Source organism: Ralstonia psammae (genome assembly GCF_958405935.1).
GTDB lineage: Bacteria > Pseudomonadota > Gammaproteobacteria > Burkholderiales > Burkholderiaceae > Ralstonia > Ralstonia psammae.
Window position 1 is genome coordinate 1 of the sequence record NZ_CATZBU010000014.1, and the last position, 112,103, is coordinate 112,103.

Annotated in this window: 115 protein-coding genes, 1 tRNA gene and 2 pseudogenes (1 of these 118 running past the window's edge); 47 read left to right on the forward strand and 71 right to left on the reverse strand. The window is 64.1% G+C overall.

The features are described 5' to 3' along the window. Positions 1-272: 272 nt before the first annotated feature. Positions 273-1,049: an enoyl-CoA hydratase gene (locus R2N16_RS21110; protein WP_316668278.1), complete on the reverse strand. Its 777-nt coding sequence runs from the start codon at positions 1,047-1,049 to the stop codon at positions 273-275. 83 nt (positions 1,050-1,132) lie between these two features. On the opposite strand from R2N16_RS21110, the gene paaG reads away from it, so the two are divergent. The 3 genes from paaG to paaK all read left to right on the forward strand — a co-directional run bounded on the left by paaG (position 1,133) and on the right by paaK (position 3,903). After that, positions 1,133-1,921 (forward strand): 2-(1,2-epoxy-1,2-dihydrophenyl)acetyl-CoA isomerase PaaG, encoded by a 789-nt coding sequence (gene paaG / locus R2N16_RS21115; protein WP_316668280.1) that lies wholly within the window; start codon positions 1,133-1,135, stop codon positions 1,919-1,921. Between the two features lie 10 nt (positions 1,922-1,931). Further along, complete coding sequence (gene paaI / locus R2N16_RS21120; RefSeq protein ID WP_316668283.1) at positions 1,932-2,393, forward strand: hydroxyphenylacetyl-CoA thioesterase PaaI; 462 nt, start codon at positions 1,932-1,934, stop codon at positions 2,391-2,393. 199 nt (positions 2,394-2,592) lie between these two features. Then, positions 2,593-3,903, forward strand: coding sequence for a phenylacetate--CoA ligase PaaK (paaK, locus tag R2N16_RS21125; protein ID WP_316668285.1), 1,311 nt, complete (start codon positions 2,593-2,595; stop codon positions 3,901-3,903). A 3-nt stretch (positions 3,904-3,906) separates the two neighbouring features. Here the strand turns inward: paaK and mltA are convergent, their stop codons facing one another. After that, a complete protein-coding gene (gene mltA / locus R2N16_RS21130; RefSeq protein ID WP_316668287.1) occupies positions 3,907-5,049 on the reverse strand; it encodes a murein transglycosylase A in 1,143 nt (380 codons plus the stop codon). Positions 5,050-5,131: 82 nt separating this feature from the next. On the opposite strand from mltA, the gene R2N16_RS21135 reads away from it, so the two are divergent. Next, positions 5,132-5,365: a hypothetical protein gene (locus tag R2N16_RS21135; RefSeq protein WP_316668289.1), complete on the forward strand. Its 234-nt coding sequence runs from the start codon at positions 5,132-5,134 to the stop codon at positions 5,363-5,365. Positions 5,366-5,372: 7 nt separating this feature from the next. Here the strand turns inward: R2N16_RS21135 and apaG are convergent, their stop codons facing one another. Beyond that, positions 5,373-5,747, reverse strand: coding sequence for a Co2+/Mg2+ efflux protein ApaG (apaG, locus tag R2N16_RS21140; RefSeq protein ID WP_316668291.1), 375 nt, complete (start codon positions 5,745-5,747; stop codon positions 5,373-5,375). A gap of 130 nt (positions 5,748-5,877) precedes the next feature. On the opposite strand from apaG, the gene rpe reads away from it, so the two are divergent. From rpe to R2N16_RS21185, 9 genes are all read left to right on the forward strand, one after another. Further along, complete coding sequence (rpe, locus tag R2N16_RS21145) at positions 5,878-6,603, forward strand: ribulose-phosphate 3-epimerase (protein WP_316668293.1); 726 nt, start codon at positions 5,878-5,880, stop codon at positions 6,601-6,603. Continuing rightward, on the forward strand, positions 6,600-7,343 hold the full coding sequence (locus R2N16_RS21150) for a phosphoglycolate phosphatase (RefSeq protein WP_316668295.1): 744 nt from the start codon (positions 6,600-6,602) through the stop codon (positions 7,341-7,343). The genes rpe and R2N16_RS21150 overlap by 4 nt, the downstream gene beginning before the upstream one ends. Before the next feature lie 402 nt (positions 7,344-7,745). Further along, on the forward strand, positions 7,746-9,278 hold the full coding sequence (gene trpE / locus R2N16_RS21155) for an anthranilate synthase component I (RefSeq protein ID WP_316668297.1): 1,533 nt from the start codon (positions 7,746-7,748) through the stop codon (positions 9,276-9,278). 16 nt (positions 9,279-9,294) lie between these two features. Further along, positions 9,295-9,864 carry an aminodeoxychorismate/anthranilate synthase component II gene (locus R2N16_RS21160; RefSeq protein WP_316668298.1) on the forward strand — a complete coding sequence of 190 codons (570 nt, stop codon included), beginning with the start codon at positions 9,295-9,297 and terminating at the stop codon, positions 9,862-9,864. Further along, a complete protein-coding gene (locus R2N16_RS21165; protein WP_316668301.1) occupies positions 9,864-10,295 on the forward strand; it encodes a lysozyme inhibitor LprI family protein in 432 nt (143 codons plus the stop codon). Before R2N16_RS21160 ends, R2N16_RS21165 begins: the two co-directional genes overlap by 1 nt. A gap of 13 nt (positions 10,296-10,308) precedes the next feature. Continuing rightward, entirely contained in the window at positions 10,309-11,346 is a 1,038-nt protein-coding gene (trpD, locus tag R2N16_RS21170) for an anthranilate phosphoribosyltransferase (protein ID WP_316668303.1), read from the forward strand. 1 nt (position 11,347) lies between these two features. Beyond that, positions 11,348-12,151: an indole-3-glycerol phosphate synthase TrpC gene (gene trpC, locus R2N16_RS21175; RefSeq protein WP_316668305.1), complete on the forward strand. Its 804-nt coding sequence runs from the start codon at positions 11,348-11,350 to the stop codon at positions 12,149-12,151. A gap of 3 nt (positions 12,152-12,154) precedes the next feature. After that, a complete protein-coding gene (locus R2N16_RS21180; RefSeq protein WP_316668308.1) occupies positions 12,155-12,814 on the forward strand; it encodes a CYTH domain-containing protein in 660 nt (219 codons plus the stop codon). After that, a complete protein-coding gene (locus tag R2N16_RS21185) occupies positions 12,811-13,602 on the forward strand; it encodes a uracil-DNA glycosylase (protein ID WP_316668310.1) in 792 nt (263 codons plus the stop codon). The genes R2N16_RS21180 and R2N16_RS21185 overlap by 4 nt, the downstream gene beginning before the upstream one ends. Positions 13,603-14,063: 461 nt before the next feature. Here the strand turns inward: R2N16_RS21185 and R2N16_RS21190 are convergent, their stop codons facing one another. From R2N16_RS21190 to R2N16_RS21210, 5 genes are all read right to left on the reverse strand, one after another. Next, positions 14,064-16,280 (reverse strand): FUSC family protein, encoded by a 2,217-nt coding sequence (locus tag R2N16_RS21190; protein ID WP_316668312.1) that lies wholly within the window; start codon positions 16,278-16,280, stop codon positions 14,064-14,066. 18 nt (positions 16,281-16,298) lie between these two features. Beyond that, positions 16,299-18,155, reverse strand: a complete 1,857-nt coding sequence (locus R2N16_RS21195; protein ID WP_316668313.1) for a M61 family metallopeptidase — start codon at positions 18,153-18,155, stop codon at positions 16,299-16,301. A 67-nt stretch (positions 18,156-18,222) separates the two neighbouring features. Then, positions 18,223-19,239 carry an acrylyl-CoA reductase (NADPH) gene (gene acuI / locus R2N16_RS21200; RefSeq protein ID WP_316668314.1) on the reverse strand — a complete coding sequence of 339 codons (1,017 nt, stop codon included), beginning with the start codon at positions 19,237-19,239 and terminating at the stop codon, positions 18,223-18,225. A 78-nt stretch (positions 19,240-19,317) separates the two neighbouring features. Further along, the gene (locus R2N16_RS21205; protein WP_316668315.1) at positions 19,318-20,064 is read right to left on the reverse strand and encodes a DsbC family protein; all 747 of its coding nucleotides are present in this window, start codon (positions 20,062-20,064) and stop codon (positions 19,318-19,320) included. 46 nt (positions 20,065-20,110) lie between these two features. Then, positions 20,111-21,406, reverse strand: a complete 1,296-nt coding sequence (locus tag R2N16_RS21210) for a UbiH/UbiF family hydroxylase (protein WP_316668317.1) — start codon at positions 21,404-21,406, stop codon at positions 20,111-20,113. 365 nt (positions 21,407-21,771) lie between these two features. Here R2N16_RS21210 and R2N16_RS21215 point away from each other — a divergent pair, with 365 nt between their 5' ends. The 3 genes from R2N16_RS21215 to R2N16_RS21225 are packed head-to-tail and all read left to right on the forward strand — an operon-like array spanning position 21,772 to position 23,008. Then, positions 21,772-22,161: a hypothetical protein gene (locus tag R2N16_RS21215; protein WP_316668319.1), complete on the forward strand. Its 390-nt coding sequence runs from the start codon at positions 21,772-21,774 to the stop codon at positions 22,159-22,161. A gap of 10 nt (positions 22,162-22,171) precedes the next feature. Continuing rightward, positions 22,172-22,510, forward strand: a complete 339-nt coding sequence (locus tag R2N16_RS21220; protein ID WP_316668321.1) for a hypothetical protein — start codon at positions 22,172-22,174, stop codon at positions 22,508-22,510. 24 nt (positions 22,511-22,534) lie between these two features. Beyond that, on the forward strand, positions 22,535-23,008 hold the full coding sequence (locus tag R2N16_RS21225) for a lytic transglycosylase domain-containing protein (protein WP_316668324.1): 474 nt from the start codon (positions 22,535-22,537) through the stop codon (positions 23,006-23,008). 31 nt (positions 23,009-23,039) lie between these two features. Here the strand turns inward: R2N16_RS21225 and R2N16_RS21230 are convergent, their stop codons facing one another. Continuing rightward, positions 23,040-23,417: a flagellar protein FliT gene (locus R2N16_RS21230; RefSeq protein ID WP_092975627.1), complete on the reverse strand. Its 378-nt coding sequence runs from the start codon at positions 23,415-23,417 to the stop codon at positions 23,040-23,042. Between the two features lie 466 nt (positions 23,418-23,883). Here R2N16_RS21230 and R2N16_RS21235 point away from each other — a divergent pair, with 466 nt between their 5' ends. The 5 genes from R2N16_RS21235 to R2N16_RS21255 all read left to right on the forward strand — a co-directional run bounded on the left by R2N16_RS21235 (position 23,884) and on the right by R2N16_RS21255 (position 31,097). Next, positions 23,884-24,777 (forward strand): DMT family transporter, encoded by an 894-nt coding sequence (locus R2N16_RS21235; RefSeq protein WP_316668328.1) that lies wholly within the window; start codon positions 23,884-23,886, stop codon positions 24,775-24,777. A gap of 118 nt (positions 24,778-24,895) precedes the next feature. Next, the gene (ychF, locus tag R2N16_RS21240) at positions 24,896-25,990 is read left to right on the forward strand and encodes a redox-regulated ATPase YchF (protein WP_316668330.1); all 1,095 of its coding nucleotides are present in this window, start codon (positions 24,896-24,898) and stop codon (positions 25,988-25,990) included. A gap of 339 nt (positions 25,991-26,329) precedes the next feature. Continuing rightward, positions 26,330-28,618 carry an ATP-binding protein gene (locus R2N16_RS21245; protein ID WP_316668332.1) on the forward strand — a complete coding sequence of 763 codons (2,289 nt, stop codon included), beginning with the start codon at positions 26,330-26,332 and terminating at the stop codon, positions 28,616-28,618. 26 nt (positions 28,619-28,644) lie between these two features. Continuing rightward, positions 28,645-29,112: a response regulator gene (locus R2N16_RS21250; RefSeq protein WP_316668334.1), complete on the forward strand. Its 468-nt coding sequence runs from the start codon at positions 28,645-28,647 to the stop codon at positions 29,110-29,112. A 26-nt stretch (positions 29,113-29,138) separates the two neighbouring features. Beyond that, complete coding sequence (locus tag R2N16_RS21255) at positions 29,139-31,097, forward strand: response regulator (RefSeq protein ID WP_316668336.1); 1,959 nt, start codon at positions 29,139-29,141, stop codon at positions 31,095-31,097. A gap of 29 nt (positions 31,098-31,126) precedes the next feature. Here the strand turns inward: R2N16_RS21255 and R2N16_RS21260 are convergent, their stop codons facing one another. After that, positions 31,127-31,369 carry a GlsB/YeaQ/YmgE family stress response membrane protein gene (locus tag R2N16_RS21260; protein ID WP_316668337.1) on the reverse strand — a complete coding sequence of 81 codons (243 nt, stop codon included), beginning with the start codon at positions 31,367-31,369 and terminating at the stop codon, positions 31,127-31,129. 222 nt (positions 31,370-31,591) lie between these two features. Between R2N16_RS21260 and hemA the strand changes: the two genes are divergently transcribed. From hemA to R2N16_RS21290, 6 genes are all read left to right on the forward strand, one after another. Then, a complete protein-coding gene (gene hemA, locus R2N16_RS21265; protein ID WP_316668338.1) occupies positions 31,592-32,899 on the forward strand; it encodes a glutamyl-tRNA reductase in 1,308 nt (435 codons plus the stop codon). A 109-nt stretch (positions 32,900-33,008) separates the two neighbouring features. Further along, on the forward strand, positions 33,009-34,091 hold the full coding sequence (gene prfA, locus R2N16_RS21270; protein WP_316668340.1) for a peptide chain release factor 1: 1,083 nt from the start codon (positions 33,009-33,011) through the stop codon (positions 34,089-34,091). A 183-nt stretch (positions 34,092-34,274) separates the two neighbouring features. Then, entirely contained in the window at positions 34,275-34,643 is a 369-nt protein-coding gene (locus tag R2N16_RS21275; RefSeq protein WP_316668341.1) for a hypothetical protein, read from the forward strand. A gap of 97 nt (positions 34,644-34,740) precedes the next feature. Then, positions 34,741-35,643, forward strand: a complete 903-nt coding sequence (prmC, locus tag R2N16_RS21280) for a peptide chain release factor N(5)-glutamine methyltransferase (RefSeq protein WP_316668343.1) — start codon at positions 34,741-34,743, stop codon at positions 35,641-35,643. Between the two features lie 68 nt (positions 35,644-35,711). After that, a complete protein-coding gene (grxD, locus tag R2N16_RS21285; RefSeq protein WP_009241977.1) occupies positions 35,712-36,023 on the forward strand; it encodes a Grx4 family monothiol glutaredoxin in 312 nt (103 codons plus the stop codon). A 19-nt stretch (positions 36,024-36,042) separates the two neighbouring features. Then, positions 36,043-36,681, forward strand: a complete 639-nt coding sequence (locus R2N16_RS21290) for a UbiX family flavin prenyltransferase (RefSeq protein WP_316668347.1) — start codon at positions 36,043-36,045, stop codon at positions 36,679-36,681. Between the two features lie 22 nt (positions 36,682-36,703). Here the strand turns inward: R2N16_RS21290 and R2N16_RS21295 are convergent, their stop codons facing one another. Continuing rightward, on the reverse strand, positions 36,704-36,874 hold the full coding sequence (locus R2N16_RS21295) for a hypothetical protein (protein ID WP_004634685.1): 171 nt from the start codon (positions 36,872-36,874) through the stop codon (positions 36,704-36,706). A gap of 121 nt (positions 36,875-36,995) precedes the next feature. Then, entirely contained in the window at positions 36,996-37,736 is a 741-nt protein-coding gene (locus R2N16_RS21300) for a hypothetical protein (protein ID WP_316668350.1), read from the reverse strand. Between the two features lie 371 nt (positions 37,737-38,107). Between R2N16_RS21300 and R2N16_RS21305 the strand changes: the two genes are divergently transcribed. From R2N16_RS21305 to R2N16_RS21325, 5 genes are all read left to right on the forward strand, one after another. Then, on the forward strand, positions 38,108-39,634 hold the full coding sequence (locus R2N16_RS21305; protein WP_316668546.1) for a glucan biosynthesis protein G: 1,527 nt from the start codon (positions 38,108-38,110) through the stop codon (positions 39,632-39,634). Beyond that, on the forward strand, positions 39,607-42,195 hold the full coding sequence (gene mdoH / locus R2N16_RS21310) for a glucans biosynthesis glucosyltransferase MdoH (protein WP_316668353.1): 2,589 nt from the start codon (positions 39,607-39,609) through the stop codon (positions 42,193-42,195). The genes R2N16_RS21305 and mdoH overlap by 28 nt, the downstream gene beginning before the upstream one ends. Before the next feature lie 188 nt (positions 42,196-42,383). Beyond that, positions 42,384-42,692, forward strand: coding sequence for a hypothetical protein (locus R2N16_RS21315; RefSeq protein WP_092975663.1), 309 nt, complete (start codon positions 42,384-42,386; stop codon positions 42,690-42,692). 155 nt (positions 42,693-42,847) lie between these two features. Then, a complete protein-coding gene (locus tag R2N16_RS21320) occupies positions 42,848-43,336 on the forward strand; it encodes an aminoacyl-tRNA deacylase (protein ID WP_316668357.1) in 489 nt (162 codons plus the stop codon). 9 nt (positions 43,337-43,345) lie between these two features. Then, a complete protein-coding gene (locus tag R2N16_RS21325; protein ID WP_316668359.1) occupies positions 43,346-43,570 on the forward strand; it encodes a CDGSH iron-sulfur domain-containing protein in 225 nt (74 codons plus the stop codon). On the opposite strand, the gene ettA is transcribed toward R2N16_RS21325, so the two are convergent. From ettA to R2N16_RS21365, 8 genes are all read right to left on the reverse strand, one after another. After that, complete coding sequence (gene ettA, locus R2N16_RS21330; RefSeq protein ID WP_316668362.1) at positions 43,567-45,234, reverse strand: energy-dependent translational throttle protein EttA; 1,668 nt, start codon at positions 45,232-45,234, stop codon at positions 43,567-43,569. The two genes, R2N16_RS21325 and ettA, sit on opposite strands and share 4 nt — an antisense overlap. Positions 45,235-45,384: 150 nt before the next feature. Further along, complete coding sequence (locus R2N16_RS21335) at positions 45,385-45,753, reverse strand: cytochrome o ubiquinol oxidase subunit IV (protein WP_316668363.1); 369 nt, start codon at positions 45,751-45,753, stop codon at positions 45,385-45,387. Next, entirely contained in the window at positions 45,753-46,394 is a 642-nt protein-coding gene (gene cyoC / locus R2N16_RS21340; protein WP_232041141.1) for a cytochrome o ubiquinol oxidase subunit III, read from the reverse strand. Before cyoC ends, R2N16_RS21335 begins: the two co-directional genes overlap by 1 nt. 4 nt (positions 46,395-46,398) lie before the next feature. Then, positions 46,399-48,378: a cytochrome o ubiquinol oxidase subunit I gene (cyoB, locus tag R2N16_RS21345; protein WP_027680204.1), complete on the reverse strand. Its 1,980-nt coding sequence runs from the start codon at positions 48,376-48,378 to the stop codon at positions 46,399-46,401. 9 nt (positions 48,379-48,387) lie between these two features. Next, complete coding sequence (cyoA, locus tag R2N16_RS21350) at positions 48,388-49,350, reverse strand: ubiquinol oxidase subunit II (RefSeq protein WP_316668371.1); 963 nt, start codon at positions 49,348-49,350, stop codon at positions 48,388-48,390. A gap of 827 nt (positions 49,351-50,177) precedes the next feature. Beyond that, complete coding sequence (locus tag R2N16_RS21355) at positions 50,178-51,821, reverse strand: Nramp family divalent metal transporter (protein WP_316668373.1); 1,644 nt, start codon at positions 51,819-51,821, stop codon at positions 50,178-50,180. Between the two features lie 30 nt (positions 51,822-51,851). Beyond that, a complete protein-coding gene (locus R2N16_RS21360) occupies positions 51,852-52,058 on the reverse strand; it encodes a hypothetical protein (protein WP_316668375.1) in 207 nt (68 codons plus the stop codon). 224 nt (positions 52,059-52,282) lie between these two features. Further along, the gene (locus R2N16_RS21365) at positions 52,283-53,695 is read right to left on the reverse strand and encodes a carbohydrate porin (RefSeq protein ID WP_316668377.1); all 1,413 of its coding nucleotides are present in this window, start codon (positions 53,693-53,695) and stop codon (positions 52,283-52,285) included. 480 nt (positions 53,696-54,175) lie between these two features. On the opposite strand from R2N16_RS21365, the gene R2N16_RS21370 reads away from it, so the two are divergent. The 3 genes from R2N16_RS21370 to R2N16_RS21380 all read left to right on the forward strand — a co-directional run bounded on the left by R2N16_RS21370 (position 54,176) and on the right by R2N16_RS21380 (position 56,200). After that, positions 54,176-54,505, forward strand: coding sequence for a hypothetical protein (locus R2N16_RS21370; RefSeq protein WP_428984152.1), 330 nt, complete (start codon positions 54,176-54,178; stop codon positions 54,503-54,505). Positions 54,506-54,935: 430 nt separating this feature from the next. Continuing rightward, a complete protein-coding gene (locus R2N16_RS21375) occupies positions 54,936-55,229 on the forward strand; it encodes a hypothetical protein (RefSeq protein ID WP_316668379.1) in 294 nt (97 codons plus the stop codon). A 110-nt stretch (positions 55,230-55,339) separates the two neighbouring features. Continuing rightward, positions 55,340-56,200: a transglutaminase-like domain-containing protein gene (locus R2N16_RS21380; RefSeq protein WP_316668381.1), complete on the forward strand. Its 861-nt coding sequence runs from the start codon at positions 55,340-55,342 to the stop codon at positions 56,198-56,200. A gap of 10 nt (positions 56,201-56,210) precedes the next feature. Here R2N16_RS21380 and R2N16_RS21385 read toward each other — a convergent pair whose 3' ends face one another. Then, entirely contained in the window at positions 56,211-56,480 is a 270-nt protein-coding gene (locus R2N16_RS21385) for a hypothetical protein (protein ID WP_316668383.1), read from the reverse strand. A 421-nt stretch (positions 56,481-56,901) separates the two neighbouring features. Here R2N16_RS21385 and R2N16_RS21390 point away from each other — a divergent pair, with 421 nt between their 5' ends. The 4 genes from R2N16_RS21390 to R2N16_RS21405 all read left to right on the forward strand — a co-directional run bounded on the left by R2N16_RS21390 (position 56,902) and on the right by R2N16_RS21405 (position 59,989). Further along, positions 56,902-57,060: a DUF3309 family protein gene (locus tag R2N16_RS21390; protein WP_316668386.1), complete on the forward strand. Its 159-nt coding sequence runs from the start codon at positions 56,902-56,904 to the stop codon at positions 57,058-57,060. Between the two features lie 191 nt (positions 57,061-57,251). Next, entirely contained in the window at positions 57,252-57,569 is a 318-nt protein-coding gene (locus R2N16_RS21395) for a hypothetical protein (protein ID WP_316668549.1), read from the forward strand. A gap of 213 nt (positions 57,570-57,782) precedes the next feature. Continuing rightward, positions 57,783-59,072: an NRAMP family divalent metal transporter gene (locus tag R2N16_RS21400; protein WP_316668388.1), complete on the forward strand. Its 1,290-nt coding sequence runs from the start codon at positions 57,783-57,785 to the stop codon at positions 59,070-59,072. A 737-nt stretch (positions 59,073-59,809) separates the two neighbouring features. Next, entirely contained in the window at positions 59,810-59,989 is a 180-nt protein-coding gene (locus R2N16_RS21405; RefSeq protein WP_487384027.1) for a YMGG-like glycine zipper-containing protein, read from the forward strand. Positions 59,990-60,055: 66 nt separating this feature from the next. On the opposite strand, the gene R2N16_RS21410 is transcribed toward R2N16_RS21405, so the two are convergent. The 15 genes and pseudogenes from R2N16_RS21410 to petA form a co-directional block, all read right to left on the reverse strand. Continuing rightward, positions 60,056-60,937, reverse strand: a complete 882-nt coding sequence (locus R2N16_RS21410; protein ID WP_316668390.1) for a slipin family protein — start codon at positions 60,935-60,937, stop codon at positions 60,056-60,058. Between the two features lie 83 nt (positions 60,938-61,020). Further along, positions 61,021-61,278, reverse strand: a complete 258-nt coding sequence (locus R2N16_RS21415; protein ID WP_316668393.1) for a hypothetical protein — start codon at positions 61,276-61,278, stop codon at positions 61,021-61,023. A gap of 72 nt (positions 61,279-61,350) precedes the next feature. Further along, positions 61,351-61,509, reverse strand: a complete 159-nt coding sequence (locus tag R2N16_RS21420) for a DUF3309 family protein (protein WP_316668395.1) — start codon at positions 61,507-61,509, stop codon at positions 61,351-61,353. A 272-nt stretch (positions 61,510-61,781) separates the two neighbouring features. Further along, complete coding sequence (locus tag R2N16_RS21425; RefSeq protein ID WP_316668398.1) at positions 61,782-61,976, reverse strand: hypothetical protein; 195 nt, start codon at positions 61,974-61,976, stop codon at positions 61,782-61,784. A gap of 457 nt (positions 61,977-62,433) precedes the next feature. Continuing rightward, a pseudogene (locus R2N16_RS21430) lies at positions 62,434-62,538 on the reverse strand (Crp/Fnr family transcriptional regulator); the annotation flags it as partial. A gap of 20 nt (positions 62,539-62,558) precedes the next feature. Beyond that, positions 62,559-62,714, reverse strand: coding sequence for a hypothetical protein (locus R2N16_RS21435; protein ID WP_316668400.1), 156 nt, complete (start codon positions 62,712-62,714; stop codon positions 62,559-62,561). Between the two features lie 81 nt (positions 62,715-62,795). Further along, a complete protein-coding gene (locus R2N16_RS21440; protein WP_316668403.1) occupies positions 62,796-63,848 on the reverse strand; it encodes an AI-2E family transporter in 1,053 nt (350 codons plus the stop codon). Between the two features lie 45 nt (positions 63,849-63,893). After that, a complete protein-coding gene (locus R2N16_RS21445; protein WP_316668405.1) occupies positions 63,894-64,415 on the reverse strand; it encodes a hypothetical protein in 522 nt (173 codons plus the stop codon). 131 nt (positions 64,416-64,546) lie between these two features. After that, positions 64,547-64,730 (reverse strand): annotated as a pseudogene (locus R2N16_RS25550) (integrase core domain-containing protein); the annotation flags it as partial. 179 nt (positions 64,731-64,909) lie between these two features. Beyond that, a tRNA-Thr gene (locus R2N16_RS21455) sits at positions 64,910-64,985 on the reverse strand. Positions 64,986-65,014: 29 nt separating this feature from the next. Next, positions 65,015-65,512 carry a ClpXP protease specificity-enhancing factor gene (locus R2N16_RS21460; RefSeq protein ID WP_316668407.1) on the reverse strand — a complete coding sequence of 166 codons (498 nt, stop codon included), beginning with the start codon at positions 65,510-65,512 and terminating at the stop codon, positions 65,015-65,017. Between the two features lie 70 nt (positions 65,513-65,582). After that, a complete protein-coding gene (locus R2N16_RS21465) occupies positions 65,583-66,194 on the reverse strand; it encodes a glutathione S-transferase N-terminal domain-containing protein (RefSeq protein ID WP_004634649.1) in 612 nt (203 codons plus the stop codon). A 150-nt stretch (positions 66,195-66,344) separates the two neighbouring features. Continuing rightward, complete coding sequence (locus R2N16_RS21470; RefSeq protein WP_316668409.1) at positions 66,345-67,088, reverse strand: cytochrome c1; 744 nt, start codon at positions 67,086-67,088, stop codon at positions 66,345-66,347. Positions 67,089-67,125: 37 nt separating this feature from the next. After that, positions 67,126-68,529, reverse strand: a complete 1,404-nt coding sequence (locus R2N16_RS21475; protein WP_024542174.1) for a cytochrome b — start codon at positions 68,527-68,529, stop codon at positions 67,126-67,128. Beyond that, positions 68,529-69,137: a ubiquinol-cytochrome c reductase iron-sulfur subunit gene (gene petA, locus R2N16_RS21480; RefSeq protein WP_009241960.1), complete on the reverse strand. Its 609-nt coding sequence runs from the start codon at positions 69,135-69,137 to the stop codon at positions 68,529-68,531. Before petA ends, R2N16_RS21475 begins: the two co-directional genes overlap by 1 nt. 245 nt (positions 69,138-69,382) lie before the next feature. On the opposite strand from petA, the gene mscL reads away from it, so the two are divergent. Further along, complete coding sequence (gene mscL / locus R2N16_RS21485; RefSeq protein ID WP_316668414.1) at positions 69,383-69,811, forward strand: large conductance mechanosensitive channel protein MscL; 429 nt, start codon at positions 69,383-69,385, stop codon at positions 69,809-69,811. Between the two features lie 12 nt (positions 69,812-69,823). Here the strand turns inward: mscL and R2N16_RS21490 are convergent, their stop codons facing one another. Beyond that, complete coding sequence (locus R2N16_RS21490; protein WP_316668416.1) at positions 69,824-70,570, reverse strand: Nif3-like dinuclear metal center hexameric protein; 747 nt, start codon at positions 70,568-70,570, stop codon at positions 69,824-69,826. A gap of 19 nt (positions 70,571-70,589) precedes the next feature. On the opposite strand from R2N16_RS21490, the gene R2N16_RS21495 reads away from it, so the two are divergent. Then, on the forward strand, positions 70,590-71,804 hold the full coding sequence (locus tag R2N16_RS21495; protein WP_316668418.1) for a Do family serine endopeptidase: 1,215 nt from the start codon (positions 70,590-70,592) through the stop codon (positions 71,802-71,804). Between the two features lie 442 nt (positions 71,805-72,246). Here R2N16_RS21495 and R2N16_RS21500 read toward each other — a convergent pair whose 3' ends face one another. Together R2N16_RS21500 and R2N16_RS21505 are read right to left on the reverse strand one after the other, a co-directional pair. After that, positions 72,247-73,353, reverse strand: a complete 1,107-nt coding sequence (locus R2N16_RS21500; RefSeq protein ID WP_316668420.1) for a porin — start codon at positions 73,351-73,353, stop codon at positions 72,247-72,249. A 333-nt stretch (positions 73,354-73,686) separates the two neighbouring features. Further along, the gene (locus R2N16_RS21505; protein WP_316668423.1) at positions 73,687-74,829 is read right to left on the reverse strand and encodes an extracellular solute-binding protein; all 1,143 of its coding nucleotides are present in this window, start codon (positions 74,827-74,829) and stop codon (positions 73,687-73,689) included. A 120-nt stretch (positions 74,830-74,949) separates the two neighbouring features. On the opposite strand from R2N16_RS21505, the gene R2N16_RS21510 reads away from it, so the two are divergent. From R2N16_RS21510 to R2N16_RS21530, 5 genes are all read left to right on the forward strand, one after another. Then, positions 74,950-75,651, forward strand: a complete 702-nt coding sequence (locus R2N16_RS21510) for a response regulator (protein ID WP_316668425.1) — start codon at positions 74,950-74,952, stop codon at positions 75,649-75,651. After that, positions 75,648-77,177: a sensor histidine kinase gene (locus tag R2N16_RS21515; RefSeq protein WP_316668426.1), complete on the forward strand. Its 1,530-nt coding sequence runs from the start codon at positions 75,648-75,650 to the stop codon at positions 77,175-77,177. Before R2N16_RS21510 ends, R2N16_RS21515 begins: the two co-directional genes overlap by 4 nt. A gap of 122 nt (positions 77,178-77,299) precedes the next feature. Continuing rightward, positions 77,300-78,406, forward strand: coding sequence for an ABC transporter substrate-binding protein (locus tag R2N16_RS21520; RefSeq protein WP_316668429.1), 1,107 nt, complete (start codon positions 77,300-77,302; stop codon positions 78,404-78,406). Positions 78,407-78,493: 87 nt separating this feature from the next. Continuing rightward, complete coding sequence (locus R2N16_RS21525) at positions 78,494-80,305, forward strand: ABC transporter permease (RefSeq protein ID WP_316668432.1); 1,812 nt, start codon at positions 78,494-78,496, stop codon at positions 80,303-80,305. Continuing rightward, positions 80,298-81,383 (forward strand): ABC transporter ATP-binding protein, encoded by a 1,086-nt coding sequence (locus R2N16_RS21530; protein ID WP_316668433.1) that lies wholly within the window; start codon positions 80,298-80,300, stop codon positions 81,381-81,383. The genes R2N16_RS21525 and R2N16_RS21530 overlap by 8 nt, the downstream gene beginning before the upstream one ends. A gap of 89 nt (positions 81,384-81,472) precedes the next feature. Here R2N16_RS21530 and tatC read toward each other — a convergent pair whose 3' ends face one another. The 28 genes from tatC to R2N16_RS21670 all read right to left on the reverse strand — a co-directional run bounded on the left by tatC (position 81,473) and on the right by R2N16_RS21670 (position 107,674). Further along, positions 81,473-82,276, reverse strand: a complete 804-nt coding sequence (gene tatC, locus R2N16_RS21535; RefSeq protein WP_316668435.1) for a twin-arginine translocase subunit TatC — start codon at positions 82,274-82,276, stop codon at positions 81,473-81,475. 60 nt (positions 82,277-82,336) lie between these two features. Further along, positions 82,337-82,849, reverse strand: coding sequence for a Sec-independent protein translocase protein TatB (tatB, locus tag R2N16_RS21540; RefSeq protein WP_316668437.1), 513 nt, complete (start codon positions 82,847-82,849; stop codon positions 82,337-82,339). A gap of 20 nt (positions 82,850-82,869) precedes the next feature. Beyond that, on the reverse strand, positions 82,870-83,127 hold the full coding sequence (gene tatA / locus R2N16_RS21545) for a Sec-independent protein translocase subunit TatA (RefSeq protein WP_009241947.1): 258 nt from the start codon (positions 83,125-83,127) through the stop codon (positions 82,870-82,872). A gap of 62 nt (positions 83,128-83,189) precedes the next feature. Next, positions 83,190-83,564: a DUF4870 family protein gene (locus tag R2N16_RS21550; protein WP_316668551.1), complete on the reverse strand. Its 375-nt coding sequence runs from the start codon at positions 83,562-83,564 to the stop codon at positions 83,190-83,192. 31 nt (positions 83,565-83,595) lie between these two features. Beyond that, positions 83,596-83,970 carry a phosphoribosyl-ATP diphosphatase gene (locus tag R2N16_RS21555; protein ID WP_232041161.1) on the reverse strand — a complete coding sequence of 125 codons (375 nt, stop codon included), beginning with the start codon at positions 83,968-83,970 and terminating at the stop codon, positions 83,596-83,598. Beyond that, a complete protein-coding gene (hisI, locus tag R2N16_RS21560; protein ID WP_024977832.1) occupies positions 83,963-84,385 on the reverse strand; it encodes a phosphoribosyl-AMP cyclohydrolase in 423 nt (140 codons plus the stop codon). The genes R2N16_RS21555 and hisI overlap by 8 nt, the downstream gene beginning before the upstream one ends. Beyond that, positions 84,382-85,158, reverse strand: coding sequence for an imidazole glycerol phosphate synthase subunit HisF (gene hisF / locus R2N16_RS21565; RefSeq protein ID WP_316668443.1), 777 nt, complete (start codon positions 85,156-85,158; stop codon positions 84,382-84,384). The genes hisI and hisF overlap by 4 nt, the downstream gene beginning before the upstream one ends. A gap of 47 nt (positions 85,159-85,205) precedes the next feature. After that, complete coding sequence (gene hisA, locus R2N16_RS21570; RefSeq protein ID WP_316668446.1) at positions 85,206-85,949, reverse strand: 1-(5-phosphoribosyl)-5-[(5-phosphoribosylamino)methylideneamino]imidazole-4-carboxamide isomerase; 744 nt, start codon at positions 85,947-85,949, stop codon at positions 85,206-85,208. 75 nt (positions 85,950-86,024) lie between these two features. Beyond that, the gene (hisH, locus tag R2N16_RS21575) at positions 86,025-86,678 is read right to left on the reverse strand and encodes an imidazole glycerol phosphate synthase subunit HisH (RefSeq protein WP_316668449.1); all 654 of its coding nucleotides are present in this window, start codon (positions 86,676-86,678) and stop codon (positions 86,025-86,027) included. 8 nt (positions 86,679-86,686) lie between these two features. Next, positions 86,687-87,310 (reverse strand): MarC family protein, encoded by a 624-nt coding sequence (locus R2N16_RS21580; protein WP_316668451.1) that lies wholly within the window; start codon positions 87,308-87,310, stop codon positions 86,687-86,689. Positions 87,311-87,365: 55 nt separating this feature from the next. After that, complete coding sequence (gene hisB, locus R2N16_RS21585; protein WP_316668453.1) at positions 87,366-87,956, reverse strand: imidazoleglycerol-phosphate dehydratase HisB; 591 nt, start codon at positions 87,954-87,956, stop codon at positions 87,366-87,368. Next, positions 87,953-89,077 carry a histidinol-phosphate transaminase gene (gene hisC, locus R2N16_RS21590; RefSeq protein WP_316668456.1) on the reverse strand — a complete coding sequence of 375 codons (1,125 nt, stop codon included), beginning with the start codon at positions 89,075-89,077 and terminating at the stop codon, positions 87,953-87,955. The genes hisB and hisC overlap by 4 nt, the downstream gene beginning before the upstream one ends. Positions 89,078-89,093: 16 nt before the next feature. Further along, entirely contained in the window at positions 89,094-90,422 is a 1,329-nt protein-coding gene (gene hisD / locus R2N16_RS21595) for a histidinol dehydrogenase (protein ID WP_316668458.1), read from the reverse strand. Continuing rightward, on the reverse strand, positions 90,419-91,108 hold the full coding sequence (hisG, locus tag R2N16_RS21600) for an ATP phosphoribosyltransferase (protein ID WP_316668460.1): 690 nt from the start codon (positions 91,106-91,108) through the stop codon (positions 90,419-90,421). Before hisG ends, hisD begins: the two co-directional genes overlap by 4 nt. A 7-nt stretch (positions 91,109-91,115) precedes the next feature. After that, positions 91,116-92,381 carry a UDP-N-acetylglucosamine 1-carboxyvinyltransferase gene (gene murA / locus R2N16_RS21605; protein ID WP_316668553.1) on the reverse strand — a complete coding sequence of 422 codons (1,266 nt, stop codon included), beginning with the start codon at positions 92,379-92,381 and terminating at the stop codon, positions 91,116-91,118. A gap of 89 nt (positions 92,382-92,470) precedes the next feature. Further along, positions 92,471-92,707 carry a BolA family protein gene (locus R2N16_RS21610; protein WP_024542178.1) on the reverse strand — a complete coding sequence of 79 codons (237 nt, stop codon included), beginning with the start codon at positions 92,705-92,707 and terminating at the stop codon, positions 92,471-92,473. Positions 92,708-92,765: 58 nt separating this feature from the next. Beyond that, on the reverse strand, positions 92,766-93,554 hold the full coding sequence (locus R2N16_RS21615; protein ID WP_027680233.1) for an ABC transporter permease: 789 nt from the start codon (positions 93,552-93,554) through the stop codon (positions 92,766-92,768). Next, positions 93,551-94,516 carry an ABC transporter ATP-binding protein gene (locus tag R2N16_RS21620; RefSeq protein ID WP_316668466.1) on the reverse strand — a complete coding sequence of 322 codons (966 nt, stop codon included), beginning with the start codon at positions 94,514-94,516 and terminating at the stop codon, positions 93,551-93,553. The genes R2N16_RS21615 and R2N16_RS21620 overlap by 4 nt, the downstream gene beginning before the upstream one ends. A gap of 251 nt (positions 94,517-94,767) precedes the next feature. Continuing rightward, positions 94,768-95,079 (reverse strand): STAS domain-containing protein, encoded by a 312-nt coding sequence (locus R2N16_RS21625; protein ID WP_316668468.1) that lies wholly within the window; start codon positions 95,077-95,079, stop codon positions 94,768-94,770. Between the two features lie 74 nt (positions 95,080-95,153). Continuing rightward, positions 95,154-95,789, reverse strand: a complete 636-nt coding sequence (locus R2N16_RS21630; protein WP_316668470.1) for an MlaC/ttg2D family ABC transporter substrate-binding protein — start codon at positions 95,787-95,789, stop codon at positions 95,154-95,156. A gap of 152 nt (positions 95,790-95,941) precedes the next feature. Then, the gene (locus tag R2N16_RS21635) at positions 95,942-96,742 is read right to left on the reverse strand and encodes an MlaA family lipoprotein (RefSeq protein WP_316668471.1); all 801 of its coding nucleotides are present in this window, start codon (positions 96,740-96,742) and stop codon (positions 95,942-95,944) included. A 3-nt stretch (positions 96,743-96,745) separates the two neighbouring features. After that, positions 96,746-97,267 (reverse strand): outer membrane lipid asymmetry maintenance protein MlaD, encoded by a 522-nt coding sequence (gene mlaD / locus R2N16_RS21640; protein ID WP_316668473.1) that lies wholly within the window; start codon positions 97,265-97,267, stop codon positions 96,746-96,748. Between the two features lie 28 nt (positions 97,268-97,295). Continuing rightward, positions 97,296-98,063 (reverse strand): lipid asymmetry maintenance ABC transporter permease subunit MlaE, encoded by a 768-nt coding sequence (gene mlaE / locus R2N16_RS21645; RefSeq protein WP_316668475.1) that lies wholly within the window; start codon positions 98,061-98,063, stop codon positions 97,296-97,298. Continuing rightward, positions 98,060-98,893 carry an ABC transporter ATP-binding protein gene (locus R2N16_RS21650; protein WP_316668478.1) on the reverse strand — a complete coding sequence of 278 codons (834 nt, stop codon included), beginning with the start codon at positions 98,891-98,893 and terminating at the stop codon, positions 98,060-98,062. Before R2N16_RS21650 ends, mlaE begins: the two co-directional genes overlap by 4 nt. Positions 98,894-99,156: 263 nt before the next feature. Then, positions 99,157-100,197, reverse strand: coding sequence for a Bug family tripartite tricarboxylate transporter substrate binding protein (locus R2N16_RS21655; RefSeq protein ID WP_316668479.1), 1,041 nt, complete (start codon positions 100,195-100,197; stop codon positions 99,157-99,159). Between the two features lie 174 nt (positions 100,198-100,371). Further along, entirely contained in the window at positions 100,372-101,835 is a 1,464-nt protein-coding gene (locus R2N16_RS21660; protein ID WP_316668481.1) for a glutamate synthase subunit beta, read from the reverse strand. 141 nt (positions 101,836-101,976) lie between these two features. Beyond that, positions 101,977-106,689, reverse strand: coding sequence for a glutamate synthase-related protein (locus tag R2N16_RS21665; protein ID WP_316668483.1), 4,713 nt, complete (start codon positions 106,687-106,689; stop codon positions 101,977-101,979). A 259-nt stretch (positions 106,690-106,948) separates the two neighbouring features. Then, positions 106,949-107,674 carry a transposase gene (locus R2N16_RS21670; protein ID WP_316668486.1) on the reverse strand — a complete coding sequence of 242 codons (726 nt, stop codon included), beginning with the start codon at positions 107,672-107,674 and terminating at the stop codon, positions 106,949-106,951. 248 nt (positions 107,675-107,922) lie between these two features. Between R2N16_RS21670 and R2N16_RS21675 the strand changes: the two genes are divergently transcribed. Beyond that, positions 107,923-108,597 (forward strand): OmpW/AlkL family protein, encoded by a 675-nt coding sequence (locus R2N16_RS21675; protein ID WP_316668488.1) that lies wholly within the window; start codon positions 107,923-107,925, stop codon positions 108,595-108,597. 219 nt (positions 108,598-108,816) lie between these two features. Here R2N16_RS21675 and R2N16_RS21680 read toward each other — a convergent pair whose 3' ends face one another. The 4 genes from R2N16_RS21680 to pilQ form a co-directional block, all read right to left on the reverse strand. Further along, positions 108,817-109,983 carry a deoxyguanosinetriphosphate triphosphohydrolase gene (locus tag R2N16_RS21680; RefSeq protein ID WP_316668490.1) on the reverse strand — a complete coding sequence of 389 codons (1,167 nt, stop codon included), beginning with the start codon at positions 109,981-109,983 and terminating at the stop codon, positions 108,817-108,819. Between the two features lie 25 nt (positions 109,984-110,008). Then, the gene (gene aroB, locus R2N16_RS21685) at positions 110,009-111,115 is read right to left on the reverse strand and encodes a 3-dehydroquinate synthase (protein ID WP_316668492.1); all 1,107 of its coding nucleotides are present in this window, start codon (positions 111,113-111,115) and stop codon (positions 110,009-110,011) included. Then, positions 111,112-111,684 (reverse strand): shikimate kinase, encoded by a 573-nt coding sequence (locus tag R2N16_RS21690; protein ID WP_316668493.1) that lies wholly within the window; start codon positions 111,682-111,684, stop codon positions 111,112-111,114. Before R2N16_RS21690 ends, aroB begins: the two co-directional genes overlap by 4 nt. Positions 111,685-111,822: 138 nt before the next feature. Continuing rightward, positions 111,823-112,103 carry the end of a temperature dependent type IV pilus secretin PilQ gene (gene pilQ, locus R2N16_RS21695; protein ID WP_316668555.1) on the reverse strand. 1,873 nt of this gene lie beyond the right edge of the window, so only the last 281 of its 2,154 coding nucleotides appear in the window; its start codon lies off the right edge, out of view — the gene reads right to left on this strand; its stop codon occupies positions 111,823-111,825.

The following is a 112,103-nucleotide window of genomic DNA, read 5'->3' on the forward strand; positions in this document are numbered from 1 at the left end:
CGGAAACCCGCTCCAACACTGCTTCTCCGCCACTTCAACACCCCGCCGTCCCTTGCGTTTCGGCGCTGTGTTTTGCAGCGAGGGGCGAATATTAGGCGGGTTCCCGGAGGTTGGCAACACCTTTGTCATGACGGACTGATGACGAGTTCGTGAAGAATAGCCACCAGCCCCGTCTGGGCTTGGGATTGCGGCCGCAAAACGTCCGCAAATGAGGCTCGAGATACCCGAGATGGTTACTCGGGTATTCCCGAAGTCACCCCGCGACGCCCTGCTTATTGGTGCTTGAACGCCGGGGCGCGCTTCTCGATGAAGGCGCGCATGCCTTCTTTCTGGTCTTCCGTGGCGAATGTGGCGTGGAACAGGCGACGCTCCAGATGGACGCCCTCGCTAAGCGAGGTCTCGTAGGCCGCATTGATCGACTCTTTGATCATCATGACCGTGGGCAACGAGAAGCCGGCAATGGTTTCTGCCGCCTGGATGGCTTCGTCGAGCAGCTTGTCGGCGGGGAGGACGCGCGAGACCAGGCCAGCGCGCTCGGCTTCTTCGGCGCCCATCATGCGGGCAGTCAAACAGAGATCCATGGCCTTGGCCTTGGAGACGGCGCGCGGCAGGCGCTGCGTGCCACCGGCGCCGGGCATGGTGCCGAGCTTGATTTCGGGCTGGCCGAACTTGGCGGTATCGGCTGCGAGGATGATGTCGCACATCATGGCCAGTTCGCAGCCGCCGCCCAGCGCGTAGCCTGCCACCGCGGCGATCACCGGCTTGCGGATGCGACGGATGGTTTCCCAGTTGCGCGTGATGTATTCGTTCTTATAGACGGTGGCGAAGTCGTATTCGGCCATGGCGCCAATATCCGCGCCCGCGGCGAACGCCTTTTCGCTGCCGGTGATGACGATGGCGCCGATGCTGGCATCGTCATCGAAGGCGAGCAGCGCGGCGCCAAGTTCATCCATGAGCGCGTCGTTGAGGGCGTTGAGCGCCTTCGGACGATTGAGCGTAATAAGACCGACGCGGCCGCGCGTTTCGACCAGAATGTTTTCGTAGGACATGGAAGCTCCAGTTGGAATGGATGTAATATTAGCCGACCAACCGGTCGGTTAATCAATAAACCGATGACCGAGGAGGAGACAAGATGACCAGCCCGACCATTCTGCTTGACTGGCATGAACACGTGGCCACCATCACGCTGAACCGGCCCGATCAGCTCAACAGCTTCACGGCCGGCATGCACCGGGAACTGCGCGATGCGCTGGACAAGGTGGAGCGCCAGCGGGCCCGCGCGCTGATCCTGACCGGTGCAGGGCGCGGCTTCTGCGCGGGGCAGGATCTCTCCGAACTCAATGTCACGCCCGGGCAGATGACCGACCTGGGCCAGCTCATCGACGAGCAATTCAACCCGCTGGTGCGCCGTCTGCGTGCCATGCCCCTGCCGGTGATTGCCGCTGTGAATGGCGTGGCCGCCGGCGCGGGCGCGAACCTGGCGCTGGCGTGCGACATCGTGATGGCCGCCGAGAACGCTTGCTTCCTGCAAGCCTTCGTGAAGATCGGGCTGCTGCCGGATTCGGGCGGGACGTGGTTCCTGCCACAGCGCATCGGCGTGGCGCGGGCAATGGGGCTGGCGATGCTGGGCGAGAAGCTCGACGCCAAGACCGCGCTCGCCTGGGGCCTGATCTGGGGCGTCTATCACGATGCCAAGATCCTGATGACCGAGGTGAATTGCATGGCCGACCACCTGGCCAAGCAGCCGACCCGGGCGCTGGCCGCCATCAAGCGCGCCATGCACGCGGCGCCCACACAGTCGCTCGACGCCCAGCTGGATCTGGAGCGCGACCTGCAGCGCGAACTGGGCAACTCACATGATTACGCCGAGGGCGTCGACGCGTTCCTCAATAAGCGCGTGGCACATTTCACCGGCGAATAGAGGAATCTGCATGACCGAGACCGCCCTCCACGATGCGCAGGCCCTGGCCGAAGCCGCCTGCAAGAGCATGTTTGACGCCGATGCCTGTACCCGCTGGCTCGGCATGCGCGTGGAGGCGGTTGCGCCCGGCTATGCCCGCCTGTCCATGGCGGTGCGGCCGGAATTCCTGAACGGGCATCGCACCTGTCATGGCGGACTGATCTTCACGCTGGCCGATTCGGCCTTCGCATTTGCCTGCAACAGCCACAACCACAACACGGTGGCGGCGGGCTGCACCGTCGAATTCCTGCGGCCGGCGCATGGCGGCGATGTGCTCGTCGCCGAGGCAACCGAGCAAGTCTTGTCTGGCCGGCATGGCGTGTACGACGTTCGCGTCGCCAACCAGGCCGGCGAGGTGGTCGCCATGTTCCGTGGCAAGTCTGCACAGGTTCGAGGCCACGTCATTCCTGACCCGATCAGCCCAGCGCCTTAGTTCACCCTCTTACAGAGCCCCAAGACAGCATCACCGTGAGAGGACGCCTCAGAACCGGTTCACGATCCGTGGCGAGCATCCCGAGGTTGGCCCGAGAAACGCAACCGTACATGGATACGGTCAACATCACAGGGCCGAGATCTGGACGCGCAGCAGGATCGGGGACAGGTTCGCACGACGGCGCCCCGAGGAGACCCGCATGTGCCCCCGCTCGACCGACCTGCCGCTCGATCCGATCGAGACCGCCAGCCGTGACGCCATCCAGGCGCTGCAGCTTGAACGCCTGAAGCACAGCCTGGCGCACGCGTATGAGAACGTGCCCGCCTACCGGGCCAAGTTCGACGCGGCAGGCGTACATCCGTCGGATGTGCAGTCGCTTGCCGATCTGGCGAGGTTTCCATTCACCACCAAGACGGATTTGCGCGACAACTATCCGTTCGGCATGTTTGCGGTGCCGCAGGATCGGATCGCGCGCATCCACGCATCGTCGGGCACGACGGGCAAACCCACGGTCGTCGGCTACACGCTTGCCGATATCGATACGTGGGCAGGGTTGGTGGCGCGCTCGATTCGCGCGGCGGGCGCGCGGCGCGGCGACAAGGTCCACGTGAGCTACGGCTACGGCCTATTCACCGGCGGCTTGGGCGCGCACTACGGCGTGGAGCGCGCGGGGCTGACGGCGATCCCGTTCGGCGGGGGGCAGACCGAGCGGCAGGTGCAGCTCATCCACGATTTCCAGCCGCAGATCATCATGGTCACGCCGAGCTATATGCTGGCCATTGCCGATGAATTTGAGCACCAAGGCATGGACCCGGCCGCGTCGAGCCTGCAGATCGGCATCTTCGGCGCGGAGCCATGGACGCCCGAAATGCGCAGCGCCATCGAAGCGCGCATGGGGCTTTCAGCGGTCGATATCTACGGGCTGTCAGAAGTGATGGGGCCCGGCGTCGCGAGCGAATGCGCCGAAACCAAGGACGGCCCGACCATCTGGGAAGACCATTTCTATCCGGAGATCATCGATCCGGACACTGGCGAGGTGCTGCCGGACGGCGAATTCGGCGAACTGGTGTTCACGTCGCTGACCAAGGAAGCGATGCCAGTGGTGCGCTATCGCACACGCGATCTGACGCGCCTGTTGCCGGGCACGGCGCGACCGGGCTTCCGGCGGATGGAAAAAATCACCGGCCGCTGCGACGACATGATGATTGTGCGCGGTGTGAACGTCTTTCCATCTCAGATCGAGGAATTGATCCTGAAGCACGCGGTGCTGTCACCGCACTATCAATGCGTGCTCGGCAAGGAAGGCCCGCTGGATACGCTGACGGTGCGGATCGAGGCAGCGCTGGGTGCGTCGGCGGAGGCGGCCAAATCGGCGAGCAGCCAACTGGCGCACGACATCAAGTCGTTGATCGGCGTGACAGCCGCGATCGAGACTCTGGCCAGCGGCGGGATCGAGCGCTCGGTCGGCAAGGCGCGCCGCGTGGTGGATCTGCGGCGCGGTCAGCCATAACGATCAGCGGGCGGCGACGCCGACGCTGTCGCCCTTCGGCACGAGCACCCAAAGACGCCCCGCCTGCTTCATGCGCCCGGCCAAGTCGCCGGCAGCGTCGCCATGGCCGAAGTAATAGTCGGCACGCACGGCACCGCGAATGGCCGACCCCACGTCCTGCGCGAACACCAGTTTCTGGATCGGCTCGGCCGACAGCGGCTTGGACGTCGACAAGAACACCGGCGAGCCGAGCGGGATGTACGTCGGGTCCACGGCAATCGACCGCTCATCCGTGAGCGGCACGCCCAGCTTGCCGATCGGGCCTGCGGTATTGCCGGGCGTTTCGGCAAAGAAGACGTAGCGCGGGTTGATGTTGAGCATCTCTTCCACGCGGCTGGGGTTGGCGCGTGTCCACGCCTTGATGCCCTGCATGGTCGCCTGGGCGGGGGTGATTTCGCCCGAGTCCAGCAGCCAGCGCGCGAACGAGCGGAACGGCTGGTTGTTGGTACCGCCCACGCCCAGGCGCATGATGCCGCCCTCTTCCAGTTGGACTTGGCCCGAGCCCTGGATCTGCAGGAACGCCGCCTCGACCGGGTCATCCACCCAGACAATTTCCTGCCCCTGCAGCGCGGGGCTGCGGATCAACTGCGCGCGCGCCGGCAGCGTCTTGCCGCGCCACGCAGCAGGCATGCGGTACAGCGGCGTCTGATAAACACCGTGGCGGGTGCGCGAGCCGCGCAGCAGCGGTTCGTAGTAACCGGTGATGAGGCCGCTGTCAGTGCCGTCGTCCTTCACAACCCGATACGGCGTGAAGTTGTCTTCAAAGAAAACGCGCATGGCAATTGGATCGCCGGCATCGACCATCAGGCCGGCGGTGCACACGCGCGACCAGTCGGCGCGGCGCTTCATGGCCTGGCAATTCGATTGGAGCGCGGGCCACGCAGAAGCAAGATCGTCGGCCGTCCAGCCGGCAACGTCGGCCCAGGTGCTGGGTGCCAGATGGCCGCCCAGCGTTCCGGTGGGCGGCTGCGGCGTTTCGACGCGTGGCGGCGGCCCGCTCGTGCAAGCGGCAAGCAAGGCGGCGACCAGGGCGGCGGCCAGTCCGCCCCAGCGGCGACGGGTGGCGGTGCGGGCTTGAGTCAATGCGTCCAAGGTTGCTGCTGTCATGCCTGTTTCATCCTGTCCGGCGTTCGATGCACGGGGCGGGCTTGGCTACAATGCCCGGCATCCGCGCTTCTCGCCGTCGATCATGAGCGAATTCTTTGAAAACCATCCGATGATGCTGTTCGGCCTGGAGGCCGGCGTGGCGCTGTTCCTACTGATCTTCATCGTCATCTGGACGATGTCGGGCGCCAAAAAGCACCCTCGCCCGCTGCGTGCCCCGCCTGGACACCCGTCGCGCCACAACGATGCTGCCAAGCCTTCGGGATCGACCAAAGCCGCGCCGAAAGATTCGCAAGCGGCCAAATCCGACGCGCCCTGATTCCCGGTCAGTGCAACATGCGCGGCATCACCAGCGCAAACTCGGGGATGGGCGCCTCGAAACGGTGACCGTCTTCGGCCACGCAGAAGTATTCGCCGCGCATCGTACCCACAGGCGTCTTGATGGTCGCCCAGCTCGTGTATTCGAAGGATTCGCCCGGCGGCAGCAGCGGCTGATGGCCGACCACGCCCAGGCCGTTCACTTCCTGCACCTGTTCGTCGGCGTCGGTGATCACCCAGTGGCGGGAGATGAGCTGGCTCGGCACGTCACCGGTGTTGCGGATGGTGATGGTGTAGGCGAAGGCGAAATTGCCCTGCTCCGGCTCGGATTGCTCCGGCAAATAGCGCGTCCGGACCTGGACGGTGAGTTCGTAGCTCGGCATGACGATCCAGTATAAGAATGGCGCCCATTGTGCGGCATGGCTGTGGTAGCGGCAAGGCACGGACAGGCGGCCGATCCGGCTAAAATGGCGACCTCCTTTGCGCATCCGCGCGCCTTATCCGTCTCTCACCATGTCCGCAGCCATCGATCCATCCGGTTTCCGCATCGCCCCGTCCATCCTGTCCGCCGACTTTGCCCGCCTGGGCGAAGAAGTGCGCCGCGTGCTCGAATCGGGCGCCGACTGGATCCACTTCGATGTGATGGACAACCACTACGTGCCGAACCTGACCGTCGGCCCACTGGTGTGCGAGGCCATCCGCCCGCACGCGAAAAAGGATGGCAAGCCGGTGCCGATCGACGTGCACCTGATGGTCAGCCCGGTCGACCGCATCATCCCGGACTTCGCCAAGGCGGGCGCTGACCTGATCACTTTCCACCCGGAAGCCTCGGAGCACATTGACCGCTCGCTGGCGCTGATCCGCGACAACGGCTGCAAGGCTGGCCTGGTCTTCAATCCAGCCACCCCCCTGCACTACCTGGACCACGTCATGGACCGCCTGGACATGGTGCTCATCATGTCGGTCAATCCGGGCTTTGGCGGCCAGTCGTTCATTCCGGAAGCGCTAAACAAGCTGCGCGCCGTGCGCCAGAAGCTCGACGCATACCAGGACAAGACCGGCCGCAAGATCCTGCTGGAGATCGACGGTGGCGTAAAGGCAGACAACATCGCCGAGATTGCCAAAGCCGGCGCCGACACCTTCGTCGCCGGTTCTGCTGTGTTCGGCAAGCCGGACGCGGATGGGGGCTACCGCGGCACCGTGGGCGCGCTGCGCCAGGCGCTGGCCGGCCTGGCATGACGACCGGCGTGCTACCCGCCGGCGCCGTCCGTGGCGTCATCATCGACCTGGACGGGACGATGGTCGACACGGCGGGCGACTTCCACGCCGCCATCAATGCGATGCTGGAGGCGCTTGGCGCCGCGCCGGACATGCCGGCCGAGGAAGTCGTCGGCTACGTGGGCAAGGGCTCGGAAAACCTTGTGCGGCGCGTGCTCGATGCGCGCCTGCCACCCGCCCAGGCCAACAGCAGATTCGCCGAGGCGCTGAACGCCTATCAACGCGCCTACATCTCCATCAACGGCCAGTATGTGAACGTCTATGACGGCGTGCGCGAAGGGCTGGCTGCCCTGCGCGACATGGGCATCGCCCTTGCGTGCGTGACGAATAAACCACACGACTTCACGCAGCCGCTTCTGGCGCAGCTCGGTCTGAACCTGTATTTCGACCTCGTCTACCCAGGCGACGCCTTCCCGTATCGCAAGCCCGATCCGTACCCCATGCTGCGGGTGGCGGAGGCATTTGGCCTGGCCCCGGCTGAAATCGTAGCCATCGGCGACTCGGAAAACGATGCCCGGGCGGCCCGTGCGGCCGGAATGCGCGTGCTGGCGGTGCCGTATGGCTACAACCACGGCCAGCCTATACAGGGCGCGGGAGCCGATGCTATAGTCGACACACTTTTTGCGGCAGCGCAACTGATTCGGCCTCATGTTCAAACGTCGGCCGAGCCACACAACGCAACATCTGCCGCTTCCAACTGACGATCCATGTTCCTGAATCGCAAACGCGTCGACGCTGGTGGTGACCGGGGGGCCTGGCCCTGGCGGCCCTGGCACGCCCTCGTCCGGGCGTAAGCGTTTGCACGGCTGCTGATCGTTCTCCTCCGGTTTGGTCTTGGTTTCATAGTCTGGCGCGTCACGAGCGCGCCACCCAAACCACCCTCGCATCTCCTGCCCCAAACGCTGACCGCCCGCCGGTCTTCCGTTGGCCTCGCGATCGGCTGGCGGACGGCCCTTGCGGGATCGCACGGTTTTCGCGTTCCCATCCCTGATGTTCTGCTAACGTTCCGACGGCATCATTGACGCTCTTGCGTTTGCCGTGGAGCGAACGCATGCCGGTGGGCGCGTAACCGCCCCCGCCAGGCCAATCGACCTGACCTGCTCATGACCGAACTCGAATTCAAATCGCTGGCCGACCAGGGCTACAACCGCATTCCGCTGATTGCCGAGGCGCTGGCCGACCTGGAGACGCCGCTCTCGCTCTACCTGAAGCTGGCGCAATCGCACGACCGCGGCACACACACCTTCCTGCTGGAATCGGTGGTGGGCGGTGAGCGCTTCGGGCGTTACTCCTTCATCGGCCTGCACGCGCACACGCTGCTGCGCGCCAAGGGCAACCGCACGGAAGTCGTGACCGACGGCAAGGTGGTGGAGACAAACGAAGGCAACCCGCTGGATTTCATTGCCGCCTTCGAGCGCCGCCAGAAAGTGGCGCTGCGCCCGGGCCTGCCGCGCTTCTGCGGCGGCCTCGCGGGCTACTTCGGGTACGACGCCGTGCGCTTCATCGAGCCGCGCCTGGCTGAAACCGCGCCGCCCGATGATCTGCAACTGCCCGACATCCAGCTCATGCTGTGCGAAGAGCTGGCCGTGATCGACAACCTGTCGGGCAAGCTCTACCTGATCGTCTACGCCGATCCGTCCAAGCCCGAGGCCTATTCGCGCGCCAAGCAGCGCCTGCGCGCGCTGCGCACCAAGCTGCACCAGCCGGTGGATGTGCCGGTGACGTCGGCGTCGGTGCGTACCGATACCGTCCGCGAGTTCGACAAGGCGGACTACATCACGGCCGTGCTCAAGGCCAAGGAATACATTGCCGCCGGCGACATGATGCAGGTGCAGATCGGCCAGCGCCTGGTCAAGCCGTTCCGCGACGCGCCGCTGTTGCTTTACCGCGCGCTGCGCTCGCTGAACCCGTCGCCGTATATGTATTTCTACAATTTCGGCGACATGCAGATCGTCGGGGCATCGCCGGAAATCCTGGTGCGCCAGGAAGAGCGTCGCGTGCCGGCTGCTGAAAATAACGGCAACGGCGCCGACGAATCCGCCCGCATCGTCACGATCCGCCCGCTGGCCGGCACCCGCCCGCGCGGCAACACGCCCGAGCGCGATGCCGAACTGGCCACCGAGCTGCTCAACGACCCGAAGGAAATCGCCGAGCACGTCATGCTGATCGACCTGGCGCGCAACGACATCGGCCGCATTGCCGAAATCGGCTCGGTCAAGGTGACGGACCAGATGGTCATCGAAAAGTATTCGCACGTGCAGCACATCGTCAGCTCGGTCGAGGGGCGCCTGAAGCCCGGCATGACCAACATGGACGTGCTGCGCGCAACCTTCCCGGCCGGCACGCTGTCGGGCGCGCCCAAGGTCCGCGCGATGGAGATCATCGACGAGTTGGAGCCGGTCAAGCGCGGCATCTACGGCGGTGCTGTCGGTTACCTGTCGTTCTCGGGCGAGATGGATCTGGCCATCGCCATCCGCACCGGCATCATCAAGGACGGAAACCTCTATGTGCAGGCCGCCGCCGGCGTGGTGGCCGATTCTGACCCGGATGCCGAATGGAGGGAGACCGAACACAAGGCGCGCGCCGTGCTGCGTGCCGCCGAGCAAGTGCAAGACGGCCTCGACGCCGATTTCTAAGGTCAGGGAGACCACCATGCTTCTGATGCTCGACAACTACGACTCCTTTACCTACAACATCGTCCAGTACTTCGGCGAACTCGGTCAGGACGTGCGCACGTACCGCAACGACGAGATCACGATCGAAGAGATCGAACGCCTGAACCCGGAGCGCATCTGCCTGTCGCCCGGCCCATGCACCCCAACGGAAGCCGGCATTCTGGTGCCGGCGCTCAAACACTTCGCTGGGCGCGTGCCCATCCTCGGCGTGTGCCTGGGCCATCAGGCCATTGCCGATGCGTTTGGCGGGCGCGTGATCCGCGCGCAGAAGGTGATGCACGGCAAGGTCAGCACCATCGAAAACACCGGCGTGGGCGTATTCGCCAACCTGCCGCGCCATTTCAAGGTGACGCGCTATCACTCGCTGGCGATCGAGCGCGAAACGCTTCCCGACTGCCTGGAAGTGACGGCCTGGACGGAAGACGGCGAAATCATGGGCGTGCGCCACAAGACGCTGCCCGTCGAGGGTGTGCAGTTCCACCCGGAATCGATCCTGTCGGAACACGGCCATGCGCTGCTCGGCAACTTCCTGAAGGAACGCGTCTGATGCGCCGCGCGTGCGCGGTGGCGCTGGCGATGGTGGCAAGCCTGCCGGCGATGGCCGGTACCCTGGACGCCTGCCGCGCCTCACAGCCCGAGGCCGGCAACGTCGCCCAATGCGTGCAGACCGCACGCAAGGCGGCGCAGACGGAACTGGCGTCTGCCGAATCGACACGCCGCACCGCGCTGCGCGCCCGCATCGCTGCCAACAAGGGCACGGACCGCGGCGTCGCCATGGCATTTGACCGCACCGTGCGCGCACACCAACTCTACCGGCAGGCCGAATGCGACCTGCAACGCCGCCTGGCCCGCAATGCGCCCGATGCCGACCTGGCAGAAGCCGCGTGCGAGGCCGATCTCTCGCGTGAGCGCATCGGCGCCTTGCGCGACGCCGCACAGCCGGCCACCCCGGTTGCGGCCCCGGCAGCGCCCAACTGAATACGGAACGACCATGTCCATCACTCCGCAAGAAGCGCTGACGCGCTGCATCGAGCACCGCGAGATCTTCCACGACGAGATGCTGCACCTGATGCGGCTCATCATGCGCGGCGAGATGTCGCCTGTCATGGCGGCCGCCCTCACCATGGGGCTGCGCGTCAAAAAAGAGACCATCGGCGAAATCGCGGCCGCCGCCACCGTCATGCGCGAGTTCGCCACCAAGGTGGATGTGCCCGCTGAGGTGTCCGATCACTTTGTCGACATCGTCGGCACAGGCGGCGACGGCGCCAACACCTTCAACATCTCGACCGCCTCGATGTTCGTGGCAGCGGCGGCCGGCGCGCGCATCGCCAAACACGGCGGGCGTGGTGTCAGCTCCAAGTCGGGCAGCGCCGATGTGCTGGAAGCGCTGGGCGTAAACATCATGCTCACCCCCGAACAGGTGGCCGAATCGATTGAGACGGCGGGCATTGGCTTCATGTTTGCGCCCAACCACCACCCGGCCATGAAGAACGTGGCCCCCATCCGCAAGGAACTGGGGGTGCGCACGATCTTCAACATCCTCGGGCCCCTGACCAACCCGGCCGGCGCGCCGAACATCCTGATGGGCGTGTTCCATCCGGACCTCGTCGGCATCCAGGTGCGTGTGATGCAGCGCCTGGGCGCAAAGCACGCCGTGGTCGTCTACGGCAAGGACGGCATGGACGAGGTCTCGCTCGGTGCTGCCACGCTGGTCGGAGAACTCAAGGACGGCGTGGTGACCGAATACGAAATCCACCCGGAAGACTTCGGGCTGCAGATGGTGTCCAACCGCAGCCTGAAGGTGGCCGATGCCGACGAGTCCAAGGCCATGCTGATCGAAGCGCTCGAGAACAAGCCGGGCACGCCGCGCGAGATCGTCTCGCTCAACGCCGGTGCGGCACTCTATGCGGCCAACATCGCCGGCTCGATCGGCGACGGCATGAAGCTGGCCCGCGAAGCGATCGCCTCGGGCGCAGCGCGCGCCAAGCTCGACGAACTCGTGCGCGTCACCAACAAGTTCAAGACCTGATATGTCCGATATCCTGCAGAAAATCCTGGCCGTGAAGGCCGAAGAAGTGGCCGCAGCACGCAAGCATCGCGACCTCGCCAGCGTGCGCGCCGAAGCCGAAGCCAACCGCAACGACAGCACGCTCGGCCCCCGCGGCTTTGCCAAGGCCGTGCGCGACAAGATCGCCGCCGGCCACGCCGCCGTGATCGCCGAGGTGAAGAAGGCGTCGCCGTCCAAGGGCGTGCTGCGTCCGAACTTCAAGCCCGCCGACATCGCCCGCAGCTATGCGGAGCACGGCGCCGCATGCCTCTCCGTCCTGACTGACGAACAGTTCTTCCAGGGCCACGCCGATTACCTGCGCGAAGCGCGTGCCGCCTGCACGCTGCCGGTGCTGCGCAAGGACTTCATGGTCGACCTGTACCAGGTGTACGAGGCGCGCTCCTGGGGCGCGGACTGCATCCTCCTGATCGTCGCCGCGCTGGACCAGGGGCTGATGGTCGAACTCGAAGCCTGCGCGCTCGAACTCGGCCTGGACGTGCTGGTGGAAGTGCACGACGGACATGAGCTGGACCGCGCGCTGCGCCTGCAAACACCACTGGTGGGCGTGAACAACCGCAACCTGCGCACGTTCGAAACCTCGCTCGACACCACGCTCGGCCTGCTCAAGCACATGCCGGACGATCGCATCGTCGTGACGGAATCCGGCATCCTCACGCCGGACGACGTGCGCAAAATGCGCGCCGCCGCCGTCAACGCGTTCCTCGTCGGCGAGGCCTTCATGCGCGCGGAAGACCCGGGTGCCGAACTGGCCCGCCTGTTTGCCTGATCGATGGGCCGCGAGATTGAACTCAAGCTGGCCGTATCGGCCGGCGCGCACGACGCCCTGGTAGGGTGGCTGAACGCGCATGCGCAAGCGGCCGGCTCGGTGGAGCTGGCGAACGTCTACTACGACACGCCCGACCAGGCGCTGGCACGCAGCCGCGCCGCGCTGCGCGTGCGCCGTCATGGCAGCCAATGGTTGCAAACGCTGAAGACCGCAGCAGTGAGTACGTCCGGCTTGAGCGCCCGCCACGAATGGGAGGTGCCGCTGCAGAACGACGCAATGTCCGTCGATGCCTTCGCCGCGCACAGCGCCGCCGAAGCCGCCGACTACGTCCGCCTGCACGCGGGTCGCCTCGTACCGCTGTTCCGCACCGATTTCACGCGCCGCCTGTGGCATGTGCGTGCCGAGGGCGGCGAGATTGAGATCGCACTGGACGCCGGCGCCATCCTCATCCCCGGCACGCAAGCACGCGAGCCGATCGACGAACTGGAACTGGAGTGGAAGCCGGCAGCCGACAGCGCGCTCAGCGAAGACGCGATTGCCGAGCGACTGCAGGCCTGGACGCAGACGCTGCGCGCCGCCGTGGCCGGCCTCACGCCGCTCGACATCAGCAAGGCACAACGCGGCTACCGGTTGCACGCGAAAGCGGTCGGGGGCCAGACATGACGCGACGCACCGTTCAGGCACAAGCCGCCCTCTTCGATGAGCCCGCAGTCGAAACGGCCGCCGGAGATTTCATCCCGCTGGCCACCCAATTCGACGCGCTGCCCGCCGATTGGAAGGCAGTGCTCACACCCTGCATCGCGCAAACCAACTGGCCCGAGTTGTGTGCGTTCGTCGATGGCGAGCGCGCGGCGGGCAAGCCGATCTTTCCGACGGATGTGTTCCGCGCGTTGCATCTGACCTCGGTGGACGATGTGCGCGTCGTCATCCTCGGCCAGGATCCGTATCACGGCACGGGCACCGTCGATGGCCGTGAAATTCCGCAGGCGCATGGACTGGCGTTTTCGGTGCCTGCCGGCGTGCGCGTGCCGCCGAGCCTGCGCAACATCTACAAGGAAATCGAAGCCGAATTCGGCCAGAAGCTGCCGAGCACGTCGGGAAACTTGGAGGGCTGGTCCCAGCAAGGTGTGCTGTTGCTCAACACCGTACTGACCGTCGAACAGGGCCAGGCCGCAAGCCACGCCAAGCGCGGCTGGGAACGCATCACCGATTGCCTGCTGGAGCAACTGGCGCGCGTTGGTCACAAGCGGGTGTTCATGCTGTGGGGCAGCCACGCGCAAGCCAAGCGCGCGCTGCTGTCGGACGGGCATCTCGTGCTGGAGGCACCGCACCCGTCGCCGTTGTCGGCGCATCGCGGCTTCCTGGGCTGCGGGCATTTCAAGACAGCGAACGAGTGGCTAGCTGCGCAGCGCCAGCCGACCATCGACTGGTTGCGGCCGCAGGCTGACTGAAGCCTGCGAACGGGCACTGAACCGCGTGGATGACGGGTCGAGCGTCGAGGTTGTCTCTCCGAGCATCGGCATTGACTCTCCGAGACTCGACCTTGACCCTCTGAGACTCGACCTTGACCCTCTGAGACTCGACTTTGACCCTCCGAGGCTCGACTTTGACTCTCCGAGCCTCGACCTTGACCCTCCGAGGCTCGACTTTGACTCTCCGAGCCTCGACCTTGACCCTCTGAGGCTCGACTTTGACTCTCCGAGCCTCGACCTTGACCCTCTGAGGCTCGACTTCGACCCTCTGAGGCTGGCCCTCGACTCGTCGAGGCTGGGCTTTGGCTCTCGGACACTGGTTGTCGACTGTCTAACGCTGGGCTTCCGCGCTTTGAGCATCGGCCGCGAGCGTCCAAGGCTCGCTAGGTTGCGGTGAGTGATGCCGACCGTGCGAAGGCTCTTCTGCTGCCGGGCCGCACCTAGTCCTTCGTAATACGCAGTGCCCGCCCGAGTGCGCCGCAGCGCAATGCGATCTTGGCCGTGTCGGCCCGCAGCGCCTGCAGGCGCCGCTCAAGCAGGTGCAGCGCCGACAGCGATTCGGATTCGGCGGCAGCGTCGACCATGCGCGAGCGCGCCGACTGATCGGCGAAGTCCGCTGCGCCCAGTTCCTGTGTGTCGCGCGGGCGCACACCCCAGCCGCCCTCCTGCACGGCCTGGTCAAAGCGCTCCTTGGCGCGCGCCAGGCTTTCCAGTGCGGCCTCGGCCGTTTGCTCGACCAGCGCCCGTGTATCGGCTTCGTCCAGTTCCTGCGCCCGCTGTCTCACAAGGATGCGCACCGCCGCCACGTGTGCCGCCACGAGGTAGTTCTGCACGATGAAGCGGTTCAGGTTGTCGACGGCACGGTGGCGGCTCTTGGGCTCGTCGAGCATGCGCGCGAAGGCAGCGATGAGCCCGGTCAGCGATTCCATGAACTGCTTGCGCTGCACGCGGTAGGCAAAGTCGTCCTTGAGCGTGCCGAGCAGCAGGTCGCGCGCGGCCTCGATGAAGCGGCGGTTGGTGCGCAGCACGTCGTCCACCAGCTTGGGAAGGTTGCGGTATTCCCAGCTCGGCAATACGTAGCTGAAGGCCGTGGCGATGGCCGCGCCGATCAGCGTGTCGACGAGCCGCTCGCCGATGGCGCCCTTGCTGCCGGGTAGCAGCAGGTTGATCTGGATGAGCACCTGCACGCAGGCTGCAATGGCCGTGTAGCGGTAACGCACGGTCACGAACGCGGCGCTGGCGGCGGTGGACAGGTACAGCACGCCCATCAGGATCCACGTCGAATGCGTGTACCGCAGAATCACGGCGGCAATGACGCAGCCGATGAGTGTGCCAAGCACCCGGTCGAAGTTGCGCTGGCGCGTCATGCTGAACGTCGGCTTGAGGATCACGACAATCGTCAGCAACACCCAGTAGCCGTGCGACGCATACGGCAGATGATCGGCAATCCACAGCCCCGCGGCCACCGCCATCGAGATGCGCAGCGCGAAGCGCAGCACCGGAGAGCGCCACGTCAGTTCTTCTAGCACCAGCCGCAGTTCGTACTTCTGACGTGTGAGGAACGGCGTCATGTCAGGGCGCAGCAGCACCTGCGACAGCTCGACCGGCGTGGCTGTCGCGGCGTGCAGCTGCGCCATCAGCCGGATCGCGCCCCGCACCGTGGCCACCGACTCTTCCAGCGCGGCAATCGCCTCGATCGGCACCCCGTGGTGGTTGTGCTGCAGTTCGTGCAGCGCGCCCTCAATGGCGGCGATCTCCTGGTCGTACGATACCGGCGTGGGCGACGGCCGGTCGCGGCCGACGGCATAGGCCACGCCTTCGATGTCCATGCGCATGCGTTCGATCACATCGCGCAGCAGGCGCATCACCTCGGCGTCTGCCAGCCACTGGCGCAGCAACGGGTAATCCGTGTTGGAGGACAGCAGATACTCGTAGATGTCGAGCATCCGCATGTGGATCTGCACGAGGCGCCCATCGCTGGCGGTGCGGTTGTCGCGGAAGACGAAATCGCGCGCCACCTGCTGCTTGTCGGCCACCGAAATCTGCTGGCGCACGAGCGCATTGAACTGCTCGTCGAAATCCTTGGCGGCGTCGTAGAACCCGGCTTTGCGTTCTACGTACACGGCCAGTTCGTACAGACATTCGGCCAGCACCTGCTCTTTGATGCGGCGCCGCTGCCCCCACGCCACCGCCATTGCAAAGGCCATGTAGCCGATGGCACCGAGGAAGAATTGCAGCGTGTGCTCCACCGCTTCGCGGAAGGCGAATTCCTCGGTAAAGGTGAGCGTCATGACGAACAGCGCCGCGAACTGCAGCGGCATCGTCTTGTTGCCGTACGCCACCATGAGCCCCGCCAGGAAGCTCACCACCACGATCACCACCGGCAGGATCGCGTACGGCGTCACCGCTGCCACGAGAAAGGTGACGGCGGTCGTCAGCAGCACGCACGCCATCATCTCGTTGAACTTGTGCCGCAGCGGGCTGGGCAAATCCATGAGGCTGGTGCACAGCGCGCCGATCGACACCACCATCGCGCCCTGCAAGTCCATCACCAGCAGCGCGAGCAGCGTCAGGCCGATCACGCCGGTGGCAGTACGGATGCCGCGCGAGACGTAATGGCTGTAGAGGAACGTGCGTGGATCGTGGACGTAATCCATCGGATCAGGCGACGTGCGTCAGGCCGACTTGCCGCGCGCCACCTTGCGCGCCGCCGCCCGCTTGCCCAGCCACGCCGAACGCAGCGGCGAGGGCTCCGTGGCCAGCGCCAGCGTGAACTGCGGCGTGGCATCGGCGACGAGCGTCACCTCCAGCGCCATCAGTTCGTCGCGGCGGAACACGTGCACGAGCACGGTGTCGCCGGCGCGATGGCGCGTGAGCGTCTTGTCGAGCTGGCCGGCCGGCACGCGCAGGCCGTCCACTGCAACGATCAGATCGCCGGCGGACAAACCGCCGTGCTGCGCCGGGCTGCCGTCGAATACCTGCTGCAGCTTGACGAAGCCGTGCTCGGCGGCAGTCTTGACGCCCAGCGCGAGCGCCGCATCGGCTGCCTTGCGCGTGGCGCTCACGCCCATCGCCTTGAACAGCGCGGGCAGCGGCGGGTCGTCGCGGCCTTCGCTCAGTTGGCGCACCAGCGTGCGCAGGCGCACCCCGGTGGTTTCTTCCATCAGGGTGATCAGGCCCGCCTCAGTCACGCCGCGCTGCGTGTGGCCGGCGGCGTAGAAATCACGGCCGTACGTCACCCACAGGGCGCGCATCACATCGTCGAGCGAACGTTCGCCGTTGGTCTGTGTGCGGATCGTCAGGTCCAGCGCCAGCGCCACCAGCGAGCCCTTGGTGTAATAGCTGACGATGGCGTTGGGCGCGTTTTCGTCCTGGCGGTAGTACTTCGTCCACGCATCGAACGAGCTTTCCGCCACGCTTTGCTTCAAGCGGCCGCTGCCGCGCAGCACGCCGTTCCACGTCTTGCCCAGCATCTCCAGATACTGCGCTTCGGAGATCAGCCCCGAGCGCACCAGCATCAGGTCGTCGTAGTAGCTGGTGAAACCTTCAAACAGCCACAGCAGCGGCGTGTGCACCTCGCGGTGGAGTGCGTACGGCACGAAGGTGGCCGGCTTGATGCGCTTGACGTTCCAGGTGTGGAAATACTCGTGGCTGACGAGGCCGAGGAAGGTGCGATAGCCCTCGGTGGTTTCGTCGCGGCCGGTCACGGGCAGATCGTTGCGGGCGCACATCAATGCGGTGCTGGCGCGGTGCTCCAGGCCGCCGTAGCCGTCGGTCGTCACCATCGTCATGAAGACGTAGCGGTGGTTGCTGTCGAGGAACGGCGCCGTGGCGGTCTGCGGCTCGAACAGGCGGATCTGCGCTTCGCAGATGCGCTTGAAGTCGCGGGCAATACGTTCCAGATCGAGATTCGGCACGCGGCCGGTAAAGACGGCGTCGTGCTGCGCGCCGCAGGCCTCGAACGAAACCAGCTCGAACGTGCCCATCTCAACAGGGTGGTCGATCAGCTCATCGTAGTCAGCCGCTTCGTACCAGCCGAAGCCGTAGCGCTTGGCGCCGGCCTTGCCCTGGACGCGGCCAGTGGCTTCGCGCAGCGCCGTGGCCACGCGCCAGCCTCGGTAGGCCTCCCCGGCCGGCGGTTGGATGTCGACCAAACAACGCTGGTCATCCGCGCCTTCCACCCGCAGGAACACCGACGTGCCGTTGAAGAAGCCGTGCGTGGCGTCCAGATGCGCGGCGCGCACCGACAAGTCCCACGCATAGACGTCGTATGAAACCGTCAGCGGCCCGGTGCAGGGGGCGGCCCACCACGTGTGCTTGTCGACCTTGGTCAGGCGCACCGGCCTGTCGGCGGACGATGCCTCGATCCGCACGATGTTGCGTGCGAACTCGCGGATCATGTAGCTGCCCGGAATCCACGCCGGCAGCGAAAAACGCTGGCCTTGGCTGTCAGGCGCGTCAACGGTGACGGTGACGGTGAAAACGTGCGCCCCGGGCGCGGTGGGGGCAATGGTGTAGCGGATCGGCTTCATGGCGAACATTGTAGCGTTGACGTCCCACGCCGCCGAAGGCAAATCGTCCGCAAACCGGCTTGCCGGCCTATCGGTTGACGTCGACCACCACGCGCCCGCGCATCTTGCCGGCCATGATGTCGTGCGCAGCGTCGATGGCCTCCGAGAGCGTCACTTCGCGCGTGATGGCGGCCAGGCGATCGGGCAGCAGATCGGCGGCCAGGCGCTGCCACGCGGTCTGGCGCAGCGCGCGCGGCGCCATCACGCTGTCGATACCGCACAGGGTCACGCCCCGCAGGATGAACGGCGCGACGGTGGCCGGAAAATCCATGCCCTGTGCCAGCCCGCACGCCGTGACCACACCGCCGTAGCGCACCTGCGCGCAGGCGTTGACCAGCGTGTGCGAACCCACCGAATCGACCACCGCCGCCCAGCGTTCCTTCTGCAACGGCTTGCCAGGGGCGGAAAGCTCGGCGCGGTCGATCACATCCGTCGCGCCCAGCGCCTGCAGGAAATCGGCCTCGCCCGTCTTGCCGGTGGACGCCACCACGCGGTAGCCCAGCTTGCCGAGCAGCGCGATGGCGATCGAGCCGACGCCGCCCGAGGCGCCCGTCACCAGCACCTCGCCGTCGCCCGGCTTCACGCCGGCGCGCTCCAGCGCCAACACCGACAGCATCGCCGTGTAGCCAGCCGTGCCGATCGCCATGGCCTGCCGCGCATCGAGCCCCACGGGCAACGCCACCAGCCAGTCGCCGGAAAGCCGCGCCCGCTGGGCAAGGCAACCCCAATGCACCTCGCCCACGCCCCAGCCGTTGAGCACGACCGCATCGCCAGTCCTCCAGTCCGGGTGCGAGGAATCGAGAACGACGCCCGCGCCGTCGATACCCGCCACCATCGGCCACTTGCGCACGACGGGGCCTTTGCCGGTGATGGCCAAGCCGTCCTTGTAATTGATGGTCGACCAGTCCACGCGGATCAGCACGTCGCCCGCGGTAACGTCGTTGGCAAGCGCCTCGGGTGTGGACAACGCCGCGTCATCCAGGTCAACGACGTGGGCCAGCGGCCCGCCATCCTGCTTTTCCAGCATCAGCGCGCGAAACGACATGCCAAGTCTCCGAAGGTGTGGTGAATGCGGGTGCGCAAAGAAAAAGCGCCGGATCAACCGGCGCTTCCTTCGTGCGAATTACGACTTCTTGAGCGCGGCGAACTTGCGCTCCAGTGTGGCCGCATCGATCAGGCCGGGGGCCCGCGAACCGTCCGGGAAGATGATTGCCGGCGTGCCGGTCACGTTGAGCTGCTGGCCGAGCTTCAGGTTGGCTTCGAGCGGCGTGTCGCAGGTGCCGGCCCCGCCCGGAGCGGTCTTGGCGGTCATCCAGTCGCGCCAGGCCTTGGCACGGTCGGCCGAGCACCAGATCTGCTTGGCCTTGGTGTTGGAGTCTTCCGACAGGATCGGGAACAGGAAGGTGTAGACCGTGATGTTGTCAACCTGCGTGAGCATCTGTTCCAGCTTGTGGCAGTACGGGCAGTTGGGATCGGAGAACACGGCGATCTTGCGTGCGCCGTTGCCCTTGACCCACTTCACGGCGCGGTCCAGCGGCAGGTCGGACCACTTGACGCGGTTCAGTTCGGCCAGGCGCTCTTGCGTGAGGTTGGTGGCGGTCTGCGTATCAAGCAGGTCGCCGTTGAGCACGTAGCGGCCGGTGGCGTCGCTGTAGACGACCTGGCTGCCGAGGTTGATCTCGTACAGGCCGGCCAGCGGCGACTTGGTGACGCTCTTGATCTCCACGTTCGGGCCCAGGGCCTTCTGCACCGTGGCCTTGACCTTGTCCAATGCGGGCTCGGCGGCACCGGCGCTCAACACATAGCCCGCGCCAATGGCTGCCACCGCCACCGCAGAGGCGATGGCCGCCACCCGAATACGAAACGACATAACGACTCCTGGAACCCCGAAAACGCACAAATCGGCTGATATTGCCTCAGCCGAGTGCGCGCTTGATCAACAAGCGTTTGATAAATGGCGTCATGCCCACCATGCGCATCCCCGCGTTGCGTACCGTGCGGGGCAGCGCGCCCGGCAGGGCGAACAGTTTGTGCAAACCATCCGTGGCGGCCGTGAGCGAAAGCAGATCCTCGCGGCGGGCACGCTCGTAACGGCGCAGCAACCTCAGATCGCCATGATCGCGCATGGTTTCACGTTCTGCCATCACCCGGCCGATTTCGGACACATCCCTTAGCCCCAGGTTCATGCCCTGGCCGGCCAGCGGATGGATCACATGGGCTGCATCGCCCACCAGCGCCACGCGCGGCGCGACTGCGCGGCTGGCATGTTGCAGCACGAGCGGAAAACCCTGCGCAGGCGTGATATTCGACAGACGTCCAAGGCGTGCGGCCACGGCGCCGCCGGCGGCGGCTTCCACGGCACGGCACAGCGCCTGCGGCGACAGCGCGAGCAGTTCGCGGGCGTGGTCTTCGCTGGCGGACCACACCATCGACACGCGCCGATCGGGCAGGGGCAGTATCGCGAGGATCTCGCCGCGTACCGGGGCGGCCTCATCCGCTGCGGCGGCTTGCTCGGCGGATGCGCCGAGGAACCATTGCCACGCGGTGTCCTGGTGCCAGTGCTCGGCCTGGAAGTTGGCGACCACGCCAAGCTGGCGATACGGCTTCGCTTCGGCCTGGATGCCGGCCTGCTGGCGCACCCACGAATTCTTGCCGTCAGCGCCGATCACGCATTCCGCGCGGACCGTCTGCCCGTCCGCCAGCGTCAGACGCACGGCGTCGGCTTCCATTTCGAAGCCCGTAGCGGCGTGCGGAAAGGTCTGCACGGTGTGGGCGAAGCGCAGCGCGGTTTCCAGCGCACGCTCGACCAGCGACGACTCGGCGATCCACGCGAGTTGCGGCGTGCCGGCTGCGTAGGCGGAAAAGTGCAGGTCGGGGTGGGCGTGTTCGCCGCGTGCGGCAGCGTCGTCGCCGAAGATGCGCATGTCGTGCACAGGCTGCACGCGCGTCATGTCGAGCGCCGGCCAGATGCGCAACTGCTCCAGCAGCGCCTGAGAGCTGGACGAGAACGCGTAGACACGCGCATCCCAGGCATCAGGCCCGGCGGGTGCCGACGCGGGGGCAGGCGGCGCGATATGTGCGATGCGCAAGCCGATCTGCGCCAGCCGCAGCGCACAGGCGCGCCCGACGATGCCGCCGCCCACCACGGCCAGGTGGTAGGGCGCGGCCTCCCGGTGAACAGCCTTGGAAGAGGAAAACGCGGGTGTATTCATGGTGGGCCGATTATAGCGGCGGGGGGTGTTGCGGCCTTGTGGCCGCGCAAATGTGGCGCCACAGGCAGGTGGCGCATTCGCGCGTCGGCTCGGTGTTTACGCCGACCGCCCGAGCGCCAGGCGAAGGCATCACACGATCCCATTGCGGCGTGCAGGGCATATTTGGTACGTCAATGTGACTCTTGCGCCGCATATGTGCCAGAGGCTTCGCCTGCCTGCAAACCCGCAATGTGATGCCATTTCCACCGTAGCGCAGGCACTCAAGTCATCCGTCGGGATGGACGATAAAAGCTGGGTAATTCGAGGTTTTGATACGCGCGACCCGCCGATACAGTGCGGTTCCGATCGACGCATTCTCCATCGCCATGTGGACTTTTTCCGAACGCTCCGCCGTGTCGCTGATGCTGCTCGCGCTGCTGGCACTGGCCGGCTGTGCGCAAATGCCTGCCCAGACGCCCGCCCCCGTGGCGCGCACCGCGCCCACAGGCGAAGTCATGACCTTCGCCATTCCGCCCGATGCACTGGGTGCGCATGACCCGCAACTCACCGCTGTGCTCACCAAGGCCGGCGCGCTGGCCGCTGCGCAAAAACGGCCAGCGACGATCCAGGTGGCCGCACTGGCGCAGGATTTCCGCTACCTGAACCAGGCGCTATGGAACGGTGTGCCCGCACATCGCGCCGGCTACGTCCGCCTGGAAAACCTGACCGTCAGCGCCAGCCAGCCATACAGCGTGACGATCCGCACGCAGGATTAAGAGGAATGTCATGCGTATGACCCATCTGCTCTTCCCGCTCACCGTCGGCCTGCTCACGGTACCGGCCGCATCGGCCTTTGCCGCGCCACCCGATGCGCTGATGCCCGCGACAGCCGCGGCGCCCGACCGCGTCTATCCGCCCCTGCCCTCGCTGGCGATGCTGCCGCCCGGCGGCGGCGCCGAAATCGAACCCGCGCCCGCGGCGCACACGCGCGGCGGCAAACGCAAGGTCGTGACCACCCAGTGGCGCAAGGCGACCGAACCGGTGCCGCGCATGGTGGTGTCGGAGGCATCGCACACGTATCTGGCCGGTATCGAGCGTCAGCTTGAAGCGGCCCTGCAGAAGTAATCAACGATTGCCGACGGAGCCGTCATGCCCCTCGCCCGCCCTCTTCGCTTGAACTGGAGCCGCCTTGGCGCGGCGCTTGTGCTGGCCGCCTCCAGCGTGGCTGCGCACGCCGCCTCGGGCGATTGCTTCGAGCAGGCCGGCACCTATCAGGGCGTCAACCCGACGGTGCTGCGCGCGATCGTGTGGTTTGAGTCGAAGGGCGATGCGGGCGCCATTCACCGCAACGCTGATGGCTCGGTGGACATCGGTCAGGCGCAGATCAACTCGATCCACTTCAGTACGCTCGCCCGCTACGGCGTGCCGCGCCGTGCCTTGACCGACGCCTGCGTCAACGTGTTTGTGGCGGCCTGGCTGCTCAAGCAAAAGATGGTGCGCCATGGAAACACGTGGCGCGCGATTGGCGCGTACCACTCGGAGACGCCTGTCCACCGCGACGCCTATGCGCGCAGCATCCAGCGGGTGCTGGTGTCGTGGGGAGAACTGCGGGCCGACCGCTGAATCGGGTCCGGCCCCGGAACCGCTCGGTCGATCAGTAGTACGAGACAGCGGCGTACGCCTGACGTGCGCCGATGGCGCGGCGCTCGCCGCTCACCAGGCGCATCAGCTCATCCTGGCGCGGGCAGACCAGCGCACGCACGCGGGCGTCGTTGGCCAGGATGCGCATCATCAGATCGCGCTTGCGTTGCACTTCTTCGTGCGACAGGGCCGGGCGCAGGCCGTGGCCCAGGCGCTCCATGTGGGCTGCGCATTCGCGTTCCAGCAAACTCACTTCGTCCCAATCGCCCCGTTCGGCAGCGTCCACCATGTCTTCGGACAGGCTGGCGATGGCCTCGTAGCAGGCGAACAGGCCGGCGCTGTCGGAAACCGTATGGATCGGGCGGGCGGCGGTGGCGACGGTCCAGGACATGCTGTGCTCCAGAGTCAAACGTGTTGTTTGCGGGAAGCCAGTGCAATAGGCATGCCCGGCGGTGGCGAAGCCGTTTCCAACGCGCGCGGAAACAGCGCTCAAGCCTTTGCCGGCTTGGCCTCGCAGGATACGGAGGGTGTCTGGTCGCAAGCCTCGCGGGCCCGAAAGATGGCCTCTCCAGCCGAAGTTGTTACGTTTCTGGAACGTAACGCGTAACAGCCCTCCGTAACGCCTTCACGCCCTGTGCCCTTGCGCCCGCCGCCAGGAAGTCCCTTGTCTGACCGGAGGCGCTTTCTAGAATGAGGGCATCACGCCGTCAACGCGCCTTCCAGCCGGTGCGGCCCGGGTTGGTGACGCTTACCCGACATGCGGTGCGACTGAGGACGCGTGGCACTGCTGGCCGGCGTGCCCGTTCTTGGCGCCCGGCGCCTCTGGGAGACAGACGGCCCACGGCATGAGAACCCACATGGACCAGACCAACGAGGGGCAACTCGCCCTGCGCACGGTGCTGCTGACCAGCATCACCATGGTGGCGTTCGCGTCGAACTCGCTGCTGTGTCGGCTGGCGTTGCAGCACGCGGCCATCGATGCGGCAAGCTTTTCCAGCATCCGGCTGATCTCGGGCGCAATCGTGCTGGCCATCCTTGCGCGGGCAGCCGCCAGCCGGGCGCCGCCCGCGCGCGTGGATTGGGCCGCCGCGACGATGCTGTTCCTCTATGTCGCGTTCTTCTCGTTTGCGTATCTGACGTTGAGCGCAGGCACCGGCGCGCTGATCCTGTTTGGCGCAGTGCAGCTCACCATGCTGGTCGCCGGCCTGCGGGCGGGCGAACGGTTTGAGCCGCTTGGCTGGGCGGGTTTTGCGCTGGCGGCGGGTGGGCTCGTCTATCTCGTATCGCCCGGCGTGACGGCCCCGACGCCACTGGGTGCCGCGTTGATGACGGTGGCGGGCGCCGCCTGGGGCGGGTATTCGCTGCGCGGGCGCGGGCTCGACAATCCCCTGGGCGCCACCGCGGGCAACTTCCTGCGCGCCGCGCCCATGGCACTCGCCCTGAGCGCAGTGCTGTATGGCCGCGCTCACGCCAGCGCGTCCGGCATTCTGCTGGCGCTCGCCTCTGGCGCAGTCACTTCGGGCGTCGGCTATGTGATCTGGTACGCCGCCCTCAAGGGGCTGTCGGCGATCCGCGCTGCAGCAGTGCAACTGTCGGTGCCGCCCATTGCGGCGTTTGGCGCCGTGCTGTTCCTGGCTGAGCCGCTCACGCCGCGCCTGGCGGCCGCCTCCGCCGCCATCCTCGGCGGCATTGCCCTGGTGCTGGCCAGCCGCACGCAGCGCAAGCGCGCCGAAGTGGCATCTCGGGGCTAGACCTCACCCGGAGCGGTTACAATCTCGCCTTTCCGTGAACAACGCGCACAGCCCGGATTCCGCTGTGCTGCCGCCGCCTCCGCGTCACGCAACCCCTTGATTTAGAGCCTTTTTCACCATGAGCCTCCAATGCGGCATCGTCGGTCTGCCGAACGTCGGCAAATCGACCCTGTTCAATGCCCTGACCAAAGCCGGCATCGCTGCCGAGAACTATCCGTTCTGCACGATCGAGCCCAACGTAGGCGTGGTGGAAGTGCCGGACGCCCGTCTGCAAGCGCTGGCCGACATCGTCAAGCCCGAGCGCGTGCTGCCGGCGGTGGTCGAGTTCGTCGACATTGCAGGGCTGGTGGCGGGCGCCTCCAAGGGTGAAGGCCTGGGCAACCAGTTCCTGGCCAACATCCGCGAGACGGATGCCATCACCCACGTGGTGCGCTGTTTCGAAGATGAAAACGTGATCCACGTCGCCGGCAAGGTCGACCCCATCGCCGACATCGAAGTCATCAACACCGAACTGGCCCTCGCTGACCTGAGTACTGTCGAAAAGGCGCTGCAGCGCTACACCAAGGCCGCCAAGTCGGGCAACGACAAGGAAGCCGCCAAGCTGGTCGCCGTGCTCGAAAAGGCGCAGAAGGTGCTGGACGAAGCCAAGCCCGTGCGCGGCCTGAACCTGACCGACGACGAATGGGCAACGCTCAAGCCGCTGTGCCTGATCACCGCCAAGCCGACCATGTACGTTGCCAACGTGCGCGAAGACGGCTTCGAGAACAACCCGCACCTGGACGCCGTGCGCAACTACGCTGCGCAGACGAATTCGCCGGTGGTGGCCGTGTGCGCCGCCATCGAAGCGGAAATCGCGGATCTGGATGACGCCGACAAGGCCGAATTCCTGGCCGACATCGGCATGGACGAACCGGGCCTGAACCGCGTGATCCGCGCGGCCTTCAAGCTGCTGGGCCTGCAAACCTACTTCACCGCCGGCGTGAAGGAAGTGCGCGCCTGGACGATCCACATCGGCGACACGGCCCCGCGCGCCGCTGCGGCCATCCACACCGACTTCGAGCGTGGCTTCATCCGCGCCCAGACGATCTCGTACGACGATTTCATCCAGTTCAAGGGCGAACAAGGTGCCAAGGAAGCCGGCAAGATGCGCGCCGAAGGCAAGGAATACATCGTCAAGGACGGCGACGTGCTGCACTTCCTGTTCAACGTCTGAACAGCGCAAAGCCAACGAAGAAGCCCCGCAGTGATGCGGGGCTTTTTTCATGGGCGACGCGCGGGCCAGGCACCACACCAAGCCAAACCGGACGCTGTCCCGCCTTGTAACGTTGAGGTGGCCTGGCATCACTTTTTTACACGCGCGCATGGGCGATAAGGTGGCCTGCGTGCTTCGCGGAGGACACATCGTCGCGCGTTTTCACGTGTCGGGCACGCCGGTTGCGTAGGCCACGGCGGATACGCTGAACCCCGGCAGGCCGCTTCCGCCCGGGGCAGCCCGCCGCCCCCGCCAGGCATTCGGCTCAAGCCCGCGGGGGCGGCGCACTCGCCCAACGCCATGAGTTCGCAATCGCCTCCGCCCTTGTCCGTCGTTGACGACATCGACGCCTCGCCCAGGATTGGCAGCAACGCTGCCATCCAGTCGCGCGGGGTGCTGCTGTGCCTGTCCGAACCCGATCTACGCATCCACCAGGCGAGCGAAAACCTGGAGGCCGCCCTGGGTACGCCACTGGCCACCGCGCTGCAAGCGCCGGTCGACCGTGTGATCGGCACCGCCGGCCGCGAGGTGCTGGAGCGAGCCCTGGGCACACACAGCATCGACGGCCATCCACTGTATATCGGCACGCTGCAGGCGCCGCACGGCCACGCGCTCGATGCAGTGATGCACCGACACCAAGGCGCGCTGATCCTGGAGCTGGAACCTGCCGTGCGTGCGGCCGACGGCGCGTTTGCGTCGATGTACCCGCTGGTGCGCACCTTCGTCGCCAGCCTGCAAGCCGTAAGCACTGTCGATGCGCTGACGGACCTGGCCGCGCGCGAAGTCCGCCGCCTCACCAACTTTGGCCGCGCCACCATCTACCGCATTGACCGCGATGGCTCCTTGCAGGCGCTGGCCGAAGCGCGCGACGAAGCTTATGACACGCTGGTCGGCACACACTTGCCTGGCGCCGGTATGACGCCTGAACTGCACAGCCTGTATAGCCACAACCCCTTGCGCCTGGTAGCGGACGTCGACGACACACCCGTGAGCCTGGTGCCGCCGCTGCATCCGTCCACCGGGCGGGCGACTGATCTGTCGTACGCGGCCCTGCGCGCTGCTTCCAGTGCGCAGCGCGAAACCATGCGCCGCATGGGCGCGAAGGCCTCGCTCACGCTGGCGCTTACGGTACGCGGGAATCTCTGGGGCTTGATCGCCTGCCACCATGCGACGCCGTGTTCGCTGTCGTTTGAAGTGCGCGCGGCGTGCGAACACCTGGCGCAGATTCTTTCGCTACAGATCGAAGCGAAGGAAGACCGCGCCGAGATCGCCCACCGATTGGAACTGCGGCGCATCCTGGTACGCCTGCTGGCCGCGATGACCGACCGCGACCATTTCCAGGAAGGCCTGCTCGAACATCCCGCCGAGCTGCTGCGCTTTGCCTCGGCCGGCGGCGCGGCCATCGTACGCCAGGGCGACTGCGTGCGCATCGGCGCGGCGCCTGACGAAGACAGCATCCTGCGCCTGACCGAATGGCTGGCCACCGAGCGGCCCGGCGAGGTCTTCCACACTGACCGTCTGGCCGCCACCTATCCGGACGGCGCCGCACTGCTGCCCCAGGCCAGCGGCGTGCTGGCTGTACAAGTTTCGCAATTGCATCGCCATTACGTGCTGTGGTTCCGCCCCGAAACCCCGCACACCGTGCGCTGGACGGGCGACGCCCCGGGCCTGGCCACCGACCACGATGCCGAGCACGTGCTCGGCCGCACGCGCCATTGGCAAGAGCACATCGCGCACACCTCGCGCCCGTGGCGCACGAGCGAAGTGGAAACCGCTGCGGAGTTCCGCTACGCCATCCTCAACATCGTGCTGCGCCGCGCTGAAGAAGCCGCGGAGTTGACCAGCGAACTGCGGCGCGCCAACCGCGAGCTGGAAGCGTTCTCGTATTCCGTATCGCATGACTTGCGCGCGCCGCTGCGCCACATTGCCGGCTATGCCGAACTGCTGGACGAGATGGAGGGCGATCACGTCTCGGCGCGCGGGCGGCACTTTTTGCAGACGATCGCTGCATCGTCGCGCTTTGCGGGCAAGCTGGTCGACGATCTGCTCACCTTCTCGCAGATGGGCCGCGGCGCGCTTCGCCTGACCGATGTCGACCTCGCGCAGCTCGTGCGCGGCGTCGTGCGCGATCTGGCGTCAGACCAGGGGCGCCGCCATATTGAATGGCACATTGCCGCGCTGCCGGTGGTGCGCGCCGACCCGGCATTCCTGCAACTGGCCATGCGCAATCTGCTCTCCAACGCCGTCAAATACACGCGTGACCGTGATCCGGCGCGCATCCATATCGACGCCGAACAGACCGACGCCGAAACCATCGTGCGCATTGCCGACAACGGCGTGGGCTTCTCGATGGAATACGTGGCCAAGCTGTTCGGCGTGTTCCAGCGGCTGCATCGCATGGACGAGTTCGAGGGCACCGGCATCGGCCTGGCCAATGTCCGGCGCATCATCGATCGCCATGGCGGCCGCACCTGGGCCGAGGGTGAGCTTGACCACGGCGCGACGTTCTACTTCGCGCTGCCACGCACGCCCGCCCCGCAGGCAGCATCCGGGGCCGGCCTCCGCATACCCGTGACGCGCGATACCTGATCGTTCTTTCCACGTTCATTGTCACCATGCTCAAACCCATCCTGCTCGTTGAAGACAACCCAAACGACCTCGAGCTGACCCTGCTGGCGCTGGAGCGTAGCCAGCTCGCCAACGATGTGGTCGTCACCCGCGACGGCGCCGAAGCGCTGGATTACCTGCACGCGCGCAACCTCTACGCGCAGCGCGTACCGGGCAACCCCGCCGTGGTGCTGCTCGACTTGAAGCTGCCGAAGGTCGACGGCCTGGAAGTGCTGGCCGAGATTCGCGCCACGCCCGAGCTCAAGAGCCTGCCGGTGGTCATGCTCACCTCGTCGCGCGAGGAAGCCGACCTGCTGCGCAGCTACGAACTGGGTGTCAACGCCTATGTGGTCAAGCCGGTGGAGTTCCGCGCGTTTGTCGATGCGATTGCCGATCTGGGCGTGTTCTGGGCTGTGCTCAACGAACCGCCGCCCGGCTCGACCCGGGTTCGCCGCACGTTGCTGCCGGCGAGCTAGCCGCCCCATCCGGAGCATTCGCCGCCATGCCCAATCTGCAACTGTTGCTGGTCGAAGACAATCCGCTCGACGCAGAACTCACGCGCGCGCGTCTGGAAACCGCCAACCTGATCGCCGACACCGTGCTCGTGGACAACGAGACCGACTTCGTCGCACAGCTCGGCGCACGCACCTTCGACGCCATCCTGGCCGATTTCATGCTGCCGATGTTCACCGGGGCGGAGGCGCTGGACATTGCGCGCCGCATGGCGCCGCAAACGCCGTTCATCTTCGTATCGGGCGCGCTGGGCGAGGAACACGCGGTGGACATGCTCAAGCGCGGCGCCACCGATTACGTCATCAAGCAGCGCCTGCAGCGCCTGCCCGTGGTGCTGCTGCGGGCGCTGGCCGAAGCGGCAGAACGCCGCCAGCGCATCGCCGCCGAAGCCGCCCTGCGCGAAGCGGAAACGCACTTCCGCCTGCTGATCAACGCGCTCAAGGAGCACGCCGTGCTCTCGCTTGACCCGCAAGGCATCGTGCGCACCTGGAACGCGGCGTCGCGCGGCATCCTCGGCTATGCGCGCGAGGACATTCTCGGCAAGTCGGCCGAGATTCTGTATCCGCAAGCCGCGCGCGAGGCCGGTGAATTCCAGCGCAAGCTCGAACGCGTGCGGCGCGAAGGCAGCCTCGCCGACGACCGCTGGATGCTGCGCAAGGACGGCACCCCGTTCTACGCGTCCAGCGTGGTCACTGCCATCCACAACGAGACGGGGCAACTGGTCGGCTTCTCCAAGATCATCCGCGACGCCACGGAAGAACGCATGGCCGCCGACGCCCTGCGCCGCGCCAAGGAAGAAGCCGAGACCGCCAACCACGCCAAGGATCACTTCCTCGCCGTGCTTTCGCACGAACTGCGCACCCCGCTCACGCCCATCCTGACCGCCGTGCATCTGCTGGAACTGCGCCAGGACCTGCCGGCATATGCGGTCGCGCAGCTGGAAGTCGTACGCCGCAATGCCGAGCTGGAAGCGCGCCTGATCGACGACCTGCTCGACATCACTGGCATTGCGCGCGGCAAGCTCGCGGTGAGCTTTGCACGGGTCGACCTGTATCCGCTGCTGGAGAGCACGCTCGAGATGTCGCGCAACGACATGCAGGCCAAGCGGCTGTCGCTCAAGACGCGCTTCGAGGCGGGCCGCAGCCGACTGTTTGCCGACGGCGCGCGCATTCAGCAGGTGATCTGGAACCTGGTGCGCAACGCCGTCAAGTTCACCCCCGAAGGCGGCGCCATCGAGGTGCGCGTCTGGAACCCGGGGCCATCGACCGTGGCCGTGGCCGTGAAAGACAACGGCATCGGTATCGAGCCCGACGCACTGCCGCGCATCTTTTCGGCATTCGAGCAGGCCGATGCATCGATCACGCAGCGCTTTGGCGGACTCGGCCTGGGCCTGGCGATTGCCTATGCGCTGGTGCAGAAGCACGAGGGCTCATTGATCGCCGAGAGCGCCGGCCGCCACGAGGGTGCCACGTTCACGCTCACGCTGCCGCTGGCCACCGAGATGGCGCAGCCCGAAACGCCGCCCGCACCGCCCGTGCCACGCGCCCAACCGACGTGCGGCCTGCACGTGCTGTTGGTGGAGGACAACGCCGATACGGCAGAAGCCATGTCGCAGATGCTGGAGATCCTCGGCCACAGCGTCGCCGTGGCCAATGGCGCCCGCACGGCCATGCAAGCCGCTGAATCGGGCACATTCGATCTACTGATCAGCGATATTGGCCTGCCGGACGGCAGCGGCCTGGACGTGGTGCGCGTATTTGCCGAGCGGCAAGCCGCCCCGTCGATCGCAATTACCGGCTATGGCATGGAAGAAGACATCGCCCGCTGCCGCGACGCGGGCTTCACGGATCACCTGACCAAGCCGGTGGACTTTAAGCGGTTGGAAACCCTGCTGGCCGGTTACCTGGCCACGCGCGACGCCCGAACCGCCAGCGTGGGCGCGAGCTGAGCCGCGCCAGAATGCCGCAGGGACTCGCCCTAGCGGCGCAACAGGCCCCATGCGGCAGGCAGCAGCATGGCGCCCACCACAGCGGCCGTCCACGCCATGATCTGCCCATCGGCATACAGGTGGACGAACTGGCCGCTGTAGTAACCAACCAGCGCGCCAATCCCCCCGGTCAGCAGGGCCGCCAACCACCCCAGGCGCTTGCCTGCGGGATGCAGCCAACGCGCCGCCACGCCCACTGCCACCCCGATCCACAGCGGCCCGATCCACCCCATGCCTGTTCTCCGTCTTGCCCAAGAGCGATTCAATTGGACGCGTACCTTAGCGCAGGACGGTGCAGAAGGCCACGGCGGCACACCGGCTCGCGCGTGACGAATAATCGACATTCGTCCATACATGCCACCAGATTTGACCTGCCTCCTGCTCAGCCGGGGGTCGGGCGTTATAATGCAAAGTGCTCAAAATTCGTGCCGTTCCCTTTTTACCGGCCGCCCCACATGCAGTTGCTGACGCTCGGAATCAACCACCACACTGCGCCGCTTTCCCTGCGCGAGAAGGTGGCGTTTCCGCTCGAGCAGCTCAAGCCCGCCCTGGGCACGCTGCGCCAGCACCTGCCGCATCTCAGAAACACGGCGGAAGCCGCCATCCTTTCCACCTGCAATCGCACCGAAATCTACTGCGCCACCGACGGCAACCTGCCCGAGCAGACCGCGCATGAGCATGCGATTCGCTGGCTGGCACAGCACCACAACATCGACGCCGACGAACTCGCTCCGCATGTGTATTCGCTCGGCCAATCGCTTGCCGTACGTCATGCGTTTCGCGTAGCCAGCGGGCTCGATTCCATGGTGCTGGGTGAGACGCAGATCCTCGGCCAGATGAAAGACGCCGTGCGCACCGCCACCGAAGCGGGCGCCCTGGGCACGTACCTGAATCAGCTATTCCAGCGCACCTTTGCGGTGGCCAAGGAAGTGCGCGGCACGACAGAGATCGGCGCGCATTCCGTGTCGATGGCCGCAGCCGCTGTGCGCCTGGCGCAGCGCATCTTCGAATCGATTGCGGAACAGCGTGTGCTGTTCATCGGTGCGGGCGAGATGATTGAGCTGTGCGCCACCCACTTCGCCGCGCAGACGCCGCGCGAGGTGGTGATCGCCAACCGCACGCTGGAACGCGGCGAGAAGCTCGCCGAATCGCTGTCGAATCAGGGCCTGAACGCCCGCGCCGTGCGCCTGGCCGAACTGCCGACCAAGCTGGCTGACTTCGACATCGTCGTCTCGTGCACCGCCAGCACGCTGCCCATCATCGGCCTGGGCGCCGTGGAGCGCGCCATCAAGCAGCGCCGCCACCGCCCGATGTTCATGGTCGATCTGGCCGTACCGCGCGACATCGAACCCGAAGTCGCACGCCTGTCCGACGTGTTCCTCTACACCGTGGACGACCTGGGCGCCATCGTGCGCGAAGGCAACGCGCTGCGTCAGGCCGCCGTGGCGCAGGCCGAGGCCATCATCGAAACGCGCGTGCTGAACTTCATGCACTGGCTCGATGCGCGCAGCGTGGTGCCCATCATCCGCGATCTGCATGCGCAGGCCGAAACGCTGCGCCAGGGTGAACTGGAACGCGCCCAGCGTATGCTCGCGCGCGGCGATGACCCGGCGCTAGTGCTCGAAGCGCTGTCGCAGGCGCTCACCAAGAAATTCCTCCACGGCCCGACGCATGCGCTCAACCATGCGCAGGGGGAAGGCCGCGAACAGCTCATCGACGTCCTGCCGGCGCTGTTCCGCCAATCCAGCCACTCCGAGCGCTAGCGGCTGGCGCATCGCACGCGCGCCGCATGTTTTCACTCCTGGCGCGCAACTCTTGGCGCGGTATCATGCGCCGCCTTCGCTTCCAGCGTTTCCCTCCGCGACTGCCCGAATGAAGCCCAGCATGCTGTCCAAGCTCGACCAACTGGCCGAGCGCATCGTCGAAATCAACGCGCTGCTCGCGCGTGAAGACGCCACCGCCAACCTCGCCCAATATCGCAAGCTCACGCGCGAACACGCCGAGCTGGAGCCCGTGGTCGCACAATTTGCCGCGTGGAAGCAGGCGCAGGAAGACATCGCCACCGCGCAGGAGCTGGCGGCCGATCCGGACATGAAGGCGTTTGCGGAAGATGAACTCCGCGCGGCGCGTGAGCGCATGGAATCACTCGAAGGCGAGTTGCAGCGCCTGCTGCTGCCGAAGGACCCGAACGACCATCGCAACATCTTCGTGGAAATCCGCGCCGGCACGGGCGGCGATGAATCCGCCCTCTTCGCAGGTGACCTGTTGCGCATGTACACGCGCTATGCCGAACGGCAGCGCTGGCAGGTCGAGATCGTGAGCGAATCGCCGTCGGATCTTGGCGGCTACAAGGAAGTGATCGCGCGGTTGGTGGGCGAAGGCGCGTACTCGCGCCTGAAGTTCGAATCGGGCGGCCATCGCGTGCAGCGCGTGCCAGCCACCGAGGCGCAGGGGCGTATCCACACGTCCGCCTGCACCGTGGCGATCATGCCGGAGGCCGATGCGCTGGCCGACATCCAGATCAACCCGGCGGATCTGCGCATCGATACATTCCGCGCCTCCGGTGCGGGCGGCCAGCACATCAACAAGACGGATTCGGCCGTGCGCATCACCCACCTGCCGACCGGCCTGGTGGTGGAGTGCCAGGACGACCGCAGCCAGCACCGCAACAAGGACCGCGCCATGCAAGTCCTGGCTGCGCGCCTGAAGGATCGTCAGGAGCGAGAGGCACAAGCCAAGGAAGCCAGCGCGCGCAAGAGCCTGATCGGCTCGGGCGACCGCTCCGACCGCATCCGCACGTACAACTTCCCGCAAGGCCGCGTGACCGATCACCGCATCAACCTCACGCTGTACAAGATCGACGCGATCATGGACGGCGACATCGACGAACTCGTGGGCGCATTGGCTGCGGAGCACCAGGCAGAGCAGCTCGCCGCGCTGGGCGAAGACGCCTGAGCGCGCCGGATCGTTAAAAAGCGCGCGCTCCGTAACATCCGCTTGCGTTTGATACAGCTTTGCGCGATGGCGAGCCGGTCTCGCGTTCCTATAATCGATCTCGATCACGCCGAGTGCGTAGCCGGTCGCATTCGGCGCGCATTCACCAACAAGCGCGGCAACATCACGATTAGGAGAATCGCAATGCGTACCCAACTGCTGGCCATCACTGTCGCTACCACCCTCGCACTGGGCCTGGCCGCCTGCGGCAAGAAAGACGACGCCACCGACCAAGCCGCGAAGAGCGCAATGGAACAATCGAAGGACGCCGCCAAACAGGCCCTCGACAACGCCGGCACCGCTGTGAGCAAGGCCGCCGACGCCGCCAAGGTGGAACTCTCGCAAGCCGCTTCGGATGCACAGGTCTCGGCATCGGGTGCCCTGTCGCAGGCCAAGGATGCCGCCAAGAGCGCCGCAGACAAGACGGCCGATGCGGCCAAGGTTGCAGCAGACAAGACCGCTGACGCCACCAAGGAAGCGGCCAACAAGGTCAAGGACGCGACCAAGCAGTAAGCTCCGGTCAACCGCACCGACCCGCTCGCGGGCCCGCGCCACATCGGCCGGGCCCGTGTTATTTTGTGCGCCCGATCTTCGCTGCTGGCCTGTTGCCGTGTCGTCTGCTCCCGTCATTTCGCCCGAAACCCTGCCTCGCGTGGCCGACGCGCTGACGGCGCTGGCACGTGCCGGCTTGCCTGCGCTGGAAGCACGCATGCTGGTCTCGCACGTGACGGGCCTGTCGCGCGTGCAACTCATCACGCAAGACACCTGCGCCATCGACGTCGCCGCGCGTGCGCAGATCAGCGAACTCGCCACACGCCGCCTGGCCGGCGAGCCGATGGCCTATCTGCTGGGCGAACGTGAATTCTTTGGCCGCACGTTCAAGGTGACGCCAGCCGTGCTGATCCCGCGTCCCGATACAGAATTGCTGGTCGAACAGGCGCTGGACCGGCTCGAAGAACGCGACGCGCCCGCCGTACTGGACATGGGCACGGGAAGCGGCATCATCGCCATCACGATTGCGTTGGCGCGGCGCGACGCACGCGTGTGGGCCACCGATGCCTCCACTGATGCGCTGGCCGTGGCGATAGACAACGCCAAGGCGCTGGGCGCCGTCAACGTCCGTGCGGCGCCGGGCGACTGGTACAGCGCGCTGGCCGAAACCGATGCGCCGCCCGCCTTCGACCTGATTGCCAGCAACCCGCCGTACATCGCTGCCACCGACGCGCACCTCGACCAGGGCGACCTACGCTTCGAACCCGCCGGCGCCCTCACCGACCACGATGACGGCCTGCGCCATCTGCGCAGCATCGTCGCGGGGGCGCCAGCGCGGCTCGTCTGCGGCGGTTGGCTGCTGCTCGAACATGGCTACGACCAGGGCGAACCCGTGCGCGCGCTGCTGAGCGGCGCCGGCTTCGCCAACGTCTTCACCGCGCAAGACCTGGCCGGCCACGACCGCTGCAGCGGCGGGCAATGGCTGGATCAAAACGCCGGTGCGCGTTCCTCGCTAAAATAGATGGGTTTTCCAATGTGGATGTCAGCGCGGAAACCCAGCTGCCGCCCCTCACCAAATCGAGTCTCCCCATGAGCACCACGCACGAAAAGATCGACCAGATCGTCAAAGGCCACCCCGTCGTCCTCTTCATGAAGGGCACGGCGCAATTCCCGATGTGCGGCTTCTCGGGCCGCGCCATCCAGATCCTGAAGGCCTGCGGCGTAGACCGGCCACACACCGTCAACGTGCTGGAAGACGATGAAATCCGCCAGGGCATCAAGGACTACGCCAACTGGCCGACCATTCCGCAGCTCTATATCAAGGGCGAGTTCATCGGCGGCTCGGACATCATGATGGAGATGTACCAGAGCGGCGAACTGCAGCCGCTGCTGGCAGCTTGAACCACGTTCTCGTTTCAGCATGACCGCGACCCTGAACGCCCCAGCTCAGACGCCACCTGTGCGCCGCATCATCGTGGCGATTACGGGGGCATCGGGGGCAATTTACGGTGTGCGGCTGCTGCAAATTCTGCAGGGCCTGCAAGGTTCGGCCGGAGAAGCGTCCGCAGGCGTGGAATCGCACCTGCTGATGTCGCCCGCTGGCCTGATGAACGTGCAGCACGAGCTGCACATGGCACGCGAAGAAGTGGAAGCGCTGGCGCACGTCGTGCATAACGTGCGCGACATCGGCGCGACCATCGCCAGCGGCTCGTTTGCGGCGGAAGCGATGGTGGTGGCGCCCTGTTCGATGAAGACGCTGGCGGCCGTCGCGCACGGCCTGTCGGACAACCTCATTGCCCGCGCTGCCGATGTCACGCTCAAGGAGCGCCGCCGCCTCATCCTGATGGTGCGCGAAACGCCGTTGAATCTGGCGCACCTGCGCAACATGACGGCCGTCACCGAGATGGGCGGAATCGTGTTCCCGCCCGTGCCCGGTTTCTACCAGCGCCCCAAGACGATCGACGACCTGGTCGACCACACAGTCGGACGCGTGCTGGACCTGCTCGGCTTGCCGCAGACGTTGGCGCCGAGCTGGCAGGGTCTGCGTTCAACGGGCTGAGCGCGGATCAGCCCACTGCCGATCAGCGGTGGTGGTAATTGAAGTACACCGACGGTCCGCCCCAATAGCCGCCGTAGTAGGCGGGATAAGCCGGTGCCGCATAGACTGGCGCAGGTGCCACGGCCACCGGTGCCGGATACACCGCACAACCCCCAAGCGTCGCGGCCAACAAGGCCAGAGCCACGATTTTCATGATTAGCGTCCTTCGGCCCCGCTAGTGAGGCCATGTGGACGTTATAAGCCGGTGCGGGCGACGCCGGCGTCATGCGGGTGTAAGCGATGTAACGGAAAACTACGAACGCGTGTCCGTAAGTTCACTGCCTAGGCGCCGGATTGCCTGCGGCTGGCTTGGCCGTCGCGGCGGGCGTGGAAGCCGCCACACCCGACGCAGCAGCCGGCTTGGGCGCATTCGGGTCCACTTCTGTACGCATCTGGTCCATGACCGCCCCGGCGCGCGGCGCCCACAGGAATTCCACCGTGCCGTTCTGCGGCTCTTCGGGAATCGCGTACATCGTGATGATCGTTTGATGGCCGGCCCAACGTGCGCGAAGCGAATCCACCGTCTTACCAGACTTGAGCTTGAGCGGCGCCTTGCCTTCCTGCGCGGGCTTGCCATAGCGATCGGACAGGGCCTGGAAGACGCGTTGCTCCGTATCCACGCCACGCGTCGGCACGAACATGCCGGCGACGTTGCCATCCTGGTCCATCAGCAGCACCGCTTGCGGGCCATCCATCAGCTCGGGGCGCGATGCCTGTGGCACACCCAGCGAGCGCGTGCGGCCATGCGATTCAAGCGCGTCGGAGCAGTATTCGCGGACATCCTTGCCGCCATTCGCGCGTACGTCTTCGCACGAGGGCAGCTTGCGCAGCGGCTTGCCGAGCGGGAAGGCGTCGAGCAGCACAGCTACGTCGCCCGGGTCGCGCACAGTCTTGGCTGGCGCTGCGGCCTTGGGAGCGGCCTTGGCTGCAGGTGCAGCAAACGCCACGGGCGCGAGCAACGAGGTCGAGAGGGCAAGCGCAGCAGTTGCAGCGGCGCGGCGCGTCCAGCAGGTCATGCGAACTCCATGGAGGAAAGAGCCGAGAGTGTGCCACGCGGGAATCCCGGTGCACCGGAAAGCGGTTCTGACTGCCGGCCGGCGGCGTGCGTTCCCCTCAACCGAACGGCTGACCCACCAAATACCGCCCGATTACACGCCATTTGACGCGGATATCGGCCCGATGCGACCGCAAACGTTATCAAAATGTTGCTGGTTTTGATCTCATAAAGGTCCGGCGGGTAAAATCTCGGCGGCACAGACGAATGACCGGCAGGCCCCAAGCGTCACGTTCCTCGGGCCCGCCGCATAGACGCGATCTCATTTTGAACATTCCCTCAGCTGTTTCCTCCCGCACGCCGGGGGCCGCTCGCGCGGTACGCACCCGTTCGATAGCCGGCTATGCGCGGCTGGCCGTGGGCCTGCTGGCGCTGGCTTCGGCGCATGCTGCGCTGGCCTTTGGCTTCAACGATGTGGCCGCGCGCGCCAAGCAACTGGCCGCCAAGCCGTACCAGGCGCCCGCCGACACCCTGCCGCGTGAATTGCGCGAGCTGCGCTACGACCAGTACCGCGAAATCCGCTTCAAGTCCGACCAGGCTTACTGGCGCCGCGAGAAGCTGCCGTTCGAACTCGGCTTCTTCCACGAGGGCTCGTATTACGACCAGCCCGTGAAGATCAACGAGGTGTCGCCCGCCGGCGTACGCGAGATCCGCTTCGATCCGCGGCTGTTCGACTACGGCCCGGTCAAGCTCGACCCGAGGCAGCTGCAGAAGCTCGGCTTTGCCGGCTTCCGCGTGCATTACCCGATGAACACGCCCAAATACAAGGACGAGGTCATCGTGTTCCTGGGTGCGTCGTACTTCCGCGGCATCGGCAAGGGGCAGGTCTACGGCCTCTCGGCGCGCGGCCTGGCCATCGACACCGCGCTCAATTCAGGCGAGGAATTCCCCCGCTTCACCGATTTCTGGATCGAACGCCCCGCCGCCAACGCGAAAGAGCTGACGATCTACGCGCTGCTCAACTCGCGCCGCGCCACGGGTGCCTACCGCTTTGTGATCAAGCCGGGCAGCGACACGGCGGTCGAGGTGAAGGCGCAGTTGTACATGCGCGAGAACGTGAGCAAACTGGCCATCGCCCCGCTCACCAGCATGTTCTTCTTTGGCGAGAATCAGCCGGCGCCGGCGCTAGATTTCCGCCCCGAGGTACACGACTCCGACGGCCTGTCGGTGCTCTCCGGCACGGGTGAATGGATCTGGCGTCCGCTGACGAACCCCAAGCGCCTGCTGGTCAGCTCGTTCGGGACGACCAACCCGGGGGGCTTTGGCCTGATGCAGCGTGACCGCGCGTTCTCCAGCTACCAGGAAATCGGCGACCGCTACGAACTGCGCCCAAGCGCGTGGGTCGAGCCCCTTGGCAAGTGGGGCGCGGGCCGCGTGGAGCTTGTGCAGATCCCGACGCCCGACGAGACCAACGACAACGTGGTCGCCTACTGGGTGCCCGAGAACCCGCCCAAGCCACATCAGCCGTTCAATCTCGACTACCGTCTGCTGTGGCAGAAGGACGCCGACAAGAAGCCCGCGCTGGCATGGGTCACGCAGACGCGCCGCTCGCACGGCTGGACGACCAAGCGCCCGGACGAGCGCAAGCCCGACGATACGATCGCCTTCGTGGTCGACTTTGAAGGCCCCGCGCTGGCCAAGCTGGCACCGAATGCACCGGTTGAGCCGGTGTTCTCGGCAGATGCCAACGGCAAGATCGAGTCGATCTTCGGCCAACCCAACACCGCGACCGGCGGCTGGCGCGTGACCGTGCGCCTCAAGCGGGTCGACGACGATAAACCCGTCGAAATGCGCGGCTACCTGCGCAGCGGCGGCACCGGACTCTCCGAGACGTGGAGCTACCTGTTACCTCCGGGCTGAACGTGACGACAGCCCAGACTGGCGGCGCCGCGGGCGCTGCCCCCTCCACCGGCCCGGCCACGGCGCATGCTGTGGCCGACCGCTATCTTGAAGCGCTGCCGCTGGCGGCCGATGCGCGTGCTGCGCTGCTGCGCAATGCGGGCATCACAGCCGGCGACGACGATGCTGCGGCGCTCGCCAAGCTGCATCGCGCGCTGGCCAAGCTCGACCCGGCGCAGACGACGTCGCTCGACGCCGACGCCCCGGCCTACGCTTCCGTAGGCTCGCGCCTGGATGCCGCCTACGGCGCCACGCGCACCGATGCCGCATCGACGGAGCCTTCCGTCGAACCCGCACCGCCCGTCGATCATGACAGCCAAGGCCGCATCCACCTGGATACCGGGCCCACGCCCGCGCGTCGCTCGATGGTGCCTTGGCCGTGGGTGCTCGGGCCGATCTGGCGCACGCGCAAGGCCATCGACCGCTGGATGCACGGCGGGAAGAAGCCGGTGCCGTACGAAGCACCTGACTCACCCGACCCGAAAGGCATCTGGCGCTTTGTCGGCGCGCGCCGCCGCCTGACGCTGCTCGCGCTGATGATCGCGCAGACCATCGCTGCCACATGGGCGATGAGCACGGTGCTGCCGTATCACGGCGCCGACTGGCTCGAAGCCATCATCATCGTGCTGTTTGCGGTGCTGTTCTGCTGGGTGTCGGCGGGCTTCTGGACGGCCATCACCGGCTTCCTGCTGCTGGCCTTCCACGGCGACCGCTTCGTCATCTCGCGCCGCGCCACGCCCGACGCTACGATTCCGGACGATGCGCGCACGGCCATCGTCATGCCGATCTGCAATGAGGATGTGCAGCGCGTGTTCGCGGGGCTGCGCGCGACGTACGAATCGTTGCAGCGCACGGGGCATCTGGAGCACTTCGACTTCTTCGTGCTGTCGGACTCCGGCGACCCGGACATCCGCACGGCAGAAGCCGACGCATGGCTGCATATCTGCCGCGCGCTCGATGGTTTCGGCCGCATTTTCTACCGTTGGCGCCGCCACCGCGTGAAGCGCAAGAGCGGCAACATCGACGATTTCTGCCGGCGCTGGGGCGGGAAATATCGCTACATGATCGTGCTCGACGCAGACAGTGTGATGAGCGGCGATTGCCTGACACGCCTGGTGCAATTGATGGAAGGCGCGCCGTCGGCGGGCATCATCCAGACCGCGCCGCGCGCCGCCGGCCGCGACACGCTGTATGCGCGTATCCAGCAGTTCGCCACGCGCGTGTATGGGCCGCTGTTTACTGCCGGCCTGCACTACTGGCAGCTGGGTGAATCGCACTACTGGGGCCACAACGCGATCATCCGGCTGGACCCGTTCATCAAGCACTGTGCACTGGCGCCGATTCCGGGCAAGGGCTCGCTGTCGGGCGAGATCATGTCGCACGACTTTGTCGAAGCCGCGCTGATGCGCCGCGCCGGCTGGGCCGTGTGGATCGCCTATGACCTGGACGGCAGCTACGAAGAAATGCCGCCCAACCTGCTCGACGAGCTGGGCCGAGACCGCCGCTGGTGCCACGGCAACCTCATGAACTTCCGCCTGTTCGGCGCGCCGGGCTTCCACCGTGTGCACCGCGCGGTGTTCATCACCGGGGTGATGGCGTATCTGTCGGCACCGCTGTGGTTTTTGTTCCTGATCCTGTCGACAGCACTGCTGGCCAAGCACACGCTGATCGCACCCGAATACTTCACGCAGCCGCGCCAGCTCTTCCCGATCTGGCCAGAGTGGCATCCGGAAAAAGCCGCCGCGCTGTTTTCTGCCACCGCCACCGTGCTGTTCCTGCCGAAGATCCTGAGCGTGCTCGTGCTGTGGGCGCAGGGGCCGAAGCGCTTTGGCGGGGCGATCCACCTGGCGTTGTCGATGGCGATCGAGGCGGCATTCTCCGTGCTGGCCGCACCGGTGCGCATGCTGTTCCACACGCGCTTCGTGACGGCCGCGTTCCTCGGCTGGAAAGTGCACTGGAAGTCGCCGCCGCGCGAGGACGCGCAGACGCATTGGGGCGACGCCGTACGCCGCCACGGCCTGCACACCGTAATCGGCATCGTCTGGGCAGCGATCGTGTATTGGCTGAACCCGAGCTTCCTGTGGTGGCTTTCGCCAGTGGTGGGCGCGCTGATCGTGTCGATTCCGCTGTCCGTGTTCTCCAGCCGCGTGAGCCTGGGCCGCCGCATGCGGCGCCTGCGCCTGTTCATGATCCCCGAGGAAGTGCGCCCGCCGCGCGAGCTGCGTGCCACGCGCAAGCACCTGCGCAATGCGCCGCCGATGCCGGACTTCCGCCAAGCCGTGGTCGACCCCGTCACCAACGCGCTGATGTGCGCGATCGGCACGACGCGCTTTCCGCACGACCGGCGCTTGATTGCTGTGCGTGAAGCGCATGTGCGTCATGCGCTGGAAGTCGGCCCGGACAAACTCACGGGCAAGCAGAAGTTGGTGCTGCTGTCGGATCCGCTCTCGCTGTCGGCGCTGCATCTGGCGGTGTGGTCGTCGCCTGAACAGCGTGCGGCCTGGGAGCCTGCACAAGGCTGAGCGAGCCGCCACGTGAAATACCGCGCCCCACCAGCGTTTTGCCGGTGGGGCGTTTTACTTTCCGTTACATCCGTAGGATTTGCGTATCACCTGAAGCGCCCCGCGGTTCATAGAATGGCATCACGAACTTGATACACGAAGTCGATGGCACTCCAGCCCCCGGCCTCGCAACCGTAAGGAGAAGCATCATGAAACGCACACTGCTCGCATTCGTTCTGGGTGGCGCCGCGCTGTGCGCCTCGACGGCGGCGCTGGCGCATGTGGACGTCGGCGTGTCGATCGGCGTGCCTGCGCCGGTGTATGTGGCCCCGGCGCCTGTCTATGCACCGCCGCCCGTGGTGTACCGCCCAGCCCCGGTCTATGCGCCGGCCCCGGTTGTCTATGGGGGCTACTACCGCGACCGTGACTACTGGCGTGAGCGCGAATGGCGCCGTCATGAGTGGCGCGAACGCGAATGGCGCCACGATAACGGCTGGCACCGCGGCTGGGATCGCTAACAGCGACAGGCAGCTACATCGGCACACGGGCCGCTCGCACGAGCGGCCCGTTGCTTTTGTACGCTCGAATGCCTGCGCAATCTGCAAACCGACCTATGCTGACGTAGCGGCCACCGCAATCCCGCCGCCGGCCGCACAGCACACGGGAGGACGTCATGTCGATCTCCAGCACCCTCGACGGCTGCCTGCGCAGCAAGGGCTGCCTGTACGAGGTGATTCGCCATCCGCATACCCACACGAGCACCGAGACCGCGCAATCTGCACATGTCCCGGGTGACCGTCTGGCCAAGACGCTGCTGCTAGAAGACAAGCTCGGCTACGTCGCGGCCGTGTTGCCATCGACGTATCACCTGCATCTGTCCGAGTTGCAAAAGGAATCGGGCCGCCTGGACCTCACGCTCGCCGATGAATCCGAGTTGCGCGAAGTCTTCCGGGACTGCGATGCAGGCGCCGTACCGCCCGTGGGCATGGCCTACGGCATGCCGACCTACATCGACAGCAGCCTGATGACCCACGGCGATGTCTACTTCGAAGCCGGCGACCACGAAAACGTCGTGCATATGGACATGGATCAGTTCATGGCCTTGATGCGCGACGCCAAGCCCGCTCGCTTCGCGTATCGCATGCAGGGCATCCTCTTCTGAGCACGCACCATGGCCGACGACGTTGTCATCACGGCCCGCAACAACGGGCCGTACCACATCAAGGGAAGCTTCCGGATCGTCACCCAGGGCGGACGCGAGCTGCCGGTGGAGGGAGGCCAGGCGTGGCTGTGCCGCTGCGGGCACTCGTTGAACAAACCGTTCTGTGACGGCTCGCACAAGCGCGTCGAGTTTGACAGCAACCTCGACGCGCCTGCGCCCGATGCACCTGCTTAACGCGTAACGGGCTTGTAGCGGATACGCTTGGGCTTCGCGCCTTCTTCGCCCAGACGCTTCTTCTTGTCGGCTTCGTATTCCTGGTAGTTACCCGGGAAGAATTCGACGTGCGAATCGCCTTCGAACGCGATGATGTGCGTGGCGATACGGTCGAGGAACCAGCGATCGTGCGAGATCACCATCACGCAGCCCGCGAATTCGAGCAAGGCGTCTTCCAGCGCACGCAGCGTTTCCACGTCGAGGTCGTTTGACGGCTCATCGAGCAGCAGCACGTTGCCGCCCGAGATGAGCGTCTTGGCCAGATGCAGGCGCCCGCGCTCGCCGCCCGACAGGGTGCCGACGTGCTTCTGCTGATCGCCACCCTTGAAGTTGAAACGGCCGATGTAGGCACGCGACGGCGTTTCATAGCGGCCCACCGTGAGGATGTCCGAACCGTTGGAAATCTCTTCGAAGACGGTCTTGTCTGCGGACAGCGCATCGCGGCTCTGGTCAACGTAAGCCAGCTTGACCGTCGGACCGATCTTGATGGTGCCCGAATCCGGCTGCTCTTTGCCCGTGATCATGCGGAACAGCGTCGACTTACCCGCGCCGTTCGAGCCGATGATGCCGACGATGGCGCCCGGCGGAATCGTAAAGCTCAGGTCATCGATCAGCAGACGATCGCCATAGGCCTTGCTGACGTTGGTGAATTCGATCACTTCATTGCCCAGACGCTCGCCGGCCGGAATGAAGATTTCCTGCGTTTCGTTGCGCTTCTGGTATTCCTGGCTGTTCAGCTCGTCAAAGCGGGCCAGACGCGCCTTCGACTTGGCCTGACGGCCCTTGGGGTTCTGGCGCACCCACTCCAGTTCTTTCTTCAGCGCCTTTTGGCGGGCTGATTCGCTGGACTCTTCCTGCTTCAGGCGCGTCTCTTTTTGATCGAGCCACGAGCTGTAATTGCCCTTCCAGGGGATGCCGTGGCCGCGATCGAGTTCGAGAATCCACTCGGCGGCGTTATCGAGGAAGTAGCGGTCGTGGGTCACGGCCACCACGGTGCCCGGAAAGCGCGTAAGGAACTGCTCAAGCCAGTCCACCGATTCCGCATCCAGGTGGTTGGTCGGCTCGTCGAGCAGCAGCATGTCGGGGCGCGACAGCAGCAGCTTGCACAGCGCAACGCGACGCTTTTCACCGCCCGAGAGATGCTCGATCTTGGCGTCCCACGGCGGCAGGCGCAGTGCGTCCGCGGCGATTTCCAGCTGCAGCTCCACGTTGTCACCTGCACCAGCGGCGATGATGGCTTCCAGGCGCGCCTGTTCCTCGGCCAGCTTGTCGAAGTCGGCACCCTCCTCGGCGTACGCCGCATAGATGGCTTCGAGCTGCTTTTGCGCATCCATCACTTCGCCCAGGCCGCTCTCGACCTCTTCACGTACGGTCTTGGCGGGATCGAGCTGCGGCTCCTGCGGCAGGTAACCGATGTTCAGGTTGGGCATCGGCGTGGCTTCGCCTTCGATGTCCTTGTCGAGGCCAGCCATGATCTTGAGCACGGTCGACTTGCCGGAGCCGTTCAGGCCCAGCACGCCAATCTTGGCGCCCGGGAAGAACGACAGCGAGATGTCCTTGAGGATCTGGCGCTTGGGCGGAACGATCTTGCCCACGCGGTTCATGGTGAAAACGTACTGTGACATGGCGGAATTGCGGGGGGAAACGCAGAAATGGGGAACCCGGCGAGTTTAACAAAGCCGGGGCATGGCAAGGCCAGGGCTCACGGCCGCACGAGCAAAAGAAAAGGCGCCCACCAGGGGCGCCCTTCCGATGCAGCGGGAGGCCAAGCCTCGTTACATCGTCATCATGTTGGCGTTCATGTTATGCATGACCCACAGCGAGCCGACAACGACGATCGCCAGAATCAGCAGCGTGAACAGGAAGGCCATCACGTTCCAGCGCTGGGCGGACGAGCCGTCCAAGTGCAGGAAGTAGATCAGGTGCACGACGATCTGCACGACCGCCAGGGCCATCACCGTCACCAGCACCGTCTGGTGCGAGTAGCCGCCGTCCATCACCATCTTGAACGGGATGGCCGTCAGGATCACCGCCAGCACGAAGCCGATCAGGTAGCCCTTGACGGTGGCATGGCCGGCGCCGCCGGCTGCATGACCGTGCGCGTCGCCGTGGGCGATCGCAGTCGTAGCGTTGGTCTGTTCCATTACATCGCTCCCAGCAGATAGACGACGGTAAACACGCCGATCCACACCACGTCCAAGAAGTGCCAGAACAGGCTCAGGCACGACAGGCGGGTCGATTGAGTGGGGGTCAGGCCTTTGGCAGCGATCTGCCACATCAGGACGATGATCCACAGCATGCCGCTCGCCACGTGCAGGCCGTGTGTGCCGACCAGCAGGAAGAACGACGACAGGAATGCGCTGCGGCTCGGGCCCGCACCTTCTGCAATCAGGTGGTGGAACTCGTTGATTTCCATGCCGACGAACGCGGCGCCCAGCAGCAAGGTGATGCCCAGCCACAGCATCACTTGATCCTTGCGGCCGTTCTGCAGGCTGATCATCACCATGCCGTAGGTGATGGACGACACCAGCAGGATGCCGGTTTCGATCGCCACGTACGACAGATCGAATAGCTCCTTGCCCGTCGGGCCGCCTGCCGTCGCGCCGCGCAGGACGCAGAACGTGGCAAACAGCGACGCGAAGATGATCAAGTCGCTCATCAGGTACACCCAGAAGCCGAAGACCTTGGTGTCTGCGGCATCGTGGTGGTGCGCATGGTCATGCGCGTGGTCGTGGCCGTGCGCGTGACCGTGCGCGGCGTGACCGTCTAGAACATTGGAAGCCATGTTTTTAAGCCTGCGAACCGATACGTTGGAAGTAGGCCGACTCGGTCTCGTGAACCTCGTGAGCGGGCACGTAGTAATCGATGTCGTCGTTGTTGCTGCGGAGGATGAAGCTGCCGATCATGCCGACCAGACCCAGCACGGCCATCCACCAGATGTGCCAGATCAGCGCGAAGCCCATCACAATCGAGAACATGCCGATAAAGAAGCCGGCGCCGGTGTTCTTCGGCATGTGGATCTTTTCGTAGCTCGGAGCGACCTGCGTCAGCACTTCACCACGCGCCTTCATGTCGGCAAACGCGTCGATGTCACGGATGACCGGCACGCGGGCGAAGTTGTAGTGCGCCGGCGGCGACGACGTCGCCCACTCCAGCGTACGGCCGCCCCACGGATCGCCCGTCAGATCAGCCAGCGCATGACGGTTGCGGATGCTCACGAAGATCTGGATGAGCTGCGAAGCGATACCGCAAGCGATGATCGCGGCGCCGATCACGGCGACGATCAGCCACGGCTGCCATGCCGGGTTGTCGGTATGGTTCAGACGACGCGTCATGCCCATGAAGCCCAGCACATACAGCGGCATGAAGGCTGTGTAGAAACCCACGAACCAGCACCAGAAGGCGCGCTTGCCCCACTTCTCGTCCAGCTTGAAGCCGAAGGCTTTCGGGAACCAGTACGTGATACCAGCCAGATAACCGAACACCACGCCACCGATGATGGTGTTGTGGAAGTGGGCGATCAGGAACAGGCTGTTGTGCAGCAGGAAGTCGGCGCCCGGCACGGCCAGCAGCACGCCGGTCATCCCGCCGATCACGAAGGTGATCATGAAGCCGATCGTCCACAGCATCATCGAGTTCAGCTCGACGCGGCCACGGTACATCGTGAACAGCCAGTTGAAGATCTTCACGCCCGTCGGGATCGAGATGATCATCGTCGCGATACCGAAGAACGCGTTGACGTTCGCTCCCGAGCCCATGGTGAAGAAGTGGTGCAGCCACACCAGGAACGACAACACGGTGATACCGGCGGTTGCCCACACCATCGAGGTGTAGCCGAACAGCTTCTTGCGCGAGAACGTCGAAACGATTTCCGAGAACATGCCGAACGCCGGCAGGATCAAGATGTACACCTCGGGGTGGCCCCAGATCCAGATCAGGTTCACGTACAGCATGGCGTTACCGCCGCCGTCATTCGTGAAGAAGTGCATGTCCAGATAGCGGTCGGCACCCAGCAGCGCCAGTGCCACGGTCAGCACCGGGAAGGCAGCCACAATCAGGATGTTGGCGCACAGAGCGGTCCAGGTGAAGATCGGCATGCGCATCAGCGTCATGCCCGGCGCGCGCATCTTGAAAATGGTCGCGACGAAGTTCACACCGGTCAGCAATGTCCCCAGGCCGGATATCTGCAGCGCCCAGATGTAGTAGTCGACCCCCACGCCCGGGCTGTAGGCCAGTTCCGACAGCGGCGGATATGCCAGCCAGCCGGTGCGAGCGAATTCACCCACGCCCAGCGACACGTTGATCAGCACCACACCTGCGGCAGCCAACCAGAACGACAGCGTGTTCAGGAACGGGAATGCCACATCGCGCGCGCCAATCTGCAGCGGCACGATCAGGTTGATCAGGCCCGTCATCAGCGGCATGGCCATGAAGAAGATCATGATCACGCCGTGCGCGGTAAAGATCTGGTCGTAGTGCTCAGGCGGCAGGTAGCCGGCACCGCCGCCCGAGGCGACCGCCAGTTGCGAGCGCATCATGATGGCGTCTGCAAAGCCGCGCAGCAGCATCACGATGGCCAGAATGCAGTACATCACGCCGATCTTCTTGTGATCGACCGAGGTGATCCACTCATTCCAGAGGTAGGTCCACTTCTTGAGATAGGTGATCAGGCCGAACAGCCCTGCGCCACCCAGCAGAATGGCCGACACCGTCACGACCACGATGGGCTCGTGCAGTGGAATGGCCTCCAGACTCAACTTGCCAAACATCGTCAACTCCTAGGAATTCTTGGCCACGCCCTTGGGCGCCGGCAGGGCGGACTGCACCGGCAGCGGACGCGTTGCCGCCTCAGCCGTGGCCGTCGTGCAGTTGGCGCCTTCGAGCGCCTCGTCGAGCGTGAGGACCTTGTCCCCTTCGCCCATCTTGTCCATGTATTTGTGCAGGATGCTGTGATACAGCGTCGGGTCGACCGATGCGTACGCCGCCGGGGGCACCTTCTCGCTCGGCTTGGACAGCTCGGCGTAGCCTTCCTTGGTCAGGTTCTGCGACGACTCACGAACCTGCTTGACCCAGGCGTCGAACGCTTCGTTCGTCATGGCCGTGGCCTTGAACTTCATGCCCGTGAAGCCCGAGCCGCTGTAGTTCGATGACATGCCGTCGAACACACCGGTCTCGTTTGCGATCAGGTGCAGCTTGGTCTGCATGCCCGCCATGGCGTACACCTGGCTGCCCAGTTGCGGGATGAAGAACGCGTTCATCACCGTGTCGGACGTGATCTTGAAGTTGATCGGGGTGTTGGCCGGGAACGCGAGCTGGTTGACCGTCGCGATCTTCAGTTCCGGATAGATGAACAGCCACTTCCAGTCGAGCGAAACAGCCTCGACGGTGATGGGCTTCACGTCCGATTCGATCGGCTTGTACGGGTCGAGCGCGTGCGTGGACTTGTAGGTGATCACGCCCAGCACGATGATGATCAGGCAGGGGATCAGCCACACCACGGCCTCGATGGCGTTGGAGTGCGACCAGTCCGGCTCGTAGCGGGCCTTGGTGTTGGACGCGCGGTACTTCCACGCAAACACCAGTGTCAGCACGATCACGGGAATGACCACCAGCAGCATCAGGCCGGTCGCCACCAGGATCAGCGTCTTTTCTTCAGCCGCAATCATCCCCTTCGGGTCCAGGACCGTCAGGTTGCAACCCGCCAGCAGGAGCGGGAGGCTTGCGGCGAGGAGCCGCTTCATATGTGGAACGAGTGTGTTCTTCATGTCTTGCACAATTGCGCCGGCGATGCTTCCGGACATCACGGGAGCCCAGCAGCCCAGACAGCAGCCACAGGCGGAAAAACGCGGGAAATGAGAAAAACCGAACTACCGGCACCCCGAATACGCCTGGGTGCGGCAGCGGATCTTCGATCACATCGGGCGCCGGTCAGGGAGAAGCTGAACCCAACGCCCTCAGTTGGCGAGGCGGGCTTCGCTCATGCCGGGCATGGGCGAGACCGTGCGCCGCCGCGTCGCACAAAGCGGCGGACGACAGATCGGGGGCGTAAAAGGTCGGAGCAGGCACTACGTCATGCGCCCGTTGGGGGAGCGCGGTTGGGAGTGGAATGCGGGCGCGATCTTACCGCCAGACAGCGCTTCGGATCGCGCTATCTGCTCAGGCAGATAGAAACGGACGTCGATTGACAAGTGATGCCCTCGCCGTACGGCTAGGGTTTACGCGGCTTTGCGGGTAAGCAAATCGAAAGTGCCTGTTGTTGCACTGCGACAATCAGCCACAGTGGTGCGCAACCGACGTTGTCGCCAAATGTGCGCCCAAATGTCGAGTTGAAAATAAGAATAATTCTCACTTGGGAGGGGCTTTCCTGCCTCACGTCGCCATCCGGGTCCTGCGGCTCTCCCACTCCTGCGCCCTTACCCGCCGCGGCGCCGGCTCGCCCACAGCCTGGGCAAGCGCGAAGTCATCGCCGGGTTGCCACGACGCGGCGCGTATCTGCGGCAACGAGCGCACGGCGCGGGCAAGGCGAACAGGCCACCAGGGTGGCCCACTTGCGCCTCTCTTTACTGCGTCATTGCGTGAGCAGACCGGCAATCCGCACCAGCACGAGCCCCGCCGCCACTACGAGGTAACCGCGGAGCACGAACATCCACGTGCGCTTGAGCGGCGTCCACCGTGCAGGCGTGAGTTGCTCGAGGGGCGGCATCGTCCAGTGATCACGGTCCAGCACGCTCACACGCTGCGGATGATGCGGCCGACAGGTACGTCGCTCGATACGCCACAGCACGAGCGACATCACCACCGCGATCAGCGTGCCGCCGATCAGGATGGCGCCGATCTCGAATTCGCCAATGCCCGGGAACAGCACTGCCGCAGTGAGGATGACCGACAGCATCACCAGCACAGCCACCACACCGCCGGTGAAGATGTTCATCGCGCGGCCGTTCGTCCATGGGCCGAGCACCGCCTTGTCGTTGCACAACAGCAGCAGGAACACTGTGGCGCTCGGCAGCAGCACCCCGGCCAGCGATTGCACGGCATTGGTCAGCAGACCGAGCGGCACACCGGGCGTCAGCACCAATCCCGCAGCCAGCAATGTCAGCCCGAAGTACACGGCATAGAAGCCCTTGGCCTCCGTCGGCTTGCGATGCAGCGAATGCCGCACGGCAAACACATCGCCAATCGCGTACGCGGTCGACAATGACACCGCGCACGCGCCGATGATGCTGGCGTCCAGCAACGCAATCGCAAACAGCACACCGGCCCAGCGGCCCGAGTGGCGCTCCAAGCCTTGCGCCGTGCCCAGCGCATCGGTGTAGTTGCCGAACTCCGGCGTGCCGTGAAAGGCCTGGGCGCTGAAGGCGATCATCGCCACTGCGCCGGCAATCACGAGCACGATGCCGAGCCACAAATCCGCGCGCTCATAGCGGATGAAGCGCGCGGTGATGCGCTTGTCGATCACGTAGCTCTGCTGGAAGAACAACTGCCACGGTGCCACCGTCGTCCCGACGATGGCGATGATCAGCAGCATCACTTCGGCCAACGGTGCACCCGCCGGCAACGCTGGCACGAAAAAGTCGCGCGTCACCTGCCCCACCGGCGGATGCACCATCACGAACACGGGGATGAGCGTGAGACTGCCTGCCACCAGCACCAGCGCAAACTGCTCGAAGCGGCGGAAGTCTCCGGTGGACGCAGCCAGCATCACCAGCGCTGCCGCCGCGCACACGCCCCAGTGTCGCGGGATGCCGAGGTACTCCAGCGCCAGGCTGATGCCGATGAACTCCGTCACGAGCGTGAGCGCGTTCACCAGAAACAGATCGATGACGGAGAAGCTGCCCCAGAACTTGCCGAAGCGCGCAAAGATCAACCGCGCATGGCCCACCCGCGTGACAGCCCCCAGGCGCAGCACCATCTCCTGGTTCACGTACAGCACCGGAATGAGCAGCAATAGCGTCCACAGCAGCGTGGTGCCGTAGTTCTGACCGGCCTGCGTGTACGTGCCGAAGGCGCCAGCATCGTTGTCGCCAACCATCACGATCAGTCCAGGCCCGAGGATGGCGAGCAACGTTCGCAAACGCGCGCGCCAGCTGTTGCGCGCGCCCGTATCGTGGTGCGCGATGGTGCCGAGTGCACCTCGAATGTCGCCCACGTGGGCATCGTCGAGCACGGCATGACGTGGTGGTGCGTCGATGCCCGAAGCGAATTGGGTCATATCGACCTCCAGTAGATAGGTGTTGTTGGATTACCAGTACGTGCGCGACAGCCGGATGGCTGCGGCCGCATAGCCGTGATTGGAGAGCGTTTGGCCGCCGTCACCTGCACGCCGGTTGAAGGTGGCCGAAGCCGCGTCGGCACGCTCGGGCGCACCGGCCCGGGCCTGCACGAACGGCGAGCTGAACAGCAGTGCGATCGCCGAGAAACGACGGGCGGGTACATTGAATTTGCGCATGACACACTCCTCGCCGCGTGCGCAAACGCACGGCACGCAGCCATCGCCGCACGCGTTGCACACACGCGGCGGCATTGTCGAAACGATCAAGGAGCGATGCAGACACCGCTGCCTTGCCTGGTCGGCAAGTCAGCAGCAAGGAACAACCGTGCGGCGGACTCGCCTAGTGGGGAAGAGACGTTGGGTAAGGTCGACTCGGACTGTCCATATGGGTCCTCCTACGGTTAGAACTCGGCGTGGACGCGCACACCCACGAACTTGGCCGGCCCGCGGTCGCGGTTGTAGCCCGGGTGCTGAATGAGCTGGAAATCCGGGCTGATCGCCAGCGCCTTGGCCACCTGCAGGCTGTAGAACAGTTCCAGCACGCGCTCGTGGCCATAGTTCAAGCCGCCATCGCCAAGGAACGCGCCGCTGCCGCCCGCAGCCAGATAGGCGCGGTGATCCGGCCCAAGCATGTTCACCGCAACGGCCACACCCAGCACATCGTTCGGGCGGCGCCACGCGGTGCCCTTGAGCAACCCGCCAAACGACACGCTGCGGCCGACTTCGGTAAAGGCGTACGTTTCTGTCTTGTCGTCCGACCAGTTCAGGCGCGCGAACAGGCCGAGGTTGTCGCCGGCTTTCTGTTCGAACGAAACGCCCACGCCCAACTTGGCGTGCTCCTTGCGCACCAGCCCGAGGTCGGGCGCCGCGCCCGTGGCCGCACCCAGCGCCATCGCATCGTCAAACCGGCCCATGCGCGCCTGGTTGCGCCAACCGAGCAGCCGTGCCGTACCTTCCTGGCCGAACAGCGTGTAGCGGCGCTCCAGTTCAAGGATGTCGCCGTAGTGTCTGAGGAAACGCGTGTCGAGCGGCAAACCGTTCGATTGCTCCGGCTGCAGGAAGCGGCCTGCGCGCACCGCCCAACCGTTCTCGCTGTCGATGTACTCGAGCGCCACGCCCCAGTTGTAGCCACGCGCATCCGCGGGATAGTCGAATGACGGATGCGCCATGAACGACCAGTTCAGGAACTGTGTACGCGGGTCTTGCGCATAGGACACCGCATCGAACACATCCGGCACGGCAAAGTTGCCGGCAGTCAGCACCACACGGCGCTTGTCGACAACATTGGCGAGCTGGTTGAAATCGGCGTCGACCTTTTCCGTGTCGCCACCCAGGCCCCACGTCTGGCGCAGGAAAGCGCGGGCGCGGTACAGCGTCGGATTCGTCCCTGCCGTCTTGGCGAGTTCGCCGTTGGGCAAGCCGCCAAGGCCATGCAGCTCAGAGAACGCTACGCCTTGCGCGACCTCCGGATTGAAGTGGAACTCGGCGCCCTTCCACAAGCGCATCCCCAGATCGAGCGTGGCCGTGAAGGAATAACTCTTCGCGCGAGCGGCCCCGAGGCTGTTGTCACCGCTGTATGCAGCGTCGAATGCAGGCTTGCGTTGCCACACATACGTGGTCTGGCCATGGAAGCCGAAGCGGTCATCCAGCTCGCCGCTGGCGATGCGCGGAACCTCACCCGCTGAAGCCGGCGTATCCGCCGCATACGCCATCGACATGACTGACAACACCGCCGCCACGCCCATCAGCGCGCGAACCCAAACCAGCGGGCGCACCACCGCCCAAACGTACTGCAGCATCGAGAGAAACAGCATGAGACCTCCCCCGCCTGCTTCTCTGACAGGCGTAGGCAAACGCCGGCCACGCGCCTTGCCATGGCGCGCGCAAACGCACGCAGCCACGCGGCCGTGCCGGATACAACAATCGATTTCAGGAAGGGGCTTGCGCAGAGAACCCACACAAGAGCCACCACCCGCCGTGCAATACGGCCAGGCAGTGGTGAGGCGCGAAGACGGTGCGCCGAGACTGTCTAGCCGTTCAATGTGCGATCGAGGATCGACTAGAACAACTGTCCATGGAGATGATCTCCGTAGCTATGACGGGGCGCAGAGTAACAAAGTGTCGTTGACGGCGGCAAGCGTTTTCTTGGGGGCGTCGCGAAGCGCATTGCGCGGCGGCAACACCCCGGCGTGAGGCGCCTCGCAAGCCTGGATCGGTACACTGCCGCCATGATCGAGTGCATCACCCCGGGGATGCTCACCACAGCGATCACAGCGATCGCAGACGGAGGTTGTATGACGCGCTTAGCAACGCTGCTCACCACGATTGCAGCCATAGCAGGCATGGCCGGCTGCGTGACGGCTGGCTCAGAGCAAGCCAGGAACGGGGGCGAACCCAATATGACCGAGCACACACCACCCGCCGCCGCATGCAAGGCGGCCGCCGCTCCCGACGACGCCCTGATCGGCAAATCCGAACAGGATGTCACGGCCCTGCTCAATGGTTGCCCCTGGCGCGTCAGCGAGCGCGATGGCAAAGCCCTGCCCGGCACCATGGACTACCGCGAAGACCGCCGCAACCTGGGCATTCAGGGCGGCAAGGTGATCTGGGTGCGGCGCGGTTGAGCCTCGCGAGGCTGAATCGCGCGCGAGCGAGTGGTCCGGAACTGGCACGCCAGCGAGGTGTGCGGGCATGAGGGTTGACGTAGGTCCTGCTCCTCAAGTGCCCCGCATGGCATCCCGCACCAGCAAAGGCATCGTCGTAGATGCGTGGCGCGCACCCGCCACACGCGATGCCGCCCGCATCACATGATGGGCGCGACGCTAGCGTGCGTTTCCTCACGGTCGCGTTTCCGAAGCTTTCCATTGCCGCGTCAAACCTGGCATCGGTACCGTACAGGAGCCGGTCCGTTGTGGGTGCCTCAGTTCGAAGCTGGTGCAGGCCACGCGATCAATGCGTCTGCTGCCGTACCGACACCTTTCCAGCGAACGACGATGCTGCTTCTTGGGGCATTCGCGCGAAACATACCTATAGCCACAACGGGTGCTCCATTCAATGGAGATTGCCGTGGATGCCTATCCGACTTGCCGCTACAAGGGGTACGATATTTACCCCCTGGTCTATCAATTCACCCCGCCACGCGAATGGCATGAGCGGCGTCCAGACCGGTCATACAGCGCCTCTGTGGTGATCTGCCTCGAAGGTGCGTCTCCGGATACGGAGCACTCAAATATCTTTCGTCTGAGCGGTGAGCCATGGGAGAGCATCGGTACCGCCAAACGTGCGGCTACGAAGGGTGCTGAAGACATCATCGATGGGCTCGTTCCCGGTCAGTCCATGACCTTCTAGTGATCGCCCACCCGTTGGTAAGCAATGGTCGGGACACCCCCGACGTTGCTTTTCGCTCATCGCTTGTTTTGCCAACAACCGCGGGGCTCCGGGGGTTACAGGAGGGTCGTATGGTTCGTATGCGCTACTCAGTCTGCTTGGCCTATGAGATCCGTGATGCCACTGCGGATTTCATTTTCAATGTTCACGCCGCGATGACGTCTCGCCAGACGGTCGTCGCCGAGTCCCTGCATCTGACGCCGGCGATGTCGGTCGTACCGCACACCGAACCAATCCTGCTCAATCGCCGTTTGCGTGTACGGGCGCCTCAGGGCAACTTCACCTTGACCTATGAGGCGACGGTGGACATAGACCACCTATTGACGCCCGCCGAACTGCTGCACGAAGCCTCCATTGCAGATTTACCGCTGGACGTCATCCCATTCCTGACCCCCAGTCGCTATTGCGAATCGGACCGGCTCATGGAGTTTGCGCAGCAGGAATTTGGCGGCGGCCAACGCGGCTATCCACTCGTTATCCGGATTCGGGACTGGGTCTGTCGCTATGTACGATTTGCACCGCAATCGACGAGCGAGCGGACGTCTGCAGTCGACACACTCGTGGAGCGCAAGGGCGTGTGCCGCGACTACGCACACTTGATGATTGCACTGTGCCGTGCGCTGAGCATACCGGCTCGCTTCGCGACCAGTCTCGACTATGGTGCCAATCCATCGCTGGGATCGCCCGACTTCCACGCCTTCGTGGAGGTCTTTCTGGGAAACCAATGGTATCTGGTCGACCCCTCGCAAGCGTCGGTGCCCATGGGGCTTCTGCGAATCGGCACCGGCCGCGATGCGGCAGACGTGCCCATTGCCCTGGTGTTTGGCAACGTCGCACTGTCGCGGCCGGTCGTGGAAGTTGCGGCCCTGTCAGACGCAGATCTGAAACACAGCATGCCAATCGACACCGCCCAAGGAATCAGCACGTGGTGAGGTGCTGAAGTTACGGCGTATCGCTCGTCTCTATCGTAGAAGGCTCGTCTTCGGGGCCAAGAATGACGTCTACCGCGGCGCGGCCTGCCAATTCGCCAATCAGGTACGCCCAGCGTCGAGAGAAGGGGCCGCCGTGGACCTTGATGCGCTTGCCTATTGCTACGACACCGGGCGGTTTCATGGGGCCGTCGATGCTGAACCACAGCTCGAACATGTCCTTGTGAGTCCCAACCAACTGCAAATGAATTTCGAAGCCACGATACTCGGTCATGCGGTTCATGCTGCGCCTCCCTTTTTTCTACCGCCTCTGCAAGCGTAGTGCATCAAACCAGGAGCGATGGCGGCTATTGCAACGGTCATGCGCATCTGATGCAGCGAACCCAGATTGGATAGTGCCGTTGGGAGCGCCCAGTAGGCGCCTTACCTGCGTGGGAGTTCGATCGGGCTTTAGGTGCGTTGGCCGCGTTGCCTTCGTATGCGCCGGCCTGTCAATAATGGCACCGCTGGAAGCGCCAAGCTGACTGCGCCCATGTACGGTACCGGACCGTCTTTACGCTCCCTAGCTTTTACCCTTGATTGACGTGGAACTGTGCTCTCTCAATGAGAGCGCCTGCGGCTCGGGGCTCGATTTGACACTGCAAGCGTGTGGGACGCAGCGTCGTCCAGATTACCCGCACGGGAGCCTGCACGAGGAGCGCGTCATGTCTGTCGGTGCCCTACTGCTCGCCATCTTGGCCGTCGCCATCGTCGGCGCGGTTCCGGTGTGGCCCTACAACACTGAGTGGAGTTACGGGCCGAGCGGAGCAATTGGCGTTCTTGTGCTTTTCGTGCTCGTGCTGATGCTCACGGGGCAAATCTGAACCAGCGCGTCAGTAGGCCACATATCCGTGCGCGTGTGTTCGGATAAGCACGTGCCCCCCCGTAGCAACGAATGGTGCAACTCCGTTAAATCGCCGATCTTCACCCAAGAACCGAAAGCGGCATGCAGGTGAAAAAGGTCGCATATGAGTTCATCCGTGATTCTTCAATCGTCGATTATGTGAGAGATGTCATGCCAGATACCAATCCAAGACGTACTTTTCGAGGCCTCCCGTTGACCGCCGCCCAGGATGCTGAGATCCGTCATTACATCAAGACCAAAGCGCAGCGGCATGAACCGTGGGACACGCCAGAATTGAAGGCCATGCTCAAAGACATGCTGACCCCTCCTATTGACACACAGGAGGAGTCGGTTGAATTTCTGGATCAAGCGAAAGCGTCTGCAGAGCGCGCCGCGTCTTCCGTGGACGAGGCAATGGAGCCGACTGAAGCCTATGAAGAGCGAAACGCTGCCCAGGAAGCGGAGGCGATGAAAAGGCCACGGGAGTGAGCTATTAGAGCCCTTTCGCCTCGTGCTGGGGTGCTTGCAGAGTTCCACATGCGTCCGGTGTCGCTCGCGCGCCTTGGATGCGCTCCTCCACATTCAGTACGTAGACAATGCGCACCGATTTGCAGGACAGATTTGCGCACCTAACGATGCTTTTGGTTCGTGGTAAGGCGCTATGATCATCTCCAGCCAAGCCCAGGTAAGAGGACGCCAAAAATGGATGCCAGCGGACGCCCCCGGGCCAATCTGTATCGCACGTTGCGGGCGCGCTTGAAAGAGCATCCCTTGTCCCGCGTTGGCCCTGGCCTCATCACCGGCGTCGCCGACGACGATCCGAGCGGGATTGCGACCTATTCGCAGGCCGGCGCGCAGTTTGGCCTGGACATGCTCTGGACAATGCCGCTCGCTTTCCCCTTGATGGCCGCGATTCAATCCATGTGCGCAAACATGGGACGCGTCACCGGAAAAGGGCTCGCCGCCAATATCAAGGATGTCTTCCCGCCGATTGTGCTGCGCGGCGTGGTGCTGCTATTGCTTGTCGCAAACACCCTGAATATCGCTGCTGACGTCGCGGCGATGGGCGAGGTTGCGGAGCTTGTTTCTGGTGTCGACCGGCATCTCATGACAGCGTTCGTTGTATTCGGCACGCTGGCGCTGCAGATATTCGTTCCTTACCATCGTTACGTCTTTTTCCTGAAGTGGCTGACGGCTTCCTTGCTGGCCTACGCGGCCGTCTTGTTTACCGTGCATGTGCCGTGGGGCCAAGTCGCGCTGCATACGGTGTGGCCCAGCTTCAAGCTCAACGCGAGCGCCGCGTCCATGGTCGTCGCGGTGTTCGGTACCACCATCAGCCCCTATCTCTTCTTTTGGCAGGCGTCCGAGGAGGTTGAGGACATGCGTGCGCGCCCATCGTTAAAGCGTGATGGCGCCAAGGCTGGCACGGAACTCCGGCGCATCCGGTGGGACACGTGGAGCGGCATGCTCTATTCGAACGTGACCGCGTATTTCATCATCCTGGCCACAGGCGTGACCCTTCATGTGTCCGGCGTCACCGACATCACGACGGCGGCGCAGGCCGCCAGTGCCTTGCGGCCGCTTGCAGGAGACTTTGCGTACCTCCTGTTCACCATCGGCATTCTGGGCGTTGGCCTGATCGGCGTACCGGTGCTGGCCGGCTCGGGAGCCTATGCGCTTTCCGAAACCATGGGTTGGAAGGAGGGCCTGGAACGCAAGGTGAGCGATGCGCGTGGGTTCTACAGCATCATTGCGGTCAGCGTGCTTGCCGGGCTTGCAATTCAGTACTCTCCGATCAGCCCGATGAAAGCGCTCTTTTGGAGCGCTGTCATCAATGGCGTGGTGGCGGTACCTCTGATGGTGGTCATCATCCTGCTGGTCTCGAAACCCGCCGTCATGGGGGCATACACCGCAAGCCGACCCTTGATCGTCCTGGGCTGGACTACCACGGCGATCATGGGCGTTGCCGCCATGGCGATGTTCCTGCTATAGGCATCGACACGCAAACACGTGATGCACATGTCGAGGTTGGCCTCTTGCGGCAGTAGCTCTGCCGCAATGGCAATGCCCGCTTCAGCGGGCAAGCTCCGCGCATTGTTGCCCCAGTAGTATCCCCGCGCTGAATGCCAGGCCAGGAGAAACGAATCCCTCCGGAATGGCCGCCTGTGCCCAAGGGGTGACACGTCCATTGTTGGGCGTAAAGCGATATTCAGAAAACCATCGCCGGTCACTACGCTGCGTCGTGCGTATTTCAAGCGTTCCGTTTGACAGGCTGAGCGAACTGTTCATAGAAATCCTCGTGGCGTTTGCCTCGGTATGCCGGGGTGTGCCGGCTCACTGCAATTTGTGACTGCAGCGTAACGGGATGATGAGGGGGCTGTCGGCCCGGTACCGTACAAAACCCGGTTCGTGATTTCCCCGCGCGGCCCCGTTGCGCCGCCCGCCCACCTGCGCAAAGACGCGAAGACAATCGAGCCTCAAGCTGCGTGATCGTTGCGTCTGCCGCCGTACCGACACCCGTCCAGCGAGCGAGGATATTGAGGCTTGAGGCATTCACGCGACACATACCTAGGGCCGCGAGGGTGACTTGGTGGGCTGTACGCCGTTCATGGTCTGTACAGAAAATTCAAGTCTCGCGTCAGCGTTCTCTGCAACAAGATGCTTGGGGTGCGATCGAGACGGAGGTGCACAAAATGCGTAACGATCGAATAGCAGGACTGTGCGGCGCGATGTTGTTGATCGTGACGCTTGCGACGGGGTGTGCCGGGATGTCTCGACGCGGTACGGATACGGCCATCGGTGCCGGTGTCGGCGGAGTCGCGGGCGCGGTGCTGACAGGCGGCAGTGCGGTAGGGACAGTGGGCGGTGCCGTCGTTGGCGGGGTGGTGGGCAACCAGGTTGGCAAATAGCCTGGGTGTGGCGATGGAAATGGAACACGGCATTCCCTCATCTGCGGGAATGCCGTGGCGATATCGCTACGCTGCAGCTACCGCCGTCTTGAGCGGCAGGACAGCACTCGTGGGCTCCGAGCTGCTGGAAACGCCGAATGCAACCGCAACGGGATTCATGCTGTCGACCATCGAGGTTGGCATCAGGATCGTAGCGCCGCGCTCCTTTGTGGTCTCGTAGATGATGTTCATGGCGCGCAGCTGCAGTGCCTGCGGATGCCCCTCGTACATGCCTGCAGCTTCAACAAACTTGGCCGCAATGGCCGCTTCTGCCGAGCCCAGGATGACGCGGGCTTGCTTTTCGCGTTCCGCCTGCGCTTGCCTGGACATCGCGTCCTGCAGTGCGACGGGGATGGCCACGTCGCGCACCTCCACCGAGGACACAGTCACACCCCACGCGGCGGTCTTCTCGCCGATCTCGGCGCGCAACTGCTCATCTGCTGCTTTGCGATCGGACAGCAATGCCGACAGCATCGACGCGCCGATCATTTCACGCAACGAGGTCTGCGCGACGCGGTCGATCGCCTGCCGATAGTCGGTAATGGCCAATGCCGCTTTCTGCGCGTCGTGGACGTGCCAGAAGATGATCGCGTCAACATTGACGGGCACGGTGTCTTTGGTCAATGCCTGCTCCGCATTGAATCCGGTGGTCTGGATGCGTTCATCGATCACGGCGGTGACGCTGTCGACAATCGGCAGAATCATGAACAGCCCCGGCCCCTTCACGCTTTGCAGCTTGCCCGCGCGCAAGATGACGAACTTCTGCCACGCGTTGGCCATCTTGAGCGTCGCTGCGAGCAGGATTGCTGCGATGGCAAACAGGGCGGCCAGTAGCACAGAGATGAACATGCCTGTGGCAACACCCAAGGCCAGGAGAAGAACAACGAGGAAAGCGGTGATGGGATTCATGAAGGACCTCGCAAGCGGGCATGCTGCAACCGATGGTCAAGGGATCACGCTCTTTGCGGCCGGGGATATACCTGACCCCCTATCTATCCGAAGACGCGTGAGCGGATATCGTCCTCAAAATCGATGGTCCATTCCGGGCCCAGCGTGCCGTCGTACTCGCGAACAGTCTTGCCCATTCGTACGGTGACGCTGCGGTCGAGCGCCTCGGCAGGCGCGGCGCCGGAAAAATGCTCGACGGAGGATACGTCGAAGCCATCGGGCGCCAGACCGTTGCGCAAGCAGACCTCACGAAACGCATCGCGCTCCAACTCCGGGAATTGACGAATGGTTTGATCGAGCATCACGCTCTCCTCATTCTTACGCTGTGCCGCCGCTTATGTTTGAGCCCCTTGGGGCGTGCCGAAGCATGGGCTTTAGAGTCGTCCCATGAGCAGCAGCACGAGAACGACGAGCAGAGCCAAGCCGAGCGCACCGCTTGGCGCGTAGCCCCAACCGTTGCTGTAGGACCACCTTGGGAACGCCCCAACCAGCAAAACGGCCAGGACAATTAGCAACAGGATTCCGAGAGACATGATGTCCTCCTCGTTTAGTAAATCCCCCCCACCCGTGTGCCCAACGCTGGGCGAGAAGCGCTCCACGGTTGTTTCATCATGAGCTTGACGCTCGCCCCTTCTTCATCGCTGTTCGGGGAGGCTGAGCGCGCCTCATCTCTTTGAAGGATAGATGGGAACGGGCTTGAAAACGGTCCGGTACCGTACGCGCCGGCACGCCAGATGGCGCACCTTGTGCCGTCGAAAAACGGCGGTTGCCCGGTAGCCAGTCGGCGCGTCGGGTGTTGGCTCCCTTAGCGATGCTCATGATCTCTGGACTCCTCATGGTCGCGTTCGTAACCGCCATGGCGATTACCCTCGTATCCACCACGTTGACCATTTTCATAGCCTCCCTGTCTGGCGTCGTGGTAGCCGCCATCAGGAACCCACAGGCAACCGGCCAACGAGGCGATCCAGATCCCCATGACCGTATAGATCACTGCGCGCATGATGTCCTCCTGACAATGTGGCACTGCAACGAGGCCATGGCACAAGCCTTATAGCCGGTCGACGGCCGTGTCGATGCCTCTGCCACCCTGTCTCAACGTACAAGAAAGAGCCTATGTCAGAGCCGCGCCGGTGACGGTACGACAGCGTACGGAGAAGCACGACGCAAGAAGAAGTCTTCAAGGGGCGTGGCGCGCTACACGTCTTCGGTTTCGACCCAACGCTGCCGCCGAACCCGGTTCAACGGAACGGCGGATCACGCCGACAGGTCGCTTTCGCCCATCACGGGACAGCCGGTATGTGATGCTGGAGAAAAATGAGGTCGAACCGATTGCAGCGAAAGCGCAAGCCGCGTACGGCTGCACAAAGGAGGCGCTGAAGAAGCAGCGCAAGCCCTGAGCGACTGCTGCGGTCGCCGCCTAAACGCCGATGATCCTGGAGGGATCGAGGGATCAACGATCAGATCGCCTGAAGCGCGGGCAGGAGACGGTCGAACTCCCGTTTGACCACGGCATAGCATTCACAGACGCGGCGTTCGAGGGCCGGCCGGTCCAGCACTTCGATCGTAGAGCAGAGAAAATGGCTCATCGGTAGACGTACTCAGGTTGGTCACCCGATTCGTAGACAACATGCCCCAGCGGCATGTCGACCAGAACAAGCTCCGGCGCGATCCTTGACCACTCCTCGGGCGGAAGCACGGACAGGAGTTGATTCAGCTTCGGATTGGATTGCGCAATCATGGCAGCCTCCTTTCCACGCACCGTAGATTCGTATCCAAGCCATTCATGACTGTCGGGCGACAGAAACGAGGCTGTCGTGGGTCAACGCACCTCGTTGCCTAGGCTGTGTGCGGCCCACGCTCGTGACAGCACAATTTTAAGTGCGGCGATCACGGGTACGGACAAAAAAATGCCTGCCACCCCACCAAGCTGCTCCCCTGCAAGCAGCCCCACAATGACGACGAGTGGACTGACCTTCACGCCTTCGCTCATCAGATAGGGGTTCAGCACGTAGTCTTGGAACAGGCGGTACGCCACGATGAACCCGATCAGCCAGAACAAGTGCGGATACCCGCTAAAGCCGGCGACCGTGACCGTCGCCACCACTGCGGCCAACGGCCCCGCGAACGGGATGAACTCCAGCACTGCTGCCGTGGTTGCCAGCAGCAGCGCGTAGGGCACGCCCAGCAAGGAAAACGCGATGCTGTAGACAATCAGTGTGGCCAGCGACAACAGCAAGAGTGCCCTGACATAGCGAGACAGGAGCGTGTCCAGATCTTCAATGATGCTCGCCCACATGCGCTTGTCGGAAGACCGCATCCACGAGAGCAGCGCGGCATGGATCGATGGCGCCTCGTTGATCATCAAAAAGCTCATGATTGGGATGAGCACGAGATAGACGAGATTGCTTGCCGCGTGCATGACACCCAATCCGACGTTGCGAACCAGCGGCATGGCCTGGCCTGAACTCGTCGAGAGCTGCTCACGTATGAATTCCAGGATGCGCGCACGCAATGGCTCCAGAAAGCCCGGCAGGGAAAGACGGTCCTCCATGGTGCGGGTGTCAAGCAACTTCGGGAGTTGATCGGCCAGCCTGCCCGCTTCGTCCTGAACCGTCACACCAAACACCGAGCCCGCAACGATCACCACGACGATAACCAGCAAGAAGACGATGCTGATCGATACGCTACGCGGAACCTTGCTCGGCATGCGTCGTTCCAGTCGCTCGACGAGCGGGTACAGCAAGTAGCTGAAGAACACGGCGAACACCGTGACCAACAGTACGGAGGCAATCTTGTAGACGATCAGTGCGGCAAGCGTAAATAGGAAAACTGTCCAGACACATTTGCCGGCACGAGGGTCAAATCCGAGCATGACGATTCCTCCCTGTCAGGGTTGCAGCACAGCGCACTCCGATCATTAGATTTGGCTCACGTGCGTCGCGATGCTCGCACTGATTTGGATGATCGCCGCGTGGACCTTCGTCAGTGTGTCTAAGAGCTCGCTGAAATGCGCGGCGTCCATACGATGATGCGTCGCAATTGCATGGGCCAGGCGTTCTCTCAGCTGACGAATATTGGCAAGCAATGCGATGACGTCGCGCACCAGTTCAGGGGTACTGAGGTTGTGCAGCTGAATTGCGGCGATCGCCGCTTCAAGCTCATCAATCGCGCGAATGTCGAAGGACTTTTCTCCCGTGGCGATCGCGCTCACGGCTTCCCTGTCAGGCAGCTCGCTGACAACGCGTCGCACCTGCTCCTCTGCCGCCACGGCAATTTCGCTCACCGCTTTCGCCAACGTGCGCCTCTCCATGCGCCTTTCCGTGCGCTGAAGGAGCCAGCCTGCCAGCCACGTTCCCGCAATCGCAACAATGATGGCGACCGCCTGTACCCATGCCGCTAACGCGGGGTGCTTTTCGATCCAGTTCAGAAGGCTGCTCATGAGAGAACCCTTGGTGACCCTACACCGGAATTGGCACCGTCCAGACGTGGAGATTTTCTGGCTTGGTTGAATGGTCCGTTGAGAGGTTTTTCCGTGCCCGACGGGCGAATTCGGCGGGTGTCGCCGCACTGCATTGCGGCGTGGGGACGGCTCTCGTTATCGTCCCGCCGCCAGTCGGCGATTTTGCTCCGGGCCTCCTCGAGGGACAAGAACCCGTGCTCGTTCAGGCATTCCTTCCGGGATCACCCGTTGGAGCTTTCCACCTTGGCATGGTGTCGGCGTGCCCGGTCGACCGAAGTCCAGCTCCACGCCATGCCGTAAGAAATGCGCGTCTTCGTTTTCTCATCAACGGCCGCGCCCCGCAGATCTCCGGTAACGGGCGGCATTCCCAAATGAACTGAGGAAGTGCGGATTGCTGAAGTCTGCAGAGCAGCGCGCAACAGCCGCCGAAAATGAACAAGGGGTTACGGTTTCCCGTAACCCCTTGTTTTTATTGGTGCCGGCTGCAGGACTCGAACCCGCCACCTGATGATTACAAATCAACTGCTCTACCAGATGAGCTAAGCCGGCAAAGAAACGCGATTCTAACCTAACATGCGTTACTTGACGACCTTTAGCGCGGGCTTGCCGCCGATGCGCGGCACATTCGGCGGTGTCGGCTCGTCTTCCGGGTCGGTTTCCGCTTCGGCAGGGACCGGCGAAAGCACCGATTCGGAGTCCACCGCGGCCAGCTTGGGCGGCGGATTGTTCTCGCGCTCGGTCCCGGCCTGGGTCGTCGGCGTGCTACGCTCCACCGGGAATGCCATACCCTGCCCGTTCTCGCGCGCATACACGGCGAGCACGTTTTCGATCGGGACTTCGATCTTGCGCGACACGCCCGAGAAGCGTGCGTGGAACGTGATCCACTCGTTGCCCATGTCGAGCTGGCTGGTCGCGTCAAAGCTCACGTTCAACACGATCTCGTCGTTCTTGACGAACTCGCGCGGCACGTTGGTGCTGTTATCGACGAAGACAGCGATGTACGGCGTGAAGCCGTTGTCCGTGCACCACTCATAGATGGCACGGATCAGATAGGGCTTGGTGGATGTTTCCGACATGATGAAATCAGTGACCGTGGGGCGCGGCCGCGCGCAGGTCCAACCCGAGCGCGGTGCGACCCGGCGGCAATCAGCGGCGCATGACCTTTTCCGACGGCGTCAGCGCTTCAATATACGCCGGACGGCTGAAGATACGCTCGGCGTATTTCATCAGCGGGGCGGCGTTCTTGGAGACCTCAATACCGTAGTGGTCCAGGCGCCACAGCAGCGGTGCAATCGCCACGTCGAGCATCGAGAACTCTTCGCCCAGCATGTACTTGTTCTTCAGGAAGATCGGGGCCAGCTGCGTAAGGCGGTCACGGATGGCCGCGCGTGCCTTCTCGTGATTCTTCTCGGCAGCCTTGCCCTTTTCGTTCTCGAGCACGGAGACGTGCGTGAACAGCTCCTTCTCGAAGTTGAACAGGAACAGGCGAGCGCGGGCGCGCTGCACCGGATCGGCCGGCATCAGCTGCGGGTGCGGGAAGCGCTCGTCGATGTACTCGTTGATGATGTTCGACTCGTACAGAATCAGATCGCGCTCAACCAGGATGGGCACCTGGCCGTACGGGTTCATCACCGCGATATCTTCCGGCTTGTTGAAGAGATCGACGTCGCGAATCTCGAAATCCATGCCCTTTTCGAACAGGACGAGGCGGCAACGCTGCGAGAACGGGCAAGTGGTGCCCGAGTACAAGACCATCATGGTTGTAGTTCCTTGGCGCATGGGCCGGGGGCGGCCCGATGACGGTACAACCGTGACGACAAATGACATCGCCACGGCACAAAAAGCGAAAAGGCAAAGGGCTAGAACCAGTTCTCCACCGGCCTAGCCCTTGCCCGGAAAACACGGATTTTACTTGATGTCCTTCCAATAGGCCGCATTCAGGCGCCAGGCCAGCACGAAGAACACGCCAATGAACAACAATACCCAGACGCCGAGACGCTTGCGCAGGTTGCCAGCGGGCTCAGCCATCCAGTCCAAATAGCTGACCAGATCGGCCACCGCCTGGTCATATTCGACCTTATTCATCTTGCCTGGGACCGAGACTTCAAGGCCGACGAGCTTCTTCTCGGCCTCGCCATGCTCGGACTTCACTTCGGCGTATTTGGGCACTTGCTGGCCCTGCAGCTCCCACAGCACGTGCGGCATGCCGACTTTATCGAACACCAGGTTGTTCCAGCCGGTCGGACGCGTGTCGTCACGGTAGAACGTGCGAAGGTAGGTGTAGAGCCAGTCGCTGCCGCGCGCGCGCGCGATCACCGACAAGTCCGGCGGTACGGCCCCAAACCACTTCTTGGCGTCCTCGCGGTCCATGGCGATGTGCATCGTGTCGCCGACCTTGTCTGACGTGAACAGCAGGTTCTGCTTGATCTGCTCCTCGCTCAAACCGATGTCGCGCAGACGGTTGTAGCGCATGGCGCTGGCGCCGTGGCAGTTCAGGCAGTAGTTGACGAACAGCTTGGCGCCGCGCTGCAGCGCAGACGTGTCGCTGGACTGGTTGGGCGCCGTGTCGAGCGGCGCACCGCCCTCATTGGCCATCACGGGCGCGGCAAACACGAGACCGGCCAAGGCGAAAATCGCAAGCAGCTTTTTCATTCTTGTGTCCTTCATGGGTCCTTGTGCTCGGCTCGAATCAGTGCGGCGTGAACGTGACGCGCTCAGGCACTGGCTTGAACGTCCCGATCTGGCTCCAGATCGGCATCGCGAGGAAGAACGCGAAGTACAGAATGGTGCCGATCTGCGAGATGATCGAACCGACCGGGCTCGGCGGCTGAATGCCCAGGTAGCCCAGCACCGCAAAGGCGATCACGAAGAGGATCAGCAGCGTCTTGTGGAAGCCCGGGCGATAGCGGATCGACTTGACCGGCGAGTGGTCCAGCCACGGCAGGAAGAAGAAGATCACCACCGAGCCGCCCATCACGACCACGCCCCAGAACTTGGCGTCGATGAACTTGAAGCCCAGTGCCAGGATCACGGCCACAGCCACGGCCACCACCTTGACGTTCATGCTCTTCGTGCGGGCGAACAGCAGACCCAGCATGATCGCAATGAAGCCCCACAGCCACGGCAGGAAGTCCGACGTGGTCGCGCGCAGCATCGAGTAGAACGGCGTGAAGTACCAGACCGGCGCAATGTGCGGCGGCGTCTTCAGCGAGTCTGCCGGGATGAAGTTGTTGGCTTCCAGGAAGTAGCCGCCCATTTCCGGCGCGAAGAACACGATCGCGCTGAAGATGAACAGGAACACCGCCACGCCGACGATGTCGTGCACCGAGTAGTACGGGTGGAACGGAATGCCGTCGAGCGGAATCCCACGCTCGTCCTTCTTGGCCTTGATCTCGACGCCGTCCGGGTTGTTCGAGCCCACTTCGTGCAGCGCGATGATGTGCGCCACCACCAGGCCCAGCAGCACCAGCGGCACCGCGATGACGTGGAACGAGAAGAAGCGGTTCAGCGTCGCGTCCGACACCACGTAGTCACCGCGGATCCACAGCGACAGGTCCGGGCCGATCAGCGGGATGGCGGAGAACAGGTTCACGATCACCTGCGCGCCCCAGTACGACATCTGGCCCCACGGCAGCAGATAGCCCATGAAGGCTTCGGCCATCAGGCACAGGAAGATCAGGCAGCCGAAGATCCAGACCAGCTCGCGCGGCTTACGGTACGAGCCGTACAGCATGCCGCGGAACATGTGCAGGTACACGACAATGAAGAACGCCGAAGCGCCGGTCGAGTGCATATAGCGCACCAGCCAGCCCCACGGCACCTCGCGCATGATGAACTCCACGCTCGCATAGGCGACGGGGATGCCGGCGGCGTTGAGCGTGCCGTCCGGCTTGTAGTTCATCACCAGGAAGATGCCCGTGACGATCTGGATCACCAGCACCAGCAGCGCTAGCGAGCCAAAGAAATACCAGAAGTTGAAATTCTTCGGCGCGTAGTACTCCGACAGATGCGCCTTCCATAGCTCCGATGCCGGGAAGCGTGCATCGATCCAGCCCAGCAGCCCGGTTGTCTCCACCTTCTTCTCGGCCATGATCAAGCCTCTCCTTTCTCGTCTTTACCGATCACCAGCTTCGTATCGGACAGGAACATGTATGGCGGAACGTCGAGGTTCTGCGGCGCGGGCTTGTTCTTGAACACGCGGCCAGCCAGGTCGAACGTGGAGCCGTGGCACGGGCAGACAAAGCCGGGGTCTCCGGCGAGCTGCACGTTGGCGCCTGCGGGAAACGGACCAGACGGGGAGCAACCAAGATGCGAGCAGATGCCGACCACAACCAGCAGGTCTTTATGCTCGGCACGAGAGCGGGTTTCGTTCTTGCAGTAGTCCGGCGTCTTCATGGTGAAGGGCACGTCGGACTTGGGGTCGGCGACTTCGTTATCGGTCTTCTTGAGCGATTCCAGCATGTCGGGCGTGCGCTTGAGCAGCCAGACCGGCTTGCCGCGCCATTCCACCACCTTCATCTGGCCGGGGGCCAGGTCACTCACGTCCGCCTCTACGGGCGCGCCCGCTGCACGGGCTTTTTCAGATGGTGCGAATGTGCAAACGAAAGGGGCCGCAACTGCAACCCCTCCCACACCACCAGCCACGGACGTCGCAATCAATAGATTACGGCGACCCTTGTCCACGTTTTGCTGGTCACTCATTCAAGACCCCAGGGTGAGAAATCAAGATAGATTCGCGTCAACCAAAAATTATACCTGACCGTACCTAGCCAACGGTAGCGGTCGCCGGGGGCGGTCGTTGCAGATATAGTGGACGCACCGATTGCCCGCCAGCCCAGTACAGGCAAGGCATCGGCATGTCTCTTGCAACCTCGCTTTCAACAATTCAGGTCAACCGTTCGCTAGCTTGACCGTTTGTCTCGAATCAAACAATCCGGAGAAAACCGATGGCACTGATGCAAGACTTCAAGAAATTCGCGATGCGCGGCAACGTGATCGACCTGGCAGTGGGTGTGATCATCGGTGCGGCGTTCGGCAAAATCGTCGATTCGCTCGTCAATGATCTGATCATGCCGCTGATCAGCCGCATTGTTGGCAAGCTGGATTTCTCGAATCTGTTCATCCAGTTGGCAGAGGCGCCGGCGGGTGTGCCGCATACCCTGGCTGATCTGAAGAAGGCAGGCGTGCCGGTCTTCGCCTATGGCAACTTCATCACCATGGCGGTCAATTTTCTGATTCTGGCGTTTATCGTGTTTCTGATGGTGCGCGCCATCACGCGCGTGATCGACGCCAACCCGCCGGCGGCGCCCGCCGAAACGCCGGAAGACATCCTCCTGCTGCGCGAGATTCGCGACAACCTGAAGAGCAAGCCTTAATCGGACGTTGAATCACACCGGATTCGGAATATCGATGAAGGTGTGACGCACGCCAAAGCGCTCGGCGAGGTGGTTGCCGAGCGCCCGAACGCCGCCGCGCTCGGTGGCGTGGTGGCCCGCGCCGATATAGGCCACACCCGATTCGCGCGCCAGATGCGTGGTCTGCTCCGACGCCTCACCGCTCAGATACACATCCGCGCCGGCGGCGACGGCACCATCAAACCAGCCCTGGGCCCCGCCAGTGCACCAGCCAACTGTGCGCACCGGGCGCCCCTCCTCGCCGATCACGAGCGGCGCCCGGTTCAGCTTTTCCGACACCGTCTGCGCGAAAGTCCCCAGCGTGGTCGCTTCGGCGAGTGTGCCAATCCAGCCGAGTTCATCGTCGCCGAACCGGCCTTGGGGTGAGATGCCCAGCAACGCACCCAGTTGCGCGTTGTTGCCCAGCTCGGGATGCGCATCGAGCGGCAGGTGATACGCGAACAGGTTTAGATCGTGCGCCAGAAGCTGCTTCAGGCGCGCGTGCTTTTGGCCCACGACACGGCCGTCCTCGCCCTTCCAGAAGTAACCGTGATGCACGAGGATGGCGTCGGCACGCGCTTCGATGGCGGCTTCGATCAGCGCCAGGCTGGCGGTCACACCCGTCACGATATGCGTAACGGTGTCGCGCCCTTGTACCTGCAGACCATTGGGGCAATAGTCCCGAAAACGGGCCGCCTGCAGCAGGTCGTTCAAGTACAATTCAAGTTCTTTTCGATCCATTTGGACTCAATTTCGCTCTATGTTGCGCCGCTTTTGGCTGTTTTTTGCGCAAGCCGTCACGGTCGTACTGGCCGTCTGGTTTGTGATCGCCACGCTCAAGCCTGATTGGCTGCAGCGCGGCAAGGTCGCAGTGCAATCCGGCTCGCCTATCGTCGCGCTGAAGGAAGTCGCGCCGATCGGCCACGGCGGCACCTCCAGCAATTCCTATGCGGAAGCCGCCAAGGTGGCGATGCCGGCGGTGGTCAACATCTTCAGCAGCAAGAATGCGCCGAAGCGCGGCAGCAACCCGCAAGCCAGCGCAGATCCGTGGTTCCGCTTCTTCTTCGGAGACCGCGCCCCTGAACAGCGCCAGGAACCCACGGCCAGCCTGGGCTCAGGCGTCATCGTCAGTTCAGAAGGCTACATTCTAACGAACCACCACGTGGTGGATGGCGCCGACGAGATCGAAGTCGCCCTGACCGACGGCCGCAAGGCCAACGCCAAAGTGGTCGGCTCCGATCCCGAAACCGACCTGGCCGTCCTGAAGATCAACCTGCCGAATCTGCCCGCCATTACGCTGGGCCGGCTGGAGAATGTGCGCGTGGGCGACGTGGTGCTTGCCATCGGCAACCCGTTCGGTGTGGGCCAGACGGTCACGATGGGCATTGTTTCCGCCCTCGGCCGCAGCCACCTGGGCATCAATACCTTCGAAAATTTCATCCAGACCGACGCTGCGATCAACCCCGGCAACTCGGGCGGCGCGCTGGTCGACGCCGACGGCAACCTCCTCGGGATCAACACGGCGATCTACTCGCGCTCGGGCGGTTCGCTGGGCATCGGCTTCGCGATTCCGGTATCGCTGGCCAAGCAGGTGATGGAATCGATTATCTCGACCGGGAGCGTGGTCCGCGGTTGGATCGGCGTCGAACCGCAGGATGTCACGCCGGAAATTGCCGAATCGTTTGGCTTGTCGCGCAAGGATGGCGCGCTGATTGCCGCCGTGGTTCAGGGTGGCCCCGCAGACAAGGCGGGCCTGCGCCCCGGGGACATTCTTACCAGCGTGAACGGTGAGCCGATCCTGGACACGACTGCCCTGCTCAACAGCATCGCGCAGCTGCGACCCGGTGCAGAAGCCAAGGTGACGGTATCACGTAAGGGCAAGGCGGTGGAACTGACCATCGTTGTCGGCAAGCGTCCGCCGCCGACGCGTCGCAACGTACCGATGCCCTCGCAGGACGACGAAGAACCACAGTAAGCGGCAGGTTTCGGAACACACAAAAAAACGGCGGCCAGATGTGCCGCCGTTTTTTTGTGCGCGGACGCTCAAGCATCAAGCCAGTACGTTGGCAAGGAGAGGGCCCGCACCTTGGCGCTGCCCCTCCCGACCAACCGGAGATCCGGCGTACCAACCGCTGCGCTGTAGGGGTGTGAGTTGCCCCGCCCCGTCAGACGGGCACGGCACATCCGAGCACGCACCGTAGCAAAGCAGCCAGGGCGACGCCCCGCTCACGCTTCGCTCAGGCTGCTACCGCCAACCGAAACCTGCACATAGGCCGCGCCAGCCTCAACCAAGCACAATCTTGGCACCGTCAGCCGCATAGAAGCGTTGCGAATCGCACGCACAAAGAAAAACGCCGACCCCTTTCGGGATCGGCGTTTAACCGTTTAATTCGATGCGCCCTTACGAGCGCGTCAAATTAGAACTTGTGACGCAGGCCAACCGTGGCGCCGAACTGGTTGTTGCTGTTGTTCGTGCCCGAGAACACTTGGCTGCCGTTCGTCAGCGTCGTGCCAGCGTAGCTAGCGTCGTTCAGGCCCATCACGCCCAGACCCGAGCCGCCGCTGTTCTTAGCATAGGCCACGTTGAAGTAAGCGTCGGTGCGCTTCGACAGAGCGTAGTCGGTGCCGACCACGAACAGCCACGGGTTGCCCGTACCGCTGTTCTTGAACTGTTGGTAGTAAGCCGTACCCGTCAGCGACAGAGCCGGAGTAGCTTGGTAACCCAGGCCAGCCCAGTACAGGTTCGAACGCAGGTTGCCGTTGCCAGCAACAGTTGCGTAGTTAGCCTTGTACCAACGGTAGCCAGCGTACAGCTTGGCCGGGCCGAAGGCGTACGTGCCAGCGATCGTGGCGCGTTGTTCGCGGTTGTCGCTACCAACGGTCGTCGAGTTGGTCTGGTCGTACACTGCGCCGATACCCAGCGGGCCGCCAGCGTAGTTAGCACCCAGGCTCCACTCGCGGCCGGTCTTGTTGCTGCCAGCCACTTCGTTGCCGTTGTAGTTGAACGAGTACAGACCGGAGACGCTCAGGCCACCGAACGTGCCGATGTACTTGACGGCGTTGTCAGCACGGCCAGCGAAGAACTGGTCTTGCGAAGCCAGCGAGTAACGCGTGGCGATTGCCATCGGGTCATAGATCAGCGAGAAGTCATACAGCAGGTTTTGCTGACGACCCAGGGTCAGTTGACCCCACTGGCCTTGCAGACCAACGTAGGCGTTACGGCCGAACAGACGACCACCTTGACCCGACGTGCCGGTGTCCAGGTTGAAGCCGCTTTCCAGGTTGAAGATACCCTTCAGGCCACCGCCCAGGTCTTCAACGCCACGCAGGCCCCAACGCGAGCCCGACAGGCCGCCCGAATCCAGACCAAAACGCGAGCCGCTGCTGCCAGCGGTAGCGCCCGGCACCTTGTTTGCGTAGGTCAGACCAGCGTCGACCACGCCGTACAGGGTCACGGAGGATTGTGCATAGGCGCCACCGGCGGCCAGAGCTGCAACAGCAGCTGCAAACAGTTTCATCTTCATATCGACACTTTCCTTGTCAACTGATTGGGAAATCTTGACTGTCCTTATGGACGACGCAGATACCTCACGTCTGACCGCATTATGGGCCAGCGTTGACGGATTCTGGAAACCCTTTCTGGCTCTGGGCCGCGATTTGCGGCCAAGTTGTTGCTCATGGGCAACACGCGCCAGCCCCCTTTGGAAGGGGGTGGAGACCCGCTTTTTGCGCGGTGGCACAGGGGTTGGCGGGCGATTGTCACCCGCCTCCGGTGCAACAAAGTTGGCAGTCGGTAACAGTTACGAATTGTCGCCTTCGCACCACGTTATGGCGACAAGTGCTCTTTTGTTCTCTTTTTATCGACCGAGTGCAGCGTGCCATCGTTTTAGGGAATCGGCACGGCGGAGCTGATCTTGATGGGCGAGTAAACCCGGGCCGACGGGAATGGGCCGATGCGTATTGCCAAGTTCGGCGAGCAGGCGCTTGGCAGTGAGCCCCGTCTCTACGTCCTGGCGCAGCGAAAACAAGAACGCGCGGTCCGCCATCACGCTTTGGCCATCCCGCGAAAGCATGAAGTCGAGCCAGAGGCGCGCGGCGTTCGGGCGGGCAGCGCGCCGCGCGATGAAGGCGACGCGCGTGGCGACCAGCGTGTAGTCGGTCGGCATCTTGATGGCGAGCGCTGGGTTGCGGTCGGCGTAGCGTGCGGCGTACGAGCCGATCACGTTGTAGGCGAGCAGGCTTTCGCCGGAAGCAACGCGCTCCAGCATCGCGGCCGTGGTGATGTACAGGTTGACGTTGACGCCACCCAATGCCTTGGCAATATCCCAGAAGACCGGCGTGGTGCGCGCATCTTCGGCGGCGAAGAGGAAAGCGGAGCCAGAGTGCTCGATGTCGTACGAGGCGACGCGGCCGCGCAGCAAGTCACGATGGCCATTCAGAATGCGGGCGAAGTCGGCGTGGGTGGAAGGGATCAACTCCGCCGGCAGCTGACGCGTGTTGTAGACGAAGACGACCGGCTCGTAGCTCGTGCCGTACGCCTCGTTCTTCCAGATGGCCCACGACGGCAGGTACGGCCGCTCGGGCGATGCGTACGAGAGTGCGTGGCCGTCGTTCACGAGCTTGAACTGCTCGGGCATGGCCGAACTCCAGACCACATCGGCGCCGGGCGACTTGGCAGCGAATTCAGCGAGGAAGCGGCGATAGATATCGTCGCTGTTCTGCTCGCGGTAATCGACGGTGATGCCGGGGTAGCGCGTTTCGAAGGCGCGGATAAGCGGGTACGCGGCGGAGAAATCCGTCGTCGAATACACCGTGACACGGCCTTCCCGGCGCGCGGCGTCGATCATCGCGCCGTAGTCGCGCGGGTAGTACGACGGCAGTTCCGGCGCCGGACGGGCCAGCCACTGCGCGTGCGCCCCACGCGCGACGACGCCGCTTGCAGCCAGCAAGGCGGCGGTCTGACAAAGCCAGCGGCGACGGGAATTGGGGATGGACGACATGCCGGTTGAAGCGCATCTATGCGGCGCATCAGGTGAACGGTGTGATCGGCGATGTGGCCGAGATCAGGGCGCCACGCATTATCATGAAAAAGTAGCCAGAACGATATTGAGAGACACCCGATGCGGATTTTGCTGGTGGAGGATGAGGAAGAATTGGCCGCATGGCTGGCGCGCGCGCTGGCGCAAAGCGGCTTCGTGGTCGAGCGCGCCGCAGACGGCGTCTTCGCGGAAGCCTTCCTCGGCTCCGGAGAGTTTGACGCGGTGGTGCTGGACCTGCGTCTGCCGCGCAAGGATGGCTTTGCCGTGCTGGCCGACATGCGCGCGCGCGACGACCGCACGCCAGTGTTGATCCTCACCGCGCAGGGCGCGCTGGACGAGCGCGTGCGCGGGCTGAATGCCGGCGCGGATGATTTCCTCACCAAGCCCTTCGCGTTGTCCGAGCTGGAAGCGCGGTTGATGGCGCTCATCCGCCGCAGCCGCGGCCGGGCGTTCCCGCGCCTGCGTTGCGGGCCGCTGGAGTTCGACACCGGACGCAAGGCATTCCTGCTGTCGGGCGAGCCGCTGTCGCTCACGCCGCGCGAACACGCTGCGCTGTCGGCGCTGCTGCACAAGACCGGCCAACCGATCAGCAAGGTGCATCTGTTCGACAAGGTCTTCAACCTGGACAGCGATTCGAGCCCCGACGCCGTGGAGGTGGTCGTGCACCGCCTGCGCAAGAAGCTGGCGGGCACGGGCGTGCAGATCGTCACCGTACGGGGGCTGGGCTACATGCTCGAAGCCGGCGATGGTGAAGCGCCCCCCGCCGGCGACAGCAGCGCATGATGCGGCGGCTCGCTTGGCTCTGGCTGCCGCGCAGCCTGAAACTCACGCTGCTCTGGTTGCTGCTGCCAGGGCTGGTGGGTGTGCTGGCCATCGACATCGTCTCGGCGTACCAGGCGCTGCGTGGCGCGACCGATCGCGCGTACGACCGCGCCCTGCTCGGCTCGGTGCGCGCGATCGAGAACGGCGTGACGATCGAGCGCGGCCAGGTCCAGGTCAACGTGCCATATGTTGCGCTGTCCATGTTCGAGTCGACCGCGCAGAGCAATGTCTATTACCGCGTCGCATTCGAGCCCTTGCCGGGCAAGGCGCCCGAGACCGCGCTCACCGGCTACGACGATCTGCCGCTGCCAGTCACGCGGCTGGAAAACGACACCCCGCTCTTCTACGACGCGACGTACCACGACGAGCCCGTACGCGTAGCCGCCGTGGCCAAGCCGCTGTATCAGCCCGGACTGCCGGCGCGCATCGTCATTCAGGTGGCGGAAACCATCGAGACGCGGCGCGCGCTGCAACAGTCGGTGTGGCACGGCACGCTGCTGCGCGATGCGGCGCTGGTGGCGGTAAGCGCGGCGCTGTTGTGGCTGGGCGTGACCGTCGCGCTGCGGCCGCTCAATCGCCTAGCACGCAGCATCGGCGTGCGCGCGTCCGATGACCTGCGACCGCTCGACGCCACCGACGTGCCCGCCGAAGTCCGCCCGCTGGTCGACGCGATCAACCACCACATTCATCGCTACGCCGAACTTGCCGAGGCACAAAGCCAGTTCCTGGCCGATGCGTCGCACCAGTTACGCACGCCACTGGCCGTGCTGCTCACGCAAGCCGAATACGCGCTACGCGAAACCGACCCGGTGCGCGTGCGCGAAAGCCTGTCCGCCATCATCGCGCGCCTGCAGTCGACGAACCGGCTGACCACGCAATTGCTCGCCCTGGCCCGCGCGCGGCATGCGGGGCAGGATGCGCCGGCCGAAACGTTCGACCTCGGTGAACTGGCACGCGACGTGGTCGTCGACGCGCTGCCATTGGCACGAGAAAAACAGCAGGACCTCGGCTGGGACGACGGCGGCCTCGTCATGACGCTACCCGTCATCGGCTATCCGGCCTTCCTGCGCGAGGCGCTCTCCAACCTCGTGCACAACGCCATCCGCTACACACCGGCCGGCGGACGCATCACCGTACGCGCCGCGGCGGATGGCGATGCCGCGCTGGTCTGCGTGGACGACACCGGGCCCGGCATGAATGCCGACGAGCGCGCACATGCGTTCCAGCGCTTCCGCCGTGCGCACGAGGTCGGAAGCCGCACGGGTAAACCCAAAGTCGCGCCCAAAGATGCCCGCTATGCCGCCGAAGGCTCCGGCCTCGGCCTGGCCATCGCACGTGCCTATGCAGCGCGCAGCGGCGGGCAGATCGAGCTGGCTGACGGCGAGCCGAACGAGCACGGCGGCGTCGGATTGTCGGCTCGGATTCGCGTGCCATTGGCGACTGCCGCGGCCTCCGCCGAGCATGCTGCGACGCAGCAGCCGCAATGAAAGCGTGACGAAAGCGCGCGATTTCTATAATCCGCCGCACCTGGGGCCATCCGTCCGAGCTACACGTAACAAGTCATAAGTAGCCGGCCCCACACCATCACAAGCAAACAGGAGACAAACCCATGCTTCGTGGCCGCTTTACGCCCGCGTACGCCGCTGTCGCTTCCATTGCAGCTGCCGCACTGACCCTCAGCACCGCCGCCTTCGCGCAAGTCCCGGCCGGCTACCCCGCCAGCTACGCCGACACCATCGCTGCCGCCAAGAAGGAAGGCAAGGTGGTGGTGTATGCGACGACCGATACCAAGGCCGCCGATCCGTTGATCAAGGACTTCGAGTCGCTCTACCCCGGCGTGAAGGTCGAGTACAACGACATGAACAGCAGCGAGCTGTACAACCGATTCATCAGCGAGCAGGCTGCCGGCGGCGCCTCGGCTGACATGATGTGGAACTCGTCGATGGACTCGCAGCTCAAGCTCGCACAGACCTACGCGATGAAGTACGACTCGCCCGAAGTGCCGAACCTGCCGAAGTGGGCAGTCCACAAGGGCATCGCCTACGGCACGACGTATGAGCCAGCCGTGTTCCTGTACAACAAGCGCCTGATCAAGGATTCGGAAGTGCCGCAAACGCACGCCGATTTCGCCAAGCTGGTCGCCAGCCAACCCGAGCGCTTCAAGAACAAGGTCACGACGTACGACATCGAGAAGTCGGCCGTGGGCTTCATGATGGCTGCGCAGGACAATCTGGATTCGCCGCAGTACTTCGACTTCATCAAGGCCGTGGGCCCGAACCTGGTGCTGCAGTCATCCACCGGCACGATGATGGAGCGCGTGGCCTCGGGTGAAAACCTGGTGGCGTACAACATCCTCGGTTCGTACGCAATTGCACGCGCCAAGAAGGATCCGTCGATCGGCATCGTCTATCCGAAGGACTACACGCTGGTGGTGTCGCGCGTCGCGATGATCGCCAAGAAGGCGAAGAATCCGAATGCGGCCAAGCTGTGGCTGGATTACATCCTGTCCAAGCGCGGCCAGGAAATCCTCGCCAACAAGTCGGATCTGCACTCGCTGCGTGAAGACGTGACGGGTGAAGCCACCGCCGCCGGCCTGAAGAAGATCCTCGGCAACACCATCAAGCCGATTCCGGTGGACGAATCGATCCTGGCGTTCCTGGAACCGAAGAAGCGCCTCGACTTCATCAAGCAATGGCGCACCGCCGCTGGCCGTTGATCTGATCCGCTGATCACCGCCCCCCTTCTCATCTGACCGACCTGCCGGCGCCATCCGTACCTGGCGCCGGTTCCTCCTGGAGGCACCATGCGTTCTCTAGCGCAAGACCGTGCCGCCGCTCGCCAAGTCACCCTCAAGCGCTCGCCCTGGACGCGTGTGGGACAGGCTTTGCCGCGCGGCGTGGTCATTCTGCTTACCGCGCTGGCGATTTTCACGCCGCTGGCGCTGATCTTCTACCAGAGCTTTCTGTCTGCACCGTTCTTCATGCCCGACGCGCTGGCAGGGCTGGATGCGTATCGCTTCATCTTTACGGATTCGGACTTCTGGCACGCCTTTGAGAAATCCGCCGCGCTCGCTTTTGGCCTGGCGGTGATCTCGGTACCGCTGGGCGGCATCCTAGCGTTCCTGATGGTGCGCTCGGATTTGCCCGGCCGCCGCGTTCTTGAACCGCTGCTGATGATTCCGGTGTTTGTCTCGCCGATGGTGCTGGCGTTCGGCTACGTGGTGTCCGCCGGCCCCGTGGGCTTCTATACGGTATGGTTCAAGAGCCTGTTTGGCGGCGCGCCGTGGAACGTCTATTCGTTCACGAGCATCATCATCATTGCCGGCCTGACGCACGTGCCTCACGTGTATCTGTATGTCTCGTCGGCGCTGCGCAGCCTGGGCTCGGATGTGGAAGAAGCCGCGCGTATCGCGGGGGCATCGCCGCTGTCGGTGGCACTCAATGTGAGTCTGCCGATGGTGCGCCCTGCCCTGCTGTACGCAGCCGTGCTGGTGACGTTCCTGGGCTTTGAGGTGTTCGGCCTGGTGCTGGTGCTGGGCGATCCGGAAGGCCACCTGGTGCTGGCGACATATCTGTACAAGCTGACAAACAAGCTTGGCACGCCGGCGTACCACCTGATGGCCGCCGTGGCGGTCTGCCTCGTGATGGTGACGTTCCCGCTGGTGCTGCTGCAGCGCTACATGCTGAAGTCGGCGAACCGCTTCGTCACCGTCAAGGGCAAGGTCACGCGCAGCCGTCCGCTGCCGCTGGGCAACTGGCGCTGGCCGGCCTGGGCGGTGGTGGTGCTGTGGTTCTTCGTGACGGTGGTGGTGCCGCTCTCGGGTATCGCGCTGCGCGCCTTCGTGTCGAACTGGGGTGAAGGCGTGTCGCTGGTGGAGGCATTCTCGACCACGGCGTTCCAGCAGATCTTCGAGCAGCCGCAGTTCCTGCGTGCGATGGTCAACACGGTGCTGATCGGCGTGATCGGCGGCGCCATCGCCGTGGCCTGCTACACGTGCATCGGCTTGGCCATGCATCGCAAGCCGGATGGTTGGACACGCTTCCTCGATTACAGCGTGCTGGTGCCCCGCGCCATTCCGGGCCTGCTGGCTGGCCTGGCGTTCCTCTGGGTGTTCCTGTTCGTGCCGAACTGGATCGAGACCGGCCTGACCGACAGCGGCCTGCCCTTCGCCAACTGGATCATCGAGCACGTCGTGCCGAGCCTGCGCGACCTGCGCAGCACGATCTTCAGCGTGTGGATCGCCTACACGGTGGTGTGGCTGGCCTATGGCCTGCGATTGATCTCGGCCGCGCTGCTGCAAGTCGGTCCGGAGCTGGAAGAAGCCGCACGCTCGGTAGGCGCCACCCGCGCCCGCACCACGCGCGACGTGACCGTGCCGCTCACGCGCTACGGCCTGCTCGGCGCGTGGCTGCTGATCTTCCTGATTTTCGAGCGCGAGTACTCGACCGGTGTGTACCTGCTGTCACCGGGCACCGAGACGATCGGCTCGATGCTGGTTTCCCTGTGGGCGGGCGGCGCCATCGACATCGTCGCCGCGCTGTCCTTCGTCAATATCGTGCTGGTGGCCGTCGGCCTCGGCATCGCACTGCGTTTCGGAGTGAAGCTCCATGATTGAACTCACTGTCAACGACCTGCACCTGCAATACGGCAACAACCCGGTTCTCAAGGGTGTCTCGATGCAGCTGCAGAAGGGCGAGGTCGTCTCGCTGCTGGGCCCGTCGGGTTCGGGCAAGACCACGCTGCTGCGTGCTGTCGCCGGCCTCGAACAAGCCAGCCAGGGTACCGTCCAAATCGGCGATCGGGTCATGTTCGATGGCGCCAAGAAGCTCGACGTGCCGGCCGAAGGGCGCAACCTGGGCTTGGTGTTCCAGTCCTACGCGCTGTGGCCGCACAAGACCGTGGCTGAAAACGTCGCCTACCCGCTCAAGCTGCGCAAGACGCCTGCCGCGCAGATCAAGGAACGCGTGCAGGCCGTGCTGCAGCAACTGGGCCTCGGCCATCTGGGCGAGCGTTTCCCGAGCCAGCTCTCCGGCGGTCAGCAGCAGCGTGTGGCGATTGCCCGCGCGCTGGTCTACAACCCGCCCGTGATCCTGCTCGACGAGCCGCTCTCGAACCTCGACGCCAAGCTTCGCGAAGAAGCCCGCGCTTTCCTGCGCGAGCTGATCGTGCGCCTGGGCCTGTCGGCCTTGATGGTCACGCACGACCAGAGCGAAGCGATGGCCATGTCCGATCGCATCCTGCTTCTGAACAACGGCGTGATCGAACAGCAGGGTACGCCCGAGCAGATGTACGGCGCGCCCGAAACGCTCTTCACCGCCGAGTTCATGGGCAGCAACAACCGCATCAACGGCAAGATCGCCGAAGTGCGTGACGGCATGGCCCGCCTGGTGGACGACGCTGGCGGCTGGTCGCTGTGGGGGGTGGCGCGCGGCGATCTGAAGCCGGGTGCATCAGCGCACGGCGTGATCCGACTGGAACAGGTGCGCGTGGGCGTCGACAACGCCGACAACACCATCCACCTGCCGCTGGCGACGCGCATGTACCTGGGCGACCGCTGGGAATGCCTCTTCCGCGCCACCGACGACAGCGGCGCGACCGGCACGGGCCTGCGCGCCTACTCGGCCAGCGCCCCGAGCGACGGCAAGTACGCGCTGACCTTCCCGCGCGAACAGTTCTGGCTGTACGCCGCTTAAACAGCAGCAGCGGCGGCTTCATCGGCAACAAAAAAGGCAGCCTCGGCTGCCTTTTTCTTTGACCGCTTGCTCTTTGCCAGGCGGCCCTGTCAGTCCTTCACGACCGGCAGGTGCTCCGGATCGCTCTCCGGTGCCGTGGTGTTACGGATGAAGATTGCCGCCAAGATCAAACCAAGCTCAAACAGCAACCATAGCGGCACTGCCAGCAGTAACTGCGACATCACGTCCGGCGGCGTCACCACCGCAGCAATCACGAAGGCGCCCACCACCACGTACGGACGTGCCTGCCGCAGCTTCTCCAGGCTCACGATGCCAAAACGCACCAGCACCATCACCACCACCGGCACCTCGAAGGTGATGCCGAAGGCCAGGAACGTGGTCATGGCAAAGCTCAGATACTTGTCGATGTCTGTCGACATCTCGGCGCCCAGCGGGGCGTTGTAGTGCGCCATCACCTTGAACACCGTCGGGAAGACCAGGAAATACGCAAACGCCACACCGCACAGGAACAGCACATAGGTGCTCACCACCAGCGGCATGATCATTCGCTTCTCGTGCGTATACAGCCCCGGCGCCACAAAGCGCCAGATTTGGTACAGCACCCACGGCAGCGCAAGTAGGAAGGCGGCCAGCAGCGTCACCTTCATCGGCACAAAGAACGAACCGGTGACATCCGTCACGATCATGTGTCCGTTCTTGGGCAACGCCTGGATCAGCGGCCGCGAGAACAGATTGAAAATATCCGGCGCCCAGTAGACCAGCCCCAGAAAGACCAGCAGCACGCCCGCACCTGCCTTGACGATGCGCTCGCGCAGCTCGACCAGGTGCGAAATGAAGGTTTCCTGCGCGCCGTCCTCGGGCGACTCTTGCGGATCGAGCGGAGCGGCACTCATGTTGGGTGGGAAAGAGGGAAGTCAGGACGCGGCACCGCAGACACGGCTCGCGCCCGAAGATCATTCGAAGAAGGAGCGCGCACGCGACTGTGCGGCAACGATGGGCGGACGATGACGCTTGACGCGTGCCGCACCCGATTGCGCCCACATGCGTACACCCTGCTTCTGGCGGTACCACTTGGGCATCGAGAGCTGCTTGTTGCGCCAGCTGTTGCGGCCGTTGCGCGACTTGCCCGGCGCCGGGCGCCAGTCGGGCGCGGAGGTCGCCGTCAGCGCTGGATCACCAAGGGCCTCGTTCAGGCGTTCGTTGATCTCGGTCGTGTGCTTGCTGACCTCCTGGTGGATGGTCTGCTCGACGTTGCGCGCGGCCTGCTCGAAGTCGGTGCGCATCTTGCGCAGCTCCTCAAGCTCGATCTCGCGGCTGACCTCGGCCTTCACGTCGGCGATGTAGCGCTGTGCGCGGCCAAGCAAGGCGCCAGCGGTACGCGCCACCTTGGGCAGACGCTCCGGCCCGATGACGACGAGCGCCACCATGCCAATCAGCGCCAGCTTGGAAATGCCGAGATCGATCATCGGTCAGCGCGCGTCGGTGCTCAGCCTTGCTTGGATTTGTCGCGCGCTTCGACGTCGATCGTCGTCGAATCGTGCAGCTCGCGCGGCGGCTGGCCTGCGGTCTGCTGCGGTTGTTGCGAACCCGCGGGCTTGTCTTCCTGCCCCTCGCGCATGCCGTCCTTGAAGCCCTTCACGGCGCTGCCCAGGTCCGAACCGATGTTGCGCAGCTTCTTCGTGCCGAACACCATCATGATGATCACCAGCACGATCAGCCAGTGCCAAATGCTAAAGGAACCCATGTCCTACTCCCACGTAAATACGGCTGGTGACGCTGCAACGGTGGCGGCGCCATTGGTTGATTTTACGGATTTGCGTACATCGGCTTGCTGTCGTTCAGATACAGCCAGCCTTTCACAATACGATACAGCATCCAGATGCCCAGAGCCCACAGGACAGCAAAGCCGATGAAGGCCACGGGAATGAGCAGCACGCCGATCACACCCCACAGTACGCACCACCAGAACGAACGGATTTGCCAACGAAAGTGCGACGCATACAGCGTGCCGCGCACATCGTCCCGCTTAACATACCCGACGATGATGGCAATCAATGCAGTGATGCCGCCGGTCAGCCAAAAAATGGCGTAGAGGGCATACAGAATATGCGTCAGGCGGCGCAGTCCGGCCAGGCGCTCCGCATCGTCCGTCACCACCACTGCCGCTCCGTATTTGTCCACACTGCCTCCCTGCGACGATCCGTCACCGTAGTCAGTCACCTGCCGCGTCACGCGCCTGTGACTTGCGCAGCGCCTTCTCTTCCAGACCCGAAAGCCCTTCGCGGCGAGCCAACTCGTTCACAACGTCATCCGGCGTGAGATCGAAGTGCGACAGCAGCACCATGGTGTGAAACCACAGGTCCGCCACTTCATAGACGACCTTGCTGCGCGCCTCGTCGGTCATACCTGCGGCGCGCGCGTCCTTGGCGGCCATGACCGTCTCGGTGGCCTCTTCGCCGATCTTTTTGAGAATGGCATCGTCGCCCTTGTTGAACAGGCGGGCGATGTAACTCTTTTCCGGGTCACCGCCGTTGGCGAGCTTGCGGGATTCGAGCACCTCGCCCAGGCGGCGCAGGGTGTCACTCATGATTGTGGCCAGGCTTGCCGGCGTAAATGTCGTCGGGGTCCTTGAGCACGGGCTCGACGGTGTGCCAATCGCCGTCTTCCACATTGCCTTCGAACTTCTGGAAAAAGCACGCGTGGCGGCCAGTATGGCAGGCGATACCACCGATCTGTGTGACGCGGAGCAGGACCACGTCTTCATCGCAGTCGAGGCGGATTTCGTGCACCTTCTGGATGTGGCCGGACTCCTCGCCCTTGTGCCACAGGCGCTTTCGCGAGCGCGACCAGAACACGGCCTCGCCGGTTTCCACGGTCTTCTGCAACGCTTCGCGGTTCATGAAGGCGAACATCAGGACGTCGTTGCTGCCCTGCTCCTGCACGATCACCGGCACCAGGCCGTTATCGTCCCAGTGGACCTTATTCAGCCACTTCTTGCTCATGATCCGATCCGTACTGGAATGCCCTGCTCTGCCATGAATTGCTTGGCTTGGCCAACGGTGTATTCGCCGTAATGGAAGATGCTGGCGGCCAGCACTGCATCGGCGTGACCTTGCTGGATGCCGTCAGCCAGATGCTGCAGGTTGCCGACACCGCCCGAGGCGATGACCGGCACCGGCACGGCGTCCGACACGGCGCGCGTGAGTTCCAGATCGAAGCCGGCCTTGGTGCCGTCTCGGTCCATGCTGGTGAGCAGGATTTCGCCCGCACCACGCTGCGCCATTTCACGTGCCCACGCCACGGCGTCCAGGCCCGTGCCCTTGCGGCCGCCGTGCGTGAAGACTTCCCAGCGCGGCGTTTCGCCCTCGGCCGACACCTTCTTGGCGTCGATGGCCACGACGATGCACTGCGCGCCGTGGCGGGCGCTGGCGTCCGAAACCAGTTGCGGATTCGACACCGCCGACGAGTTCATGCTGATCTTGTCCGCACCGGCATTGAGCAGCCGGCGCACGTCTTCCAGCGCGCGCACACCGCCGCCCACCGTCAGCGGAATGAACACCTGCGAAGCCACCGCTTCGATGATGCCCAGCATCAGGTCGCGCCCGTCGGACGTAGCCGTGATGTCGAGGAAGGTGATTTCGTCCGCGCCCTGCTCGTCGTAGCGGCGTGCGATTTCGACGGGGTCGCCCGCGTCGCGCAATTCGACGAAGTTGACGCCCTTGACCACCCGGCCGTTGGTCACGTCCAGGCAGGGGATGATTCGTTTGGCTAGCATGATGAGTCGGGCGCCGGAGCGCCCGTTGTGCACGGCTGGATCAACGATCAGGCCGCGCCGAGTTTGTCCGCGAGGGCTTGTGCTTCCTTGAAGTTCAGGTCGCCGGAGTAGATCGCGCGACCACAGATCACGCCCTCCACGCCATGCTCTTCGACCGCGCATAGGTGGTCGATGTCCTTGAGGTTCGACAGGCCGCCACTGGCAATGACCGGAATCTTCACCGACTGTGCCAACTTGACAGTGGCCTCGATGTTGATGCCCTGCAGCATGCCGTCGCGGCCGATGTCTGTGTAGATGATCGATTCGACGCCGTAGTCCTCGTACTTCTTGGCGAGGTCAACGACTTCGTGGCCGGAGAGCTTGCTCCAGCCGTCGGTCGCCACCTTGCCGTCCTTGGCATCGAGCCCGACGATGATGTGACCGCCGAACGCCGTGCATGCGTCCCGCAGAAAGCCAGGATCCTTGACCGCCGCCGTGCCGATGATCACGTACGACAAGCCATCGTCGAGCCAGCGCTCGATGGTGCCCAGATCGCGGATGCCGCCGCCGAGTTGCACGGGAATCTCATCGCCCACCTCGGCGAGGATGGCCTTGACGGCCGCCTCGTTACGCGGCTTGCCCGCGAAAGCGCCATTCAGATCGACAAGGTGCAAGCGGCGGGCACCCTGGTCGACCCAATGCCGCGCCATGGCAGCAGGGTCTTCCGAGAATACGGTGGCTTGATCCATATCGCCTTGTTTGAGGCGCACACACTGACCGTCCTTCAGGTCGATGGCCGGGATGAGCAACATAAGCGTGACGACAGAGTTGAGGGGGAGAAAGTAAAAAGGGCGAAAACGGATTCGATTACGACGCAACTGCAGGCGTCACGGATTCCAGTGCACGAAGTTCCGGTAGATCTGAAGGCCGGCTTGCGCACTTTTTTCCGGGTGAAACTGTGTTGCAAAAATATTATCCCGGGCGATGGCGGAGGTAAACCGCACGCCGTATTCGGTCTCGCCGACCGATTCGTCGGCATTGGCAGGCCGTGCGTAGTAGCTGTGCACGAAATAAAAGTAGCTCTGGTCCGGCACACCTTCCCATAGGGCGTGAGCACGGGTCTGGTGCACGCGGTTCCACCCCATCTGAGGCACTTTGTACCGTGAACCGTCCGGCTGCAACTGGCCGTCCAGATCAAAACGGACGACTTCGCCTTTGATAAGGCCCAGCCCTGCCGTGTATTGCTGGCCCGGACGCGCCTCGGTGCTGCGCTCGAGCAGCATCTGCTCGCCCACGCATACGCCGAGCATCGGCTTGCTGCGCGATGCCTCCAGCACAGCGTCGCGCAGGCCGGATTGGTCGAACGCTGCCATGCAGTCGGGCATAGCGCCCTGCCCCGGCAGCACCACGCGGTCGGCAGAACGAATTTCATCCGCTTGCGCACTGATGCGCACATCGGCCTGGGGAGCAACGGCCAGCAAGGCCTGCGCTACCGAGCGCAGATTGCCCATGCCGTAATCGACGATTGCGATCTTAGTCATGACTTAACTTAGGCCCTAAGTACGGGCAACAGGGTTTTCAGCCCGTCAACGATGAATTCCACGGCCAGCGCCGCCAGGATCAAGCCCATCAACCGCGTACCGACGTTGATGCCGGTGCGACCAATCACACGGGCGATCGGCTCGGCCGCGCGCAACACGATCCAGACCACGCCCGCGATTGCCACGCCCACGCCAGCCAGGAGCAACAGTTCCCACCAGTGCTTGGTCTTTCCCGCATAGACGATCACGGTGCTGATCGAGCCGGGGCCCGTGAGCAGCGGAATCGCCAGCGGCACGACGGCAATGCTGGCCTTGGCGCCGGCCTCGTCCTCTTCCTCGGGCGTGGCTTTGGTGCGGCTGGTCTGCGCATTGAGCATGTTCAGCGCGATCATGATCATGATGATCCCGCCGCCGACCTGCAGAGAGCCAACCGAAAAACCGAAAAAGCTGATGATCTGCTCGCCCAGCAACGCCGACAGGCCGATCACGATTGCCACCGAAATCGACGCGACCTGGATGGTGCGGCGCTTCTCTTCGTCCGTCTGGCTCTCGGTCAGGCTGATGAAGAACGGGATCGCCCCGATCGGGTTGATCAGCGCGAGCAGCGAGAAGAAACTTTTAGTCAGATCCATCGGATCGGCGGCCGTTTTCGGAGTCGGGTAGGCGCGGCCAGGCCGACGCAGTGATTTACAGGGCGCCCTTGGTCGACGGAATCGTGCCGGCAGCGCGCGGATCGATCTCTACCGCCATGCGCAGCGCGCGGCCAAAGGCCTTGAACACGGTCTCGATCTGGTGGTGTGCGTTGACGCCGCGCAGGTTGTCGATATGCAGCGTCACGCCGGCATGGTTGACGAACCCGCGGAAGAATTCGATGGACAGGTCCACGTCAAAATTGCCGACGCGCGCGCGCGTGAACGGCACATGGAACTCCAGGCCCGGACGGCCGGAAAAGTCGATCACCACGCGCGACAGGGCTTCGTCCAGCGGCACGTAGCTGTGGCCGTAGCGCACGATGCCCTTCTTGTCGCCGATGGCTTTGGCGACGGCCTGGCCCAGCGTAATGCCGACGTCTTCCACGGTGTGGTGATCGTCGATATAGGTGTCGCCAGTGGCCGAGACGTCCAGGTCGACCATGCCATGACGGGCGATCTGGTCGAGCATGTGGTCGAGGAAGGGGACGCCGGTGTTCAGCGTCTGCTTGCCCGTGCCGTCCAAATCAAGGGCGACGCGGATCTGCGTTTCAGAGGTGTTGCGAGTGACCTCGGCACGGCGGCTCATGGGGCTTCCTGCAGCGATGCGGCAAAGGCATCGATAAATTGCGCGTTTTCTTCGGGATTGCTGACCGTCACGCGCAGACAGTTGGCCAGCAACGGGTGCATTTTACTGACGTTTTTAATGAGAATCCGCCGATTGAGCAGGCGCTCGAACAAGGCCGCTGCATCGGGCACGCGCAGCAGGATGAAATTTGCCGCGCTCGGGAACACCGTCACGCCCGACTGGGCCGACAGTGCATCGATCAGTTTGGTGCGCTCGGCGCGCAGGGTCGCTGCCTGGGCATCCAGCACATCCACGTGTTCGAGCATGAACTGGGCGGTCGCCTCAGTCAGCACATTCACGTTGTACGGCGGGCGCACCTTGTCCAACTCGGCGATCCACTTCGGGTGGCCGGCCACGTAACCCAGGCGGATGCCGGCCAAGCCCAGCTTCGAGACGGTGCGCATCACCAGAAGGTGATCGAAATCGCGCAGGCGCGGCATCCAGCTATGTTGCGCGAACGGCTGGTAGGCCTCGTCGACCACCACCAGGCTCTGGCACACCGGGCCGCGTGCGGCGCGGATGATCGCGTCCATGTCAGCCGCGTCGAACAGGTTGCCGGTGGGGTTGTTCGGATACGCCAGGTAGATGACGGCAGGCTGCTGCTCTGCCATGGCGGCCAGCATCGCTTCACGGTCGAGCGTCAGGTCCGCCTTGAGCGGCACGCCGACGAAGTTCAGGCCCAGCAACTGTGCCGACATCGCGTACATCACGAAGCCCGGCACCGGCGCCAGCACGGTCGCGCCCGGCTTGGCCGCAGCAATGGCGATCAGGCTGATGATCTCGTCCGAACCGTTGCCCAGCAGTACCTCGGCGCCGGGCGGCACGTGCATGACCTGCTTGAGCTGCGCCCGGAGTGCGTCGGCGGTCGGCACCGGGTAGCGATTGAGCGCGACTTCGGCCAGGCGCTTGCCCAGCGCATCGCGCAACATCGCCGGCAGCGAATACGGGTTCTCCATCGCATCCAGCTTGACCATGCCGCTGGCGTCGGGTACGTGATACGCACCCATGGCGCGAACGTCGTCGCGCACGATGCGGGCGAGCAGGTCATCCAGAGAGGCTTGGGCCGGAGCGGTGGCGGTCATCGTTGTGCAGCGGGTATTATTCGGTGGCGGTACGTTGGAGGCGATATTCAGCGCTGCGGGCGTGCGCCTGCAGGCCTTCGCCGTAGGCCAGCTCGGCAGCGATCTCGCCCAGCATCTGCGCGCCCGCTTCGCTCACCTCGATCAGGCTGGAACGCTTGATGAAGTCGTACACGCCCAGCGGCGACGAGAAGCGCGCCGTGCGCGAGGTCGGCAGCACGTGGTTCGGGCCCGCGCAGTAATCGCCCAGCGATTCGCTGGTGTACTTGCCGAGGAAGATCGCGCCGGCGTGGCGGATGCGCTCGGCCCACTGGCGCGGGTTCTCTGCCGAAATCTCCAGATGCTCGGGTGCGATGTCGTTGGCGATGTCGCACGCCTCTTCCATGTCGCGGACCTTGACGAGCGCGCCACGGCCCGACAGCGACTCGGCAATCACGCTCCTACGCGGCATGTCTTCGAGCTGGCGGTTGATGCTGGCTTCCACCTGCGCAATGAACTCGGCGTTCGGGCACAGCAGGATCGATTGGGCCAGCTCGTCGTGTTCGGCTTGCGAGAACAGGTCCATCGCCACCCAATCCGGATCGGTCGTGCCATCGCAGATGACGAGGATTTCCGACGGACCGGCAATCATGTCGATGCCGACCGTGCCGAACACGCGGCGCTTGGCAGCGGCCACATAAGCGTTGCCCGGGCCGACGATCTTATCGACGGCGGGGACGGTGTCCGTGCCGTAAGCGAGCGCACCCACGGCCTGCGCGCCACCGATGGTGAACACGCGGTCCACCCCGGCGATGCAGGCCGCGGCCAGCACCAGCTCATTGCGCACACCGCCCGGCGTGGGCACCACCATGATGATTTCCTTGACGCCCGCCACGCGTGCCGGAATCGCGTTCATCAGCACCGAAGACGGGTACGCCGCCTTGCCTCCCGGCACGTAGATGCCCACGCGATCGAGCGGCGTGACCTTCTGGCCAAGCACTGTGCCGTCGGCTTCGGCGTATTCCCAGCTGTGCGTGCCGCACTCGATCTTCTGCTTCTCGTGATACGCGCGCACACGGGCGGCAGCCGCTTCCAGCGCCGCGCGGCGCTTGGGCTCCAGGCCATCCAGCGCAGCCTGCAGGGTGGCAGGTGACAGTTCCAGCGCGGCGACGCTGTCGGCTTCGATGCGGTCGAAGCGCCGTGTGGCTTCGAGCACGGCGGCGTCGCCGCGCGCCTTCACGTCGGCCAGGATCTGCGCGGCGGCGCGATCGATGGCTTCGTCTTCACCCGCTTCGAAAGCGAGCACCTGGCGCAGTTGCGCCGCGAATCCGGCTTCGGCCGAATCCAGCTTACGGACGGTCAGGCTCATGCGGGTTCCCCTGTGCGTTCCTCCTGGGCGGAGGCGCGCTCGAAAGCGTCGAGGATGGGGGCCAGCCGGTCGCGCTTCAACTTCAGCGCAGCCTGGTTGACGACCAGTCTGGACGAGATCTGCACGATCTCTTCCACCTCGACGAGGTTGTTCGCGCGCAGCGTGCCGCCTGTGCTGACCAGGTCGACGATGGCGTCAGCCAGGCCCACCAGCGGGCCCAGCTCCATCGAGCCATACAGCTTGATCAGGTCGACGTGCACGCCCTTCTTGGCGAAGTGCTCGCGCGCGGTATTCAGATACTTCGTCGCGACCGACAGGCGCGCGCCCTGACGCACCGCGTTGGCGTAATCGAAGCCCTTGGGCACCGCCACCGACATGCGGCAGCGGGCGATGTTCAGATCGATGGGCGCATACAGGCCCGCCATGCCGTGCTCCATCAGCACGTCGCGGCCGGCTACGCCGAAGTCCGCCGCGCCGTATTGCACGTAGGTCGGCACGTCGGAAGCGCGCACGATGATCACGCGCAGCGCCGGATCCGACGTCGGCAGAATCAGCTTGCGCGAGGTTTCCGGATCTTCGGTCACCTCGATGCCGGCGGCCTTCAGCAGCGGCAGCGTCTCTTCAAAGATGCGCCCTTTGGACAGCGCCAGCGTGAGCTGGTTGGAGGCGGACTGGAATGCGTTCATGGCCGGCTTACCCTTGAATTCGGCGGATCTTGGCACCGACAGCGGACAGCTTGTCTTCAATGCGGTCGTAGCCGCGGTCAAGGTGATAGATGCGGTCGACCAGCGTCTCGCCCTGCGCGATCAGCCCAGCAATGACGAGGCTGGCGGAGGCACGCAGGTCGGTCGCCATGACGGTTGCGCCCGAGAGTTGCTCGACGCCCGTCACCACGGCCGTCTTGCCATCGATCACGATATTGGCACCCAGGCGGTTGAGTTCCTGTACGTGCATGAAGCGGTTTTCGAAAATCGTCTCCGTCACCGTCGCAGAACCCTCGGCAACGGCGTTGAGCATCATGAACTGCGCCTGCATGTCGGTCGGGAACGCCGGGTATTCCGACGTGCGGAAGCTCACCGCCTTGGGGCGGCCCGTCATCTGCACACGGATCCAATCGTCGCCCGTGGTGAGCGTCACGCCGGCTTCGCGCAGCTTGTCGAGCACAGCATCGAGGATGCCCGGCGGCACGTCGCGCAATGTCACATCGCCACCGGCCGCAGCCACCGCACACAGGAACGTGCCGGCTTCGATGCGATCGGCAACGACTGTGTGCGCCGCGCCGTGCAGGGCTTCCACACCCTGGATCACCAGGCGGTCCGTGCCGATGCCTTCGATGCGCGCGCCCATCTTCACGAGAAGGATGGCCAGGTCGGTCACCTCGGGCTCGCGTGCGGCGTTCTCCAGCACGGTTTCGCCGTCGGCCAGTGCGGCGGCCATCAGCAGGTTTTCGGTGCCCGTCACCGTCACCATGTCGGTGACGATGCGCGCGCCACGCAGGCGCTTGGCGCCGTCGGGCAGCTTCGCTTCGATGTAGCCGTGGTCGATGACGATCTCGGCGCCCATCAGTTGCAGACCCTTGATGTGCTGATCGACCGGACGCGCGCCGATGCCGCAACCGCCAGGCAGCGACACACGCGCATGGCCAAAGCGCGCCAGCAGCGGGCCCAGCACCAGGATCGACGCACGCATGGTCTTCACCAGGTCGTACGACGCTTCCGGCGAGTGAATGGTGGCCGCTTCGAGCGTGACGTCGTGGCCGTTCTGCGTGCCTTCCACGCCCATCTGGCGCAGCAGCTTGAGCATCGTGCGCACGTCTTGCAGGTTCGGCACGTTGCTCAGCACCAGCGGTTCGGGCGTCAGCAGCGAGGCGCACATGATGGGCAGCGCGGCGTTCTTGGCGCCAGACACGCGGATTTCGCCCGACAAGGGGCCATTGCCTTCAATCAGCAGTTTGTCCATGAGCGAGACATCACGTCGTTCAGCGCGCTCGGCGAGCGCAAGGTCGGAATCGGTTGAAACGGTAACCGGGGTGGGATCAAGCTCGGCCATCAGGACTGCCACTCCGCCGGGGTGAGCGTCTTCATGGACAGCGCGTGAATTTCCGCGCGCATCCGCTCACCCAGCGCGGCATAGACAAGCTGGTGACGCTGGATCAACCGCTTGCCTTCAAATTGCGCGCTGACGATGGTGGCAAAAAAGTGCTGGCCGTCGCCCTCGACTTCGAGGTGCTCGCACGGCAGGCCGGTTTCGATGTACTGCTTGACTTGTTCGGGTGTGGGCAACATGGCCGTCCCTTCTCCAAAAACGTTAGGGTGGTGCGTCGCTGGTTTTGTTATCGACGCATCAATGGCGCAGCTTGTAGCCCGTGCGCAGCATCTGCAGGGCCACTCCCCCCACCACGACCAGCGCGATCAGCATCACGCCGAGGCTCGTCGCCACCGGCACATCGGACACGCCGAAGAAGCCGTAGCGGAAGCCGTCGATCATGTAGAAGAACGGGTTGGCGTGGGACACCGCCTGCCAGAACGGCGGCAGTGAATGAATCGAATAGAACACGCCCGCCAGGAAGGTGGCCGGCACGATCAGAAAGTTCTGGAACGCCGCAAGCTGGTCGAACTTCTCGGCCCAGATGCCGGCGATCAGCCCCAGCGTGCCCAGCACGCTCGCGCCGAGCACAGCAAACACGATGATCCACAGCGGCTGCGCAAAGTGCAGGTGCGCAAACAAGGTGGTCACGACCAGCACGCCCGTACCCACGGCCAGACCGCGAATGATCGACGCGCACACATACGCACCGAACATCTCCCAGTGCGACAGCGGCGGCAGCATGATGAACACCAGGTTGCCGGTGATCTTCGACTGGATCAGCGAAGACGAGCTGTTCGCAAACGCGTTCTGCAGCACGCTCATCATCACCAGGCCGGGCACCAGGAAAGCGGTGTAGCTCAACTGGTCGAATACCTTCACGCGGTCTTCCAGCACGTGGCCGAAGATCAGCAGATACAGCAGCGCAGTCAGTACCGGCGCGGCCACGGTCTGGAAGCTCACTTTCCAGAAGCGCAGCACTTCCTTGTACAGCAGCGTGCGGAAACCGACCCAACGGCCCGGCAAGCTCTCGGGAATGGCGTTCATGCAGCGGGCTCCAGCGCAGAATCGGGAATGACAGGCGTTTGAGGCCCGGGGGGCAAGCCGCCTTCGCGGCGCATGATCTGCACGAACACGTCTTCCAGATCCGCCTTGGCGACTTCCATGTCGTCGATCTCACAGCCGGCGAGGCGGCACGTGGAGAGAATCTGTTCGACCTCGCCATAGCCCGACAGGCGCAGGCGCACGCCGCGCTCGCCGTGTTTGCCAGGCATGCGCAGGCCTTCGAGCGACGCGGGCAGCGCGCCCTTCGCAAAGCTCAGTACCAGTTGCAGCCCCGCAAACTGCGACAGCAGATTCGCCGTGCGATCCAGCGCCACCACTTCGCCAAACTTGAGCATGGCGATCCGGTCACACAGGGATTCGGCCTCTTCCAGGTAGTGCGTGGTCAGCACGACGGTATGGCCTTCGCGGTTCAGGCGCGAGATGAATTTCCACAGCGTCTGGCGCAACTCGACATCCACGCCGGCGGTCGGCTCGTCCAGCACGATCACGGGCGGGCGGTGTACGAGGGCCTGCGCCACCAGCACGCGGCGCTTCATGCCGCCCGACAGCGCGCGCATGTTGGCGTCGGCCTTGCTGGTGAGGTCCAGGTTGGCCATGACCTCGTCGATCCAGTCGTCGTTCTTGGTCAGGCCGAAATAGCCCGACTGCAGGCGCAGCGTCTCGCGCACCGTGAAGAATGGGTCGAACACCAGTTCCTGCGGCACCACACCGAGCTTTCGGCGCGCGGTGCGGTAGTCGGAAACGACGTCGTGACCGAGCACGCGTACGTGGCCGGAATCGGCACGATTCAGGCCCGCGAGGATGGAGATCAGCGTGGTCTTGCCCGCGCCGTTGGGGCCCAGCAGACCGAAAAACTCGCCCTGCTCGACAGACAGGCTCACGCCCTTGAGCGCTTGCAACGACTTGTAGCGCTTGCGGACGTCAGCGATTTCGATGGCTTTCATGGCCGACAAAGTGAACTACCCTGCTCATCTCGCAGCCATGGATCGACAAGACCATGACGGCCGCGGACGCCGCACACGGCGGCGGCAGAGCGACAAACCCAGAATTATAGGGGAACTGCACCAACTCACGGCGCCACAGCTGACGACGCCGAACCGCGAATGCCAGGGGCGCGCGCGACGCCCCGGCCGGAGCGCGGCATCGCGATGTCGGGTTCGGGGCAATCACCCCGCGCCCCGCACCGGACGCCGCCTCAATGTCGAGCGTGATGGTGAGCGGCAGTGGCCGGCGCGATGGCCAGCAGAGACTCCACGCCGTACAGCGTGGCGAGGTTGGACAGCGCCTGCGGAGCGCCTGCGATATCGAGTGCGATACCGGCATCGTGCGCCGTGCGCTGCCACGACAGCAGCACCGCCAGCGCAGACGAATCGACCTGCAACAAACCGGCACAATCGACGTGCAGCGCGGCAATGCCGGCTTCGCGCGCTTGGCCGAGTTGAGCCTCGCCCTCGCGCAGAACGCGCGGCGCTTCGCGGTGAGTCAGCGGGCCGGACAAGGTCAACATGGTGGAAGTGGATGCGTCAAAAAAAGAAACAGCGGCCAGACGTGACCGCTGCATAGATTCTACCGGAAGGCTGCTTACTTTGCCGGGCCCTTCTCGAGCTGCGTGTTGCGCTCGTTCAGAAAGCTCACCAAGCCGGCCACGCCGCCACGTTTGCTGATGACATCGGCAAACTGGTTCTTGTACGTTTCCGACAGCCACAGGCCGCTGATGTTGATGTCGTACACCTTCCAGCCACCGGCCGTCTTTTCCAAACGGTAGTCCAGGGCCACCGGCTCGCCATTGTTGTTCACGGTCGAGCGCACCACCACGTCGGTGTCGTCCGCAGCCGCACGGAACGGCTTGTACGAAACGGTCTGGTTCTTCACGTTCGACAGTGCGCCGGCGTAAGTGCGGATCAGCAGCGTCTTGAAGCCATCCTGAATCTGTTGTTGCTGCTCCGGCGATGCCTGGCTCCAGAAACGGCCCATGGCGATCTGGGTGGTGCGCTTGAAATCGGCGCGCGGCACGATCTTCTGGTCAACCAGCTGGTACACCTTGGCCATGTTGCCGCCGCGCAGCTCCGGATCGCTCTTGATGGTGGTGAGCACGTCGTCCACAGCCGTCTTGACGGTGGCCTGTGCGTCGGCTTCCTGGGCGTGGACCGGCGCGGCTGCCACGGCGGCCGTCAGCGTGAGGCCGGCAAACAGGGAGCGGAGAAGCTTCTTCAACATATCGCGTCCTTCTAGTGTGATTTTCGGGTCGCTTGCAGCGTATTGGCCGCAATCTTGTTGGCGATTAGAACAGATCGCCGGCACGCAAGTTCGTGCGGGCCGGCCAGTTTTACGCCTTGTCACCTTTGAGGCGACCTTGTTACGTGTACCGATCAGCGGCGGAACACCGGCCAGTTGGGGGTGAAGCGCTGGTACGGCGAGACCGTCGCGTCACCGGTATCCGGCTTGCTGTTGTCCTGATCTTCCGGCAGGTTGCCGTCATAGATCAGATAGCGGCGACGCTGCAGATAGGCATCGCGCAGGAAGGTGTACTTGTCGACAGCGGCCTGTTCAAACACATTGCTGGCCCCGAGCAGGTTGGCGCGCACGTCAACCACGCGCAGCGCGGCCAGCGAGTAGGTGATCGCGCTGTCGTGCCAGTACGTGAGCGGGTCCATCTGCCAGTCGACCAGGAAACCCACAGTGTCACGTGCGGTGCTCGGGCCAAGCAACGGCCACACGACGTACGGACCCGCCGGCACACCCCACACGCCGAGCGTCTGGCCGAAGTCTTCCTTGTGCTTGGGCAGGCCCGCGTCCGACGCAATGTCGATCAGGCCGCCCAGACCCAGCACGGTATTGATCGCCACACGCATGGTGTCTTCCAGCGCGGCCGTGCCCTTCAACTGCAGCAGGTTGTTGACGGCCGAATAGACATCGCCCGCGTTCGAGAAGAAATTCGACACCGCCGTGCGCGCCGGCGACGGCACCACATCGACATACGTTTGCGCAACCGGCTTCAGCACGCCCTTATCGAGGTCTTCGTTGATGCGAAAGACTTCTCGGTTGAACGGTTCGATCGGATCGGCCGGATTGGCATTCGGCCCGGTGGCACAGCCGGCCAGCAGCGTGGCGCCTGCGGCCACGGCCAGCGCAAAGCCGCGCAGCGTACGGATGGATCTTGTTGTTTTCATGGTCTATTTGCTCCCACTGCCCTCAGCCGGCTTGGCTCCGCCGGCACTGCCACTACCGCTGCCAGCGCCGGCATCCGCGGCCTTGCTGTAGAGGAACTGGCTGATCAGGTTTTCCAGCACCACCGCCGACTGCGTCATGGTGATCTTGCTGCCGCTGGCCAGCATGGCCGAGTCGCCACCTGGCTCAATACCAATGTATTGCTCACCCAGCAGACCGGAGGTCAGGATCTTGGCCGAACTGTCTTTCGGAAATTGGTAGCGCTGGTCCATGTCGAGCACGGCGATCGCCTGGTAGCTCTTGTCGTCAAAGAGAATCTCCGACACGCGCCCCACCACCACGCCTGCGCTCTTGACCGGCGCCCGCACCTTCAAGCCGCCGATGTTGTCGAACGAGGCCTTCACCTGATAGCTCTTGGCAAAAGAGAACGCACTCATGTTGCCGGCCTTGAGCGCCAGAAACAGCAGCGCGACGATGCCCACCAGCACGAACAGTCCGACCCAGAAATCGAGGAGGCTCTTACGCATAGTTCTTTCTCGTTGAAGAGGCGGCGCGTCAGCTGAACATCAGCGCGGTCAGCACAAAGTCCAGCGCCAGTACGGCGAGCGACGCAATCACCACCGTCCGCGTGGTGGCACGCGACACACCTTCGGGCGTCGCCTTGGCTTCGTAGCCCTGATACAGCGCAATGAAGGTCACGGCCACGCCAAACACCACACTCTTGATAACGCCATTGACGACGTCGTTCATCACATCCACGCCGGCCTGCATCTGCGACCAGAAGGCGCCGGGATCCACGCCAATCAGGCCCACGCCAACAAAGTATCCGCCCAGAATACCGACCGCGCTGAAGATTGCCGCCAACAGCGGCATGGCGATGAAACCCGCCCAGAAACGCGGTGCCAGCACGCGTGCCAGTGGGTCGACGGCCATCATTTCCATAGCGATCAATTGTTCGCCAGCCTTCATCAAGCCGATTTCGGCCGTCAGCGAAGTACCGGCGCGGCCTGCGAACAGCAGCGCCGTCACCACCGGGCCCAACTCACGCACAAGCGACAGCGCCACCAGCAAACCCAGCGCCTGCTCGGAACCATAGCGGTTGAGCGTGTAGTAACCCTGCAGCCCCAGCACGAAACCGACAAACAGCCCCGACACCGCGATGATGATGAACGAATCGTTGCCGATAAAGCGCAGTTGCTCGATCAGCAGACGCGGACGGCGCAACACGTCGCCCGGCGCCACGAACAGCGTCACCAACATGCGCGTGGCATAACCCAGGCGGCCAATGAGCGTGCGGACAAGCAACCCGATCGTGGAGATCATCGTGCGCCTCCGTCCTCGCCCAGACCGAAGTCATCGGCCAGCGGCACGCCAGGATAGTGGAACGGCACGGGGCCGTCCGCCTCGCCGCGCACGAACTGGCGCACGAACGGATCGGTCGAGGCGCTCAGGTCAGCCGGCGTGCCCTCGGCGGCAATGCCACCGTTGGCAATGAAGTACACGTAATCGGCAATATGGAACGTCTCCTGCACGTCGTGCGAGACGATGATGCTGGTCGCGCCCAGCGCGTCGTTCAGCTTGCGGATGAGCGATGCGGTCAGGCCCAGCGAGATCGGGTCCAGCCCGGCGAACGGCTCGTCGTAGAGGATGAGCGACGGGTCCAGCGCAATCGCCCGCGCCAATGCCACGCGCCGCGCCATGCCGCCGGAAATCTCCGAGGGCATCAGGTCGCGCGCACCGCGCAGGCCGACGGCGTTGAGCTTCATCAGCACCAGATCGCGGATGAGCGGCTCGGGCAGTTCGGTATGTTCGCGCAGCGGAAATGCCACATTGTCGAACACGGACATATCGGTAAACAGCGCGCCAAACTGGAAGAGCATGCCCATCTGGCGGCGCGCGGCGTACAGCGCGCGCTTGTCCATCGCGCCGATGTCCTGACCGTGAACGCGCACAGTGCCGGCGGCGGCGCCCACTTGGCCGCCAATCAACCGCAGAATCGTCGTCTTGCCGCACCCCGAGCCGCCCATGACAGCCACCACGCTGCCCTTGGGCACGCGCATGCACAGGCCGGACAGGATGCGCCGCGCGCCTGGCTGATAGGCGAAATCGACCTGATCGAGTTCGACAACGGCGTTGGAAGGCTGGGTGGACACGGTGGAGATCGGTGCAGAGGGCTCGGCAGGTTGGCGGCTTCATGCTGCCGCATCTCGTTGTCTTGACGACCGCTGGCTCGCCAACAGAGGCGGCTTCGCGCGGCCCGCCATTATAGGTGGAAACCCGCGTAGCCCGTCAGTCACGCCATGCTTACCGACAGTTTGTGTGGCTTGTTCGCCGCGCTGGGGTTTTCGGGTCTTGCGGGTTGCTGGAAGTGGTGCGCCTGCGGAACGGGGTTGAAGCTGCAGACAGGAGAAGTGGCCTATTCGCCGCTATCCAGGCGCAGATCGGCCTGCCGAATTACCGCCTGCCAGTGGGTGGCATCACGGCGCACGGCTTGCGCGAACGTGTCGGGGGCATCCCATTGCGGCTCGAAGCCGCCGGCACGCAATGTGGCGCTGACTTCCCTTGAAGTGACCGCGCGGCGCAATTCGGCAGCCGCGCGCATCGAGAGAGGCCGGGGGGTACGCGCCGGCATGAAGGTACCGATCCAGGCGCTGCGATCGAATCCGGCGAGACCGCCTTCGCGCAGCGTTGGCACAGCGGGCGCGAAACGCGAGCGAGCCTCGCCCGTCACCCCGAGCAAGCGTAGCTGACCGTTGGCCGCGGCTGCCGCCACGCTCGGATAGCACGCGAAACATGCCGTCATGCGCCCGGCCAGGATCTGTTGCACAAGCCCTGCTTCACCGCGAACGGCCACATGCGGCGCGTGGAAAGCGTAGTCGCGCACAAACTGCTCGGTGACAAGGTGCGACCACGTGCCGACGATGTCCGAGCCGCAATTGACCGTGACGGACTCGCCGCGCGCCTGGGCGAGCAAATCGGTGATGGAATGGATCGGCAAGCGCGCATCGACGGCGAGAAACAGCGGCAGCGTGGCCACCATCGCCACAGGCTGAAAGTCGCGCAGCGGATCATACGACGCAGCCTCCAGCGCGGGCTGGGCGACGAACGTGGTCTGCTGGAGCAGCAGCGTGTGGCCATCGGACGGCGCACGGGCGACGGCTTCGCCGGCGGCCATGCCATTGGCTGCCGGGCGATCTTCGACACCCACATCGCGACCGACCTGCTCCTGCAGCTGCGTCGCCAGTGCCCGGGCGAGCGCATCAAACGCGCTGCCTTCCGCCGCCGGCACGACCAGACGCAGCGGTTGCGAGGGATACCCCTGCAGCAATGCACGCGCGGGCGACGCCAGCATTGCCGGCAGCACGCCCAGCCACGCAAGCGCCCGCCGCCGCTGCCGATTCGGCACATCGGGCGCGTGGGGCACATCTGCACGCACGGTGCGGGCGCGAGGTCGCATGAGGCAGCTTGGGGATCACGGGGAGATCTCATTCTAGAAATCCGCCTGGCCGCCCTGCACTCATGTAAACCATGTCGACGTAAACCATGAGGCATGACGCGCGTGTCACAACCCGCGCGGCACAAACAAAAAGGCCCGCCAAGGCGGGCCTGAGTCAAACGGTCAACCGCGTGGTCAGCGCGGCAGTTCCGTATGCCCCATGAGAAACGCATCGACCGAGCGGGCAGCCTGGCGGCCTTCCCGGATGGCCCACACGACGAGCGACTGGCCGCGGCGCACATCACCGGCGGCAAACACCTTCGGCACGTTGGTGGCGTAAGCGTTGTCGCCTTCGGTGGTGGCACGCGCGTTGTTGCGCGCATCCTTCGTCACGCCAAACGCATCGAGCACGCCGCCGACCGGGTTGGTAAAGCCCATCGCCAGCAGCACGAGATCGGCCTTGAGCGTGAACTCGCTGCCTGCGACCTCTGCCATCTTGCCGTCTTTCCACTCCAGGCGCACGGCGGTCAAGCCCGTCACGCGGCCGTTCTCGCCGATGAGCGCCTTGGTTGCGACCGACCAGTCGCGCTCGCAGCCTTCGTCATGCGACGACGAGGTGCGCAGCTTGATCGGCCAGTACGGCCACACCAGCGGCTTGTTCTCTTCTTCGGGCGGACGCGGCAGCAGTTCGAACTGCGTGACCGATGCGGCGCCATGGCGGTTGGACGTGCCAACGCAGTCCGAACCCGTGTCGCCGCCGCCGATCACGATGACGTGCTTGCCGTCGGCGCGGATCGGGTTCGGCGCATCGCCGGCCACTTCCTTGTTCTGCGGGATCAGGAATTCGAGCGCGTAATGCACGCCGTCCAGATCACGGCCCGGCACCGGCAGATCGCGCGGCACTTCCGAACCGCCCGTCAGCACGACGGCGTCGAATTGCTTGAGGATGTCTTCTGCGGCGATGGTCTCGCGAGCGTCGTTGGTGATGCCGGCGGGAACCGTCTTGTCACCCACCATCACGCCGGTGCGGAACGTCACACCTTCAGCCTCCATCTGCTGCATGCGGCGGTCGATCTGCGCCTTCTCGAGCTTGAAGTCCGGGATGCCATAGCGCAGCAGGCCGCCGATGCGGTCGTTCTTTTCGAACAGCGTTACGTCGTGGCCGGCGCGCGCCAGTTGCTGCGCAGCGGCCATGCCAGCGGGGCCCGAGCCGACCACGGCCACGGTCTTGCCAGTCTTGTGCTTCGGCACTTGCGGTGCGACCCAGCCTTCTTTCCAGGCCTTGTCGATGATGGCGTGCTCGATCGACTTGATGCCGACCGGCAGCTCGTTGATGCCCAACGTGCAAGCCGCTTCGCACGGTGCCGGACAGATGCGGCCCGTGAACTCGGGGAAGTTGTTGGTCGAGTGCAGCACTTCAATCGCAGTCTTCCAGTCCTGGCGATACACCAGGTCGTTGAAGTCCGGGATGATGTTGTTGACGGGGCAGCCGTTGTTGCAGAACGGAATGCCGCAGTCCATGCAGCGCGCGCCCTGGATCTTGGCTTCGTTGTCCGCCAACGCGAACACGAATTCCTTGTAATGCTTCACGCGCGCTTCGGGCGCTTCGTATGCCTCGTTCTGGCGGGGAAATTCGAGAAAACCGGTCGCCTTGCCCATGGTGTCCTTCCTGGCCCGATGCTGCTCTGCCGGCACAGTCGTGCTAGCCAGGCAGTCGGGCCTGTCTTGTGAGGTTGCGTTGTATTCGGTGGTGGCGAACGGCTGATCACGCGGATCAACCCTTCGCCAAGTCGATCGGAATCAGGCTGCGATTTGCTCGCGGCCGGCTTCCTGTTCGCGTTCGTACATCTCGGCCAGCGCGCGCTTGTACTCGGTCGGGAAGACCTTGACGAAGCGGCGACGGGCGTTGTTCCAGTCGGCCAGCAGTTCCTTGGCACGCTCCGAGCCGGTGTAGCGGAAGTGCTTTTCCACCAGCGCCTTGAGCAGTTGCTCGTCGAGCACGCGCTCGCCGTTCACCTTGTGCCAGGTCGACGGGGTATGCGCCTTCTCCTGGTCAGCCGCCGAGAGCACGGATTCCAGTGCAACCTGCGCCGTGTTGCAGCGCTTGTCGAACAGGCCGTCTTCGTCATAGACGTAGGCGACACCACCCGACATGCCTGCCGCGAAGTTGCGGCCGGTGGCACCCAGCACGACGACGGTGCCGCCGGTCATGTATTCGCAGCCGTGGTCGCCCGTGCCTTCCACCACCGTGGTAGCGCCGGAGTTGCGCACCGCGAAGCGCTCGCCGGCCACGCCGTTGAAGAAGGCTTCGCCAGCCAGCGCGCCGTACAGCACGGTATTGCCGACGATGATGTTGGACGTCGGTTCACCCCGGAACTCGTGCGGCGGGCGCACGATCACGCGGCCGCCCGACAGGCCCTTGCCCACGTAGTCGTTACCGTCGCCCACCAGGTCGAGCGTCACGCCGTGCGCCAGGAACGCGCCGAACGACTGGCCGGCCGTGCCCTGCATCTGCACGTGGATCGAGTCATCGGGCAGACCTTCATGGCCATAGCGCTTGGCCACTTCGCCCGAGAGCATCGCGCCCACGGTGCGGTTGACGTTGCGCACGGGCTGGATGAACGACACACGCTCGCCCTTCTCCAGCGCAGCCTTGGCCTTCTCGATGAGCTGGTGGTCCAGTGCGCGGTCCAGGCCGTGGTCCTGCACGTCGACCTGATAGCACGGCTCGCCTTCCTTCTTGGCCGGCTGGTAGAAGATGCGCGCGAAGTCCAGACCGCGTGCCTTCCAGTGTTCGATGCCGGACTTCGTGTCCAGCAGGTCAGCGCGGCCGATCAGTTCGTTGAACGAGCGGATACCCAGTTGCGCCATGATTTCGCGCACTTCCTCGGCCACGAAGAAGAAGTAGTTCACCACGTGCTCGGGCTTGCCCGAGAACTTCTTGCGCAGCACCGGGTCCTGCGTTGCGACGCCGACCGGGCAAGTGTTCAGGTGGCACTTGCGCATCATGATGCAGCCCTCGACCACCAGCGGCGCGGTCGCAAAGCCGAACTCGTCCGCGCCGAGCAGCGCGCCGATCACGACATCACGGCCGGTCTTCATCTGGCCGTCGGCCTGCACGCGAATGCGGTTGCGCAGGCCGTTGAGCATCAGCGTCTGCTGCGTCTCGGCCAGGCCCAGTTCCCACGGCGTACCGGCATGCTTGATCGACGACCACGGCGAAGCGCCGGTACCGCCGTCATGGCCGGCGATCACCACGTGATCGGCCTTTGCCTTGGCGACACCTGCAGCCACCGTGCCCACACCCACTTCCGACACCAGCTTGACGGACACGTCGGAACGCGGGTTCACGTTCTTCAGGTCGTGAATGAGCTGCGCCAGATCTTCAATCGAGTAGATGTCGTGGTGCGGCGGCGGCGAGATCAGGCCCACGCCCGGCACCGCATAACGCAGCTTGCCGATGTAGTCGGTGACCTTGTGGCCGGGCAGTTGACCGCCTTCGCCAGGCTTGGCGCCCTGCGCCATCTTGATCTGGATCTGATCGGCCGAAGCCAGGTACTCGGCCGTCACGCCAAAACGGCCCGACGCCACCTGCTTGATCTTCGAGCGCAGCGAATCGCCCTCTTGCAGCTCCAGATCGCGCTCGACCACTTCGCGGCCGATCACGTCCGACAGCTTCGTGCCCTGCTTGATGGGAATACCGCGCAGTTCGTTGCGGTAACGGCGCTCGTCTTCGCCGCCTTCGCCCGTGTTCGACTTGCCGCCGATGCGGTTCATCGCCACAGCCAGCGTGGTGTGTGCCTCGGTCGAAATCGAACCCAGCGACATGGCGCCGGTAGCAAAGCGCTTGACGATCTCCTTGGCCGGTTCGACTTCTTCCAGCGGAATTGCGCGTGCCGGGTCCACCTTGAACTCGAACAGGCCGCGCAGCGTCATGTGGCGCTTGCTCTGATCGTTGATCAGGTTCGCGTATTCCTTGTACGTCTGGTACGAATTCGCGCGCGTCGCGTGCTGCAGCTTGGCGATCGAATCCGGGGTCCACATGTGCTCTTCGCCGCGGACGCGGTAGGCGTATTCGCCGCCGGCGTCCAGCATGTTCGCCAGCACCGGCGCATCGCCAAAGGCGTCGCGGTGCAGGCGCAGCGCTTCTTCAGCCACCTCGAAGATGCCGATGCCGCCCACGTTCGATGCGGTGCCCTGGAAATACTTGTCGACCAGTTCACGCGACAGGCCGATCGCTTCGAAGATCTGCGCGCCGGTGTAGGACATGTACGTCGAGATGCCCATCTTGGACATCACCTTGTGCAGGCCCTTGCCGATCGCCTTGGTGAAGTTGTAGACGGCCTTCTCGGCGCTCAGGCCCAGACCCGGCGCCAACTCGGCCAGCGTTTCCATCGCCAGGTACGGGTGTACGGCTTCTGCGCCGTAGCCGGCCAGCAGGGCAAAGTGGTGCACTTCGCGCGCCGAACCCGTTTCAACGACCAGACCCGTGCTCGTGCGCAGGCCCTTATCCACCAGGTGATGGTGAATGGCGGACGTGGCGAGCAGCGCGGGAATGGCGGCCTGCTTTTCGTCGACCGCGCGATCCGAGACGATCAGGATGTTGTAGCCCGACTTGACCGCATCGACAGCCTCGGCGCACAGCGAGGCCAGGCGTGCTTCGATGCCTTCCTTGCCCCAGGCCACCGGGTAGCAGATGTTCAGCTCGTAAGCCATGAACTTGCCGCCGGTGTAATGCTCGATGTTGCGGATCTTTGCCATGTCCTTGAAGTCCAGCACAGGCTGGCTCACTTCAAGACGCATCGGCGGGTTGATGTTGTTCAGCTCAAGCAGGTTCGGCTTCGGCCCGATGAACGAGACGAGCGACATCACCACGTTTTCGCGGATCGGGTCGATCGGCGGGTTGGTGACCTGCGCGAACAGCTGCTTGAAATAGTTGTACAGCGTCTTGTTCTTGGAAGACAGCACGGCCAGCGGGCTGTCGTTGCCCATCGAACCCGCCGCCTCCTCGCCATTGGCGGCCATCGGCGCCATCAGGAACTTCACGTCTTCCTGCGTGTAGGCGAAGGCTTGCTGACGATCCAGCAGCTTGGCCGCCGGCTTCGTTTCTGCGGCGACATCTTCCGGCTTGGCGTCCAGCTCGTCGAGCTTGATGCGCACGGCGTCGATCCAGCTCTTGTACGGCTTGGCGTTGGCCAGGTTGTCCTTGAGTTCCTTGTCGTCGATGATGCGGCCCTGCTCCATGTCGATCAGGAACATCTTGCCCGGCTGCAGGCGCCACTTCTTGACGATGCGCGACTCGGGAATCGGCAGCACGCCGGCTTCCGACGCCATCACGACCATGTCGTCATCGGTCACGTAATAGCGCGCCGGACGCAGGCCGTTACGGTCGAGCGTTGCGCCGATCTGGCGGCCGTCGGTAAAGCAGATGGCAGCGGGGCCGTCCCACGGTTCCATCATCGCGGCGTGGTATTCGTAGAAGGCGCGACGGTTGTCGTCCATCAGCGTGTGCTGTTCCCACGCTTCCGGAATCATCATCATCATCGCCTGGGCCAGCGGGTAGCCAGCCATCGTCAGCAGTTCGAGGCAGTTGTCGAACGATGCCGTATCCGATTGACCCGGATAGATCAGCGGCCAAAGCTTCGGCAGGTCATCGCCGAGCACCGGCGACGAGATGCCGCCAGTCCGTGCGTTGATCCAGTTGACGTTGCCCTTGACGGTGTTGATTTCGCCGTTGTGCGCCACCATGCGGTACGGGTGCGCCAGCTCCCAGGCCGGGAACGTGTTGGTCGAGAAGCGCTGGTGCACAAGCGCCAGTGCCGACACCGTGCGCGGGTCTGCCAGGTCCTGGTAGTAGCGACCCACCTGCTCGCACAGCAACAGGCCCTTGTAGACGATCGTGCGCGCCGACATCGACGGCACGAAGTATTCCTTGCCGTGCTTGAGCTTGAGCGCCTGGATGGCGTGGCTGGCGGTCTTGCGGATCACGTAGAGCTTCCGCTCCAGCGCGTCGGTGGTCATGATGTCGCGGCCGCGTCCGATGAAGATCTGGCGGATCACGGGCTCGGTCTTCTGCACCGTGGGCGACATCGGCATGGTCTTGTCGACCGGCACGTCGCGCCAGCCCAGCACCACCTGGCCTTCCAGACGCACGGTCCGCTCGAGTTCCTGCTCGCAGGCCAAGCGCGACGCGTGCTCCTTCGGCAGGAAGATCATGCCGACGCCGTATTCGCCGGCCGGCGGCAGGTTGATGCCCTGCTTCGCCATCTCTTCACGGAAGAACTGGTCGGGAATCTGCAACAGGATGCCTGCGCCGTCGCCCATCAGCGGGTCTGCGCCGACAGCGCCCCGGTGGTCGAGGTTGTGCAGGATGCGCAAGCCCTGCTGGACGATCTCGTGGCTCTTCTTGCCCTTGATGTGAGCGACGAAGCCGACGCCGCAAGCGTCGTGTTCATTGGTCGGGTCGTACAGACCCTGGGCCGACGGCGCGGCGGGGAAAGAATGTTGTTCCACGGCGATCTTCCGATGTTGTGGGTACAGCGCGCCGCAGAAGGCCCTCGCGATGGTGCGGATGCGGTGGCAGACAGGCAATGGCGCGCCGCACCATGAATGCGGGGTGAAACGAATATAAAAGAGTGGCCCGTAACAGGCAAAAGTTTTTAAATGGGGTCAGAGCAAATTAATAAATGCACGACATCAGTGCGGGTTTATTAATGGGGACAGATTAAATTCGGCTACACCGATACCCCTACGTACGACGGCATCGCCCTCGTTATTCGGCGTGGGCGCTGTCCTGCGCTCCCACTTCTGCGGGTTGCCGAGGCGGCCTCCCCTTGGGCAACGGCGCAACGCGACGGCCTCCGGTGCGCGCCAGTGTTGCGAGAAACGCTTCATTGCCGAGCGGCCAACCGCTGTGCACGTGCTGGCGAATCTGCGCCAGTTGGTCTGCACCCAGACCTTCGTGCCATAACGTCCGATAGCGCGATTGGCGCTCGAATGGCGTATTACCAAGCCGCCAATAGCAATAGTGGTCACTCACCCACGGGATGGACTGGATGCCGACGTGATGACGATACGTGCTCCATCGGTCTTCTTCCGGCGTGCTGACAAGCCCACCGCGTACGGCGTTGGACTCTACATACAACAGCATCGGCAGCACCCATTCGGCCGGATCCAATACGGTCGAGCGGAAGCGTCCTTCCCACAGCGTGCCGCTGCGTTCGGCGGCGGCGTTGAAGTAGCGTGTATAGCGCCGTCCCACGGCCTGCAGTGTGCGCGAGAGGCTATCCGCCACCTTGGGCGTCCCGACCAGATGGACGTGATTCGGCATCAGGGAGAACCCATGGACGGCGAAGTCGTGCTCGCGGGCTGCCATGCGCAACGTGTCGAGGTAGAACGCGTAGTCGTCGTCGTTGCGAAAGACGGTCTGGCGGTTGTTGCCGCGCTGCAACACGTGCACAGGGACATCGGTGGGACTGAGGCGAGGCAGGCGGGCCATGGAAAAGACGGGGCGGCGAAAGGTGCCATCGTAGCCTGAGCCGTCGAATCTGTCCCCAATTTTTGGCAGACAAACGCTTGCCTACCGCCTGTCGTCGAGGTGCAACGGCGGAGTTTGCGTGCCGTCAAATCGGGGGCCCTACACGCCCCCGACGACCGGTGGAACTTGATCCCGAGCAAATCGGCCGGGCGACTTCCCCGCGAGACTGGCTCCCATCACATCACGAGACAACAGAGAGGGAGCGATTCATGGCTTTTCACCGCCTAGCCGCTGTAGCGGTAGCCGCTGGAATGTTTGCCGCCGGATTCAGCCAGGCCGCCTTTGCGCAGAGCACGGATTTGCCGCCGGCCACCGGCAACTGGATGGTGCGCGTGCGCGCCGTCAACCTGACAGCCGCCAACAAGTCCGATGCGGTGCCGGCGCTTGCCATTCCGGCTGACGCCATTCAGATCAACAACAAGGTCCTGCCCGAGCTGGACATCTCGTACTTCTTTACGCCGCACCTCGCGGCCGAGCTGATCCTGACGTACCCGCAGCAGCAGGACGTGACGGTCATGCAAAGCGCGCTGGGCGGGCCCACCAAGATCGGCAATTTCCGCCACTTGCCGCCGATCCTGACGATGCAGTACCACTTCACACCCGAGTCGCGCTTCAAGCCGTACGTGGGGGCGGGCATCAACTACACGCGCATCTCCAATGTGAATCTGCAGGTGCCGGGTGTCGGTTCGCTGAATCTCAGCAAAAACAGCTTCGGCCCAGCGCTGCAGGTCGGCTTCGACTATCGCCTGACCGAACGCTTCTACTTCAACGTCGACCTGAAGAAGACCTGGATCAGCGCCGACTTGAAGATGGCCGGCCAGACCATCAGCAAGGTCAAGGTTGACCCGTGGCTGCTGGGCGTCGGCCTGGGCTATCGCTTTTAAGGGAGGACGATCAGCGAACTGACACTGTCCTGATCGACTTTTACCGACGTGCCGCAGGGGCCGTCGACGGCGGGGGCGCTCGTCGGCGGTGGTTGGCGCGTTCGGCCCGGCATGCGTTGGGGCGGCCGGGCATTTTTTTTGGGCGTTTGACGTGGGTCTGGTGCCAGGCCTTCTAGGAGCCAGGCAGGCGGGTAGCGGTCCGGGCGCTACAGCGGTCGCTCAAACCGCATCCACGGCAAAGATGCGGCGATGCTCCTTGATGGCGTAACGATCCGTCATGCCGGCGATGTAGTGCGCAATCCAGCGCGGTTGCTCTTCAGGGTTGGCTTTCGCCTGGTACTGCGGTGGCAGCAGGCGCGGATCGTCCATGAACGCGCGGAACAGATCGTCGATGATGCGGCGCGCCTTGGCAGACATGCGCATCACGAGGTAATGCCGATACAGGTTGTCAAACAGGAAGCGCTTGAGCGCGCGCGCCTCCTCACGCATCGGCTCGGAGAACGCGACGAGCGCCGGCGCAGCACGCACATCGGCAATACATTGCGGCGCAACTTCAGCAATCCCGGCACGCGTGGTGCCGATCAGATCGACGATCAGTGCGTTGATGATGCGGCGAATGGTTTCGTTGATCAGCCGCCGGCCGCTGACGTCCGGGAAAGCAGCCTCGGCTTCGCGCCGGTGGATGGCCCACAGCGGGACATCTTCGAGTTGCTCCAGCGTGATCAGGCCGGAGCGCAGGCCGTCATCGATATCGTGGTTGTTGTACGCCACCTCATCGGCGAGGTTGGCAAGCTGGGCTTCCAGCGAGGGCTGTTGCCCTTCGAGAAAGCGCCGCCCCAGGTCACCCAGCGTGGCTGCATTGTTGCGTGAGCAATGTTTGAGAATGCCCTCGCGCGTCTCGAACGTCAGGTTCAGGCCATCAAAACCGCCATAGCGCTCTTCCAGCCGATCGACCACCAACAAGCTCTGGAGGTTGTGCTCGAAGCCGCCGTACGGCTTCATGCAATCGTTGAGCGCGTCCTGCCCCGCATGGCCGAACGGCGTGTGGCCCAGGTCGTGCGCCAGCGAAACCGCTTCGACCAGGTCTTCGTTCAGGCGCAGGCTGCGCGCGATCGAACGGGCAATCTGCGCGACCTCCAGACTGTGCGTGAGCCGCGTCCGGAATAGATCGCCCTCGTGGTTCACGAAGACCTGCGTCTTGTATTCGAGGCGCCGGAATGCGGTGCTGTGGATGATGCGATCGCGGTCGCGCTGGAACTCGGAGCGCGAGGTGGATGGCGGCTCGACGTGTACGCGGCCACGCGTCTGCGCGGAGTGCGCGGCGTAGGGGGCGAGATGGACTTCGAGGTCGGACGGCGCGGACGGCAAATCAAATCGGTCGTTCATCGGGCCATCTCGTCTTGTTCTTGTATCAGGCGACGGGCGCTTCGGTCGGTGGTCGCAGCACGGCGTGCTGCAACGTCGCGCGCAAGTCGGCATCGGGCACCGTGGTCACGAACGCCTGGCCCAGCTTGCGCAGCAGCACGAATTTGATCTCGCCGGCTTCGGCCTTCTTGTCGACGCGCATCAGCTCGATGAAGCGATCGACGCCCAAGTCCGGTGCCACCGTCGGCAGGTTGGCCGCACGCGTGAGTGCGGTAATGCGGTTGCGCGTGTCGATGTCGATAAAGCCCAGACGATGCGACAGGTCCGACGCCATCACCATGCCGCAGCCGACGGCCTCGCCGTGCAGCCATTCGCCGTAACCCAGGCCGGCCTCGATGGCGTGGCCGAAGGTATGGCCGAAATTGAGGGTGGCGCGCAGGCCAGTTTCGCGCTCGTCTTGCGCCACGACAGCCGCCTTGATGCGCACTGAGCCGCGCACGGCTTCGGTCATCAGGTCGGTATCGCAATCGTTGAGGCCCTGGATGTTCTGCTCGATCCAGGCGAAGTAATCCACATCGGCAATCGCGCCGTGCTTGATGACCTCAGCCATGCCGGCAGCCAGCTCACGCGCAGGCAGCGTGCGCAGCGTGTCGATATCGGCCAGCACCGCCTGCGGCTGGTGGAATGCGCCGATCATGTTCTTGCCGAGCGGGTGATTGATGCCGGTCTTGCCACCCACCGACGAATCGACCTGCGACAGCAGTGTCGTCGGCACCTGGATGAACGGCACGCCGCGCATGTAGCACGCCGCGGCAAAGCCGGTCATGTCGCCGATCACACCGCCGCCCAGTGCGATCAGCGTGGTCTTGCGGTCTGCGCCCGCCGTCAACAGCGCATCAAAGATGCGGTTGAGCGTGTCCCACTTCTTGAACGATTCGCCATCGGGCAGCACAACCGTATCGACGGCCTTGCCAAGCGAACGGATGGCCCCCTCGACCTTGGCCGCATACAGCGGCGCGACGGTCTCGTTGGTGACGATCACGGCACGCGCGCCGCGAATGTGGGGGGCGAACAACTCGGTCTTGGACAACAGCCCCGAGCCGATATGGATCGGATAGGCGCGATCGCCAAGGGCAACATCAACGGTAATCATGACTGGGGGGAGACTTGCGAGGAGGTGGAGGCGTCTGCGGGCGGAGCCACGATGCCGGCCACCTCGAGTTGCATCAGCACCATATTAACAAGCTGGGCGACAGTGGGCTTGCCCGTTTCAATGACAAAGTGCGCCACGTCACGGTACAGCGGATCACGGATCGCATGCAGTTCTTCAAGCTTGGCACGCGGGTTTTCCGTCTGCAGCAGCGGCCGGTTCTTGTCGTGCCGCGTGCGCAGATACAGGTCATGCGGATTGGCGCGCAGGTAGATCACCGTACCGCGTTCGCGCAGGAACGCGCGGTTCTCGGCCCGCAGCACGGCCCCGCCGCCGGTGGCGATGACCACACCATCGCGTGAGGTGAGTTCGTCGATCATGTGGGTTTCGCGATCACGGAAGCCCACTTCGCCCTCGTGCTCGAAAATGATCGGCACACGCACGCCGCAGCGCGCTTCGATCTCATGGTCGGAGTCGAAGAACGGCAGATCGAGCCGACGCGCCACCGCCCGGCCGACCGTAGTCTTGCCCGCGCCCATCAGGCCGACGAAAAATACGTTGGAAACAGACAAAGTCGCGTGAAATCAGGAATTTGAGCCTGATTGTAGTGGCATTTGGTCACCATCCTGCACAAACCCGGCCGCAGGACACAAAAAAGCCCGGCGCTCCACTTGGGAGGCCGGGCTTTCAGATCGCAATGCCGCCGCCGATTACTTCAGCGACAGTTGATCGGACAGCACACGCGGCGTCAGGAAGACGAGCAGCTCGGTGCGGTTGTTGATCTTGTTTGTGCTCTTGAAGAGGTTGCCCAGCACCGGAATGTCGCCCAGCAGCGGCACCTTGTTGATGTCGGTCCGCTCGTTCTGAGTGTAGATACCGCCGATCACGACCGTGCCGCCGTTCTCGACCAGCACCTGCGTCTGCACGTGCTTGGTGTCGATGGCGAAGCCGTTGGTGGTCTGGATACCCACGCTGTCCTTGTTGACGTCCA

Bases quoted from the DNA above. Each gene is read 5' to 3' on its own strand.
- trpC (WP_316668305.1), top strand. From the start codon at position 11,348: ATGTCCGATATCCTGCAGAAAATCCTGGCCGTGAAGGCCGAAGAAGTG.
- R2N16_RS21635 (WP_316668471.1), bottom strand. From the start codon at position 96,742: ATGAAAACAACAAGATCCATCCGTACGCTGCGCGGCTTTGCGCTGGCC.
- R2N16_RS21670 (WP_316668486.1), bottom strand. From the start codon at position 107,674: ATGGCCCGCCTGCCTCGCCTCAGTCCCACCGATGTCCCTGTGCACGTG.
- R2N16_RS21135 (WP_316668289.1), top strand. From the start codon at position 5,132: ATGAGCGAATTCTTTGAAAACCATCCGATGATGCTGTTCGGCCTGGAG.
- cyoC (WP_232041141.1), bottom strand. From the start codon at position 46,394: ATGGCTTCCAATGTTCTAGACGGTCACGCCGCGCACGGTCACGCGCAC.
- R2N16_RS21375 (WP_316668379.1), top strand. From the start codon at position 54,936: ATGGAGATTGCCGTGGATGCCTATCCGACTTGCCGCTACAAGGGGTAC.
- R2N16_RS21325 (WP_316668359.1), top strand. From the start codon at position 43,346: ATGGCCGACGACGTTGTCATCACGGCCCGCAACAACGGGCCGTACCAC.
- cyoA (WP_316668371.1), bottom strand. From the start codon at position 49,350: ATGAAGCGGCTCCTCGCCGCAAGCCTCCCGCTCCTGCTGGCGGGTTGC.
- R2N16_RS21190 (WP_316668312.1), bottom strand. From the start codon at position 16,280: ATGGATTACGTCCACGATCCACGCACGTTCCTCTACAGCCATTACGTC.
- tatA (WP_009241947.1), bottom strand. From the start codon at position 83,127: ATGGGTTCCTTTAGCATTTGGCACTGGCTGATCGTGCTGGTGATCATC.
- R2N16_RS21165 (WP_316668301.1), top strand. From the start codon at position 9,864: ATGCGCCGCGCGTGCGCGGTGGCGCTGGCGATGGTGGCAAGCCTGCCG.
- R2N16_RS21435 (WP_316668400.1), bottom strand. From the start codon at position 62,714: ATGATTGCGCAATCCAATCCGAAGCTGAATCAACTCCTGTCCGTGCTT.
- R2N16_RS21320 (WP_316668357.1), top strand. From the start codon at position 42,848: ATGTCGATCTCCAGCACCCTCGACGGCTGCCTGCGCAGCAAGGGCTGC.
- R2N16_RS21525 (WP_316668432.1), top strand. From the start codon at position 78,494: ATGCGTTCTCTAGCGCAAGACCGTGCCGCCGCTCGCCAAGTCACCCTC.
- R2N16_RS21490 (WP_316668416.1), bottom strand. From the start codon at position 70,570: ATGGATCGAAAAGAACTTGAATTGTACTTGAACGACCTGCTGCAGGCG.
- R2N16_RS21245 (WP_316668332.1), top strand. From the start codon at position 26,330: ATGAGTTCGCAATCGCCTCCGCCCTTGTCCGTCGTTGACGACATCGAC.
- R2N16_RS21390 (WP_316668386.1), top strand. From the start codon at position 56,902: ATGTCTGTCGGTGCCCTACTGCTCGCCATCTTGGCCGTCGCCATCGTC.
- R2N16_RS21630 (WP_316668470.1), bottom strand. From the start codon at position 95,789: ATGTTGAAGAAGCTTCTCCGCTCCCTGTTTGCCGGCCTCACGCTGACG.
- R2N16_RS21160 (WP_316668298.1), top strand. From the start codon at position 9,295: ATGCTTCTGATGCTCGACAACTACGACTCCTTTACCTACAACATCGTC.
- R2N16_RS21335 (WP_316668363.1), bottom strand. From the start codon at position 45,753: ATGGAACAGACCAACGCTACGACTGCGATCGCCCACGGCGACGCGCAC.
- hisD (WP_316668458.1), bottom strand. From the start codon at position 90,422: ATGAGCCTGACCGTCCGTAAGCTGGATTCGGCCGAAGCCGGATTCGCG.
- R2N16_RS21465 (WP_004634649.1), bottom strand. From the start codon at position 66,194: ATGATGGTCTTGTACTCGGGCACCACTTGCCCGTTCTCGCAGCGTTGC.
- R2N16_RS21385 (WP_316668383.1), bottom strand. From the start codon at position 56,480: ATGAACCGCATGACCGAGTATCGTGGCTTCGAAATTCATTTGCAGTTG.
- R2N16_RS21420 (WP_316668395.1), bottom strand. From the start codon at position 61,509: ATGTCTCTCGGAATCCTGTTGCTAATTGTCCTGGCCGTTTTGCTGGTT.
- mlaD (WP_316668473.1), bottom strand. From the start codon at position 97,267: ATGCGTAAGAGCCTCCTCGATTTCTGGGTCGGACTGTTCGTGCTGGTG.
- R2N16_RS21410 (WP_316668390.1), bottom strand. From the start codon at position 60,937: ATGAATCCCATCACCGCTTTCCTCGTTGTTCTTCTCCTGGCCTTGGGT.
- R2N16_RS21415 (WP_316668393.1), bottom strand. From the start codon at position 61,278: ATGCTCGATCAAACCATTCGTCAATTCCCGGAGTTGGAGCGCGATGCG.
- petA (WP_009241960.1), bottom strand. From the start codon at position 69,137: ATGAGTGACCAGCAAAACGTGGACAAGGGTCGCCGTAATCTATTGATT.
- tatC (WP_316668435.1), bottom strand. From the start codon at position 82,276: ATGAGTGCCGCTCCGCTCGATCCGCAAGAGTCGCCCGAGGACGGCGCG.
- R2N16_RS21185 (WP_316668310.1), top strand. From the start codon at position 12,811: ATGACGCGACGCACCGTTCAGGCACAAGCCGCCCTCTTCGATGAGCCC.
- R2N16_RS21215 (WP_316668319.1), top strand. From the start codon at position 21,772: ATGTGGACTTTTTCCGAACGCTCCGCCGTGTCGCTGATGCTGCTCGCG.
- trpE (WP_316668297.1), top strand. From the start codon at position 7,746: ATGACCGAACTCGAATTCAAATCGCTGGCCGACCAGGGCTACAACCGC.
- R2N16_RS21470 (WP_316668409.1), bottom strand. From the start codon at position 67,088: ATGAAAAAGCTGCTTGCGATTTTCGCCTTGGCCGGTCTCGTGTTTGCC.
- R2N16_RS21260 (WP_316668337.1), bottom strand. From the start codon at position 31,369: ATGGGGTGGATCGGGCCGCTGTGGATCGGGGTGGCAGTGGGCGTGGCG.
- R2N16_RS21365 (WP_316668377.1), bottom strand. From the start codon at position 53,695: ATGCTGTTTCTCTCGATGCTGCAGTACGTTTGGGCGGTGGTGCGCCCG.
- R2N16_RS21400 (WP_316668388.1), top strand. From the start codon at position 57,783: ATGGATGCCAGCGGACGCCCCCGGGCCAATCTGTATCGCACGTTGCGG.
- R2N16_RS21505 (WP_316668423.1), bottom strand. From the start codon at position 74,829: ATGTCGTCCATCCCCAATTCCCGTCGCCGCTGGCTTTGTCAGACCGCC.
- R2N16_RS21425 (WP_316668398.1), bottom strand. From the start codon at position 61,976: ATGCGCGCAGTGATCTATACGGTCATGGGGATCTGGATCGCCTCGTTG.
- murA (WP_316668553.1), bottom strand. From the start codon at position 92,381: ATGGACAAACTGCTGATTGAAGGCAATGGCCCCTTGTCGGGCGAAATC.
- R2N16_RS21495 (WP_316668418.1), top strand. From the start codon at position 70,590: ATGTTGCGCCGCTTTTGGCTGTTTTTTGCGCAAGCCGTCACGGTCGTA.
- rpe (WP_316668293.1), top strand. From the start codon at position 5,878: ATGTCCGCAGCCATCGATCCATCCGGTTTCCGCATCGCCCCGTCCATC.
- R2N16_RS21660 (WP_316668481.1), bottom strand. From the start codon at position 101,835: ATGGGCAAGGCGACCGGTTTTCTCGAATTTCCCCGCCAGAACGAGGCA.
- R2N16_RS21235 (WP_316668328.1), top strand. From the start codon at position 23,884: ATGGACCAGACCAACGAGGGGCAACTCGCCCTGCGCACGGTGCTGCTG.
- tatB (WP_316668437.1), bottom strand. From the start codon at position 82,849: ATGATCGATCTCGGCATTTCCAAGCTGGCGCTGATTGGCATGGTGGCG.
- cyoB (WP_027680204.1), bottom strand. From the start codon at position 48,378: ATGTTTGGCAAGTTGAGTCTGGAGGCCATTCCACTGCACGAGCCCATC.
- R2N16_RS21510 (WP_316668425.1), top strand. From the start codon at position 74,950: ATGCGGATTTTGCTGGTGGAGGATGAGGAAGAATTGGCCGCATGGCTG.
- apaG (WP_316668291.1), bottom strand. From the start codon at position 5,747: ATGCCGAGCTACGAACTCACCGTCCAGGTCCGGACGCGCTATTTGCCG.
- R2N16_RS21180 (WP_316668308.1), top strand. From the start codon at position 12,155: ATGGGCCGCGAGATTGAACTCAAGCTGGCCGTATCGGCCGGCGCGCAC.
- R2N16_RS21395 (WP_316668549.1), top strand. From the start codon at position 57,252: ATGCCAGATACCAATCCAAGACGTACTTTTCGAGGCCTCCCGTTGACC.
- R2N16_RS21675 (WP_316668488.1), top strand. From the start codon at position 107,923: ATGGCTTTTCACCGCCTAGCCGCTGTAGCGGTAGCCGCTGGAATGTTT.
- R2N16_RS21610 (WP_024542178.1), bottom strand. From the start codon at position 92,707: ATGTTGCCCACACCCGAACAAGTCAAGCAGTACATCGAAACCGGCCTG.
- R2N16_RS21445 (WP_316668405.1), bottom strand. From the start codon at position 64,415: ATGAGCAGCCTTCTGAACTGGATCGAAAAGCACCCCGCGTTAGCGGCA.
- mltA (WP_316668287.1), bottom strand. From the start codon at position 5,049: ATGACAGCAGCAACCTTGGACGCATTGACTCAAGCCCGCACCGCCACC.
- R2N16_RS21295 (WP_004634685.1), bottom strand. From the start codon at position 36,874: ATGAAAATCGTGGCTCTGGCCTTGTTGGCCGCGACGCTTGGGGGTTGT.
- mlaE (WP_316668475.1), bottom strand. From the start codon at position 98,063: ATGATCTCCACGATCGGGTTGCTTGTCCGCACGCTCATTGGCCGCCTG.
- R2N16_RS21255 (WP_316668336.1), top strand. From the start codon at position 29,139: ATGCCCAATCTGCAACTGTTGCTGGTCGAAGACAATCCGCTCGACGCA.
- R2N16_RS21680 (WP_316668490.1), bottom strand. From the start codon at position 109,983: ATGAACGACCGATTTGATTTGCCGTCCGCGCCGTCCGACCTCGAAGTC.
- R2N16_RS21275 (WP_316668341.1), top strand. From the start codon at position 34,275: ATGCGTACCCAACTGCTGGCCATCACTGTCGCTACCACCCTCGCACTG.
- R2N16_RS21380 (WP_316668381.1), top strand. From the start codon at position 55,340: ATGGTTCGTATGCGCTACTCAGTCTGCTTGGCCTATGAGATCCGTGAT.
- R2N16_RS21625 (WP_316668468.1), bottom strand. From the start codon at position 95,079: ATGTTGACCTTGTCCGGCCCGCTGACTCACCGCGAAGCGCCGCGCGTT.
- R2N16_RS21440 (WP_316668403.1), bottom strand. From the start codon at position 63,848: ATGCTCGGATTTGACCCTCGTGCCGGCAAATGTGTCTGGACAGTTTTC.
- R2N16_RS21110 (WP_316668278.1), bottom strand. From the start codon at position 1,049: ATGTCCTACGAAAACATTCTGGTCGAAACGCGCGGCCGCGTCGGTCTT.
- hisG (WP_316668460.1), bottom strand. From the start codon at position 91,108: ATGAACGCATTCCAGTCCGCCTCCAACCAGCTCACGCTGGCGCTGTCC.
- R2N16_RS21615 (WP_027680233.1), bottom strand. From the start codon at position 93,554: ATGAACGCCATTCCCGAGAGCTTGCCGGGCCGTTGGGTCGGTTTCCGC.
- aroB (WP_316668492.1), bottom strand. From the start codon at position 111,115: ATGATTACCGTTGATGTTGCCCTTGGCGATCGCGCCTATCCGATCCAT.
- R2N16_RS21315 (WP_092975663.1), top strand. From the start codon at position 42,384: ATGAAACGCACACTGCTCGCATTCGTTCTGGGTGGCGCCGCGCTGTGC.
- mscL (WP_316668414.1), top strand. From the start codon at position 69,383: ATGGCACTGATGCAAGACTTCAAGAAATTCGCGATGCGCGGCAACGTG.
- ettA (WP_316668362.1), bottom strand. From the start codon at position 45,234: ATGTCACAGTACGTTTTCACCATGAACCGCGTGGGCAAGATCGTTCCG.
- hisH (WP_316668449.1), bottom strand. From the start codon at position 86,678: ATGACTAAGATCGCAATCGTCGATTACGGCATGGGCAATCTGCGCTCG.
- R2N16_RS21520 (WP_316668429.1), top strand. From the start codon at position 77,300: ATGCTTCGTGGCCGCTTTACGCCCGCGTACGCCGCTGTCGCTTCCATT.
- R2N16_RS21655 (WP_316668479.1), bottom strand. From the start codon at position 100,197: ATGCGACCTCGCGCCCGCACCGTGCGTGCAGATGTGCCCCACGCGCCC.
- R2N16_RS21620 (WP_316668466.1), bottom strand. From the start codon at position 94,516: ATGAAAGCCATCGAAATCGCTGACGTCCGCAAGCGCTACAAGTCGTTG.
- R2N16_RS21515 (WP_316668426.1), top strand. From the start codon at position 75,648: ATGATGCGGCGGCTCGCTTGGCTCTGGCTGCCGCGCAGCCTGAAACTC.
- R2N16_RS21360 (WP_316668375.1), bottom strand. From the start codon at position 52,058: ATGCGCAAATTCAATGTACCCGCCCGTCGTTTCTCGGCGATCGCACTG.
- R2N16_RS21210 (WP_316668317.1), bottom strand. From the start codon at position 21,406: ATGAATACACCCGCGTTTTCCTCTTCCAAGGCTGTTCACCGGGAGGCC.
- R2N16_RS21225 (WP_316668324.1), top strand. From the start codon at position 22,535: ATGCCCCTCGCCCGCCCTCTTCGCTTGAACTGGAGCCGCCTTGGCGCG.
- grxD (WP_009241977.1), top strand. From the start codon at position 35,712: ATGAGCACCACGCACGAAAAGATCGACCAGATCGTCAAAGGCCACCCC.
- hisC (WP_316668456.1), bottom strand. From the start codon at position 89,077: ATGACCGCCACCGCTCCGGCCCAAGCCTCTCTGGATGACCTGCTCGCC.
- R2N16_RS21405 (WP_487384027.1), top strand. From the start codon at position 59,810: ATGTTGTTGATCGTGACGCTTGCGACGGGGTGTGCCGGGATGTCTCGA.
- R2N16_RS21205 (WP_316668315.1), bottom strand. From the start codon at position 20,064: ATGTCGTTTCGTATTCGGGTGGCGGCCATCGCCTCTGCGGTGGCGGTG.
- R2N16_RS21580 (WP_316668451.1), bottom strand. From the start codon at position 87,310: ATGGATCTGACTAAAAGTTTCTTCTCGCTGCTCGCGCTGATCAACCCG.
- ychF (WP_316668330.1), top strand. From the start codon at position 24,896: ATGAGCCTCCAATGCGGCATCGTCGGTCTGCCGAACGTCGGCAAATCG.
- trpD (WP_316668303.1), top strand. From the start codon at position 10,309: ATGTCCATCACTCCGCAAGAAGCGCTGACGCGCTGCATCGAGCACCGC.
- paaK (WP_316668285.1), top strand. From the start codon at position 2,593: ATGTGCCCCCGCTCGACCGACCTGCCGCTCGATCCGATCGAGACCGCC.
- hisI (WP_024977832.1), bottom strand. From the start codon at position 84,385: ATGAGCAAGAAGTGGCTGAATAAGGTCCACTGGGACGATAACGGCCTG.
- R2N16_RS21460 (WP_316668407.1), bottom strand. From the start codon at position 65,512: ATGTCGGAAACATCCACCAAGCCCTATCTGATCCGTGCCATCTATGAG.
- acuI (WP_316668314.1), bottom strand. From the start codon at position 19,239: ATGTCGTTTCGCGCGCTGATGCTGGAAAAGCAGGATGGCGGGCCGCTG.
- R2N16_RS21230 (WP_092975627.1), bottom strand. From the start codon at position 23,417: ATGTCCTGGACCGTCGCCACCGCCGCCCGCCCGATCCATACGGTTTCC.
- R2N16_RS21300 (WP_316668350.1), bottom strand. From the start codon at position 37,736: ATGACCTGCTGGACGCGCCGCGCCGCTGCAACTGCTGCGCTTGCCCTC.
- hisA (WP_316668446.1), bottom strand. From the start codon at position 85,949: ATGTTGCTCATCCCGGCCATCGACCTGAAGGACGGTCAGTGTGTGCGC.
- hemA (WP_316668338.1), top strand. From the start codon at position 31,592: ATGCAGTTGCTGACGCTCGGAATCAACCACCACACTGCGCCGCTTTCC.
- R2N16_RS21250 (WP_316668334.1), top strand. From the start codon at position 28,645: ATGCTCAAACCCATCCTGCTCGTTGAAGACAACCCAAACGACCTCGAG.
- R2N16_RS21290 (WP_316668347.1), top strand. From the start codon at position 36,043: ATGACCGCGACCCTGAACGCCCCAGCTCAGACGCCACCTGTGCGCCGC.
- R2N16_RS21500 (WP_316668420.1), bottom strand. From the start codon at position 73,353: ATGAAGATGAAACTGTTTGCAGCTGCTGTTGCAGCTCTGGCCGCCGGT.
- R2N16_RS21555 (WP_232041161.1), bottom strand. From the start codon at position 83,970: ATGAGTGACACCCTGCGCCGCCTGGGCGAGGTGCTCGAATCCCGCAAG.
- R2N16_RS21195 (WP_316668313.1), bottom strand. From the start codon at position 18,155: ATGAAGCCGATCCGCTACACCATTGCCCCCACCGCGCCCGGGGCGCAC.
- paaI (WP_316668283.1), top strand. From the start codon at position 1,932: ATGACCGAGACCGCCCTCCACGATGCGCAGGCCCTGGCCGAAGCCGCC.
- R2N16_RS21370 (WP_428984152.1), top strand. From the start codon at position 54,176: ATGACGCGCTTAGCAACGCTGCTCACCACGATTGCAGCCATAGCAGGC.
- paaG (WP_316668280.1), top strand. From the start codon at position 1,133: ATGACCAGCCCGACCATTCTGCTTGACTGGCATGAACACGTGGCCACC.
- hisB (WP_316668453.1), bottom strand. From the start codon at position 87,956: ATGAGCCGCCGTGCCGAGGTCACTCGCAACACCTCTGAAACGCAGATC.
- hisF (WP_316668443.1), bottom strand. From the start codon at position 85,158: ATGCTAGCCAAACGAATCATCCCCTGCCTGGACGTGACCAACGGCCGG.
- prfA (WP_316668340.1), top strand. From the start codon at position 33,009: ATGAAGCCCAGCATGCTGTCCAAGCTCGACCAACTGGCCGAGCGCATC.
- R2N16_RS21530 (WP_316668433.1), top strand. From the start codon at position 80,298: ATGATTGAACTCACTGTCAACGACCTGCACCTGCAATACGGCAACAAC.
- R2N16_RS21150 (WP_316668295.1), top strand. From the start codon at position 6,600: ATGACGACCGGCGTGCTACCCGCCGGCGCCGTCCGTGGCGTCATCATC.
- R2N16_RS21220 (WP_316668321.1), top strand. From the start codon at position 22,172: ATGCGTATGACCCATCTGCTCTTCCCGCTCACCGTCGGCCTGCTCACG.
- R2N16_RS21355 (WP_316668373.1), bottom strand. From the start codon at position 51,821: ATGACCCAATTCGCTTCGGGCATCGACGCACCACCACGTCATGCCGTG.